This is a genomic window from Actinoplanes palleronii (genome assembly GCF_016862315.1).
Classification (GTDB): domain Bacteria; phylum Actinomycetota; class Actinomycetes; order Mycobacteriales; family Micromonosporaceae; genus Actinoplanes; species Actinoplanes palleronii.
Genome location: NZ_BOMS01000041.1, coordinates 1 through 87,316, shown reverse-complemented (window position 1 = coordinate 87,316; position 87,316 = coordinate 1). Strand labels below are relative to the sequence as shown.

Sequence of the window (87,316 nt, the reverse complement as noted above, 5' to 3'; positions counted from 1 at the left end):
CCGCGCGGGTCGACGGCGAAGGCGGAGACGGCCGCGATCCCGTGCGCGTGCTTGGCCAGCAGCCCCGCCCGCTCCAGGGTGATGCCGCCGATCGCCAGCACCGGCACGCCCGGGACGGCGGCGGCCACGACCGCTATCCGGTCCGGGCCGAGGGGCGGTGGCAGGCCGTCTTTTGTGGAGGTCTCAAAGGCCGGACCCACCCCGAGGTACGTCGCGCCACTCGCGACCGCGGCCCGTGCCGCCTCCGGGGTACGACAGGTCGCCCCGACCACCAGATCCGGCCCGAGCAACCGGCGCACCACGTCGACGGGCAGGTCGTCGGCGCCCACGTGCACGCCGTCCGCACCGGCCGCGAGCGCCACCCCGATCCGGTCGTTGACCAGGCACATCGCGCCCGCCGCCCGGCAGATCGGGATCGCTTCGAGGGCCAGCGCATAAGCCTGCGCGTCGGTGGTCTTGACCCGGATCTGCACGGCGACACCCGGCTGGGCCACCCCGCGCACAACGTCGATCGAGTCGGTGATGACATGCAACCTGGGGAATGCTTGCCTAGATCCCAACAAAGCGTCCACGACGCACTCCTCCCTGCGCCGGCATTACCCGGATCAGGTTCTACGGTCGGAGGCCGCTTCAGCCTCCCTCTCAGCCCGGTGCCCGGACTCCCGTGGGTTTCTTGTAACCGGACCATAACCGGTCCGTGATGGAGTTGGCTAGCGCACATCCCAGACGGGTTCCGGCACCTCGACCACCTCGTTGTCCGCTCTGAACAGCACGAAACGATCGAAGGACCTGGTGAACCAGCGGTCGTGGGTGACAGCTATCACGGTCCCGTCGAACGCCTTCAAACCCTCCTCCAGAGCCTCCGCCGACGCCAGGTCCAGGTTGTCGGTCGGCTCGTCGAGCAGCAACAACGTCGCACCGGACAGCTCCAGCAGCAGCACCAGGAACCGGGCCTGCTGTCCACCGGAGAGGGTGCCGAACCGCTGGTCGCCCTGCGCGCCCAGCTCGTACCGGCTGAGCGCCTTCATGGCGCCGGCCCGGTCCACACCGGAGCGGTGCTCGTCACCCCGCCAGAGGATCTCGATCAGCGTCTTCTCGACCAGCTCGGGCCGGTCGTGGGTCTGCGAGAAGTGACCGGGCCGGACCCGCGCACCGAGTCGCGCCACCCCGTTGTGCTTGACGTGGGCCAGCGGCGCGCCGTCGACCGGCTGGTGTTCCAGGTCGGGTTCGGTGCCGCCGGCCGCGAGCAGCCGCAGGAAGTGCGACTTGCCGGAACCGTTCGCGCCGAGCACCGCGACCCGGTCGCCGTACCAGATCTCCAGGTCGAACGGGAACGTCAGGTTCTCCAGCTCGACCTGCTGGCAGATCACCGAGCGCTTGCCGGTGCGGCCGCCGCGCAGGTTCATCCGTACCGACTGCTCCTTGGGCGGCAGCGGCGGCGGGCCGGCCTCCTCGAACTTGCGCAGCCGGGTCTGTGCCGCCTGATAGCGCGACGCCAGGCCGTCGTTGTACGCCGCCTTGTTCTTCAGCATGAAGACCAGCTCGCGGATCTTCTCGTGCTCCTCGTCCCAGCGGCGGCGCAGCTCTTCCATCCGCTCGTGCCGGTTCATCCGGGCCTCGTGCCAGGACGCGAAGTTGCCCGGATGGGTCCACGCCCCGCCGCCCTCGACCGCGACCACCCGGTCGGCGGTCTGCGCGAGCAACTCCCGGTCGTGCGAGACGAACAGGATCGCCTTGCTGGACTCCCGGATCCGTTGCTCCAGCCAGCGCTTGGCCGGCACGTCGAGGAAGTTGTCCGGCTCGTCGAGCAGCAGCACCTCGTCGTTGCCGCGCAGCAGCAGGTCCAGGGCGAACCGTTTCTGCTCACCGCCGGAGAGGGTGCGGACCACCCGGTCCTTGGTCTCTTCCCAGGACTTGCCGAGGATGGCGACCGCGACCGTGTCGAAGACCACCTCGGCGTCGTACCCGCCGACTTCGCCCCAGGTGGCCAGCGCGTTCGCGTACGCGATCTGGCTCTTCTCGGTCTCGTCCAGCGCGGCCGTGGCGCCGGCCAACGTCGAGCCCGCGTCGCGCAGCGGCGGGGCGACCAGCGACAGCGCCAGGTCCTCCAGCGTGCGGTCGTCGCCGATCATGCCGATGAACTGGCGCATCACGCCCAGCCCGCCGACCCGCGCGACGGTGCCGGACTGCATCGGGATGTCCCCGGCCACCATCCGCATCAGCGTGGTCTTACCCGCACCGTTCGGACCGACCAGCGCGACCTTGGCGCCCTCGCCGACTCGGAACGACACGTCGGCGAACAGCTCCCGGCCGTCCGGCAGCACAAAACCGGCACCGGCGACATCCACGTAACCCATGCCCGGCATCCTGCCCGGTCAGAGCCTCAGACGGCAGCGGGTTTTCTGGTAACCCTCAGCACGCGGAAGCCCTTCTGGCTGGCGATCCGCTCGACCTGCCAGTCCAACTCGGTCAGCCAGGTGTGCAGCGAGTCACCACCGAGGTTCCGGTTGATCACCAGCCAGGCCACGCCGTCCGGCGCCAGCCGGGGCAGCCAGCGGGCCATCAGCGCGCGCAGCTCGGTCTTGCCGACGTGGGTGGGCGGGTTGCTCCAGATCTGGTCGAACACCACGTCGGCCGGCACCTCGTCCGGCGCGTGCACCCGGATCCGGGCGGCCAGGCCGAGGGTGGCGGCGTTCTCCACGGTCAGCTCGCGGGCCCGGGAGTTGACGTCGATCGCGTGGACCGTGGTCAGCGGCGCCTCGGCGGCGAGCACGCAGGCGATCGGGCCGTATCCGCAGCCCAGGTCGAGCAGGGTGCCCTCGGTCTCCGGGCCGGGCAGGCCGGCCTTGCGGAGCAGCACCGCGGTGCCCGGGTCCAGTCGCCCGGCGGAGAACACCCCGTTGGCGACGGCGAGCCGGTAGTCCCGGCCGGCCACGCTGAACTCGATGTCTTTCCGGCGCAGCGGGGTGTCCGGATCGGTGCTGAAGTAATGCTCGGCGGTCACCCGACCAGTCTCCCGCGTCATAACGGACGAGCAACCGCCGGGTGCCGGACACGCTGTGCGTTCATAGATCGACGTCCGCATCTAGCTTGTCACCCATGCGGTACGCCACCCCGAACCGCTCCGCTCATCGCGCCACCTCGGCCCCCGACTTGACGCTCCTGGTCCACCCCCTGGTCCTGTTCCGCACGTGGCTCGTCCGCCAGGCTCCCCGGCCCCCCGCCGGTCAGCACCGGCAGCCCGCGCGGCCCCGGGTGCACACACGGCTTCTGGTCCGCCCGCGGCGGCACGCCTGGCGCGAGCCCCACGCGACAATGCACCTGCTGACCCGCGGCCTGGCCGCCCTGATCGTGCTGGGCATCTGCGTGATGCTCGGCTTCCTGATCGTCTCCGACGAAGGCCGTGATCCGGCCGCGGCCACCGACCGGACCATCGCGTCCCGGGCCGCCGATCCGAGTCCGCTCACCGTCGCCGAGACGTTTCCGGCCGGCGCCGCCGGCTACCAGGTGGAGAAGGCGGTGGCCGAGACCGATTGCACGGTCGCTGTCACCGGCGCCTTGCGGTCCGAGCTTTCCGGGTACGGATGTTCGCAGGCGGTCCGGGCCACCCTCGCCGTGCCGGACAGCGGGTACCTGGTCACCGCCGGGGTGCTGAACCTCGCCGACACGCAGAGCGCGAACGCGGTCGCCGACCGGGTCCGCGCCCTGGTCGAGACGGGTGACGGCAGCTTCACCGCGATGACCGGCGCGCAGATACCGTCCGGCACCCCGGTCGGCTGGCGGGCCCGCGGCCACTACCTGCTGTACTGCGTGATCACCGGGCCGGCCGGTGAGCCGGTGCCGAGCGGCGAGCCACTGCTCGGGCAGATCACCAGCAACCTGCTCGACGACTACCTGAGCGACCTGGTCCTGGCCCGCCGCGCGTCAGGCTCGTAGCCGCCGGGTGGCGTCGGCGCGGGACGCGTACTCGTCGGCGGCGGGGTAGCCGACCGCGACCAGGGTCAGGCCGTGCGCGCCGGCCACGGTCACCTGGTTGGAGCGTTCCCGCAGGGTGAGCAGCGTCGCCGGCCACTCCGGCCCGCGGCGGCCCTCACCGACCGCGATCATCGCGCCGACCAGGCTGCGCACCATGGCTTGGCAGAACGCGTCGGCCTGCACCGTGGCCACCAGGGTCCGGTCCGGGTCGCGCCGCCAGTCCAGCTGGTTGATCGCCCGGATCGTGGTGGCGTGCTCCTTGCGCTTGCAGTACGCGGCGAAGTCGTGCTCGCCGAGCAGCCCGATCGCGGCGGCGTTCAGCCGGTCCAGGTCGAGCGGGCGCGGCCAGCCCAGGGTGTCGTGACGGCGGAGCGGGTCCGGGCCCCAGGGGTCGTCACAGACCCGGTACTCGTACCGGCGGAACGTCGCGGAGAAGCGGGCGTCGAACGTGTCGGGGACCGGGATGATCGCCTTGACCCGGGCGTCGCCGGGCATCAGCCCACCCAGCCGGCGCAGCAGCGACCCGGCCAGCTCCGCGTACCGGGCGGCCGGCAGGTCGACGTGGCAGACCTGGCCGGTGGCGTGCACCCCGGCGTCGGTACGCCCGGCCACGGTCAGGCCCAGCGGCGTCTCAGCCCCCGGGTCGCCGAGGATCCGGTGCAGCGCCTCGGCCAGCACCCCGGCCACCGTCCGCTGGCCGGGCTGGACGGCCCACCCGGCGAACGCGGCGCCGTCGTACGAAATCTCGAGTCGTAGGCGGATGGTGTCGGTCATCCCGCAGCGCGCTCCTCTAACCGCAGCCAAAGGAAAAGCCCGGCACCCATCGGGTGCCGGGCCGTTCCAGAAAAATCACGCCTTGGCGTCGTCGTCCTTGGCGTCTTCCTTGGTCTCGCTCTTGTCACCGGAAGCGCTGACCGGAGCCTCGGCGTCCTGGTCGTCGGCGACCGCCTCGGGGGCGGTCTCCTCGGGAGCCAGGGCCTCGAGCTTGTCCTGCTGCGCGGTGGCCTTACGAGCGGCGGCCTTGGCGGCCGGCGCGGTGGTGGCCGCGACCTGAGCCTCCTCGACCAGCTCGATGACGGCCATCGGAGCGTTGTCGCCCTTGCGGGGACCGGTCTTGGTGATCCGGGTGTAGCCACCGGGACGACCCGCGTACCGCGGAGCGATCTGCTCGAACAGGGCGTACACGACGTCCTTGTCCTTCACGATGCCCAGAACCCGGCGACGGGCGTGCAGGTCACCGCGCTTGGCCTTCGTGATGAGCTGCTCGGCCAGCGGACGCAGCCGCTTGGCCTTCGTCTCGGTGGTCTTGATCTTCCCGTGCCGGAAGAGCTCGGTGGCCAGGTTCGCCAGGATGAGCTTCTCGTGGGCCGGGCTGCCGCCGAGGCGGGCACCCTTGGTGGGCGTGGGCATTTCAGATGCTCCTTGAAAAGATGGCGCAACCGAGCTTTACAGCTGCTCGGTCTCGCGGTAGTCGTCGGTGTCGTAGTCCACGTCGCCGAACGAGTCCACGACGTGCGCCGGGTCGAAGGAGGGCGCGCTGTCCTTCAGGCCCAGGCCCATTCCGGCGAGCTTCATCTTGACCTCGTCGATCGACTTCTGGCCGAAGTTCCGGATGTCCAGAAGGTCAGCCTCCGTACGCCCTATCAACTCGCCCACGCTATTGATGCCCTCGCGCTTGAGGCAGTTGTACGACCGGACGGTGAGGTCCAGCTCCTCGATCGGCAGCGCCAGGTCGGCAGCGAGCTGCGCGTCCTGCGGCGACGGGCCGATGTCGATGCCCTCGGCGGTCTCGTCCAGCTCACGGCACAGGCCGAAGAGCTCGACGAGGGTCGAGCCGGCCGAAGCCAGCGCGGTCCGCGGCGAGATGGACGCCTTCGACTCGACGTCGATGATCAGACGGTCGAAGTCGGTGCGCTGCTCGACACGGGTCGCCTCGACGCGGTACGTGACCTTGAGCACCGGCGAGTAGATCGAGTCGACCGGAATCCGGCCGATCTCGGCGCCCGCGCTCTTGTTCTGGGCCGCGGTGACGTAGCCACGGCCACGCTCCACGGTCAGCTCCATGTCGAGCCGGCCCTTGCTGTTCAGCGTCGCCAGCTTCAGATCCGGGTTGTGCACCGAGACACCGGCCGGCGGCTGGATGTCGCCGGCGGTCACGTCGCCCGGGCCCTGCTTGCGCAGGTACATGCTGACCGGCTCGTCGTGCTCTGAGCTGACGGTCAGTTCCTTGACGTTCATGACCAGCTCGACCACGTCCTCCTTGACACCGGGGATCGTGGTGAACTCGTGCAGCACGCCGTCGATCTTGATGCTGGTGACCGCCGCGCCCGGGATGGACGACAGCAGGGTCCGCCGCAGCGAGTTACCGAGGGTGTAGCCGAAGCCCGGCTCCAACGGTTCGATGGTGAACCGGGAACGGGTCTCGCTGATCGACTCCTCAGAGAGAGTCGGCCGCTGGCTGATGAGCACGCTGTACTTCTTTCTGTCAGGCCAACCGCTATTTGATGGCCGTCTGATGTGCCCGGCGCTTGAAAAAAGCGCCGGGCAGCTTTGTTACTTGGAGTAGAGCTCGACGATCAGCTGCTCTTGCACCTGCGTGTCGATGACAGCGCGGGCCGGGAGCGTGTGAACGAGGATCTTCATCTCCGCCGGGATGGGCTCGAGCCACGCCGGCACCGGCCGGGAACCGGCCTGGGCCTGCGCGACGACGAAGGGGGTCATTTCCTTCGACTTCTCGCGGAGCGTGACGATGTCGTGCTCCTTCACCCGGTACGACGGGATGTCGACCTTGACGCCGTTCACCAGGAAGTGGCCGTGCTTGACCACCTGGCGGGCAGCGTCCCGGGACGAGGCGTAGCCAGCCCGGTAGACGACGTTGTCGAGCCGCGACTCGAGGATCTGCAGCAGCACCTCACCGGTCTTGCCGGGCTTGGTGACAGCCTCCTCGTAGTAACCGCGGAACTGCTTCTCGAGAATGCCGTAGACGCGACGCGCCTTCTGCTTCTCACGGTGCTGGAGCAGGTACTCGGTCTCCTTGGTCCGTCCACGGCCGTGCTGGCCGGGCGGGAAGGGACGCGACTCGAACGGGCACTTCGGCCCGTCGCACTTGCTGCCCTTGAGGAACAGCTTCATTTTCTCGCGGCGGCAGCGCTTGCAGTCCGCCCCTGTATAACGAGCCATGCTTCGATCTCTCCCTTAGACCCGACGACGCTTGGGCGGACGGCAACCGTTGTGGGGCTGCGGCGTGACGTCGGAGATCTGACCGACCTCGAGGCCCGCGGCCTGCAGCGAACGGATGGCGGTCTCCCGGCCGGAACCGGGGCCCTTGACGAACACGTCGACCTTGCGCATGCCGTGCTCCATGGCCCGACGCGCAGCAGCCTCGGCGGCGAGCTGAGCGGCGAACGGAGTCGACTTGCGGGAGCCCTTGAAGCCCACCTGGCCGGACGAGGCCCAGGAGATGACCGCACCGGTCGGGTCGGTGATCGACACGATGGTGTTGTTGAAGGTGCTCTTGATGTGCGCCTGCCCGTGGGCGACGTTCTTGCGTTCCTTGCGCCGGACCTTTTTGACTGCGGCCCCTGCGCGTGCCTTCGGTGGCATAAGTCAGTGCGCTCCTATTACTTCCGACCGGGCTTCTTCTTACCGGCGACCGTCCGCTTCGGACCCTTACGGGTACGAGCGTTGGTCCGGGTCCGCTGTCCTCGCACGGGCAGGCCCTTGCGGTGGCGGATGCCGGCGTAGCAGCCGATCTCAACCTTGCGGCGGATGTCCGCGGCGACCTCGCGGCGCAGGTCGCCCTCAACCTTGAAGTTGGCCTCAATGTATTCGCGGAGCTTGAGAAGCTCCTCTTCCGTGAGGTCCTTGGCGCGCTTGTTCAGGTCGATCGCCGTAGCGGTCAATGCTTCGACGGATCGGGTACGCCCGATGCCGAAGACGTAGGTGAGCGCGATCTCCATTCGCTTTTCGCGGGGGAGATCGACGCCGACGAGACGTGCCATTTCTGGGCGTGCTCCTCAGATGTCTCTCGGAGGTCTGTGCCCATCCCATCCCGCCTGCCCCGGCGGGCCCCGGCCTCCGACCGGGGGTGTGGCCGCTCCGTCATCGGGATGACGTCACGACCGGGACGAGCTCGTTCTGTGGTGCGGATCCTGCGCAGAAAGGCTGGACTCAGCCCTGACGCTGCTTGTGGCGCGGGTCGGTGCTGCAAATCACCATGACCCGGCCGTGCCGCCGGATGATCCGGCAGTTGTTGCAGATCCGCTTGACGCTCGGCTTGACCTTCACGGTTTGCCTTAACTCTCAGTCAGACGGGATGTGGAATCCCCGTGACCCGCTTACTTGTAGCGGTAGACGATTCGCCCACGGGTCAGGTCATACGGCGAGAGTTCGACGACGACCCTGTCCTCGGGAAGGATGCGGATGTAGTGCTGGCGCATCTTCCCGGAGATGTGTGCCAGGACCTTGTGACCGTTAGCGAGCTCAACGCGGAACATAGCGTTCGGCAGAGGCTCGATCACTCGGCCTTCGATCTCGATGGCTCCGTCTTTCTTAGGCATGTCCTCCGCTACCTGTACATCGGGTTCTGGGGCAGGCTTGCAACGTCATACCCGAGCCTGAGAGGGCTCGGACCAGCCGCGGCTTCCCTCGGTCCTCGAAGCGCTGAGGACATGAAGGAGAGGACGCTGCGCGCCAGCAAGCCAGTCTACGCGCCCCCACCTGGGACACCAAACGCAGGCTCCGCTACCCGGGGTCGGGCGTGTCAGATCGGCCTCAGCGACTGCGCCGGCCCCGGTCGGTGAGTGCACCCACACCGGTGATAATCACCGGTATCAGCACCCAGGCCGGCCAGAAGTAGTAGGCGTGCCCGGAGCTGAACGACGAGATCGCCCAGATCACCGTGCAGATCAGAAACGCGGTCAGCGCGCTCGTGAAGGTGTGCCGGCCGCCGTGGTCCGTCTCACCCTTGGCCACCGCCGCAGCCGGCTGCGGCGCCGGGCTGTGCGGCTGGACCTGTGAGTGCTGGACTCCCACGGTGCCCGGGAGATCGTCGAGAAGTCCATCGAGATCCCCGTAGGTCCGTGCGGAGTAGGCACGCTGGACCCGTTCGTCGTACTCGTTGAGATCGAGCCGGCCCTCATCGAGCGCGGACTTCAACTGATCCGCAATACGCTGGCGATCAGCATCGCCGGCGCGCATCCCCTCGCGACCCATGGGTCACAGCATGCCAGGCGAGCGCTCGGGAGCCCAGACGGCAGTCGTCCGGGCTCCGCAGTGGATTCTGCGCGATCGGGTGCCGCGCGGGTGGACCAGGCCGATTCTCAGGGCTGGCGAGCGGTCACCAGATCGCCCAGGCGGGCCCGGCCGCCGTCCGGGGCGGTGGTGACCCACACCCCGTCGTCCAGGAGCGCCATGGTGTGCTCAACGTGCGCGGCGCGGGAACCGTCCCGGGTCACCACGGTCCAGCCGTCGGAGAGCTCCACGGTCCGCGGCGAACCCATCGTGATCATCGGTTCGATGGCCAGTGCCATGCCCGCGGTGATCCGCGGGCCGCGGCCCGGCTTGCCGTGGTTGAGCACGTGCGGTTCCTGGTGCATCTCGGTGCCGATGCCGTGGCCGCCGTACCCGTCGACGATCCCGTACCGGCCGCCCTTGCGGACCACCTTCTCGATGTTGAACGAGATGTCGGTGAGCCGGCCCCGGCCGTTCGCCACGCCCCGGGCCGCTGCCGCGATCCCGGCCCACATGGCGTCCTCGGCGACCTCGGCCATCTTCAGCAGCGCCGGGTCGGTGGCGCCGACCCCGACGGTGATCGCCGAGTCGCCGTGCCAGCCGTCCAGGACCGCGCCGCAGTCCAGCGAGACCAGGTCGCCCTCGACCAGCACCTGCTCGGCGCCCGGGATCCCGTGCACGACCTGCTCGTTGACCGAGGCACAGATCGAGGCCGGGAACCCGTGATAGCCCTTGAACGACGGGACGGCACCCGCGTCGCGGATCACCTTCTCCGCGACCGCGTCCAGATCGGCGGTCGAGACACCGGGCGCGACAGCGTCCCGCATCGCTTCCAGCGCGGCGAAGACCACCAGACCGGCGGCCCGCATCTTCACGATCTGTTCCGGCGTCTTCAGCTGAATGTCCAGCTCCTGACGTCGCATCTCTTAGCCCCCGTAGGACCGCAGGGCGTCTATTGCGCGCACCGTGACGTCTTCGACCGGCCCGGTCGCGTCGATGCCCACCAGCTTGCCCTGGGCGCCGTAGTAGTCGACCAGTGGCGCGGTCTTGTCCGCGTACTCCACCAGCCGGTTAGCGATGGTTTCGGCCTTGTCGTCGTCCCGTTGGAACAGCTCCGCGCCACAGCGGTCGCAGATGTTCTCTTTGCTCGTCGGGTCGAACTCGACATGCCAGATCTTGCCGCAGCCGCGGCAGGTCCGACGGCCGGAGAGCCGCCGGACCACCTCGTCGTCGTCGACGACGAGTTCCATCACGAGGTCCAGCGCGGTGCCGAGGTCCGCGAGCAGCTTGTCCAGCGCGTTCGCCTGCGGCACCGTGCGCGGGAACCCGTCCAGCAGGAACCCGTCGCCCGCGTCCGGCTCGGCGAGCCGGTCACGGACCATGTTGATGGTCACCTCGTCCGGCACCAGCTGCCCGGCGTCCATGTACCGCTTGGCCTCAACCCCGAGCGGGGTCCCCTGCGACACGTTCGCCCGGAAGATGTCGCCGGTGGAGATCTTCGGTACGGCGAGATGGGCGGCGATGAACTCAGCCTGGGTCCCCTTGCCGGCCCCCGGAGGGCCCACCAACACCAGCCGCACCTACATCGCCTCGCTTCGGTCGCAAGAAGCCACGCCTACCGTCGACGCCAGAGCCCCCCGGCCCCGCGTGCCCACTACCGGAGGAACCCTTCGTAGTTCCGCTGCATGAGCTGGCTCTCGATCTGCTTGACCGTCTCCAGACCCACACCCACCATGATCAGCACCGCGGTGCCGCCGAAGGGGAAGTTCTGGTACTGCTTCTGGTCCAGCCAGATGAAGAAGAAGTTCGGCAGAACCGAGATCAGGCCCAGGTACAACGCGCCCGGCAGGGTGATCCGGCTGAGGATGAAGTCCAGGTAGTCGGCGGTCGGCTTGCCCGGGCGAATACCCGGCACGAAACCACCGTACTTCTTCATGTTCTCCGCGACCTCAGTCGGGTTGAACGTGATCGACACGTAGAAGTACGTGAAGAAGATGATCATCAGGAAGTACACCGTGATGTACAGCCAGCTGGTCGGACTCGCGAGCCAGTTCTGGATCCAGATCTGGTAGTTCGTCAGATTGTTCGAGTCGAAGAACTGCAAGTACAGCTGCGGCAGGTAGAGCAGCGACGACGCGAAGATGACCGGGACGACACCCGCCTGGTTCACCTTCAGCGGGATGTAGGTCGAGGTACCGCCGTACATCCGCCGGCCGATCATGCGCTTCGCGTACTGCACTGGGATGCGACGCTGCGCCTGCTCGATGAAGACCACCAGGCCGATGATCACCAGGACCAGCGCGATCACCAGGAGGAACTTGCCGGTGCCGGCGGTCTGCTTGATCGTCCAGCCCTCGCCGGGGAGGCGAGCGGCGATCGAGGTGAAGATCAGGACGGACATGCCGTTGCCGACGCCGCGGTCGGTGACCAGCTCGCCGAGCCACATGACCACGCCGGTGCCGGCGGTCATCGTCATGACCAGAACGGTAAGAGTGAGCCAGATCGGGATGCCGGTGTTCTCCGGGATGATCTGGTAGGACGGGTTGTCCTGGTCGCACAGACCGCCGAACAGCTGGCCGGTCCGAGCCAGGGCGACGAACGCCGAGGACTGCAGGATCGCCAGGCCGAGGGTCAGGTAGCGGGTGTACTGGGTGATCTTCGCCTGACCGGACTGACCTTCCTTGCGGAGCTGCTCGAGCCGCGGGATGACCACGGTGAGCAGCTGCAGGATGATCGACGCGGTGATGTACGGCATGATGCCGAGCGCGAAAATCGAGAGCTGGAGCAGAGCACCACCGGAGAACAGGTTCAGCAGGTTCAGAACCTGGTTGCCCGACTGCTCGGTGATCTTGAGGCAAGCCTGCACATTGGTGTACGAGACGCCTGGGCTGGGCAAGGTAGCGCCGAGCCGGTAGAGCGCAATGATCGCCACCGTGAACAACAACTTCTTGCGCAGGTCAGGCGTCCGCAACGCACTCGAAAAGGCGGAGAGCAACTTCTTCCTCCTGCGCGAGGTCACCGCCGAATGGCGGATCGGGGGGAAGGCATCGGTCCGGATGACCGATATCCCTAGCTGGGAACGGACTCTAACAGTCTTGAGCCGCCGTGGTCAGCCACGGTAGCCGTCAGTGCGGCGGTGCGTTACGAGCAATCACAGAAGTGCAGGTCAGACGCCACAAGGGGATGCTCGCCGAACACGAAGTCCGGACGAGCACCCCCACAAGCCTCACAGCTGAGTGGCGGAACCACCAGCAGCAGCGATCTTCTCCTTGGCGGAGTCACTGAACGCGTGCGCCTTGATGGTCAGCGACACGCCGTTCAGCTCACCCGAGCCGAGGACCTTGACCGGGAGGTTCTTGCGAACCGCGCCGGACTCGACGAGCTCGGCCGGGCCGATCTCGCCGCCGTTCGGGAACAGCTCAGCAAGGCGGTCCAGGTTCACGACCTGGAAAACAACCTTGTTGCGCGGCTTGTTCCGGAGGCCCTTCATCTTCGGCAGACGCATGTGGATGGGCATCTGCCCACCCTCGAACGACGCCGGGGTGTTCTTGCGGGCTCCGGTGCCCTTGGTGCCGCGACCGGCGGTCTTGCCCTTGGAGCCTTCACCGCGACCCACACGGGTCTTCGCAGTCTTGGCACCGGGCGCCGGGCGCAGGTGGTGGACCTTGATCGCCATTACTCGACCTCCTCGACAGTGACGAGGTGGTTCACGGCGAAGATCATGCCCCGAATCTCGGGACGGTCCTCCTTGACCACCACATCGTTGATCCGCTTGAGGCCGAGCGACCGCAGGGAGTCCCGCTGGTTCTGCTTACGGCCGATCTCGGACCGGATCTGGGTGACCTTCAGGCGGGCCATCAGCGCACCGCCGCTTCCGCACGCGACGCCAGCATGGCCGCCGGCGCCACGTCCTCCACCGGCAGGCTACGACGAGCCGCGACCTGCTCCGGGGACTCGAGGCCCTTCAGAGCGGCCACCGTGGCGTGCACGATGTTGATCGGGTTCGAGGAGCCGAGGCTCTTCGACAGGATGTCGTGGATGCCCGCGCACTCCAGCACGGCACGCACCGGGCCACCGGCGATAACACCGGTACCAGCGGACGCCGGCTTGAGCAGGACGACACCTGCGGCAGCCTCACCCGTGATCGGGTGCGGAATGGTCGCACCGATCCGCGGGACCTTGAAGAAGTGCTTCTTGGCCTCTTCGACGCCCTTGGCGATCGCCGCGGGCACCTCCTTGGCCTTTCCGTAACCGACACCGACGGTGCCGTCACCGTCGCCGACGATCACCAGGGCGGTGAAGCTGAAGCGACGACCACCCTTGACGACCTTGGCGACACGGTTGATCGCGACGACCCGCTCGAGGTGAGGGGTCTTCTCGACGGGCGCGTTGCCGCGACCGCCCTCACGACGGTTGTCGCGGCGGCCGCCACCTTCGGTGCTACCGCCGGACCCGCCGCCACGGCGCTGCTGACCAGGCATTGGTCAATCCCTCCTAGAACTCGAGTCCGGCTTCGCGAGCGGCACCGGCAAGCGCGGCGATACGCCCCGCGTACTTGTTGCCACCGCGGTCGAAGACGACCTTGGAAATACCCGCGGCCTTGGCGCGCTCGCCGAGGAGCGTGCCAACCTTGCCGGCCAGCGCGCTCTTGTCGCCCTCGGTGCCCCGGATCGAGGTGTCGAGGGTCGAGGCCGAAGCGAGCGTGTGACCCTTGAGGTCGTCGATGATCTGCGCGGTGATGTGCCGCGAGGACCGGGTGACGACCAGGCGGGGACGCTCGGCCGTACCGGCCACGTTCTTGCGGACCCGGAAGTGACGACGCGCCTTGCCAACGGCGCGCCGTGAGGCGACACCGCCGCCATTGCGGCGCTTGAGCAGCGTGGCGGTCACTTCTTACCTGCCTTTCCAGCCTTGCGGCGGATGACCTCGCCCTGGTACTTGACGCCCTTGCCCTTGTAGGGCTCCGGCGGGCGGATCTTCCGGATGTTGGCGGCGACCTCGCCGACAAGCTGCTTGTCGATGCCCGCCACAGTGAACTGGGTGGGCCTCTCGACCGAGAACGTGATCCCCGTCGGCGGCACGATGTTCACCGGGTGCGAGAAGCCCAGAGCGAACTCCAGGTCCTTGCCCTTGGCGGTGACACGGTAACCGGTGCCGTTGATCTCGAGGGTCTTCTTGTAACCCTCGGTCACGCCCACGATCATGTTGGCGACCAGAGTGCGCGAAAGACCGTGCAGCTCCTTGGCCTTGCGCTCGTCGTTGGGGCGGTTGACGACCAGCTCGCCGCCGTCCTGAGAAACCGTGATCGGCTCCGCGACGGTGTGCGACAGTTCGCCCTTGGGGCCCTTGACCTTGACGGTCTGCCCCGTGATGGTGACGTCGACGCCGGCCGGGACCGGGATCGACTTACGTCCGATTCGCGACATGTCTAAGTCTCCAGTTACCAGACGAAGGCGAGGACTTCCCCGCCAACGCTCCGCTTGCGGGCCTGCTTGTCGGTCAGCAGTCCCTGGGACGTCGAAATGATCGCGACACCGAGACCACCGAGCACGCGGGGCAGCTCGTCGGACTTGGCGTATACACGCAGGCCCGGCTTCGAGACGCGCTTGATGCCGGCGAGGCTGCGCTCGCGGTTCTGGCCGTACTTGAGCTCAACGACCAGACGCTTGCCGACCGCGCCCTCCTCGGGCTCCTCAGACGTCCACGACGCGATGTAACCCTCGGCCTTGAGGACCTCGGCGATGTTCGCCTTGATCTTCGAGTAGGGCATCGTCACTTTGTCGTGGTACGCCTGGTTGGCGTTGCGCAGACGCGTCAGCATGTCTGCGATCGGGTCCGTCATCGTCATGGGTATTCGTCAACCTTTCTCGCCGGGGTTCCCGGGGGACCCGGGCCTACGGCGAAGCGGTATTACTAAGTCGGGTGTTACCAGGAGGCCTTGGACACGCCGGGCAGCTCACCACGGTGAGCCATGTCCCGCACGCAAACCCGGCACAGACCGAACTTGCGGTAGACCGAGTGCGGGCGACCGCACTTCTGGCAGCGGGTGTAGGCGCGCACGGCGAACTTGGGCTTCGCGGCCGCCTTGATGATCAGCGCCTTCTTAGCCATATCAGTTCTCCTTGAACGGGAAGCCCAGGAGCTTCAGCAGCGCCCGGCCCTCGTCGTCGGTCGTGGCGGTGGTGACCACCGTGATGTCCATGCCCCGCGTGCGATCGATCCGGTCCTGGTCGATCTCGTGGAACACCGACTGCTCGGTGAGGCCGAACGTGTAGTTGCCGTGGCCGTCCAGCTTGCGCCCGTCGAGACCGCGGAAGTCGCGGATACGCGGCAGCGCGATGGACAGCAGGCGGTCCAGGAACTCCCACATCCGGTCGCCACGCAGGGTGACCTTGGCGCCGATCGGCATGCCCTCACGGAGCTTGAACTGCGCGATCGACTTGGTCGCCCGGCGAACCAGCGGCTTCTGACCGGTGATGGTGGTCAGATCGCGAACCGCGCCGTCGATGAGCTTGGCGTCGCGGGCAGCCTCGCCGACACCCATGTTGACCACGACCTTGACCAGGCCCGGGGTCTGCATCGGGTTGCCGTACTTGAACTGCTCCCGGATCGCCGGCACCACCTCGGTGCGGTACTTGCTCTGCAGGCGGGGCAGCGTCTTGGTCTCAGTGGGGGCAGTCATCAGAGTTCCTTACCGGTCGTACGCGCGATCCGGACCTTGGTCCCGTTATCGTCGATCCGGTACCCGATGCGGGTCGGCTTACCCTGGTCGTCCAGCACCTGCACGTTGGAGATGTGCACGGGGGCTTCCTGAGTGACAATGCCGCCGGTCTTCGAACCACGCTGGTTGGTACGGATGCGTTCGTGCTTCTTGACTCGGTTGACGCCCTCGACCAGGACCTTGTCCTGCCTCGGGAAGGCCGCAATGACCTTACCCTTGGCACCCTTGTCCTTGCCGGCGATGACGACGACCGTGTCGCCCTTCTTGATCTTCACGGTCAGAGCACCTCCGGCGCCAGGCTAATGATCTTCATGAACCGCTTGTCGCGCAGCTCGCGCCCGACCGGGCCGAAGATGCGGGTACCGCGGGGGTCCCCGCCGTCCTTGATGATGACGGCGGCGTTCTCGTCGAAGCGGATGTACGAGCCGTCCGGACGACGACGCTCCTTGGCGGTGCGAACGACGACAGCCTTGACGACGTCGCCCTTCTTGACACCGGCACCCGGAATGGCGTCCTTGACCGTGGCCACGATGACGTCGCCGATGCTCGCGTAACGGCGACCGGAGCCACCGAGTACGCGGATGCACAGGATCTCCCGGGCACCCGTGTTATCGGCGACACGCAGTCGCGACTCCTGCTGGATCACGTCTGTCTCCTATGTCTGCCAGTTCTCCGGTGACGTACCGAAGCTTGGCGGAACGATGGTCCGCTGGGCCGGCCGCAGCCGGCCCAGCGTACTCACTTGGCCTTTTCGAGGATCTCCACGATCCGCCACCGCTTGGTGGCGGAGAGCGGACGCGTCTCCATGATCGAGACCCGGTCGCCGGTACCCGCCGAGTTGGACTCGTCGTGCACCTTCAGCTTCCGCGTACGGCGGATGACCTTGCCGTACAGGGCGTGCTTGACCCGGTCCTCGACCTCGACGACAACAGTCTTGTCCATCTTGTCGCTGACCACGAGACCCTCACGCACCTTGCGCTGAGCGCGCGGAGCGGCGGTGGTGTTCTCACTCATGCCGTCACCTCATCCGGCGCGACCGAGAGCCCAAGCTCACGTTCACGCATGATCGTGTAGATCTTCGCAATGTCCTTGCGGACGACCTGCAGTCGACGGTGATTGTCGAGCTGCCCGGTCGCACGCTGCACACGAAGATTGAACAGCTCCGCCTTGGCCTCCCGCAGCTTCGCGACCAGCTCCTCGTCGGAGCTCTCGCGCAGCTCGGCTGCCTTAACGCCCGCTGCCATTAGCTTTCACCCACTTCGCGCGTCACGATGCGGCACTTCATCGGGAGCTTGTGGATCGCGCGGCGCATCGCCTCGCGCGCGACCGTCTCGTTCGGGAAGGACATCTCGAAGAGAATGCGTCCCGGCTTGACGTTCGCGACCCACCACTCGGGAGAACCCTTACCGGAACCCATGCGGGTCTCGGCAGGCTTCTTCGTCAGGGCCTGGTCCGGGAAAATCGAGATCCAGACCTTGCCGCCACGCTTGATGTGGCGGGTCATCGCGATACGCGCCGACTCGATCTGCCGGTTCGTCACGTACGCCGGCTCAAGAGCCTGGATACCGAACTCACCGAAGACGACCCGGTTACCGCCCTTGGACGCGCCGTGGCGGTCCGGGTGGTGGGGCTTACGGAAGCCCTTCGGGGGCTTACGGGGCATCAGCACAGGTCAGCCCTCCTGCTGCGTTTCAGCCGCAGCCGGAGCCGCGGCGGTGTCATCGGCGGTCGCCGCGGCCTGAGCGGCCCGGCCGGCCTCGGTGCCGCCCGCAGTCGTGCCGGACGAACCGGAACGGCCACGGCGCGGACGCTCGGGGCGGTCGGCGCGGTCACGGCGCGGACGCGCGGGCGCCTCAGCGACGGCCTCGCGACCCGGTACGGCGTCGCCCTTGTAGATCCAGACCTTCACACCGATCCGGCCGAACGTGGTACGGGCCTCGAAGAAGCCGTACTCGATGTTCGCCCGCAGCGTGTGCAGCGGAACGCGACCCTCACGGTAGAACTCCGTGCGGCTCATCTCCGCGCCGCCGAGGCGACCGGAGACCTGCACGCGGATGCCCTTGCAGATCGGGTTCTTCATGGCCGACTGCATGGCCTTGCGCATCGCCCGACGGAAGCTGACCCGAGAGGACAGCTGCTCGGCGACGCCCTGCGCCACGAGCTGAGCGTCCGACTCGGGGTTCTTCACCTCGAGGATGTTCAGCTGGACCTGCTTGCCGGTGAGCTTCTCGAGCTCGCCACGGATCCGGTCGGCCTCCGCGCCCTTACGGCCGATGACAATGCCCGGCCGGGCGGTGTGGATGTCGACGCGAACCCGGTCACGGGTGCGCTCGATGTCCACCTTGGAGATGCCGGCGCGCTCGAGGCCCTTGGACATCATGCGGCGGATCTTGACATCCTCGCCGATGTAGTCCTTGTAGAGCTTGTCGGCGAACCAGCGGCTCTTCCAGTCGGTGGAAATGCCGAGGCGGAACCCGGTGGGGTGAACCTTCTGACCCATTACTCGGCACCCTCCGTGCTCTGGGACTCGGCGGCGGCCGGCTCTGCGGCCTTGTTGGCCTTCTTCGCCGAAGCCTTCTTCGCCGGGCGGGCCACCTGGACCGCCTCGACCGCGATAGTGATGTGACACGTGCGCTTGCGGATCCGGTAAGCCCGGCCCTGCGCCCGCGGACGGAACCGCTTGAGCGTCGGACCCTCGTTGACGTACGCCTCGCTCACGAGGAGTGCGTCCGGGTCGAGCCGCTCGTTGTTCTCCGCGTTCGCGATAGCGCTCGCGAGCACCTTGTAGACCTGCTCGCTCGCCGACTGCGGCGCGAACTGCAGGACCGTCAGAGCCTCCTTCGCGGGCAGACCGCGGACGAGGTTGACGACACGGCGTGCCTTGCTCGCAGACATGCGGACGTGCTTCGCAACTGCGCGAGAGCCCGGAAGCGCCGGAGCGTCATTCTTTACTGGCATCGCTGTAACCCCTTTCTTATCCGTGGACTGACTAGCGACGACGGCTCTTGCGGTCGTCCTTCTCGTGACCCTTGAACGTACGGGTCAGAGCGAACTCGCCGAGCTTGTGGCCGACCATGGCTTCGGAGATGAAGACCGGGACGTGCTTGCGGCCGTCGTGCACGGCGATCGTGTGCCCGAGCATGTCGGGAATGATCGTCGATCGACGCGACCAGGTCTTGATGACGTTCTTCGAGTTCTTCTCGTTCTGGACTTCCACCTTCTTGAGCAGGTGGTCGTCGACGAACGGGCCCTTCTTCAGGCTGCGAGGCATCTTTTAAACTCCCGTTACCCGCGCTTGCGGGTGGCGTAGCGGCGGCGAACGATCAGCTTGTCGCTCTCCTGGCCCTTGCGGCGGGTACGGCCCTCCGGCTTTCCAGCCGGGTTGACCGGGTGACGACCACCAGAGGTCTTACCCTCACCACCACCGTGCGGGTGGTCGACAGGGTTCATGGCGACACCACGGACGGTCGGGCGCTTGCCCTTCCAGCGCATGCGGCCGGCCTTACCCCAGTTGATGTTCGACTGCTCGGCGTTACCGATCTCGCCGACCGTCGCGCGACAACGAACGTCGACACGCCGGATTTCACCGGACGGCATACGCAGAGTGGCGTAAACACCCTCACGGCCGAGCAGCTGGATACCCACGCCGGCCGAACGGGCCAGCTTGGCGCCACCGCCGGGACGAAGCTCCACACCGTGGATCGTCGTACCGACCGGGATGTTGCGCAGAGGAAGGTTGTTCCCCGGCTTGATGTCCGCGCCCACACCGGACTCGATGCGGTCGCCCTGCTTCAGGTCCTTCGGCGCGAGGATGTAGCGCTTCTCGCCGTCGGCGTAGTGCAGCAGTGCGATGCGGGACGTGCGGTTCGGGTCGTACTCGATGTGAGCGACCTTGGCCGGCACGCCGTCCTTGTCGTTGCGCTTGAAGTCGATCAGCCGGTACTGCCGCTTGTGGCCACCGCCCTGGTGCCGCGTGGTGATGCGGCCGTGGACGTTGCGACCACCCTTTTTGGGCAGCGGAACCAGCAGAGACTTCTCCGGCGTCGACCGGGTGATCTCAGCGAAGTCGGCGACGCTCGAGCCGCGGCGGCCCGGCGTAGTCGGCTTGTACTTACGGATAGCCATGTCTACAACCCCTTAGCTGACCGGGCCGCCGAAGGCCTCGATGCGGTCACCGTCAGCCAGCTTCACCATGGCGCGCTTGGTCGCTTTACGCTGACCGAAGCCCGTCTTGGTGCGCTTGCGCTTGCCCTGGCGGTTGATGGTGTTAACCGTCAGCACGCGGACATCGAAGATCTGCTGGATCGCGATCTTGATCTCGGTCTTGTTCGCGTCCGGGCGGACGAGGAACGTGTACCAGTTCTGATCGAGAACGCTGTAGCTCTTCTCGGAGACCACCGGAGCGACAATGATGTCGCGCGGGTCGGCGATCGTGCTCACTTGTCGCCCTCCTCGGACTTCTCGGAGCCGCCCAGGAACTCGTCGAGCGCGACCTTGGTGAAGACGATCTCGTCGGCCACCAGCACGTCGTACGTGTTCAGCTGGCCGGCTTCGATCAGGTGCACGGAAGGCTCGTTGCGCAGCGACACCCAGTTCAGCTCGTCCTGGCTGTCCAGAACGACGAGAACCTTGTTGGTCTGCACGACCTTGCGCAGCGTCGCGATCGCGCCCTTGGTCGACGGCTTGTCGCCGTTGACGAACGCCTCGACGACGAACACGCGGCCGTCGCGGGCCCGGTCCGAGAGGGCGCCACGGAGAGCGGCGGCCTTCATCTTCTTCGGGGTCCGCTGGCTGTAGTCGCGCGGCACGGGGCCGTGCACGACGCCACCGCCGGTGAACTGCGGCGCGCGGATCGAGCCCTGACGGGCGCGACCGGTGCCCTTCTGCTTGTACGGCTTCTTGCCGCCACCGGCGACCTCACCGCGGGTCTTCGCCTTGGCGGTACCCTGCCGCGCCGCGGCGAGCTGCGCCACGACGACCTGGTGCATCAGGGGGATGTTCGCCTGAACGTCGAAGATGTTCCCGGGCAGCTCGACCGAACCGGTCTTGGTGCCCTCAATGTTGATCACGTCAACCGAGCTCACTTGGCACCGCCCTTCTTGGCTGCGGTACGGACCAGGATCAGCGCGCCCTTGGGACCGGGCACTGCGCCACGGACCAGGATCAGGTTGCGCTCGGCGTCGACCGCCTGAACCGTGAGGTTCTGCACGGTGAAGCGCTTGCCGCCCATGCGGCCGGCCATCTTGACGCCCTTGAAGACGCGACCGGGGGTCGCGCAGGCGCCGATCGAACCGGGCGAGCGGTGCTTGCGCTCGACACCGTGGCTGGCCCGCAGACCGTGGAAGCCGTGCCGCTTCATGACGCCGGCAAAGCCCTTGCCCTTGGTCTTACCGGTGACGTCGATCGAGGTACCGGCCCCGAACTCCGCGAGGGAGATCTCCTGGCCGAGCTCGTACTCGCCGGCGTCGCTGGTGCGGAGCTCCACGATGTGGCGCCGCGGCGACACACCCGCCTTCGCGTAGTGGCCGCTCTCCGGCTTGTTGACCTTACGAGGGTCAATCGCGCCGTACGCCAGCTGGACCGCGGAGTAGCCGTCCTTTTCAGAGGTGCGGACCTGGGTCACGACGCAAGGGCCGGCCTGCACCACGGTTACCGGGACAACCTTGTTGTTGTCCCAGACCTGGGTCATGCCGAGCTTGGCGCCCAGGATCCCCTTAACTTGCCTGTCCATTGTCCGGTCCCTACAGCTTGATCTCGATGTCGACCCCGGCCGGCAGGTCGAGGCGCATAAGCGAGTCGACCGTCTTCGGAGTCGGGTCGATGATGTCGATCAGACGCTTGTGCGTGCGCATCTCGAAGTGCTCGCGCGAGTCCTTGTACTTGTGCGGCGAACGGATCACGCAGAAACGGTTGATCTCCGTGGGCAGCGGCACCGGGCCTGCGACCTGCGCCCCCGTACGCGTCACCGTCTCGACGATCTTGCGCGCCGAGGAGTCGACGACCTCGTGGTCATAGGCCTTGAGCCGGATGCGGATCTTCTGTCCCGCCATGGTGGCTTCTGTTTCCTTCTCTCGATGCCGCTACGTGCAGAAGCGGTGGCTTCCGCATGCCCGCAGGACCGTTGATCCTGCGTTGTCCGACCCCCGCGGTCGGGCGTGTCGCGCCTCGTCGCAGAATGCTGTGCATTCAGCTTCCAGCCTCCACCCCCGATCTTGCTGGGGGCGGACGCGATCACGGGGATCTGGGGTACCAGGTGGCAACGAAAACACACCCGGACACCCGGCGAGGGTGGGTACCTGAACGAAGCCAGCTACCCACCCCGCGCGGACGCAACCTGACTAGTATGCCGGATTGAACCCAGCATTGCTAATCGGGGTCACCAATGAGGGGTTGTCCGCGACGTAGGTCACGGACAACCCGTCATCACTTAGTGATCTTCGTGACCGTGCCGGCGCCGACGGTGCGGCCACCCTCACGGATCGCGAACTTCAGACCCTGCTCCATGGCGATCGGCTGGATCAGCTTGACCTCCATGGAGGTGGAGTCGCCCGGCATGACCATCTCGGTGCCCTCGGGCAGCGTGACGACGCCGGTGACGTCCGTGGTGCGGAAGTAGAACTGCGGGCGGTAGTTCTGGAAGAACGGCGTGTGCCGGCCGCCCTCTTCCTTCGAGAGGATGTAGACCTGACCCTCGAAGTCGGTGTGCGGGGTGCTGCTGCCGGGCTTCACGACGACCATGCCGCGCTCGACGTCCTCGCGCTTGATGCCACGAAGCAGCAGGCCGACGTTCTCGCCCGCGCGGGCCTCGTCGAGCAGCTTGCGGAACATCTCGATGCCGGTGCAAACGGTCTTGGTCGACTTCTCGCGGATGCCCACGATCTCGACCTCCTCGTTCGGCTTGAGGATGCCACGCTCGGCCCGACCGGTCACCACGGTGCCACGACCGGTGATCGTGAAGACGTCCTCGATCGGCATGAGGAACGGCTTCTCGATGTCACGCTCGGGCTGCGGGATCGCGGTGTCGACCGCGTTCATCAGCTCGAGGAGCTTGGCGGTCCACTCCGGGTCGCCCTCGAGCGCCTTGAGCGCCGACACGCGAACGACCGGCAGGTCGTCGCCCGGGAACTCGTACGTGCTGAGCAGCTCGCGGACCTCGAGCTCGACGAGCTCCAGGAGCTCCTCGTCCTCGACCATGTCGCTCTTGTTCAGGGCGACGACGATGTACGGAACGCCGACCTGGCGGGCCAGGAGCACGTGCTCCTTGGTCTGCGGCATCGGGCCGTCGGTGGCGGCCACGACCAGGATCGCGCCGTCCATCTGCGCGGCACCGGTGATCATGTTCTTGATGTAGTCGGCGTGGCCGGGGCAGTCCACGTGCGCGTAGTGGCGCGACGCGGTCTGGTACTCGACGTGCGCGATCGAGATCGTGATACCACGGGCCTTCTCTTCAGGCGCCTTGTCGATCTCGTCGAACGGGGTGTACGGGTTCAGGTCGGGGAACTCGTCGTGCAGGACCTTCGTGATGGCCGCAGTCAGCGTCGTCTTACCGTGGTCGATGTGACCAATGGTGCCGATGTTGACGTGCGGCTTAGTCCGCTCGAACTTCGCCTTCGCCACTGGTGTCCTCCTGTGGACTGGTACTTACTGGTCGCCCGGCACGCCGATAAGGCGCTCAGGACTCTGTCGACTGCTTGTGCACGTGCGGCCCTCGACGGGCCGCACGTGCCTCAACGCGTCAGGCGCCGGTGGCCTTAGCGATGATCTCCTTCGCGACGTTCCCGGGAACCTCCGCGTAGGAGTCGAACTGCATGCTGTAGCTGGCCCGGCCGGCCGTCTTCGACCGCAGGTCGCCGACGTAGCCGAACATCTCCGACAGCGGGACCAGAGCCTTGACGACGCGGGCGCCGGAGCGCTCCTCCATCGACTGGATCAGGCCGCGGCGGGAGTTGAGGTCGCCGATGACGTCACCCATGTTGTCCTCAGGGGTGGTGACCTCAACCGACATCATCGGCTCCAGCAGCGCGGGGTCGGCCTTGCGGGCCGCTTCCTTCATCGCCATGGAGCCAGCGATCTTGAACGCCATCTCAGACGAGTCGACCTCGTGGTACTGACCGTCGATCAGCGTGAACTTCACACCGACCAGCGGGTAGCCGGCGAGGACGCCGTACTGCAGGGAGTCCTGGGCGCCCGCGTCCACCGAGGGGATGAACTCCTTGGGGATGCGACCGCCGGTGACCGCGTTGACGAACTCGTACGTGGGGCCGTCGGTGGCGAGCTCAAGCGGCTCGACCGTGACGACGACCTTCGCGTACTGGCCGGAACCACCGGTCTGCTTCTTGTGCACGTACGTGAGCTTCTCCACCTTGCCGCGGAGAGTCTCGCGGTACGCCACCTGCGGCTTACCGATGTTGGCCTCGACGTTGAACTCGCGGCGCATGCGGTCCACCAGGATGTCCAGGTGGAGCTCGCCCATGCCGGCGATGATCGTCTGACCGGTCTCCTCGTCGTTGAAGACGCGGAAGGTCGGGTCCTCTTCGGCCAGGCGCTGGATAGCGGTGCCCAGCTTCTCCTGGTCCGACTTGGTCTTCGGCTCGATGGCGACCTGGATAACCGGCTCCGGGAAGGTCATCGACTCCAGGATGACCGGGTTCGCCGGGTCGCTGAGCGTGTCACCGGTGGTGGTCTGCTTGAGACCCTGGACGGCGATGATGTCGCCGGCCTGCGCGGTGGCGCGCTCCTCACGCTTGTTCGCGTGCATCTGGTAGATCTTGCCGATCCGCTCCTTGCGGTCCTTGGTGGAGTTGACCACCTGGGAACCGGAGTCGAGCGTGCCGGAGTAGACCCGGACGTAGGTGAGCTTGCCGAGGTGCTTGTCCGTCTGAATCTTGAACGCCAGGCCGGAGAACGGCTCGGTGTTCGACGGCTTGCGCAGAACCGGGGTCTCACCGTCGGTCGCGGTGCCCTCGATCGCCGGGATGTCCAGCGGCGACGGGAGGAAGTCGACGACGGCGTCGAGCATGGGCTGAACGCCCTTGTTCTTGAACGCCGAGCCGCACAGGACCGGGTTGGCCTTGCTGGCGATCGTGGCCCGCCGGATGGCGGCCCGGATCTCGTCGATCGAGACCTCTTCGCCCTCGAGGTACTTCTCCATGACCGCGTCGTCGACGTCGGCCAGGGTCTCGATCAGCTTCTCGCGCCACTCGTTCGCGGAGTCGACCAGGTCGGCCGGGATCTCCTCGATCGCGTAGTCGTCACCCTTCTGGGTCTCCCCGCGCCAGGTGAGCGCCTTCATGTTGATCAGGTCGACGACACCGATGTGGTCGCCCTCGAGCCCGATCGGGATCTGCAGGACGAGCGGCGTGGCGTGAAGCCGGTCGATCATCATCTGCACGCAACGGAAGAAGTCCGCGCCGGTCCGGTCGAGCTTGTTGACGAAGCACATGCGAGGGACGTTGTACTTGTCGGCCTGGCGCCAGACGTTCTCCGTCTGCGGCTCCACGCCGGCCACACCGTCGTACACCGCGACTGCACCGTCGAGCACACGCAGCGACCGCTCGACCTCGACCGTGAAGTCGACGTGGCCGGGCGTGTCGATGATCTGAATCGTGTAGCCCTTCCACTCGCACTTCGTGGCGGCGGAGGTGATGGTGATGCCGCGTTCCTGCTCCTGCTCCATCCAGTCCATGACGGCCGCGCCCTCGTGGACTTCACCGATCTTGTACGTGATGCCGGTGTAGAACAGGATGCGCTCGGTCGTCGTGGTCTTACCAGCGTCGATGTGCGCCATGATGCCGATGTTGCGAACCTTGGCGAGCGCGTCTGCGGCAGCCACTTCCATCCCTACTTTTCTTCGTCGTCGTCTCGTGGACCGGTACGAATGCCGTGGCCCGGCGGTTGCCGGGCCCGCAGCAGGGTCTTACCAGCGGTAGTGCGCGAAGGCCTTGTTGGACTCCGCCATCTTGTGAGTGTCCTCGCGACGCTTCACAGCGGCACCGAGGCCGTTGCTGGCGTCAAGCAGCTCGTTCTGCAGCCGCTCGATCATGGTCTTCTCGCGGCGGACCTTGGAGTACTGAACCAGCCAGCGCAGGCCCAGGGTCGTCTGGCGCGGGGTGCGCACCTCGATCGGCACCTGGTAGGTCGCGCCACCAACGCGGCGGCTGCGGACCTCGAGGGTCGGCTTCACGTTGTCCATCGCTCGCTTGAGGATGACCACCGGGTCGGTGCCGCTCTTCTCACGGGCACCCTCGAGGGCGGCGTACACGATGCGCTCGGCCAGCGAACGCTTGCCGCCGACCAGGATCTTGTTCACCAGCTGGGTCACCAGCGGCGAGTTGTAAACCGGGTCAGCGACCAGAGGGTGGCGCGGAGCGGGGCCCTTACGCGGCATGTCAGCTCTTCTCCTTCTTCGCGCCGTAACGGCTGCGGGCCTGCTTGCGGTTGCGGACACCCTGGGTGTCCAGCGAACCGCGGACGATCTTGTAGCGGACGCCCGGGAGGTCCTTAACACGGCCGCCGCGCACGAGCACGATGGAGTGCTCCTGCAGGTTGTGGCCGACGCCCGGGATGTACGCCGTGACCTCGATCTGGCTGCTCAGCTTCACGCGAGCGACCTTGCGCAGCGCAGAGTTCGGCTTCTTGGGGGTGGTGGTGTACACGCGGGTACACACGCCGCGCCGCTGAGGGCTTCCCTTCAGTGCCGGCGTCTTCGTCTTGGTCGTCTTCGCCTGGCGGCCCTTTCGGACCAGCTGCTGGATCGTGGGCACCGGGTTTCTCCGCTCCCTTCGGCCGCTTCCTGTAATACGGCCGCACCGAGTGTTCTGCCTGTGTGCGGCGACTCTCCCTGGTGGGAGTGTCCCGCACCCGCGGTCGGGCGTGTCGTCCGGCTCACGGTCCCGCCACGCGTGATTGATTCACGCGTACCGGATGTTGTCTTGGTCGAGCATGGGTTCACACCGAACCCAGCCCGTCGTGCGGCAATACCCGTCGTACGTTCCGATTCGGGTGCACGCACGAGTTGCCCGGGCGAGCCCGGGCACGAGGGGAAAGAGTACCCACCCCGAGCACCCAGGTCAAAATGAGCCCCGAGCTCCCGCGATGGACATCTCCGTATACCAGTGTACCGGGTGCCCCGGCGTGGCCATGCCGCGGTGCCGGATCCGCGCCCGCGAGGCTCTCAGGAGCCCTCTACCACAAAGCCCAGCACCAACGCCAGCAGCGATATTCCCGCGCCGGCGCTCCCGCAGGCGATGCCGGCGGTGGCCAGCCCGGAACCGGTGAACCGTACCCGGCCCGGCGCTCCGGAGCGCCTGATCTGCCGCTTCGCGATCAGCGATGCGGTCACCGCTCCCCCACCGGCGAGCACACCGAGCAGCGTGAACGCGCCGGCGACCCAGGCGCCCGCGCCGCCGACACCGAAGCAGATGACCAGGACCGACACCAGGATGGCGCCGATGCCGGCGGTCAGACCGCCGATCGCCAGGCCGGAAGTGATCGGCACGACACGCAGCTGGACCATCCCGAACCCGGTCCCGCCCACGACGTCCATCCGCTCCACCTCCCAGCCACTGGCCGAGGGGTTCACCGACGCCCAGTACGGCGGCGGTCCGGACGGCGGGGGCGGCGGGTACGCGGCGGTCCCCGGGGGCTGCGTCATGTTCAGAAGCATGTCACCCGGACGAGCCGTCCCGCACCCCGGCGGGGACGCTCAGCGGGCGTGTAAGGCCGCGGGCGGGATCAGTCGGTGCCGGGTGCCAGGTTCGGCCCGGGCGCGGTCGCCAGGTGCAGCAGGCCGGCGATGGCGGCCACCACCAGCGCGGTCAGCGCCAGCACCAGCCCGATCCAGGCGAGCGTGCGGCCGCGGCGGATCCAACGGCCACCGGTCAGGTAGCCGCCGGCCGCGTACGCCTCCCTGGCGGTCTGCCGGGCCAGAAGTAACGCGATCGTGGCCGGAATCACGCCGCCGACCATCGGGCCGGTCAGCAGCCCGATCAGGCCGAGCACGAAGACCGCGCGGGCCTTCGTCGACGGCGCCGGCTCCGGGTCCAGCGGGTGGCGGGTTTGCACGGCGTGAACGGTCACCCGTACATCCTAGAAGCGCCGCTGGGGCGGCCGCGCTGTTGCGCGACCGCCCCAGGCGGAACAAACGATTACCGTACGACCGTCAGCGGTACGACCCGAAGTCGAAGTCGTCCAGCGGAACTGCCTGGCCGCTGGCCGGCCCGAAGCCGTAGTCGGTCTCCGGGTACCCGGTCATCGAGTACACCTTCGCCTTGGCCTCCTCGGTCGGCTCGACCCGGATGTTCCGGTACTTGGAGATACCGGTACCGGCCGGGATGAGCTTGCCGATGATGACGTTCTCCTTGAGGCCCACCAGCGAGTCGCTGCGCGAGTTGATCGCAGCGTCGGTGAGCACCCGGGTGGTCTCCTGGAAGGAGGCCGCCGAGAGCCAGGAGTCGGTCGCCAGCGAGGCCTTGGTGATACCCATCAGCACCGGACGACCGGCGGCGGGCTCGCCACCCTCGCCCACGAGCCGGCGGTTCTCCGACTCGAAGAGCGCCCGGTCCACCAGGATGCCCGGCAGGAACTCGGTCGCACCGGAGTCGATGACCGTCACGCGCTTGAGCATCTGGCGAATGATGATCTCGATGTGCTTGTCGTGGATCAGCACACCCTGCGAGCGGTAGACCTCCTGGACCTCACTGGTCAGGTGGACCTGGACCGCGCGCGGGCCCATGATGCGCAGCAGCTCGTGCGGGTCGATGGTGCCCTCGGTGAGCTTCTCGCCGACGCCGACGTGGCCGCCGTCCGGGATGCGCAGCTTGACGCGCTTGGAGATCTTGTCGTACACGATCTCCTCGCTGCCGTCGTCCGGCACCACGATGATCTTCCGCGAGCGCTCGCCGTCCTCGATGCGCACGCGTCCCGGGGTGTCGGCGATGGGCGCCTTACCCTTCGGCACGCGGGCCTCGAAGATTTCCTGAACACGCGGCAGACCCTGGGTGATGTCCTCACCCGCGACACCACCGGTGTGGAAGGTACGCATCGTCAGCTGGGTACCGGGCTCACCGATCGACTGGGCCGCGATGATGCCGACCGCCTCGCCGATGTCGACCGCCTTGCCGGTCGGCAGCGACCGGCCGTAGCAGGCCGCGCAGACGCCCAGCTTCGACTCACAGGTCAGGACGCTGCGCACCCGGACGATCTCGACGCCGGCCGCGACGAGCGCGTCCACCATGATCGAGTTGAGGTCGTCACCACGCGACACCACACGGTTGCCCGCCGGGTCGTCGATGTTGTCGGCCAGGGTCCGGGCGTGCACACCGGTCTCGGCGTGCACGTGCACGACCAGGGTGCCGTCCGGCTCCCGCTCGCCCACCTGCATCGGAATCGCGCGGTCGGTGCCGCAGTCCTCCTCGCGGATGATGACGTCCTGCGAGACGTCCACCAGACGACGGGTCAGGTAACCCGAGTCGGCGGTACGCAGGGCGGTGTCCGCCAGGCCCTTACGGGCACCGTGCGTGGAGATGAAGTACTCCAGAACGGTCAGACCCTCGCGGTACGACGAGGTGATCGGGCGCGGGATGATCTCGCCCTTGGGGTTGGCCACCAGACCACGGATCGCGGCGATCTGCCGGAGCTGGAGGAGGTTACCGCGAGCGCCGGAGTTGATCATGACCCAGAGCGGGTTCTCCTGCGGCAGCGCGGACTCCATCTCCTTGGAGATCTCGTTCGTCGCCTTGGTCCAGATCTCGATGAGCTCGCCGCGACGTTCCTCGGCGGTCATCAGACCACGCTGGTACTGCTTGTCGATCCGGTCGGCCTCGGCCTGGTACTTGGCGAGGATCTCCGGCTTGCGCGGCGGCGCGATGACGTCGCCCATACCGATCGTCACACCGGACCAGGTGGCCCAGTGGAAGCCGGCCTCCTTGAGCGCGTCCAGGGTCGCGGCCAGCGCGACCTTGGGGAAGCGCTCGGCGAGGTCGTTGACGATCGCCGACAGCTGGCCCTTGCGGATCTCGTAGTTCACGAAGCGGTAGCCCGGGGGCAGCGTCTCGTTGAAGATCACTCGGCCGAGCGTGGTCTCGACGAGCAGCTTCTCGCCCTCGACCCAGCCCTCCGGAGCCACGGCCGGCTCGGCCTTGGCGCCGTTGTCGACCCCGATCACGTCGTGGAGACGGATCTTGACCTTGGCCTGCAGGTGCAGCTCGCCGTTGTCGAACGCCATCCGCGCCTCGGCGTCGGAGCTGAAGACCCGGCCTTCGCCCTTCGCGCCCTTGGTGAGGTGCGTCAGGTAGTACAGGCCGATGACCATGTCCTGGGTGGGCATGGTGACCGGCTTGCCGTCGGCCGGCTTGAGGATGTTGTTCGAGGACAGCATCAGGATCCGGGCCTCGGCCTGCGCCTCGGACGACAGCGGCACGTGGACTGCCATCTGGTCGCCGTCGAAGTCCGCGTTGAACGCGGTACAGACGAGCGGGTGGATCTGGATGGCCTTGCCCTCGACCAGCTGCGGTTCGAACGCCTGGATGCCCAGGCGGTGCAGGGTCGGCGCACGGTTCAGCAGCACCGGGTGCTCGCTGATGACCTCTTCCAGCACGTCCCACACGACCGGGCGCTGACGCTCGACCATCCGCTTGGCGGACTTGATGTTCTGTGCGTGGTTCAGGTCGACCAGGCGCTTCATCACGAACGGCTTGAACAGCTCCAGGGCCATCTGCTTGGGCAGACCGCACTGGTGCAGCTTGAGCCGCGGGCCGACGACGATGACCGAACGGCCGGAGTAGTCGACGCGCTTGCCGAGCAGGTTCTGACGGAACCGGCCCTGCTTGCCCTTCAGCATGTCGGAGAGCGACTTCAGCGGGCGGTTACCCGGACCGGTGACCGGCCGGCCACGACGGCCGTTGTCGAACAGCGCGTCGACGGCCTCCTGCAGCATCCGCTTCTCGTTGTTGACGATGATCTCGGGAGCACCGAGGTCGATCAGTCGCTTGAGGCGGTTGTTGCGGTTGATGACCCGGCGGTACAGGTCGTTCAGGTCCGAGGTCGCGAAGCGGCCACCGTCGAGCTGCACCATCGGGCGCAGGTCCGGCGGGATGACCGGCACGCAGTCGAGCACCATGCCGAGCGGGGAGTTGCGGGTGTTCAGGAACGCCGCGACGACCTTCAGCCGCTTGAGCGCCCGGATCTTCCGCTGGCCCTTACCGGTGCGGATGATCTCCCGAAGGTTCTCCGCCTCGGCGTCCAGGTCCATGTTCTGCAGCAGCGCCTTGATCGCCTCGGCGCCCATGCCACCGGTGAAGTACTCACCGAAGCGGTCCCGCAGCTCGCGGTAGAGCAGCTCGTCGGTGACCAGCTGCTTCGAGTCGAGCTTGCGGAACGTGTCGAGCACCTCGTCGAGGCGGTCGATCTCGCGCTGCGCCTTGTCCCGGATCTGGCGCATCTCGCGCTCGCCGGCTTCCTTGACCTTGCGGCGCACGTCGGCCTTGGCACCCTCGGCCTCGAGCTCGGCGAGGTCCTGCTCCAGCTTGCCGGCGCGCTTCTCGATCTCGGAGTCGCGGCTGTTCTCGGACTGCCGCTTCTCCGCGAAGATCTCGTTCTCGATCGTGGACATGTCACGGTGACGCGACTCGGCGTCAACGCTCGTGATCACGTACGAGGCGAAGTAGATGATCTTCTCGAGGTCCTTGGGCGCCAGGTCGAGCAGGTAGCCCAGACGGCTCGGCACACCCTTGAAGTACCAGATGTGCGTGACCGAGGCGGCCAGCTCGATGTGGCCCATGCGCTCACGCCGGACCTTGGAGCGGGTCACCTCGACGCCGCAGCGCTCACAGATGATGCCCTTGAACCGGACACGCTTGTACTTACCGCAGTAGCACTCCCAGTCCCGCTGCGGACCGAAGATCTTCTCGCAGAAGAGTCCGTCCTTCTCGGGCTTGAGGGTGCGGTAGTTGATCGTCTCGGGCTTCTTGACCTCGCCGTGCGACCACTGCCGGATGTCGTCAGCGGTAGCCAGGCCGATGCGCAACTCGTCGAAGAAGTTGACGTCGAGCACTTGGACTATCCCTCGTGTTTCGTTGCTCGGGTGAATTCCAGGCCGGCGGGGGCGTCCCCGGTCGCTACCGACTCGCGTCGATGCCTACCGGGGACGCTCTCCGTCAGATCTCTTCGACGCTGCTGACGCCCTCGTTCGGGCGTCGTGACAGGTCGATGCCGAGTTCCTCCGCGGCCCGGAAGACCTCGTCGTCCGTCTCGCGCATCTCCAGAGCAACGCCGTCGCTGGAGAGCACCTCAACGTTCAGGCACAGCGACTGCAGCTCCTTGAGGAGCACCTTGAAGGACTCCGGGATTCCCGGCTCCGGGATGTTCTCGCCCTTGACGATGGCCTCGTAGACCTTCACGCGGCCAAGGACGTCGTCGGACTTGATGGTCAGCAGTTCCTGCAGCGCGTAAGCGGCGCCGTAGGCCTGCATCGCCCAGCACTCCATCTCGCCGAACCGCTGGCCACCGAACTGGGCCTTACCACCGAGCGGCTGCTGCGTGATCATCGAGTACGGACCGGTCGACCGCGCGTGGATCTTGTCGTCGACCAGGTGGTTCAGCTTCAGGATGTAGACGTAGCCGACCGAGATCGGGTCCGGCAGCGGCTCACCGGAGCGGCCGTCGAACAGCTGCGCCTTGCCGTCACCGTTGACCAGGCGCTTGCCGTCCCGGTTCAGCAGGGTCGACTCGAGCAGGCCCTTGATCTCCTCCTCCTGAGCACCGTCGAAGACCGGAGTCGCGACGTTGCTGTCGGCGGGGGACTCGTGCGCCTCGATCGAGCGGAGCTGACGCTTCCACTCCTCGTCCTCGCCCTCCACCGACCAACCGGTCTTGGCGATCCACCCGAGGTGGGTCTCCAGAACCTGGCCGATGTTCATACGCGAGGGGACACCGAGCGGGTTGAGCACGATGTCGACCGGGGTGCCGTCCTCGAGGAACGGCATGTCCTCGACCGGCAGGATCTTGGAGATGACGCCCTTGTTGCCGTGACGACCGGCGAGCTTGTCACCGTCCTGGATCTTGCGCTTCTGGGCGACGTACACCCGGACCAGCTCGTTCACGCCCGGGGGCAGCTCGTCGCCGTCCTCGCGGGAGAACGTGCGGACACCGATGACGGTGCCGGTCTCGCCGTGCGGAACCTTCAGCGAGGTGTCCCGGACTTCCCGGGCCTTCTCACCGAAGATCGCGCGCAGCAGGCGCTCCTCCGGGGTCAGCTCGGTCTCGCCCTTGGGCGTGACCTTGCCGACCAGGATGTCGCCGGGCACGACCTCGGCGCCGATCCGGATGATGCCGCGCTCGTCCAGGTCCGCCAGCATTTCCTCGCTGACGTTCGGGATGTCGCGGGTGATCTCTTCCGGGCCGAGCTTGGTGTCGCGGGCGTCGACCTCGTGCTCCTCGATGTGAATCGAGGTGAGCACGTCCTGCTGCACGAGGCGCTGCGACAGAATGATCGCGTCCTCGTAGTTGTGGCCTTCCCAGCACATGAACGCGACCAGGAGGTTACGGCCGAGGGCCATCTCCCCCTCGTCGGTGCACGGACCGTCGGCGATGACCTGGCCGGCCTCGACCCGGTCACCCTCGAAGACGACAGGCTTCTGGTTGACGCAGGAGCCGGCGTTCGAGCGACGGAACTTGTGCAGCAGGTAGGTCCGGCGGTGGCCGTCGTCCTGGTGCACCGTCACGTAGTCGGCGCACAGGTCCTCGACCACACCGGCGACCTCGGCGACGACCACGTCACCGGCGTCGACCGCGGCGCGGTACTCCATGCCGGTGCCGACCAGCGGCGACTCGGCCTTGACCAGCGGCACCGCCTGGCGCTGCATGTTCGCACCCATCAGGGCGCGGTTGGCGTCGTCGTGCTCGAGGAACGGGATCATCGCGGTGGCGACCGAGGTCATCTGCCGCGGCGACACGTCCATGTAGTCGACCTCGGTGCCGGGCACGTAGTCGACCTCACCGCCCTTACGGCGGACCAGGACGCGGTCCTGGGCGAACGTGTTGTCGCTGGACAGCACGGCGTTCGCCTGCGCCTTGATGTACCGGTCTTCCTCGTCCGCCGTGAGGTAGTGCACCTCGTCGGTGACCACACCGGCCTCGACCTTGCGGTACGGGGTCTCGATGAAGCCGAACGGGTTGACCCGCGCGAACGTGGAGAGCGCGCCGATCAGGCCGATGTTCGGGCCCTCGGGCGTCTCGATCGGGCACATCCGGCCGTAGTGCGACGGGTGCACGTCACGGACCTCGAAGCCGGCCCGCTCACGGGACAGACCACCCGGGCCGAGCGCCGACAGACGGCGACGGTGGGTCAGACCCGCGAGCGGGTTGGTCTGGTCCATGAACTGCGACAGCTGCGACGTACCGAAGAACTCCTTGATCGCAGCCACCACGGGGCGGATGTTGATCAGGGTCTGCGGCGTGATCGCCTCGACGTCCTGCGTCGTCATGCGCTCGCGGACGACACGCTCCATCCGGGACAGGCCCACGCGGACCTGGTTCTGGATGAGCTCGCCGACCGTGCGCAGGCGCCGGTTGCCGAAGTGGTCGATGTCGTCGGCCTCGTAGCCGTCCTCACCGGCGTGCAGCCGGCAGAGGTAGTCCACGGTCTTGACGATGTCTTCCTCGGAGAGCGTGCCCCGGACGATCGGGACGTCGATCTCGAGCTTCTTGTTGAACTTGTACCGGCCGACCTTGGCGACGTCGTACCTCTTCGGGTTGAAGAAGAGGTTGTCGAGCAGGGTCTGCGCGTTCTCCCGGGTGGGGGGCTCGCCGGGGCGCAGCTTCCGGTAGATGTCGAGTAGGGCCTCATCCTGTCCGGCGATGTGGTCCTTCTCCAGCGTCGTCATGAGCAGTTCGGACCAGCCGAAGCGCTCACGGATCTGGTCTGCGGACCAACCGATCGCCTTGAGCAGGACGGTGACGGCCTGACGACGCTTGCGGTCGATGCGGACACCCACGGTGTCGCGCTTGTCGATGTCGAACTCGAGCCAGGCACCCCGGCTCGGGATGACCTTGACGCTGGTGAGGTCGCGGTCGGAGGTCTTGTCCGGCTCCTTGGTGAAATACACGCCCGGCGAACGGACGAGCTGGCTCACCACGACCCGCTCGGTACCGTTGATGACGAACGTCCCCTTGGGGGTCATCATCGGGAAGTCACCCATGAACACGGTCTGGCTCTTGATCTCGCCAGTGGTGTTGTTGGTGAACTCCGCGGTCACGAACAGCGGGGCACAGTAGGTCAGGTCCTTCTCCTTGCACTCCTCGATCGAGGCCTTGACCTCGTCGAAGCGCGGAGCTGAGAAGGACAGCGACATGGTGCCGGAGAAGTCCTCAATGGGACTGATCTCTTCGAGGATCTCTGCGAGGCCCGAGTGGGCATGCGGGTCGTCCGTCGTCCGGGCCTGCCAAGCCTCGTTGCCGACCAGCCAGTCGAACGACTCCGTCTGGAGGGCGAGGAGGTTGGGGACCTCTAGCTGCTCGGTGATCCGGCCGAAAGAGACCCGGCGGGGTGCGTAAGCGCTCGACGTACGGCTGGTCTTCGCAGGGCGGGAAGCTGCCAAGATGCGTCCTTCCGAGGACCGGTGCTGCTATGCGGCTGAGTTGCTGATGCAACTGGTCTGCGTGCACTCCAAAAGACACCCATCGAAATCCACAGACGTGGATATCAGGACAGGCGTCAAGACAGAAGGCAGCGCAAACTAGCAGTGTAGCCGCTTGGCTAACCGCTGTCCAGCCCACACCCGAAGTGTCCTGCGGAACGTGTCCCCGACGCCGCTGACCTGGCACTTCATGGTCAACGCCGTGGCCGGGGTCGCTCTGGAAACGCGGCGACTCTTCCTCGGGTGCCGGTCAGTGGGTCACCGGTAGAAATCCGATTACCCACGGTCTGGCTGTCGCAAGCGCGGAAACTTGCTGCCATCAGCGTGCCTGTCAGCGGACACACAGTCAAGGGCTGTGCCGCGGGTCGGGCCGGACCGGTCGTCCGGCCGGCGCACCCAGAGGACCTTAACGCATGGATCGCCAGCTTTGGCAGCCTTTGTCGGAGCAGCCGTAACGCGCTCACCGGGGTCGCACTGACCAGTGCGGACACCGGCCGGAAACACCGATGGCGAAGACCCGAAACGGGCCTCCGCCATCGACGAACAACGCTCTGGAGCGTTAGATCACTTGAGGGTGACCTTGGCGCCCTCGGCCTCGAGCTTGGCCTTGGCGGCCTCGGCCTTGTCCTTGGCAACACCCTCGAGGATCGCCTTGGGGGCGGCCTCGACGGCGTCCTTGGCCTCCTTGAGGCCCAGGCCGGTCAGCTCACGCACGACCTTGATGACCTGGATCTTCTTGCCGCCGTCGCCCTCGAGGACAACGTCGAAGGAGTCCTGCTCCACAGCGGCCTCGGCAGCCGGGGCGGCCGGGCCGGCAGCGGCGACAGCCACGGCAGCCTTGACGTCGAAGACATCTTCGAACGTCTTCACGAACTCGGAGAGCTCGATGAGGGTCATTTCCTTGAACGCGTCGAGCAGCTCGTCGGTGCTGAGCTTCGCCATATCAGGCAACCTTTCCTAGCTTCTGATGTAAACGGTGTTCGGTTCGCGAGGCCATCAAGCGGCCTCGGCGGAACCGTCCTTCTCACGCTTGTCACGCAGGGCGTCCACCAGGCGCACGGCCTGGGAGAGCGGAGCCTGGAACGTGGCCGCGGCCTTGCTCAGGTTGCCCTTCATGGCGCCGGCCAGCTTGGCCAGCAGCACCTCACGGGACTCGAGGTCGGCAAGCTTGTTGACGTCCTCGGCCGAGATGGCCTTACCCTCGAAGACGCCGCCCTTGATGACCAGGACGGGGTTGGCCTTGGCGAAGGCGCGAAGCACCTTGGCCGCGTCAACCACGTCACCCTTCACGAAGGCGAGCGCGGTAGGACCGGTGAACAGCGTGTCGAGGCCCTCGATGCCCGCGTCGCCAGCCGCACGCTTCGCGAGCGTGTTCTTGGCAACGGAGTACTTGGCCTGCTGGCCGAGCGACCGCCGCAGCTCAGTGAGCTGCTTCACGGTGAGGCCCCGGTATTCGGTCAACACGGTGGCCGCGGAGTCACGGAAATTGTCCGTCAGCTCGGCGACGGCCGTGGCCTTGTCGGCCCGGACCGGCTTGTCCGCCATGTCCCTCCTCTCCTCAGTGCTATTGCCACTGGTCGAGAGGGTCCGAACAAGCAAAACGCCCCGGTGCAGGGGCACGGGGCGGAGTCCGGCACGCCGAGGCATGCCGCAGAATCACGAACCGTCCGCCCTGCACAGGTCGCCCGTTTGTTGCGGGACCTTCGGCCGCGATGTCCGTCTCACGACGGTCACTGCGGCGACCAGCGGTCTATGGGTGGAACTTCACGAGGAACAGTACGCGGCACACCGACAAAATTCCAAATCCCTTTCCGGTACGACCTGAGCACGATCAGGCGCGGGCCCGGCGCAGGCGCGCGTACGCGATCAGGGCGACCGAGCACCAGGCGAGACACCAGCCGGCCAGCACGCCCAGCTCCCCCGCCGACGGGGCGGTGTCGTTGAGCGCCCGTGCGGTGGCCATCACCGGCGGGACCAGCCACGGGGCGACCGACCCGGTCAGACCCAGCACGATCGCCAGCACCGAGCCGGTGGCCAGGACCGCGACGCCCGGCAGCACCCGGCGGGTGACCGCCCGGCCGGACAGCGCGCCCAGCGCCACCGCGGCGGCCAGCGACAGCAAGTGAGCGAGCACACCCAGCAGGACCCCGACCGGCAGGGACGGTTCGCCGGAGCCGGCCTCCGGTCCACGGACGGCGTGGAACGGCAGCGGGGCGAGCATGGCGACGGCGCAGACCGCGGCGCCGGCCGTCACGGCGGCCAGCAGACCGGCCACACCCTCGCGTACCGGGCCGACCGACAGCCGGGCCAGGCGGCGCTGGACGTCCGGCTCGGTGTCCAGGACCACCTTGGTCAGCCAGGCCAGCACCGGGAAGAGCGCCGCGGCGGAATAGCCGTAGGCGGACGCGGCCGGCGCCGGTCCCCCGCCGTGGATGACACCGAGCACGGCGAGCACGGTGATCAGCGGGGCCAGCACCCGGCCGCCGTGCCAGAACCCGGCGAGCCGCATCCGGACCAGCGCGATCATCGAGCTTCCTCCTGGTGAGCGGTCAGTCGCTCCGGGCGTACCCCATCGGGCTCCCGGACCCGCAGAATCCGGTGACCGGAAGCGATCAGCTGGACCACCGTCGCGTCGGCTTCCGTGCGCGGCACCGCGATCTCGACCACCACCTCGTCGGGCCCGGCCGGGCGGCGATCCGGCGGCGGAGCGGCCACCGGTGGCGGAGCGGACCCGAGGTGCAGCGCGCCGGCCGCAACCGTCCAGTGGGTGGTGTCCGGCAGCCCGGTGATCTCGCCGCGGTGGTCGCTGACCAGGACCGCACCGCCGGCCGCGGTGACCTCGGCGACGATCTCCGGAACCAGCGTGCGGGCCTGGGCGTCCAGACCCTCCCACGGCTCGTCGAGCACCAGCAGGCCAGGCCGGACCAGCAGGGCCTGGGCCAGGCCGACCTTCTGCGCGGTGCCCTTGGACAGCGCGTTCAGCGGGGTGTCGGCGTGCGGGGTCAGGCCGAGACGGTCCACCCAGTGCGCGGCAGCCGTCGCCGGGGCGTGGCGCAGCCCGGCCATCGCGCGCAGATAGCCGATCGCGGTGAACGGCTGATCGGCCGGGAAACGCTCCGGGACCCAGCCGACCACCGCCGGACGGTTCCGGACGGTGCCGCGAACCGGGCGCAGCACACCGGCCGCCAGCTGCAGCAGGGTGGACTTGCCGGCACCGTTCGCGCCGAGCACCACCACGGTCTGGCCGGGCTCGACCGTCGCGGCGGCTTCGCGCAGCGCCCACGGGGCACGGCGGGCGTACCGGAACCAGACACCGTCGAAAAGCATGGCCGCAAGCTTGGCACGAAAAAGCCCCCGGGGATGTCCCCGGGGGCTTCGACGTTCGAGTCAGGCGATCAGTTCTGGTTCTCGCCGCGCAGGTTCTTCACGACGAGCGGGTCGATCTGGATGCCCGGGCCCGTCGTGGTGGAGACGGTGACCTTCTTGAGGTACTTGCCCTTGGCGGCGGACGGCTTCGCCCGCAGGATCTCCTCGAGCACCGACGCGTAGTTGTCGACCAGCTGCTCGGCCGTGAACGACGCCTTGCCGATGATCAGGTGCAGGTTCGAGTGCTTGTCCACCCGGAAGGTGATCTTGCCGCCCTTGATCTCGTTGACGGCCTTGGTCACGTCCATGGTGACGGTGCCGGTCTTCGGGTTCGGCATCAGGCCACGCGGGCCGAGGATGCGGGCGATCCGGCCGATCTTGGCCATCTGGTCCGGCGTCGCGATCGCGGCGTCGAAGTCCAGCCAGCCACCCTGGATCCGGGCGACGAGCTCGTCGGTGCCGACCTCGTCAGCGCCGGCCGCGACGGCCTCTTCGGCCTTCGCGCCCTGGGCGAACACGATGACGCGGGCGGTCTTGCCGGTGCCGTGCGGCAGGTTGACCGTGCCGCGGACCATCTGGTCGGCCTTACGCGGGTCGACACCGAGGCGCATGGCGACCTCAACGGTGGCGTCGAACTTCGCGGAGCTGGTCTCCTTGGCGAGGGCGACCGCGTCCTTGGGCTCGTAGAGCTTGTCGATCTCGATCTTCTCGAGGGCGGCGCGGAACGCCTTGCTGCGGTGCGACATGTTTTTACTCCTGTGGTTGTTGGCGGGACCGCGCGACGACGGTCCCTCCCACTGAGATCACCGGTTTGCCGGTGATCAGATCTTGGTGACCTGGTTGAAGTTCAGCTCGACCGGGGTCTCCCGGCCGAAGATCGACACCAGGACCTTCAGCTTCTGCTGGTCAGCGTTGATCTCACTGATCGACGCCGGCAGCGAGGCGAACGCGCCGTCGGTGACCGTGACCGAGTCGCCGACCTCGAAGTCGAGCACCTTGATCTCGGGCTTCGACTTCTTCTCCTCGGTCTGAACGGCCGGGGCCAGCCACTTCAGCACCTCGTCGAGGGAGAGCGGCGCCGGACGGTCGACCCGGTCGGTGGCGCCGACGAAGCCGGTCACACCCGGTGTGTTGCGCACGCAGGAATACGACTCCGGCGTCAGGTCCATCCGGACCAGGATGTAACCGGGGAAGACCTTCGCCTGCACCTGGTTGCGCTTGCCGTTCTTGACCTCGACCTCTTCGCGGGTCGGCACCTCGACCTGGAAGATGAACTCCTCCATGTCAAGGCTCGTGATCCGGGTCTCGAGGTTGGTCTTGACCTTGTTCTCGTAACCGGCGTAGGAGTGCACCACGTACCAGTCGCCGGGCGCGTAGCGCAGCTTCTGCCGCAGCTCCTTGACCGGGTCGTAGTCCTCGTCGGCCTCGGGCGCCTGGGCCTCCACCGGCGTTTCGTCAGCCGACTCGACCTCGACCGACTCGTCGATGTCCGGCGACGACTGCTCGTCAGCGGACTGCGCGGTCTCGTCGTCGTACTCAGGCACGCTCGCTCACTTCCAGATAAGTCACTCGGTTCGGGGTCGCGACGGGCTAGGACTTGCCGCCGAGCGCCCAGAGGATGCCCTTACCGAACCCGTAGTCCAACACCGCCACGAGCGCCGTCATCACCGTCACGAACGCGATCACGACGCCGGTGTAGGTCAGCAGCTCCTTGCGCGTCGGCCAGATGACCTTGCGCAGCTCGCTGATGACCTCGCGGAAGAATCCGCCGATCCGGCCGAAGACACCGGTGCGCTTGCGCTCCCGCTTGGTCTTCGGGGTTTCGTCGTCCTTCGTACGCTCGGCGACCGCGGTTCCGCCGCCGCGGCTTACCGGCGTGTCGTCGGTCTCGGGGGCGTCGTCACCGGCGGCGGCATCGGGGAGCAGCTCGTCGTCGCCCGGGACGTCGTCACCGGAGCGGTCCTTGTCGGCCACTGCGCCCTACTTCCGTCGTCGGTGGTGTTGAAGTTCCTGTCAGCACTCGACCGGACGCGGGAAGTTGAGCGACCCGCGCACCGGGCGGGCACGTCGAGGAGAATTGCGCAGGGGTGACAGGACTTGAACCTGCAGCCTGCGGTTTTGGAGACCGCTGCTCTGCCAATTGAGCTACACCCCTTTGCGGGACCGTCGTCTTGCGACTCACAGCCCCACGGCGCACCAGTGTACGGGTACGCCCTTGGTTATCCCAACCCGGGCCTACCGCTTCCTGACAAGCGCCTGTGCCAGAGACAGTACCTTGTCTCCGTGGCACGTGGCAGTCAGGGCGAGCTTGGTGTCGCCGTCCTCGGTGACTTCCTTCACCGTGGCCGTGACCACGACCTCGGTGCCCTCGTCGGTGTCCGGCACCGGCACCGGCCGGGCGAACCGCACGCTGAACTCCTTGACCGCGTCCGGCGCGCCGGCCCAGGCGGTCACCGCGCGGCCGACCAGGGCCATCGTGAACATGCCGTGCGCGATCACCCCGGGCAGGCCGACACCTGTCGCGACCCGGTCACTCCAGTGGATCGGGTTGAAGTCGCCGGAGGCGCCGGCGTACCGGACCAGGTCGGCCCGGGTGACCCGGAAGGTCTGCGGTTCTGACACGTCAGCCATCAGGCGTTCTCCTCGCCGCGCTGGACCAGCTTCGACCACACCGTGACGACCGGCTCACCGGCCTCGGTGCGCACCTCGGTGCGGGTGGTGATGAACCAGTGGCCACCCCGCGTGGTGATCTCGTCGACCGAGTTCACGCAGACCAGCGCGTCGCCGGCCACCACCGGGCGGGTGTAGGCGAACCGCTGGTCGCCGTGCACCACCCGGCTGTAGTCCAGGCCGAGCGCCGGGTCACCGATCACCTGGCGGCTGGCCGACATGGTGATGGCGACCGGGAACGTCGGCGGGGCCACCACGTCCGGGTAGCCGAGCGCACGGGCGGCCTCGGGGTCGTGGTACTCGGCGTCGGTGGCGCCGATCGCGCGGGCGAACTCGCGGATCTTCTCCCGCCCGACGAGGTAGGTCTCGGTGGGCGGCCAGGTGCGGCCGACAAACGTCTGATCCAGGGGCATACCCCACAAACTACAATGCGCCGCCCGGAGTGACTCCGGGCGGCGCAAAGAGAGAACTATGTGGTGCGAGGGCTCAGCGAGTCTCGCGGTGCAGGGTGTGCTTGCCGTCGCGCGGGCAGAACTTCTTCAGCTCGACGCGGTCCGGGTCGTTACGCCGGTTCTTCTTGGTGATGTAGTTCCGGTCCTTGCACTCCGTGCACGCCAGGGTGATCTTCGGACGTACATCTGTCGCCTTGGCCACGGCGGGGTGCCTTCCTGCTAACGGAATCTCGCTTGACGACCAGTCAGCGTAGACGCTCGGTCGGTCAACCTGCAAATAGGGCCCCGGATGAGGCCCTATTGTAAATAAGTAGCGGTGGCCGGACTTGAACCGGCGACACAGCGATTATGAGCCGCTTGCTCTACCATCTGAGCTACACCGCCGAGTCAGGCTCACGTTCAGCGCCGGGCGGCGGGAACGAGCCCGGTAGAGCCCCCTTACGGAATCGAACCGTAGACCTTCTCCTTACCATGGAGACGCTCTGCCGACTGAGCTAAGGGGGCTTGCCGCTTGCGATCACTCGCTCGCTGCAGAAGTAAGACTACACGGCCCCGGACCCGGGGTGAAATCGGTACCCCCAACAAACCGAAGACGCAGGTCAGATGACCGCTCGGAGCCTGCGCACCTCGCCCGTCGGCGTGCTCTCCGGCTCGGTCTGAGCGCTCAGCCAGGCCTCCAGCCGCTCGAACGGCAGCGGCCGGCTGAAGAGGTAGCCCTGACCGATTTCGCAGCCCATCTCCTCCAACAGCCCGAGGGTCAGCTCGCTCTCCACGCCCTCGGCGACCACGGTCAGGCCGAACTCGCGGGCCAGCCCCACCACCGCCCGGACGATCGCCAGGTCACCGGTGTCGGTCGCCATCCCCTGCACGAAGGTGTCGTCGATCTTCACCTCGTGCACCGGCCACTGACGCAGGTAGCCGAGCGAGGAGGCGCCGGTGCCGAAGTCGTCGACGCTCAGCCGGACACCCAGGTCGCGCAGGCGATAGAGGCTGGGCAGCACCCGCTCGATGTCGCTCAGCATGCCCGGCTCGGAGATCTCGAAGGTGACCTGGCCGGGCTCCACCCGGTGCTCCTCCAGCAGTTCCTGGACCAGGTCCGGGAAGCGCGAGTCGAGCAGGGTGCGCGCCGACAGGTTGACCGCGATGGAGAGCGGGCGGTCGGCGTCCGCCCAGAGCTTGCAGTGCCGCAGGCCGGCGGTGAGCACCACCTCGGTGAGCCGGGCCAGCTGTCCGGTGTGCTCGGCCACCGCGACGAAGTCCTCCGGGGCGACCTCGCCGTGCGCCGGGTGCACCCAGCGGGCCAGGCACTCGACGCCGATCACGTGCCGGTCGGCGAGCGTCACCTTGGGCTGGAAGTAGACCTCCAGCTGGTCGTTGTCGATCGCCCGGCGCAGGTCCGCGGCGATACCCAGCCGGCGGACGGCCCGGGACTCCAGCGCGGGGTGGAACGGCTGCACGCCGTACGGAAGGGCCTTGGCCGCGTTGGCCGCCAGCTCGGCCCGCTGGAGCAGGGTCTCCGGGTCGCTGCCGTGGTCGGGGTAGACCGAGACGCCGACCGCGGTGTCCACATCGAGCGTGAGTGAGCCGACCGCCATCGGGCCGCGCAGCCGCTCGCGCATCTTGGTGGCCAGCTCCAGGGTCTCGTCGATCCCCTCGGTCCGCAGCGTCACCATGAACTCGTCGCCGCCGACCCGCCCGACCAGGGCGCCCGGACCGGCGATGCCGCGCAGGCGCTCGGCCACCTCGGCGAGCAGCTTGTCGCCGGCCGCGTGGCCCATCGACTCGTTGACGGTGCGCTGGCCGTCCACATCGAAGAGCAGCACCGCCACCACCTCCGCCTCGACCTGCACGGTCACCGACTCGGCCAGCGCGTCGATCATCCGGCGGCGGTTCGGGAGGGCGGTGAGCCGGTCGTGATAGGCGTCGTAGCGCAGGCGGTCGACCAGGCGGGAATTCTCCACCGCCACCGCGACATGGGCCGCGATCGTCTCCAGCACCTGCACGTCGGCCGGGCGGAAGGTGTTGTAGGGGCCGAGCCGGTTCATCACCTCGAGCGTGCCGATCGTGGTCTGCCCCGAACGCAGCGGAACCACGATCAGGTCGCGGGCATTCGCAGATCGCAGCTCAGCGCGCCGGTCGTCGGTATCCTCAAGCTGTGGTCCGACCGCGATCGCCCGGCCGTCCCGCACCACGCCGTCACGGACCGTCACGGGAGTCGGGGAGATGTCGAACAGCCCGGCCTCGTCGTCGACCCGGGAGGTGAGCAGCACCTCCGGGTGCCGGCCCTGCGGGGCCAGCCACAGCGTGGAGAACTCGGCACGCATGAGCGTGCGGACCCGGCCGAGCAACACGTCGGGCAGGGCCCCGTCGGCCGCCTGGTCCCGCACCGCGAGGGTGAGCTCGTAGACCTCGGCCAGGGTGCGGTGCTGCCGGAAGAAGTCGGTGAAGGAGCGGAAGACGAAGACCAGCGCGGCGGCCAGGACCGCGAGCAGCAGGATCGCCCACCAGGTGGTGTCGACCACGAGCAGGACGACCAGACCGACCGCGATGTTGATCGCGGCGGTGATCAGGGCCGAGAGGCCGGCGCGCAGGGCGACCTGGCCGGCGTAGCGGCCCTGGACCACGGCGATGACGCTGGCGACGGCGATGTGCGAGGCCATCGCGCCCGCCATGACCGCGGTGAAGAGGACCGCCCAGGTGGCCGGTCCGACGCCTTCGGCCTTCGGCAGCGCGGCGATGACGATGAGGGTGACCGTCGCCCGGGCCGCGGAATTCGCGACGTTGAAGAAGAGCTTGGTCGGTTCCATCCGGATACGCAGGAACGACGCCGCGGCACCGACCGTCACCGCGAGGATCACCATCGGCGGCGAGAGGTAGTGCAGAGCCAGGACGAGCGGGATCTCGGTGATCGTGACGGAATACGTCTGCCGCCGAATGAAGATGTTGGTCACGGCCAAGCCGGAGGCGAAGAGTCCGACAGCTGCGAGCAGGCCGCCGGCCCAGTGGTGATACCAATTGTCGTCGGCGATCGAGAACCCGATCAAGCCGAGCATCGCGAACAGCGCCAACGGGCCAGTGATCAGCCAGGCATAGTCAGAGGAACGTCTGCTCGATGGGCGACGCCCGCTCATGACTCTCCTTGGTCAGTCGATCTGCCCGCGAGGTCGCCAACCGTTGGGGTTCGTCAGCCCCAGACGCTCTCGAGCGTGTGGTAGAGGACCGCGGAAGTGCCGGCGACCTCGTCAGAAGCTCCCGCGAAGCCGAGACCACCGATCGCCACTGCGAGCGCCAAAACCAAGCCGACAAAGCGGCCCAGCTTCTTTGAAGACATGTCGGCTCCCATGTTTTGCACGTCGCTGTTTTACAAGCACCATGATGGTGCCACACCGCCTGTGCGACAGGGAGTGTTCAACAGCGGGTCGCGGTGGCGCTCCGGTAAAACCTGGCCGAACGGCTGAGTCGACCATGGCTGTCCTCGTTGAAGAATTGGCGGCTTTATGGGCGATTTATTGGTAGAAGTGAGAACAATTCACCAAGGCCCGTCAAGACTCCTTGACGTCAGGCTGACTTGACGGCCAGAGTGGCCTTATGGCGACTCCCGACGAGTTGGAACGACAGCACACGCTGATCACCGCTACTCGGCGTTATGACGACCTGCGGATGCGGGACGCCCTCGCGGCCATGAACCCGGATCACGACACCTCCGGCCTCTCCCCCACCGAGATCCTCGAGATGCTCGCGCTCAGCGAGGTGGTGATCCGCAAGGCCGGGTACGGCCGGCAGGCCATGGTCCGGTCCGCGCGAGCCGCCGGCACCTCGTGGACCCAGATCGGCGCCGCGCTCGGCAGCAGCAAGCAGGCCGCCTGGGAGGCGCACCAGCGCTGGATCGAGGAGCAGACCCGGCTGCACGAACAGGCCGGATACCAGGGCCTTGACCCGGACGCCGCGGACGCCGCCCGGGGGCTGGCCGGCCGCCCGGACTGAGCGGTCAGTCGCCGGTGGCGGCCGGGCGGTCGGTGGCGGCGTACTGCGACCACGATCCCGGGTAGAGCCGCCCCTGGCCCAGGCCGGCGTGCTCCAGGGCGATCAGGTTGTGGCAGGCGGTCACACCGGAACCGCAGTAGGAGATCACCTCGGCGGTGCCGTCCGCGCCCGCCGCGGCGAACCGGTCGCGCAGCTCGGCGACCGGGAGGAAGCGGCCGTCCGGTGTCACGTTGTCGCGGCAGGGCAGGTTGCGGGCGCCCGGGATGTGACCGGGACGCGCGTCGACCGGCTCGGTGTCGCCGCGGAACCGGGGTGCGTCCCGCGCGTCGAGCACCACGTGGCCGCCGTCGGCGGTGGTGTCGGTCAGCGAGGCCAGCCGCTCGGCCGGCCACTCCCGCGGGGTGAAGTCGGCCCGCGGCGGGGACGGGACGTCGGTGGTGAGCTCACCGTCGTACGACAGAAGGCCTCCGTCGAGGAGCGCGGCCTGGCGGCCGATCGACCGCAGCAACCAGATCAGACGAGCGGCGATGACGCCGCCCGCATCGTCGTAGGCAACCACCCGGTCCGCGTCGCCGATGCCGGCGGCGGACATCGCCGCGGCGAAGACCGCCGGATCCGGAAGCGGATGCCGGCCCTCCGCCGGCGAGGCCGGAGCGGCAAGCGCGGTGTCCAGGTCGATGAAGACCGCGCCGGGCAGATGACCTTTCCGGTACGCCTCGGCGCCGGAACGACCGTCGAGGTACCAGCGGACGTCGGCCAGGATCACGTCACCGGCGTTGGCGCGCAGCCAGGCCAGGTCCACCACGGGGTCGATCACGCTCGCCACCTGCCTAACGGTTTCTCATCAGCCGAATTCTGTCACCGACTGGAGTTCTGTCACCGGCTGGAGTTATTTCATCGGCTGGACAGGCCCAGGCGCAGGCCGAAACCGATCAGGACGGCGCCGGTTCCGGCATCGACGCTACGCCGGACCGCGCGCCGGGCCAGGAAGCCACGCGCCGCCTGCGCGCCGAAGATGATCAACGTGAACCAGGCCAGGCCCTCCACGTCGTGCACCAGGGCCAGCAGCAGGCCGACGCCGAGCGGCGACTCCCCCGGCGGCAGGAACTGCGGGATCACCGCGATGTAGAAGGCACCGATCTTGGGGTTCAGCAGGTTGGTGAAGAAACCTTTGCCGAACGTGCTCCACAGGGTCGGCGCCACCGGCGCGGCAGCCGCCACGTCATCGGCGGCGGCGGACCGGAACGCGGCGCGGACCATCCGGGCGCCGAGGTAGAGCATGTACGCCGCGCCGGCCACCCGGAGCGCCGTGTAGGCGACGGTGGACGCGGTGAGCAGCGCGGAGACCCCGACCGCGGCGGCCGCGCCCCACACCAGGGCGCCGGTGCCGATGCCGAAGGCCGTGGCGAAGGCGGGACCGCGGCCCATCGTGACGGCCGCGCGCAGCACCAGCGCGGTGTCCAGGCCGGGCGTGATGGTGAGCAGGGCACCGAGGACGGCGAAGGAGAGGACGGCGTGGGTCAGATCCATGTGCGCATTCCTGCTCCTTCTCCGAACCCGGCGATGATCAAGCCATTCGGGTGATCAGCGGTAGTTGTCGAACTGCAGGGCGACGCCGAAGTCCTCCTGCTTGAGCAGGGCGATCACCGCCTGCAGGTCATCGCGCTTCTTGCCGGTCACCCGGAGGCTGTCGCCCTGGATCTGGGCCTGCACGCCCTTCGGGCCCTCGTCCCGGATCTTCTTGCTGATCGCCTTGGCCTTGTCGGTCTCGATCCCCTCGACGATCTTGAGATCGATCTTGAAGGTCTTGCCGGACTGCCGGGGCTCCCCCGCGTCCAGGGACTTCAGCGAGATGTTCCGCTTCACCAGCTTTTCCTTGAACACGTCGAGCGCGGCCAGAGCACGATCCTCGGTCTCGGACGTGATGGTGAAGGCCTCTCCCGACTTGGCGAGCTCGGTGCCGGTGCCCCGGAAATCGAATCGGGTGCTCAGCTCCTTCTCCGCCTGGTGGAAAGCGTTGTCGACCTCCTGCCGGTCGACCTTGCTGACGACGTCGAACGACGGGTTGGCTGCCATGATCAGACTCCTGCGGCTGGGTGCTTGTCGATGTCGCTCACGGGCCGGTGAGGACCCCGCGACATGCCGACCGTACCCGGTTGCGGACCGGCCCCGCGGTACGGCTATTCTGATGTCCGCTGCTGCGGGAAACCACGGCAGTTGCCCAGGCGGATTGCCCGAGCGGCCAATGGGAGCGGACTGTAAATCCGTCGGGAAACCTTCGCAGGTTCGAATCCTGCATCCGCCACAGGCAGGAAGAACGGCCCCGGTGTCCACGGAAACGTGGCGCCGGGGCCGTTCTCGTTGCGGCGGATGACATGTCACTCTCCGGTGTGCCCAGCGAACTCACAGCGACCTCGGGGATGAACGTGCAGGAAGTTCGCGTTCTCTGGAGAGCGGGTCACGAACCCGCTCGCTGAAGGAGTCGAACGTGCACAGCCATCACAACGGACTCAAGACTGCCGCCCTGCTCGGCGCGCTCACCGGTCTCATCCTGGCCGTGGGGTACTGGCTCGGCGGCAGCACCGGACTGGTCATCGCGGTGGTCTTCTCGCTGGTCACCAATGCGGTCAGCTACTTCTTCTCGGACAAGATCGCGCTGCGGGCGATGGGCGCGCAGCCGGTCAGCGAGGCCGAGTTCCCGGCGTTGCACCACATGGTGCGTGAGCTGGCTCAGCAGGCGGGGCAGCCGATGCCGCGCCTCTACGTCTCACCGTCGATGCAGCCGAACGCGTTCGCGACCGGGCGGGACCCGGAGCACGCGGCGGTCGCCGTGACGGTCGGCATCACCCGGATCCTCGACCAGCGTGAGCTGCGCGGCGTGATCGGTCACGAGCTGTCGCACGTCTACAACCGGGACATCCTGATCTCCAGCGTGGCGGGTGCGCTGGCCGGGATCATCACGATGTTCGCGCAGCTGGCGATCTTCCTGCCGTTCGGCGGGTCGGACGACGAGGACTCACCGAACCCGGCGTCGCTGCTGCTGATGCTGATCCTCGGCCCGCTGGCCGCGTCGGTCATCCAGCTGGCGATCAGCCGCAACCGGGAGTTCCAGGCCGACGCGTCCGGCGCCACCCTGACCGGGGACCCGCTCGCGCTCGCCAGTGCCCTCGAAAAGATCCACTACGGTACGCAGCGGGTGCCGCTGCCCGCCGACAGCCGGCTCACCAGCACGGCGCACCTGATGATCGCCAACCCGTTCGCGGGTGGTGGCCTCTCCGCGCTGTTCTCCACCCACCCGCCGATGGCGGAGCGGATCAAGCGGCTGCACGAGCAGGCGTCACTCACCCGTGGGGCGGCTCGGCCTTACCTGCGCTGATCCGTACAAAAGACTGCGCTGATCCGTACAAAAGAAAGACCAGGAACCAAACGGCGGGCGGTGAGGAGCGCTACAGCGGCCTTTATTTCCGTGATGTTTCGGTGGCGCGGCGTTAGCGTCGGAGACCTTCCCGCCCGCCGCGCCCCTCGGAGGTCCCGCCCGTGACCGCATTGCGTCAGTACCTTGGCGTGTGGCAACTGCCGGGCGGGCGGACCCTGCTGGTCGTCGGCATCCTGGCCCGGCTCGGCACCGGCATGACACCGCTCGGACTGCTCCTGCTCGTCGAGCAGGCCACCGGGCGGTACGCCGCGGCCGGGCTCGCCGGCGGCATCTACGCGCTGGCCGGAGCGGCCCTCAGCCCGGTCGCCGGACGGCTCGCCGACCGGATCGGCCCCGCCCGGATCCTGCTCGCCACCGGGATCCTGCACCCGCTCGCGCTCGGTGGCGTGCTGCTGGCCACCAGCGGCGGCGAGGACGCGCTGCCCTGGATCTTCGTGGCGTCGGCGGCGGGCGGCGCGACCTATCCCACGCTGACCGCGGCGATCCGGCGCGCCTGGACCGACATGACCTCGGTCGGCACCGGGCAGCACGGGCTGCGGGCCGCCGCGATGGCCGCCGAGACGTCACTCTTCGAGCTGGTCTTCGTGGTCGGTCCGATGCTCGTCGCGGTGTTCATGGTGATCACCGGGCGACCGGCCACCGCGCTGATCTGCTCGGCCGTGACCACGCTCGTCGGTACGACGTGGATCTCCCGCCTGCCGGTCATGCAGCACCGCGGCGCGATCCACCCCGACCACGTGACGAAGGGGCTCGGCCCGCTGCGGGTCAGCGGCTTCCCGGCGCTGGTGCTCTGCGCCGGCGCGCTCGGTGTCGCGTTCGGGGCGGCCGGCGTGATCGTGCCGGCCTACGCGGCGCAGCACGGTGGCGGCGATTCGCTGGGCGGGGTGCTGCTCGGAGTCTGGGGTGTCGGCAGCGCGATCGGCGGCATCTGGTTCGGCACCCGGCACCCGGACATGGCGCTGTCCCGGCAGTTCGCCTGGCTGCTGGGCGCGGTCGCGGCGAGTTTCGTGGTGCTGGCGCTGATGCCCGGCCCGGTTTATCTGGGTGCGGCCCTGGTGCTCGGCGGCGTGGTCATCGCGCCCGCGCTGACCGTGGTGAACAGCCTGGTGAGCCGGGTCGCCCCGACCGGGATGCTGAACGAGGCGTACACCTGGATGGTGACCGTGTCGGTCTCCGGCAGCGCCGCGGGTGGTGCGCTGGCCGGGGTGATCGTCGACCAGCCGGGCGGGCTGCCGTGGGCGTTCCTCTTCGCGGCCGGGGTGCTGTTCCTGGCGGCCACGGTGGCCGCCGCGCCGGAGGGTCCGGTGGCGCGGGCCGACCGGCGCGCGACGATCCGGCTGGACGACGCGGTCGCCGCCGAGGCGATCTGAGCGGCACGCCGCCCCCACCGGTTGGTCTGGTTTGGATAGCCTGACGGCGAGAGACGGCGTGCGCGAAGGAGTCCGGCCATGGCCAAGGAAGTCACCGGTCCCGGCCGGCGTGCGGAGCGGCTCGACACCCTGCGCGCGGCCGACACCGACCGGCAGCAGGTCGCCGAGCAGCTGAAGGACGCGCTCGACGAGGGCCGGCTGTCGCTGCACGAGTACGACGAGCGGGTCGCCGGGGCCTACTCCGCTCAGACGTACGCGGAACTGGTTGTCCTGGTCCAGGATCTGCCCCGGCCCGGAGTCAGCGCGGCCGAGGTGCAAGCCCGGCAGAGCGCCGAGGCACGGCGCGCGGCACGACGGCTGCCGGTCGCGCTGATGGTGCTCTGGACCATCCTGGGCTCGCTGGCCGCGGTCAACGTGGTGGTGTATCTGCTGGTCTGGGCGACTGTCGACGGCTACGTCTACCCCTGGCCGGTCTGGCTGACGGTGCCCGGCGCCGCCCTCGGAGCCGTCACGGTCGGCGTCCAGGTGATCCGCCGCCACCAGCGCCGGTTCTAAGTTGCACTCAGTGCACGCCGCGCTAGTGTCGGGAGCGTGCGACAACGCAGCCCGGAGACCTGGCGCCTGATCCGTGACTCGGCCGTCGATCTGATGGCCGAGCGGGGCTTCGACGCGGTCTCGGTCGACGACATCGTGACCAGCGCCGGGATCTCCCGCCGGACGTATTTCAACTACTTCGCCGGCAAGGAGTCGGTGCTCTTCGACCCGGACCCGGACGACCCGCGGCTGTGGGCCGAGCTCACCGCCGCCCGGCCGCCGGGCGAGCCGCTCTGGACCGCGCTGCACCAGCTGATCCTCGGTTACACGGCGGCCACCGCCGACCGGATGATCCGGCAGCAGCGGGTGGTCGGCGCCTCCCCCGAGCTGAGCGCCTGCTCGCGGGACACCTGCGATCGGTTCTGGGACGCCGTCCGCGACTGGGCCGCGCACCGCGGCACCGCCGCGACCGACCTGCAGCTCGACCTTCAGATCAACACCGCGCGCACGGTGCTCAACACGGTGGCGCCGCGCTGGGACACGCACACCGGCATCGCCGGCCTGCACCGCTTGATCGACGAGGGCTTCACCCTCCTGCAATCTCCGGAATGGACGACCTCATGACCCGCGTACCGCTTTCCGTCCTGGACCTGGCCACCGTCCGCGAGGGGCACAGCAGTGCCGACGCGCTGCGCGGCACCGTCGACGTCGCCAAGACCGCCGACGAGCTGGGCTACTCCCGGTTCTGGGTGGCCGAGCACCACAACATGCCGGCCGTCGCGTCGACGACGCCGCCGGTCCTGATCGGTGCGGTCGCCGCGCAGACCCGGCGGATCAAGGTGGGCTCCGGCGGGGTGATGCTGCCGAACCACATGCCGTTCGTGGTGGCCGAGCAGTTCGCGCTGCTCGAGGCGCTCTACCCGGACCGGATCGACCTGGGCATCGGGCGGGCGCCGGGCACCGACCAGGCCACCGCGGCGGCGCTGCGCGGGGTCTCGCCCTACCTGACCGTCGAGCAGTTCCCGGAGCACCTGCAGACCGTGCTGGGGCTGCTCGGGGACGAGCGGGCGGCCGGCAAGACCGGGCGGCTGATGGCCACCCCGGCGCCGGAGACGTTCCCCGAGGTCTGGATCCTCGGGTCGTCGACCTACGGCGCGCAGATCTCGGCGGCGCTGGGCCTGCCGTTCTGTTACGCGTACCACTTCGCCATCGCGTCCGACGTGGACAGCGCGCTGCAGCTCTACCGGTCCGGCTTCCAGCCGTCCGAGCGGTTCCCGGAGCCGCACGTGATGGTCAGCGCCTCGGTGATCGCGGCCGAGACGACCGAGGAGGCGCAGTATCTGGCCGGCCCCAGCCGGATCATGGCGCTGAGCCTGCGCACCGGACGGCTCGGCCCGATCATCTCGCCCGCCGCGGCCGCCGAGCGTGAACTGTCCGATCTGGATCGGCAGATGCTGAACTCGCTGCCCGGCACCCAGTATGCGGGCACCGCCGACGAGGTGGTCGCCGACCTGGACGCCCTCGTCGAGCGCACCGGCGCGAACGAGCTGATCCTGGCCGGAACCACCTACGACCCGGCGACCCGGCAGGACACCCTGGCCCGAATTGCGAAGGCGTGGGGCCTCTAGGCCGCCTTAGGATGGCGGCATGGCTTGGCAGCTGACGTCCGATGTGGAGGAATTCGCCGCGGTCACGGGCGAATTCCTCAGGTCCGCGCCGGTCCGGCACACTGTTTTTCTCACGCTTGTCGACACCTTGCGATCGCGAGGACCGCATGCGTACGGACCGGAAGACCCGTTCTTCGGCTGGTGGACGACGCCCGGTGCCGCGATCGGGGGTGTGCTCCTGCAGACGCCACCACACCCGGTGCTGTTCAGCGAGCTGCCGGCCGACGCTGTCCCGGCGGCGGTCACCGCGCTCGCCGACCGGCCGATCGCCGGGGTGAACATGCTCGCCGGCGACATCCCGCGATTCGCCGGTGATCGGCCGTACGTCGCCGGCATGCGGACCCGGCTGCACCGGCTCGGCGCCCTGACCCCGCCCGAGCCGGCCCCGCCCGGTGTCGCGCGACCGGCCACCGCCGCCGACCGGGAGCTGCTGGTCGACTGGTTCACCGGCTTCGACGCGTCCATCGGCGAGCGCGGGCCCGGTGTCGACGCCATCGTCTACTCCCGCGTCACGCTCTGGACCGACGACGGCGTGCCGGTTGCGATGGCGGTCCGCTCCCGGCCACAAGCCGGGATGGTACGCATCCTGACCGTCTGGACACCTCCCGAGCTGCGGCGGCGCGGCTATGCCGGCGGGGCGACGGCCGCCGCCACCCGGGCCGCGCTCGACGAGGGCGCGAGCGAGGTGGTGCTCTACACCGACCTGGCGAACCCGACCAGCAATGCGCTTTACCACCGGCTCGGCTATCGGCCGGTGGAGGATCGAGCGATGGTGGAGTTCAGATGACGACCGGAACAGCGCTGTCGGTGAACGTCGGCCCGCCCGCGCCGAGCCTGGGCAAGGACGTGCCGACCACCGGGATCCACAAGCAGCCGGTGACCGAGCCGGTGACGGTGCGCGCGCCCGGGCCGAAACGCAGCGGCCTGCACAGCGGCGTGGTCGGCGACCACATCGGCGACACCTTGCACCACGGCGGAGACGATCAGGCCATTTATGCGTACGCCAGCGAGGACTACGCGTGGTGGTCCGCCGAGCTGGGTCGCCCGCTCCCGCCGGGGCTGTTCGGGGAGAACCTGACGACGTCCGGGCTGGACCTGGTCGGCGCGGTGATCGGCGAGCGCTGGGAGTTCGGGTCCGGGCTGGTGCTGCAGGTGACGTTCGGGCGGATCCCGTGCGTGACGTTCCAGAACCGGATGGCGGAGCCGCGCTGGGTGAAGCGGTTCGCCCGGGAGAACCGGACCGGGGCGTACCTGCGGGTGGTCGTTCCCGGCCCGCTCGGCCCGGGTGACCGGATCGCGGTGGTGGACCGGCCGGCGCACGGGCTGACGGTTGCCGAGGCGTTCGAGATCTACATGCACGACCAGTCCCGGCTGGCGAGGCTGCTTGACGCCCCGGAGCTGCCGCCGGACCTGCTGGTGGAGGTCACGGAGCGACTTTCCTGACCTGCCCCGCCGAGTGTCTTCCCAGCGCGGTGCTCTCCCCGCCGGCATGGCCTTCCCAGCGTCGCGGACTTCCCGCCGGCGCGCGCTTCCCAGCGCGGTGATCTTCCCCGCGGCGCGCGCTTCCCAGCGCGGTGATCTTCTCGCCGGTGTGGGCTTCCCGGCGGGGTGATCTTCCCGGCGGCGCGGACTTTCCGGCGGGGTGATTGGATGGCCGGTATGGAGATCGTGGTGACCGATGTGCCGGACAAGGGACGCTTCGAGGCCCGGGACGAGGCCGGGGCGCTCGCCGGGGTGCTGACCTACCAGATCACCGGCCCGATCATCGTGTTCACGCACACCAAGGTCGACCCGGAGTTCGAGGGGCACGGGGTGGGTTCGGCGCTGGCCAAGGCGGCCCTGGACGACGCCCGTGCCAAGACGCGAACGGTCGTCCCGATGTGCCCGTTCGTCTCGGAGTGGGTCGACAAGCACCCGGAGTACGAGCCCTTGATCGCCCGCTCCACCCGCCGCGTCAAGTAGCCCCACCCCCACCCGCTCCTCCCCGCTCACCCAGCCCCGCCCAGCCCCGCTCAGCCCCGCCCCGCCAGCCCCGCCCAGCCCCGCCCGGCCCAGCCCAACCCGACCCAGTTCGGCCCGGTTCGGCCCGGTTCGGCCAAGTTCGGTTCGGCCCCGCCCGACCCGACGAGCACCCACGGTTCCTGCAAAGTGGCCCATTCCCACCCGAAAGCGCTCGCCAGCCCGGCCCAGCGAGCGCCCATAGTGGGAATGACGGCTCCGAAACGACGATGGGCGCTCGCCGACAGCGTGGCTGGCGCTCACGGCGGTCAAACCGGACACGACACAGCCCTGACCACCAGCCACAGGCACCCAGCTGGTCCTGGGCGCCGCTATGACAGGCCGATAACGGCCCTCACAACCAGCCGGAAACGCCCAGCTAGCTGCCAGCGCCGTTACGACCGACCCATAACGGCCCCCACAACCAGCCGGAAACGCCCAGCTAGCTGCCAGCGCCGTTATGAACTGGCAAAACGGACTTGAGGGCCAGCCGCTGCCTGGTGGACGCCGTCGCCTTCTGCGGGCTGCGGCTGGCGCAGCGCAGCGTTACCCGCCGCCCGCCCCGTCTGGCCCCACCAACGAGCGAATCCGCTGCCGGACATGGCGGATTTAGCCCTTCTTATCCGGCTCTGCCGCGGAAGCGTCGGTGCTGGGGGCAAAGGTAGCGGGGGCGTCGCCGGACCAGTCGACGCTCATGGCTCGGTTCACGTCGCCGCGGCGGTTGGCCTGGCGGGTGCGCAGCCACTCCGCGCAGATGTGCCGGACCGCATACCAGCGGACGCCGACCAGTCGCTGATCACTGACATCGATTACCGGGATCATGATGACGCCGTCGCGGCCCGGTGCCGGGATGTAGCGCAGTTCCTCCGGCAGGTCCGCGTCCACCGACACCAGGTCGTTGTCGAACGGCCAGGACTTGCCGGCCTGGGTCATCCGGATGACGACGGGACGGCCGCAGTGGCGGCACGGTTGGGCCCGGCTGCTCATGAAGGTTCCATCCCGTCAGATCTTGGGTGGGCCACGCTACCGGAGACAGGGCCGGGCCGAGGCTGGGCAGGCCGAATACGGATCAGGCCCGAGAGCCGGCCAGGAAGAAACGCAAAGCCTCCCAGAGAAGAAACGCGAAACCAGCCGGTCAAGAGACAATGCCGCTCAGCCTATTTTGATCTCGGTGGGGCTCTGCGGTCTTGGGGTGGTTCCCGATGTGTTCGGGTGCAGGTGGGTAGGGGTCTTGTTGCGGGCCGGGATGTCCAGTCGCTCGGTGCTGTTGTAACGGTCAGCGTGGGTGATCGATGCCGGTGGGGCGGTGGGGGTCCGCGTTCGGCGCTGAATGGGCGGTGGGGGTCCGCGCTCGGCGTCGGCGGGGCGGCCGGGGTTCGCGTTCGGCGCTGAAGGGGCGGCGGGGGTCCGCGCTCGGCGTCGGCGGGGCGGCCGGGGTTCGCGTTCGGCGCTGAAGGGGCGGTGGCGGTCCGCGCTCGGCGTCGGTGGGGCGGCAGCCGTCCGCGGTCGGTCGGGTTCGGGGCGATGGCGGTCCGCGCTCGGGTTGTGCGTGCGGCTATCGCCCCCAGGTGGGCGGCGAACGCACGCGATCTGGCATTGCGGACTCTCACCGCCCTGCCCAGCAGTGACAGACACATCCGAGCGAGCATGTGCACCATCGCCGGCCACAGGGCGACCAGCCGGTGATCATCGTGCTCGACGCTCCCCGGGCAGACACCGTGTTCACCCCCGGCCGGGATCGGTTGCACCCCGGCCGCGAGCGCACGGCCGGGTACTCGCCGGCAGCCGGTCACCCGCGCCACCGCCCGGACCGGGATGCCCTCGCGGGCCAGAAGGTTCCGGCCGCCAGCGCCCATCAAGATCCACTTAAGCTGAGTGGTATTGGGTCAAGAGACGCATGACGGGTCAGGGCGCGAAACGCGGAGCGAGAAAAGGAAGAAACTCGGCATGGGACAAGGCCGGAGCGCGGGCGCGAGGCAGGGCGAGACCCGGGACAAGGCGCGGCGCGGGACACGGCACGACCCGGTCAGGTCAGAGCGTTGAAGAGGAGTTGGGGGGCGAAGCCCACCAGCACCGCGACCACCGCTGAGATCGCCAGCGCCGCCGCCACCGGGCGGGTGACCGGCAGGCGGGGGTGCAGGGCCGCGTCCATCAGGACCGGGTCGGCGACGGTCAGGCCGATGCGGGCGGGCAGGGTGTAGAGCGAGGTGGCCACCCGTACGTAGTACGCCAGGGCGATGACCGCGTTCAGGACCACCACGCCGGCCAGCCACGCCCAGCCGTGCTGTACCAGCGTGTTGACCACGGACAGCTTGGCGAACAGGCCGGCCAGGCCGGGTGGCAGGCCCGCCAGACCGGCCAGGGACAGCACCAGCGCGGCGCCCAGCCACGGGCTGCGGCGACCGGCGCCGCGGAAATCCAGGAGGGTGCCGCCGTCGGCTTCCGGCGGGCGGAGCGCGACGACCACGCCGAACGCGATGAATTCCAAAACCACAAAGAAGATCGCGTACGCCAGGGCGGCCGGGATGCCGGCCGCACCGATCGCGAGCGCGGCCAAAATGTAGCCGGCCTGTGCGATCGACGACCACGCGAGCAGCCGGACCATCCGGGTCTGGCGCAGGGCGACCAGGTTCCCGATGGTCATGGTGAGGACCGCGAGGACGGCGAGTACGGCCCGGGCGTCCAGGTGGGCGACCACCGCGGCCAGCGCCAGGACGCCACCGAGCTTGGACGCCGTGGAGAGGTAGGCGGCGATCGGTACGGGGGCGCCGTCGTAGGTGGCCGGAGCCCAGGCGTGCAGCGGGACCGCGGCGACCTTGAAGGCCAGGCCGATCACCAGCAGGGCGACGCCGACACCGGCCAGGGGGCGGAACGGGCCGGTCGCGGGAGTGAGCAGGGCCAGGTGCAGGGCGCCGGTGGCGACGTAGTTCAGGGCCGCGCCGAGCAGGGTCACCGCCGTGGAGATCACGCTGATCAGGAAGAACGTCAGCGAGGCGGAGGCGCCGGTGGTGGTGGGGCGCTGGTCGTGGGCGAAGCGGCGCAGGCCGACCAGCACGTAGAGCGGCAGCGTGAGGGTCTCCAGGCCGACGATCAGGGTGATCAGGTCGCCGGCGTAGGCGACGACCACGCCGCCGGTCATCGAGCAGGCCAGCAGGAAGCAGAACTCGCCGGCCGGTGCGGCACCGAGGCGCAGGGCCGGCGCGGAGAAGGCGAGGACACCCACGGTCAGAGCCGCGAAGAGCACCGTGGTGACCGCGGCCGGCCAGGTCGCGACCCAGGAGCAGGCTCCGGTGGTGCAGAACGTTCCCGCCGAAGGGCCGACGACCAGGGCGAGCACCGCGGTGGCCAGGCCGCCGAGCGCGGTGACGGCGAGAACCGCGGCGCGCTTGGCGACGAACAGGTCGGTCAGGAAGGCGAGGATCGCGGTGCCGGCCGCCGCATAGAGCGGCAACAACGCAAAATGATCAACCGACTGGCTCACCGCAAAACCCCCAGACGACCGAAAACGAACAGCGGAATCCGCACCAGGCCGCCGACAAACGGCAAGATCAGCGCCAGGCCGATGCCGAACAACAGGACCCGCAGACGACCGGAAGCGGTCACGGCTGGACCCCCAACAAGGTGGCCAGCGGCAACGCCGTGTCCACCAGCACCAGCGCCGGGAGCACCCCGACCAGCAGCGTCAACAGGACCAGCGGCGTCCAGGCGAACCACTCCACCCCGGCGATCGTCGTGCGCAGCGAGTGCACCGACGGCGTGGTCGGCCCCTGCGTCAGCCGGCGCAGCAGTCGCAGGAAGTAGGCCGCGGTCAGCGCCCCGCCCAGCGCAGCGACCGCCGCGAGCGTCAGCCACAGCGGGCCGCCCCGCTGCACCGCGCCCACCACGGCGAACGCCTCGCCCCAGAAGCCGGCCAGCCCGGGCAGGCCCAGCGAGGCGATCGCGGCGAACCCGAACAGCCCGGCCAGCCGTGGCGCGGTCTCCCGCAGGCCGCTGAGCTGGTCGAGCGAGCCGGTACCGGCGCGGTCCTTGATCGTGCCGGCCAGGAAGAACAGCAGGCCGGTGATCAGCCCGTGTGCGACGTTGCCGAGCAGCGCGGCCTGCAGGCCGGTGACGGTCAGCGTCGCGATGCCGAGCAGCACGAAGCCCATGTGGCCGACGCTGGAGTAGGCGATCAGGCGTTTCAGCTCGCGTTGGCGCAGACAGATCAGCGAGCCGGCCAGGATGGCGATCACGGCGAGGACGCCGAGGGCGGGTGCGGCCCACGCGGCGCCCTCCGGCGCGACACCGACGCCGACCCGGATCAGGCCGTAGGTGCCCATCTTCAGCAGGACGCCGGCCAGGATCACCGAGCCGACCGTCGGCGCCTCGGTGTGCGCGTCGGGCAGCCAGGTGTGCAGCGGCCAGAGCGGGGCCTTGATCGCGAACGCGACGGCGAGCAGGGCGAACACCACGCACTGGGTGGTCCGGGTGAGCCCGGAGGCGCCGGTCAGCACGATCAGGTTGCCGGTGCCCGCCTTGGTCACCACCAGGACCACGCCGAGCAGCAGCAGGACCGAGCCGGCCAGCGTGTAGAGCACGAACTTGCGGGCCGCCGCGCGCCGCTCCGGGCCGCCCCAACCGGCGATCACCGCATACATCGGCAGCAGGACCACTTCGAAGAACACGAAGAAGAGCAGCAGGTCCAGCGAGAGGAAGGTGCCGAGAACACCGACTTCCAAGATCAAGAGCAAGACCGCGAGGGTACGACCGGAGCCGCCGTGCGGCACCTTGCGCACCGTATAGGCGCAACACAGCAGCGTCAGCAGCCCGGTCAGGACGACCAGCGGATAGGACACCCCGTCCACCCCGAGGTGGAAGCGCAGCCCGAGCGCCGGGACCCAGGGCAGGTCGAGGTTCACCCAGGGCAGCAGCGGCGGAACCGGCGGTCCGTCGCCGTACGCGAACCAGCCGAAGTCGGTGGTGCTCGGTCGCACCAGCGGCACCAGGAGCGTGAGCCCGAATGTGATCGCCGCGAAGACGGTCGCGACGATCCGGCCCTGGCGATCCCGGCCGGCCGGGAGCAGCGCCACCACGGCGGCGCCCAGCGCGGGCACCAGCAGCATGGCCAGCAGCACCATCGACCCGGCGGACCAGGTCGAGTCGACAACGTAATCGCGGTACATCAGGTGCCCACTCCCAACCACGCGACTACGCCGAGCACGAGCGCGCCCAGGAACACCAGCACCGCGGCGCCGGACAACGCCACCCGGTGCGCCTCGGCGAACATGCCGCCGAGTTCCCGGGTCGCCGTGCCGGTGCTCTCGACCGCGGCGTCCACCACCTGCTCGTCGGCGACGGTGACCAGCCGGGCCAGTGCCTTCGCCGGCCGTACGATCACCATGCCTTGAACGGTGTCCAGGTGGAACCCGGAAGCGAACAGTGGCCTGGCCCGGCCCAGCGCCTCGACCGGGTCCACGCCGGGCGCGGCCCACCAGAGCCACCACGCGGTGCCGGCCCCGGTCGCCAGCAGCAGCATCGGCAGCAGGATCGCGACGCCCAGGTGCGGGTCGTCCATCTCCAGGGCGTGCCGGAAGCCGGGCGCGAACGCGGCGAGCCCGAGCAGCGCGGCCGGGACCGTGAGGATCAGGATCGGCCAGCGCATCAGGCCGGGCGGGTCGTGCGGTACGGCCGTGGTGCGGTACCGGGCGTCGTCGAAGCCGATCTCCCAGCGCGGCCCGTCCGGACCGTGCTCGCGGGACGGCCCGAAGAACGCGCGGAGCAGCAGCCGGGTCGCGTACCAGGCGGTGACACCGACCGCGAGCAGCGCGGACAGCCAGACCAGCCAGGCGGCCCAGACCGGCACCGGCTCGCCGCCGTCGGTGGCGTGCGCCGCCGCGGTCAGCACGTTCTCCTTCGACCAGAACCCGGCCAGCGGTGGCAGCCCGGCCAGCGCGCCCAGCCCGATCACGAACGACCAGAACGTGACAGGCATGTGCTCCCGCAGCCCGCCCATCCGGGACAGGTAGTTGGTGCCCACCGCGTGGATCACGGCGCCCGCCGCGAGGAACAGCAGCGCCTTGAACGCGGCGTGGGTGAGCAGGTGAAACAGCGCGGCGGCGGGCGAGCCGACGGCCAGCGCGCCGGTCATGTAGCCGATCTGGGAGACCGTGGACCAGGCCAGCACGCGCTTCAGGTCGTCCTGGGCCGTCGCGGACAGCGCGCCGAGCAGGATGGTGATCGAGGCCATCACCGCCAGAGTCGCCAGCGCGGCGGGCGACTGCTGGAACAGCGGGTAGGTGCGGACCACCACGTACACGCCGGCCGCGACCATCGTGGCGGCGTGGATCAGCGCGGAGACCGGCGTGGGGCCGGCCATCGCGTCGGGCAGCCAGGTGTGCAGCGGGAACTGCGCGCTCTTGCCGGCCACCCCGGCCAGGAGCAGCAGCAACGCGGCGGTCAGGGTGCCGCTGGAGTAGTCGTGGGCCAGCACGTCGGCGAGCCGGGACGTGCCGGCGTCCGCGATCAGCAGCGCGATGCCGAGCAGGAAGCCGACGTCACCCACCCGGGTGACCAGGAACGCCTTCATCGCGGCGGCCGGCGCCTCGGGCAGCCGGCGGTCGTGCCCGATCAGCAGGTAGGAGCAGGCGCCCATCACCTCCCAGCCGATCAGCAGCCCGATCAGGTCACCGGACGTCACCACCAGCAGCATCGCGCCGGTGAACAGGCTGACCTGCGCGGCGTACGGCGCGTAACGCGGATCGTCGTGCAGGTAGGTGACCGAGTAGACCTGCACGCACAGCGCCACCACACAGACGGCGAGCGCGACGTAGAGCGCGGCCGCACCGGCCGAGAAACCGACGGTCACCTCGATGCCGCCGAGCGACAACCAGTGGGCGTTCGCGGTCAGCGGCGCACCCCGGCTGGTCGAGACGGCGAGCAGCACGATCGTGTCGAGCAGCGCGAGAGCCGCGCCGGCGATGCCGAACAGGGCCGCGGTCCGTCGCGGTCCGCCGTCACCCGGCGGGAGGACGAGACCGACAAGACCCACCATCAGGGGTACGCCCGGAAGCAGCGCCCCGAGCCAACCCGCGATCACTCGGTCACCTGTTCCTCGGCGAGCGGCACCTCGTCGATCGCGACGGCCTTCCGCATCCGGTAGTACTGCAGCACGATCGCCAGCCCGACACCGACCTCGGCGGCGGCCAGCACGATCACGAAGAGCGCGAACACACCGCCCGAGCCGGCCTGCGAGTTCGGCGCGGCCCACGCCTCGCCGGGCACCCCGCGCAGCGCGGACTGCAACGAGACGTCCGCGGTGACCAGGATCAGGTTGACCGCGTTGAGCATCAGCTCGACGGCCATCAGCACCAGGATCGCGTTGCGGCGGCGCAGCACACCGTAGACACCCAGCCCGAACAGGGCGGCGGCGACGACGTACGGAATCGTCACATGCATCAGGCCGGGACCTCCGCGTCCTTCTCCTCGTCCTGGGGGGCCTCCGGCTCCTCGGGCCCCTCGGGGTCCTCCGGCTCGTCCGGCTCCGGCTCCTCGACCGGCGGGGCCGGGCGGGCGCCGATGTCTGGGCGGGACAGCACGATCGCGCCGACCAGCGCGGAGAGCAGCAGGATCGAGAGCACCTCGAAGGGCAGCACCCAGGTCCCGAAGATCTGCTCGCCGAGGCGTTCGGCGGTGCCCGGGTCCCGCTGCGGGTACTCGATCCAGTGGAACGCGTCGACGAAGAGCGCGGCCAGGCCCAGGCCGATCCCGGCGCCGATCAGCGCGGACGGGCCGATCGGGCGGTCCAGGTCGGTGGACGGGCCGACCGGTGCGCGGGTCAGCATCACCGCGAACAGCAGCAGCACGACCACGGCGCCGACATAGACCAGCACCTGCACCCAGGCGACCAGCTCGGCGCCGAGGACCAGGTAGAGCCCGGCGATGGCGCCCAGGCTGACCACCAGGTAGAGACCGGAACGGACCAGGTGGGTGCTGGTCACCACGAGAGCGCCGGACCCGACGGCGAGGGCACCCAGGGCGATCATCAGGATGTCGGCGACGGTCACGGTTCCGGCTCCGGACGGGGCTCAGGTCGTACCGTGGAAGGTCTTGCGGTCTTGGCGGCAGTGGCCGCGCCCGGACCAGCGGCCTTGCGTGCCGCGGTCGCCTCTTCCTTGGACGGCTCGCCGAGCACGTCGTGGGCCGGCGGCGGCGGAACGGTCCGCATCCAGTCGCCCAGCCGGTCCTTGTCGTGCAGCAGGTTGAGGACGTCGGTCTCGGCGTATTCGAACTCCGGCGTCCAGTGCAGCGCGTCGAACGGGCAGACCTCGATGCAGATCCCGCAGTACATGCAGAGGGAGAAGTCGATGTCGAACTTGTCCAGCACGTTGCGCTGGCGGGCGCGCGCGGCGCCGGGAACGACGACCTCCTCCTTGTGCGAGTCGATGTAGATGCACCAGTCCGGGCACTCCCGGGCGCAGAGCATGCAGACCGTGCAGTTCTCCTCGGACAGCGCGATCACACCGCGGCTGCGTGGCGGGAGGTCCGGTTCGACGTCCGGGTACTGCTGCGTGGTGGTCTTCCTGGTCATCGTCTTGAGCGTGACGGCAAGGCCATTGATCAGACCCTTGCCAGGAACCGGGCGGTCGCCGTCATCAGTCACAAGGGCATATCCTGCCCGCTTCGGACGGGTGACGCGACCTCGACCCCGTCCGATCTTCCGGTAGGCTTGGTGGACGGGTGGAGCGTGCCCGCTGTGGAGGCCTGAATGTTCGCCCACATGAGCGACACCCAGCCGGAGAACGGCTGGACGGTCGACGACCTCGACGCTCTTCCCGACGACGGCACGCGGCGCGAGCTGATCGATGGAGTGCTTCACGTGACCCCCTCACCCGCGCCGACCCACCAGGTCCTCGCCGCCCGATTGATGGTGGCACTGGAGGAAAGCTGCCCGGCGCATCTGCACGTCACTCAGTCCAACGACGTCATCCTCTCGATGCAGCGACTCTTCGTTCCGGACGTGCTCGTCACGACTGATGAGGCAGCCGAGCGAGACGGGAAGTTCATCGCGAAGGAAGTCGTGCTCGCCGTGGAGATCGTGTCGCCCGGCTCGCAGAGCATGGACCGGGTGTTGAAGCCCGCGCTGTATGCGAAGGCCGGGATCCCGTTCTATTGGCTGATCGAACGAAGCGGCGGTCTGACGGTGCACGCTCACCAGTTGGCACCCGGCGAAGACGTCTACCAGCCCGTGGGGATCTTCACGGAGACCATCAAGCTGAACGCGCCTTGGGACATCGAGATCCCGATCGCTCGCCTGCGGCCTCGGCACCTCTGATCCCACCTTCTCAGAGCAGCGACTTCACCGCGACCGTGAGGACCAGCTGGGCCAGGGCCAGCGGGACCAGGATCAGCCAGCAGAGGCGTTGCAGCTGGTCCTCGCGCATCCGGGGGAACGTCACCCGGAACCAGATGATCACGAAGGACAGCGCGCCGACCTTCAGCAGCGTCCACAGCCAGCCCAGGTGCTCGGCGTCCGGGCCGTGCCAGCCGCCCAGGAACAGCACCGTGGTCAGACCGGCGATCACGATGATCCCGACGTACTCGGCGAGCAGGAAGAACGCGAACCGCAGGCCGGTGTACTCGGTCATGTAGCCGAAGACCAGCTCGGAGTCGGCGATCGGCATGTCGAACGGCGGCCGGCGGATCTCGGCCAGCCCGGCGATGAAGAAGACCAGACCGGCCGGGGCCTGCCAGATCAGCCACCACGGGCGCCACGCCTCGACGATCCCGGGCAGGCTCAGCGTGCCGGCCGCCATCGCGACGCTCGCCGCGGCCAGCACCAGCGGCAGTTCGTACCCGAGCAGCTGGGCGGCGCCGCGCAGGCCACCGAGCAGGCTGTACTTGTTGGCCGAGGCCCAGGCGGACATCAGCACCGCCACCACGCCGATCCCGAGCACCGCCAGCACCAGGAACAGGCCGATGTCCAGGTTCTGCGCCACCAGGCCGTTCGGGCCGAGCGGAATCGTCAGGATGACGACCAGGTAGGGGAACAGGGCGACGATCGGGGCCAACCGGAAGACGGTCCGGTCCGAGCCGTCCGGATGGATGTCCTCCTTCTGTACGAACTTGACGCCATCCGCGATGAGCTGGGCCCAGCCGTGGAAGCCACCGGCGTACATCGGCCCGACCCGGCCCTGCATGTGCGCCATGACCTTGTGCTCGGCCTGGCCGACCACCAACGGGAGGACCAGGAAGCCGACCATCACGGCGGCCACCCGGATCAGCAGATCCAGCCAGAGCGGCATCAGGGGGTGCCCCCGTCCGTCTTCCGGGCCGGTCGCGCCGGGCGGGCCGGTGCCTCCGGCGGGGGGACCTTGCCCTTCATCGGACCCCACTCGTTCGGGTCGGGTACGCCGGGCGGGCGCATCGGGGCGCGTTTGGCCGTACCGGCCTCGGACTCCCCCGGCTCCTTGGCGCCCGGCCACGGTTTCGCCACCCGGGCGGCCAGGATGAACTCCTTGCGCAGCGGGTGCCCCTCGAACTCCGGCGGCAGCAGCAGCGGGCGCAGATCGGGGTGCCGGGCGAAGACGATGCCGAACATCTCGTACGTCTCCCGCTCGTGCCAGGCCGCGCCGGGATAGATGTCCACCAGCGACTCCACCTCGGCGTCGACCCGTGGCACCCGGGCACGCAGCAGCACACCGTGCCGGCGCCGGGTCGACCACAGGTGGGCGATCACGTCGAACCCGTCGTCGCCCTCGTCGACGGCCGACAACCAGTCGAAGAAGTCGCAGCCCAGCGCGCCCGGATCGTGCGCGATCGTGGCGGCGTGCCACCAGCGGGCGACCGGCACGTCGACCACCGCCCGGGCGTGACCGGGGCCACCACCGGACACACCCGCGGCGACCGCTCCCTGCGCCGGATCGTCCGTCTCCAGCAGGTGGATCAGCCGCTCTCCGACCTCTTCGGGCGTCATGCCCGTCATCCTATGATCCGGCGAACGTCTGCAACCTCCCGGCGGGCACGCGCGTGTAGTCGTCGTGACAGCCAGCGTCGAACACCGATCGGAGACGTCGAGCGCCGTGCACCGTGACCCGCCGACGTTCGACGAGGTCTATGCCGCCCACTTCGCCGACCTCACCGTGCAGTTGTTCGCGTACTTCGGCGATCGGCAGGAGGCCCAGGACGTCGTACAGGAGGCGTTCTGCCGGGCTCTCGCCCGCTGGCGCAAGGTCTCCCGGTACGACGATCCGGTGGGTTGGATCCGCCGGGTCGCCTGGAACCTGGCGGTCAGCCGCTGGCGCCGGGCTCGGACCGCCATCGGTTTCCTGCGCCGGCAACCGACCGTCGAGCCGTGGGCCGACGGCCCCGAGCCGGACCGGGTGGCGCTGATCGCCGCGCTGGCCGGATTGCCGGGCAACCAGCGCCGCGCCCTGGTCCTGCACTACCTGGCCGACATGCCGGTCACCGAGGTCGCCCACCGGTGCGGTGTCGCCGAGGGGACCGTGAAGTCCTGGCTGCACCGCGGCCGGGCGGCGATGGCCACCCAGCTCAACCTGACCGAACCCCTCGGAGGCGAGCGATGACCGACCAACTCGAGCGACTCTTCGCCGACCTGCGCTCCGAGACGATGCCGCGGATCGTCCCGCCGGGCGTGGAAGCGGCCCGCGGCACGGTACGGCGCCGGCGCCACCGGCGGACCGCAGTGGTGACCGCCGGGCTGGCCGTTCTGGTGGCGGCCGGCCTCGGGTTCGGTGTCCCGGCACACCTGACCACGAGCGCGCCCACGCCCGCGACGCTGACCAACGACGAGCGGGACGCGCTGGCCGCCCAGGCAGCCGAACGGGTCGGCCTGACCCCGGACGAGACGCTGCTCGGCCACTCCTTCGGCCAGGCCTTCCACGTGACACACCAGCTCGTCACCGGCGACTACCTGGTCAAGATGGTCTGCGTCGGCGCGCAGGGCCACGCGGACGTGCGGGTGGCCGGGAGCGTCGCCACCCTGACCTGTTCCGCGACGCCGGCCGTCGTCTCCGTTCCGCTGAGCGTCGCCGAGCCGGATCTCGTGGGCCGCACGGACGTCCTCGTGGACGTCCGCCCGGACGCGGTGGCGGAGGGGCGCACCGCGGTGGCCTACCTGATCGAGATGGGCCCCGGCTCACAGGATCGGTTGCGGACCGCCGCCACCGACGCGATCGGAACTGCGGGCACTGCCGGCGAGGTGTCCACCCTGTCGGACTTCATCGCCAGCAGCGGGGGCTCCGGTCTCACCGACGCGACGATGGGTCCCGGGAATTACCGGCTCATCGCGGCCTGCGTCGGAGCCGGATACCTCACGATCGCTGTCGGCCGGGAGGAGCCCGGCAACCCCGGCTTCATCACCGAGCCGGTCCAGACGCTCGGCATGAGCTGCTCCGACGGCCCCCTCGGCACCGCCACCCCCGAGACCGTCGACTTCACCATGCCGAAGGGCACCAAGGCGACGATCGTCGACACGAACACCAACCTGGAGGCTCGGGGGCAGGCCGGGGTGGCGGTACGCGTCGTCCGCCGCTGACCCGCCCTACAGGCCGGGGATGCGGCCGTTGCGGAACACGTCGACGAAGTCCTGGTGGTCCTCGCGGGCCTGGTCGCCGTACTTGTGCGCGAACTCGACCAGATGCCGTACGAAACCGGCCTCGTCCTTGTCGACCACCGCGACGATCGCCTCCTCGGTCGAGAAGTCGACCAGGTCGTGGCTCGACTCGTCGTCGGCGACCGAGTGCATCCGGGCCACCGCCCGGCCCAGGTCGGCGACCACCCCGACCAGTTCGTCCGGCTCGTTGACGTCCGACCAGTCCAGATCCGCGGCGTACGGCGACACCTCGGCGACCAGCTGCCCGACCCCGTTGAGCTCGGTGAACCCGAGCCACGGGTCGGCGTGCGCCTGCAGTGCCCGCTGCGACTCGGCGGTCCGGTGACCCTGGTGCTGGAAGTACGACCGGACCCGCTCGTCGTCGACCCACCGCGCCACGGCCGGCACCTGAGCCTGCTTCATGTAGATGACGACGTCGTTCTCCAGCGCCTCGGTGTGCCCCTCGAGCAGCAGGTTGTACGACGGCAGCCCGGCCGACCCGATCCCGACACCCTTGCGCAGCTTGATGTCCTTGATGTGCGTGGCGATCGGCCGACCGGCTTCCGGCAGCGTGCCCAGGTACCGCTGGAACGCGTCGGTGACCTGCGCGGCCACGTCCTCGTCGACCTCGTAGACCCCGTCGCCGAGCGAGAACCGGCGCTCGTAGTCGTCGACCGTGGTCTGCGCGTCGAGCAGGTCGACCCGGGTGTTGAGCCGGGCCTCCTGCAGCACCCGGCGCAGCGTCCCGGTCGCGTTCTCCAGGGTGATCGAGCCGATCGCGTCGTCGCCGCCGTGCGCGATCGCCCGCAGCTCGGTCAGATATGCCGCCGCGAACGCGGTGACCAGGGCGGTGATGTCCTCGTCGGAGAGCGCCTTGGAATACCCGATCAGGGCGACGCTCGCGGAGAACCGCTTCAGATCCCAGGAGAACGGCCCGACATACGCCTCGTCGAAGTCGTTGACGTTGAAGACCAGCCGGCCGGACGAGTTCATGTAGGTGCCGAAGTTCTCGGCGTGCAGGTCACCGTGGATCCACACCCGGCTGGTCCGCTCGTCGAGATAACTGTCGTCGCGGTAGTCGCCGACCTGATCGGCGTAGAACAGCGACGCGCTGCCCCGGTAGAACGCGAACGGCGACGCCGCCATCTTCCGGAACTTGCGGCGGAACGCCGCCGGGTCGATCGCCATCAGCTCGCCGAACTCACGGGCCAGCACGTCAACGATGAAGTCAGCACGAGACGCTTCGCTCATGCCGATCACGCTAGCCCGGCCGAGCCACCCCGAACCCCATCTCGTGCCCACCCAGCGTGGGGAGTTTGGGTGCGGACCGCACCACAACTTCACACGCAAGGGGGTGACAGACCCAGCGTGGGGAGTTTGGGTGCGGACCGCACCACAACTTCACACGCAAGGGGGTGACGCACCCAGCGTGGGGAGTTTGGGTGCGGAGCGCACCACAACTTCACACGCAAGGGGCTCAGGCTGTGGGGCGGGGGATCAGGGGGGCGGTCAGGGTGGCGGCGTCCTTGGCCAGGGGGTCCGGGCGGGAGACGCCGCCCAGGCCGGACTGCTCGGCGGCGATCTTCTCCTGCAGGCGGAGGATGCCGTGCAGCAGGGCTTCCGGGCGGGGCGGGCAGCCCGGGACGTAGACGTCGACCGGGATGATCTGGTCGACGCCCTTGGTGACCGAGTACGAATCCCAGTACGGGCCGCCGCAGTTGGAGCAGGAGCCGAACGAGATGACGTATTTCGGCTCGGGCATCTGGTCGTAGAGGCGCTTGATGGCCGGCGCCATCTTGTCGGTGACCGTGCCCGAGACGACCATCAGGTCGGCCTGGCGCGGGCCGTGCGCGAACGGGATGACGCCCAGCCGCATGAAGTCGTGCCGGCTCATGCTGGACGCGATGAACTCGATCGCGCAGCAGGCCAGGCCGAAGTTGAAGACCCAGAGCGAATAGCGGCGACCCCAGTTCAGCACGAACCGGATGGGTTCACCGAGCACTCCAGGTAGGGCCATCGGGTCAACCTAACGCATCCGGGTGGGGCTCGGTCAGCGCGGCCGGGCGCTGCAGGAGGCTGAGGAAGCCGGTCAGCAACGCCTCGCGCAGGGCCGGCGGTGCCGCGTTCAGCAGGGCGTTCACCGGCGCCATCCGGCTGAAGTCGCCGCCGTCCAGGCCCAGGCCGGCCGCCAGCTCGGCGACCAGGGCCGGGGTGATCATCTCCGGGGTGAGCGGCGGCAGGTCCGGCAGCGCGATCGGGCCGCGGGCGCGGGTGGCCGCGACGGCGTCGGCCAGGTCCGGGGCGAACGACTCGGCGGTGGCCCGGACCGCGGCGGTCACCGTCAGGTGGATGGTGGGTTCGAGTTCCCGGTACGCCATCTGGGGCTGGGTGTGCCAGCCGCGCGCGGCCAGCTCGTCGGCGAGCACGAACAGGTCGACGCCGTCCGAGCCGAGGCAGACCACGCTGGTCTCGGCCGGCGCGTACAGGAAAATGCCGTCGACGGCCGTGACCGCGTCGCTGAGAATGCGGACCGCTTCCCGGGTCGAGGCCGCCAGGCCGAGATATCCCTCGTCGCCGATCGAGCGCAGCGTGGCGAGGGCCGCGGCGATCGGCCCGCCGGAGCGGGTGGACGAGATCACCGGGTTGATCATCGTGTAGCCGGGCCAGTCCGCGTAGGCGAAGTACTGCGGGCGGCGCAGCTCCTCGGTCGCGTGCAGCAGGATCGACACGCCCTTCGGCGCGTAGGCGTACTTGTGCAGGTCGACCGAGATGCTGGTGACGCCGGGCAGGCTCAGGTCGAAGTCGGGCAGGTCGGCGCCGAGCCGCCGCAGGTAGGGCAGGATCCAGCCGCCGAAGCAGGCGTCGACGTGGAACCGCACGCCGCGTTCTTCCGCGATCGCGGCGATCTCCGGGATCGGGTCGACCACACCGTGCGCGTAGGACGGGGCGGAGGCCGCGATCAGCACGGTTTCCGGTCCGATCACGGCGGCCATCGCCGCCGGGTCCGCCCGAAGATCTTTTACCGGTACGACGTCAAGCGCGACCCGCAGGTAGTGCGCGGCCTTGGCGAACGCGGCGTGCGCGGTGGACGGCACCACCAGCCTCGGGTTCGCCACCTCGGGGTGCGCGTCCCGGGCCGCCTTCACCGCGAGGATCAGTGACTCGGTGCCACCGCTGGTCACGCTGCCGACCGTGCCGGCGTTGCCGCCGAGCAGCTTGGCGGCCGCCCCGACCAGCGCGTTCTCCATCGCGAGCAGGGACGGGAACGCGGTCGGGTCGAGCCCGTTGACCGAGGCGGAGACGGCGTGCGCGGCACGGGCCAGCTCGTCCAGGCCGTCCAGGGCCGGGTCGTAGACGTAGGCGAAGAGCCGGCCGCCGTGGGTGGGCAGGTCGCCGCCGCGCAGCCCCCGCAACTCGGCCAGGATCTGGTCGGCGGGCACACCCTTCCCGGGAAGCGCGTCGATCATTTCGCGATCCTCTCCTGGTACCCGCGCAGCAGCAGCACCGCGACGCCGACCAGCACCGCCGGGATGATGGTGAAGCCGAGCAGCACACCGAGCCGGGCCGTCGAGTCCTGCGCCGCGGCCTCGCCGGTCGCCGACGAAACGTAACCGAAAACCTGCAGGACCAGGGCGTAGATGCCGGGGCCGAGGGCCAGGCCGAGGGTCTCCCCGGCGGTCCACAGCCCGGTGAAGACACCGGCCTGGCGGCGGCCGGTGCGCGCGGTGTCGTAGGCGATGCAGTCCGGCAGCATCGACATCGCGAACACCTGCTGGCCGGCGTACCCGGCGCCGATCAGCGCGACGACCAGGTAGACGACGAGCGCGGGCAGTGCCGGGGAGGCGAGCAGGACCAACGCGCCGGTCGCGAAGAGCAGCGAGGCCGCGATCAGCGAGCGCAGCTTGCCGTGGCGCTTGCCGATCGCCGTCCAGAGCGGCATGACCAGCAGCGCGGGGCCGACGAACGCGGCGAAGAGGAACGTCCCACCGGCGTCCTGGCGCAACACGTGGTCGGCGAAGAACTGGACCCCGGCGAGCATCGTGCCGATCCCGGCGGCCTGCACGATCCAGCACAGCAGCAGCGCGCGGAACGGCGCGTTCGCGGAGGCGACCCGGAGCTGGGCGACGAGGCTCGGTTCGGCGTCCCGAGCGGTGCGGGACTCGGCTCCACGCGTACCGAAAAAGGTCGCAAGAGTGCCCACGACGATCAGCAGGCCGACGAACAACCCGGACCACCGGTGTCCGGCCCGGCCGCCGCCGGTCGCCTCCACGACGAGCGGCGCCAGCGCGCCGGAGATCAGGATGGCCAGGGCCAGAACCGCGACCCGCCAGGTCATCAGGCGGGTCCGCTCCGCGTAGCCGTCGGTGAGTTCGGCGGGCATCGCGACGTACGGGACCTGGAAGAACGCGTAAGCGGTAGCCGCCGTGAGGAAGGCGATCGCGACGTACGCGCCGGACGCCGCGCCACCGGAGAACGGCGCCGCGAAGATGGCCGCAAACAGTACGCCCAGCAATAGTCCCGCGACAAGGAGGAAAGGACGGCGGGTACCACTGCGGTCGGAGAGCCGCCCGGCGAGCGGGTTGACCACTACGTCCCACGCCTTCGGCAGCAGCACGAGCAGGCCGGATACGCCCGCCGCGACACCCAGCGTGTCGGTCAGATACGGCAGAAGCAACAATCCGGGCACCGTACCGAAGGCGCCCGTGACCAGGGACCCGAGGGCATACCCAGCCAAAACACGTCTGGGCAGGCCACTCGCCTGGGTTACCACGGGAGAGGGACCGGCGGGCGTCATCGACGCGCATCGTAACCATGATCGGGTCTTCCCGCCTACGCTCGCTCGCATGGAAAGCGTTGCGGCCGGCGTCGCCGCGAGCCATCCGGCAACCGCTCGCACCGGGGTGCGGATCCTCGAAGCGGGCGGCTCTGCCGCCGACGCGGCGGTCGCCGCGGTCCTGGCCTGCTGCGTCGCCGAGACGATCTACACCGGGATCGGTGGCGGCGGGTTCGCCACGTTCTTCGATGCGCGCACCGGTGAAGTCACCTGCCTGGACTTCTTCGTCGCGGTGCCAGGCCTGGACAACGACCGGAAGCCGGAACCGATGGTCGCGGTCGACGTGTTCTTCGGCGGGCTGCCACAGATCTACTCGATCGGCGGGGCCAGCGTGGCGGTGCCGGGCGTGCCGGCCGGGCTCGGCGAGGTGCACCGGCGCTGGGGCCGGCTGCCCTGGCCCGAGGTGGTCGCCCCGGCGGCCGGCCTGGCCCGGACCGGCGTGCTGCTGCCGGCCGCGCACGCGCAGACCCTGAGATCGTGCGCGCCGGCCCTGGCGTACGGCGCCGGCGCGACGCCGTACCAGCCCGGCGGCCGGCTGCTGGAGAGCGACGAACTGCTCTTCCACCAGGGCCTGTCCACCGCCATGGACGCTCTCGCGACGGACGGCCCGGAGGTGTTCTACACCGGGGAGTACGCGGATCTGATGGTGACCACGGTGCGCGCGGCCGGTGGCACGCTCGGACCGGCCGACCTGTCCAGCTACCGGGTCGCCGAGGCGCCGGTGGACCACGCCGAGCTGGCCGGATACCGCGTGTGCGCCAGGCATGACCTGAATCGGACGGTGGACACCATCGGCACGCTGCCGGTCGACCTGACCCGGCCGGGCCGGGCCGTCGGGGTGGCCTCGGCGCTGCGGAACATCGGGGGGCAGCGACTCGGCGACACCACAAACGTCTCGGTGGTCGACCCGGAGGGCAACGCCTGCGTGATCACCACGACGCTCGGGCTGGGCGCCGGGGTGTGGCTGCCCGGGCTGGGGATAAACCTCAACTCGATGCTCGGCGAGGGAGAGCTGCTCACCGACGATCTGGTGCCGGGGCGGCGGATGTCGTCGTACATGTGCCCGCTCGTGGTGGTCGGGCCGGATGACGGGCTGGCGGTGGCGGCCGGGTCGGCGGGAGCGTCCCGGATCCGTACGGCGCTGGTGGACACGCTGCTCGGGGTGCTGGTGGACGGGCTGGACGTGGCGGACGCGATCGCCCGGCCCCGGTTCCACGCGGTGGAGGACACCATCCACGCGGAGTACGGCTGCGATCCGGCCGAGCTGGCCGCGCTGCGGGCCGCCGGGTGGCAGGTGGTCGAGTGGCCGGACCTGAACCACTACTTCGGCGGCGTCACCGCCGTGGGCCAGGCCGGTGCGGCCGGTGACCCACGGCGCGGTGGCGTCGGTCTGCTGCTCTGATCGGTCGTCACATCTCGCGGGCTTTTCCTGCGCTCACATCTTGCGGGCCGCTGTCGCCTCGGCGTCGGCAGCCGTCTCGCGCAGGGCCACGTCCAGGTCGGTCGGGGTGAGGCCGAACGTGCGCTCGGTGCGCGAGCTGTCCATCTCGAACGGCGCGTAGAACTGGTAGTCCATCTCGGCCAGCTCGCGGGCCATCGGCACGGCGACACCGGCCGTGCGCATCACGAACCGGGGCAGGCTGTGCACCTTGACCTGGGGCACACCGGCCAGCTCGCAGTACCGCGCGGCCAGCTGCCGGAACGAGACCGGCGCGGGCGAGGGCACGTGCCAGGCCTGGCCGTGCGCCCGCTCGTCGCGCGCCAGCGTGACCAGGGTCCGGGCCATGTCACCGGTGTAGCTGAACGTGTGCGGCAGGTCGACGTTCGCCGGCGCCCAGGCCGCGCGACCGGAATTGATCGCGGGCAGCAGCACGGCCGAGATCGTGCTGACCGCGCCGCCGCCGATGTAGTCCGAGGCGCGGGCTTCGATGGTGCGGACCCCGCTGGCCAGGGCGTCCTGCCACATCTTGATCCGGATCCGGCCCTTGCGGCCGGTGGCGGCGAGCGGGCTGTCCTCGGTCATCCGGCCGCCGGGCTGGGGTCCGTAGCCGTACAGGTTGCCGGTGATCGCGTAGACCGCGCCGGACGCCTTGGCCGCGGCGATCATCGCGTTGTTCATCGGGAACCACTTGTCGGCCCACTCGGTGTATTTCGGGTTCGCGCAGTTGTAGATCACCTCGGCGTCCTGGGACAGCTCGGAGAGCCGGCGTGCGTCGGACGCGTCAGCGGTGGCCCGCTCGATCAGCGGGTGCTCCGGGCCGCTGCCGCTGCGCGTGATGATCCGGACCTGCTCACCCTGCCCGGCCAGGATCCGGGCCACCCCGGAGCCGATCGGACCGGAACCGATGATCACGTGCGTCATGATGTTCTCCTTTGCGAGCAGTGCTCTCTGTTGAGGACAACGATTACACGTTTCTCGCCGCCATGCAAGAGCAGTGCTCTCGTCGTGGCACACTGGTTCCCATGACTGCCGCCAACCTGCGCGCCCGGGTCCGGGCCGAGATGACCGAAGAGATCAAGCAGGTGGCCCAGCGCCACCTGGCAACCGACGGGGCGAACCTTTCGTTACGGGCCGTCGCCCGCGATCTCGGGATGGCCTCGTCCGCGGTGTACCGCTACTTCGCCAGCCGTGACGAGCTGCTCACGGCGATGATCATTGATGCGTACGAGGCGGTCGGCGCGGCGGCGGCGCGGGCCGACGCAGCCGCGACGGTGGCCTCGTCGCCGGCGGTGGCCCCGGTCGAGCGCTGGGTGGCGATCTCGCACGCGGTCCGCGACTGGGCGGTGGCCAACCCGCACCAGTGGGCGCTGATCTACGGCAGCCCGGTCCCCGGGTACGAGGCGCCGCAGGACACCATCGAGTCGGCGATCCGGGTGATCATGCTGCTGGCCGGGGTGCTGCGGGACGCGCTCGCCGCGGGGGAGCTCCCTGCGGTGCCGGGGCAGCCGGCCGGGCGGTTCGGCGAGGAGTTGGCGGCCGTCGCGGCGCAGTTCGGCCTGGACACCCCGGCTCACCTGGTCGGCGCGACGATGTACGGCTTCGTGCACCTCTGCGGCGCGATCAGCACGGAGCTGTACGGCCAGCTGAACAACTCGATCGACGAGGACCGGCGCGGGTTCTTCGAGTGGCAGATGCGGGCGACGGCGGCGTTCGCGGGCCTGAGGTGATCCCGACCCGCGGCGCGGCCTGGATCAGCGCGGAGGCCGCGCTCGCGCGGGTGACCCGGACCCGCGCCGCGGCCCGGAGCGGCCGGGACGCCGCGCGGGACGCGCGGGGGCGTGGGCCGAGAGGCCTGACGCGGGGGCTCCTCGCTCGTACCGGAAAAGGGTTTTATCGGCGGGCGTGCAGGACGTGACCGCCGGCGGTTTCCGGAGGGACGTCCGGGCGGTCGAAATAGCGGGCGGCCAGGCCGGACGGGCCCAGGTCCTCGATCTCGCCGAAGCCGTGACCGGCGAGGTCGGCGGCGATCTCCTCGGGCTCGAAGAAGGTGAGCCACGGTTCGCCGATCTTGGCGACCCGGGCGGCCCGCTCCTCCAGGGCGGCCCGGCGCGCGGCCGGCATCCGCTCCGGCGACTGGGCATAGTCGAAGACCACCTCGTTGCCGGGCCGGTCGGCGACCCGTTTGAGGGTCGCGGCGAAGCCCTCGGCCGAGAGGTACGGCACCACCCCGAGCCACAGGAAGAACGCGGGCTCGGCCAGGTCGAGCCGGTCGGCCAGGCTCTCCCGCTCGAAGTCGACGCCGAGGTAGCGCAAGCTCGCCGGACGGCTCACCCCGGCCTCGGCCAGCCGCTGCTGCTTCCACACCTGCGTGTCCGGGTGGTCGATTTCGATCACCTGAAGCGCCGGGTGCGGGTTGCGGTACGCGAACGTGTCCAGCCCGGCGCCCAGCACCACCGCGGTCCGCACCCCACGGCCCACCGCGGCCGCCAGGTGATCCTCAGCGAACCGGTGCCGGGCCGCGATGAACAGCCGCATCCCGCGCCGGGGCGCGTCCGCCAGCAGCTCCTCCGCGTCACCGCCGAGAATGCGCAGGGCGAGCGGGTCTCGGAAGATCGAGCCCTGCTCCAGCACCTGGTGCGCAGCGCGATACCGCGCCGCGCTGTACGCGGTTTTACTCGCCTGTCCGGTCTTCATCAGGTGTCCACCCGGCCTTGTCGATCACTACCCGGTCGCCGCGCAACGGTACGCCCTCGGCCAGCAGTCGCGCCCGCGCTTCCTGCTCGTGGCCAGGTGGCATCCGGCCGGCGCTGTTCACCACCCGGTGCCACGGCACCCCGCCGCCGTGCCGGGACATGATGCCGCCGATCAGCCGGGGCGAGTTGCGCCCGGACCGCTCGGCCAGCGCGTCGGCGACCGCCCCGTAGGACATCACCTTGCCCTCCGGGATGCTCTCGACGAGGGCCAGGACCGCTTCGGTGTACTCCTCCGGTGTCATCACCGGCCACGATATGGGATCGGACACGGATCTTCGCGAGGCGGCCGAGCACAATGGGCCGGGTGCGGGAATTGGTGACCGGCGCGCGCCGGATCGTGGTCAAGGTGGGGTCGTCCTCGCTGACCACCGCGTCGGGCGGCATCGACGATCAGCGGCTGGACACCCTCGTCGACGTCCTGGGCGGGCTGGCCGGCGCGGGTCGTGAGGTCGTCCTGGTCTCCAGCGGCGCGATCGCCGCCGGGCTCGCCCCGCTGCAGCTGCGCCGCCGCCCGCGCGACCTGGCCACCCAGCAGGCCGCCGCCGCGGTCGGCCAGGGCCTGCTGATCGGGCGATACACCGCCGGTTTCGCCCGGCACGGCCTGACCGTGGCCCAGGTGCTGCTCACCGTCGACGACGTGACCCGGCGGGCGCACTACCGCAACGCCTATCGGACGCTGCGGAAACTGCTCGACCTGGGCGCGCTGCCGATCGTCAACGAGAACGACACGGTGGCCACCGAGGAGATCCGGTTCGGCGACAACGACCGGCTGGCCGCGCTGGTCGCCGCGCTTGTCGACGCCGACCTGCTGGTGCTGCTCTCCGATGTGGACGCGCTCTACACCGGCAGCCCGTCCGACCCGGCCTCGGTGCGGATCCCGCTGGTCCGCAGCGACGCCGACCTGGCCGGGGTGACGATCGGCGCGGCCGGCAAGGCCGGCGTCGGCACCGGCGGCATGGTCACCAAGGTCGAGGCGGCCCGGATCGCCACCGGCTTCGGCATCCCGGTGGTGCTGACCGCCGCGCCGCTGGCCTCGGCCGCGCTGGCCGGCGACGAGGTGGGCACGCTCTTCGAGGCCGCCGCGACCCGGCCCGCCGCCCGGCTGTACTGGCTGGCGCACGCCACCGCGCCGCGCGGCCGCCTGCACCTGGACGAGGGCGCGGTGGCCGCGGTGGTGGCCCGGCGCAAGTCGCTGCTGGCCGCCGGGATCACCGCGGTGGACGGGTCGTTCGCGGCCGGCGACCCGGTCGACCTGGTGGACGCGGGTTCCGGCACGCCGGTGGCCCGCGGGCTGGTCAACTACGACGCCGTGGAGATCCCCGCGCTGCTCGGACGCTCCACTCCGGAGTTGGCCGCGGCGCTCGGGCCGGGCTATGAACGAGAGGTCGTCCACCGCGACGACCTCGTCCTCCTCTGAGACTCTCTGAAAGGTTTGTCATGAGCGTGCTGGAGCAGGCGGCCGCAGCCCGGATCGCCGCCATCGACCTGGCCGGAGCCACCCGCGCGGAGAAGGACGCGGCGCTGCTGCTGATGGCCGACCGCCTGGTCGAGCGGGCGGGTGACATCGTCGCGGCGAACGCCGTCGACATCAGCACCGCCCGGGAGAACGGCACCTCCGAGGCGATCATCGACCGGCTCGCGCTGAGCCCGGAGCGGGTCGCCGCGATGGCCGACGGCCTGCGCCAGCTCGCCGCCCTGCCCGACCCGATCGGTGACGTGGTGCGCGGCTCCACCCTGGCCAACGGCTTGGAGCTGCGGCAGGTCCGGGTGCCGTTCGGCGTGGTCGGCATGATCTACGAGGGCCGGCCGAACGTGACCGCGGACGCCGCCGGCATCTGCCTGAAGTCCGGCAACGCGGCCCTGCTGCGCGGCTCCCGCTCGGCCTTCTCGTCGAACGCCGCGATCGTGTCGGTGCTGCGCAAGGCGGTCGCCGACGCCGGTCTGCCGGCCGACACCATCCAGCTGCTGGACGCCACCACCCGCGACTCGGTCAAGGAGCTGATGCGGGCCCGCGGCCTGGTCGACGTGCTGATCCCGCGCGGCGGCGCCGACCTGATCCGGACGGTCGTCGAGCAGTCCACCGTGCCGGTGATCGAGACCGGGGTGGGCAACTGCCACGTCTACGTGGACGCCGCCGCCGACCTGGAGAAGGCCCTGGCGATCACGATGAACTCGAAGACCCAGCGCAACTCGGTCTGCAACGCGGCCGAGTCGCTGCTGGTGCACACGGAGATCGCCGACGCGTTCCTGCCGCTGGTGCTGGAGTCGTTGCTCGACGCGGGCGTCACGGTGCACGGCGACGCCCGGGTCGCCGGGTTCAACGACGCGGTGGTCGCCGCCACCGAGGCCGACTGGGGCACCGAATATCTCTCGGCGGACATCTCGGTCGCGGTCGTGGACTCGCTGGACGACGCGATGGACCACATCCGGTTGTACGGCACCGGCCACACCGAGGCGATCGTGAGCGAGTCGCTCGGCGCGACCCGCCGGTTCGTGGCCGGCGTGGACGCGGCCGCGGTGGTGGTGAACGCGTCGACCCGGTTCACCGACGGCGGCGAGTTCGGCTTCGGCGCCGAGATCGGGATCAGCACGCAGAAGCTGCACGCCCGCGGGCCGATGGGCCTGCCCGAGCTGACCTCCACAAAGTACGTAGTGACCGGTAACGGTCACACGCGAGGCTGAAAACTTTTCAAACTTCCCTGCAACCTCCCTCGCACCATGCGCGTGTGATCCCCGAACCGGCCGAGAACGACGGTCGTCGAGGGGAACGAGGAACGAGTGGTTACGGTGCGCAGCGGGGGCCCAGCCGACGGGGTGACTGACGTCGGACCGCCTTCGGACGGTGATTTCGAAGAGTTCTACCAGGCGTTCTTCCAGCCCCTCACGATCCAGTTGTTCGCGTACACCGGCAACATGGCCGCCGCGCAGGACGTCGTGCAGGAGGCGTTCTGCCGGGCGCTCGCCCGCTGGAAGAAGGTCTCCCGGTACGACGACCCGGGCGCCTGGGTGCGCCGCGTCGCCTGGAACCTCGCGACCAGCCAGTGGCGCCGGGCCCGTACCGCCGCGCTGTTCATGCGCCGGCAGCGTGAGGAATATGCCTCCGCTCCCAGCCCGGACCGGGTCGCCCTGGCCAAGGCGCTCGCCACCCTCCCCGCCCAGCAGCGGCGCGCGGTCATCCTGCACTACCTCGCCGACCTGCCGGTCAGTGAGATCGCCGCCCAAGAAGGGGTGGCGGAGGGAACCGTCAAATCCTGGCTGCACCGCGGACGTACCGCCCTGGCAGCTCAGCTCACCGAGAAGGAGAAGACCCGTGCCTGACTTCGACGACCAGATCCTCACCAGCGCGTTTGCCGAGTTCCGCGACGAGGCCGCCCCCTACGTGCGCCCCGACGGTGTCGCGGCGACAAGCGCGACAGTGCGTACGCGTAAGCGCAACCGTGCGGTCGCCCTGAGCGTGCTCGCCCTCCTGGTGATCGCCGTCCCGGTGGCGGCCGGCGCGACCGCCGACGGCGACTCGCACGGACCTCCCTCGCAGGTGGCCGCGTCGACGGAGTTCACCACGGCTCCGACCACGTCGCCCACTTCGCCCGCCCCGGCGCAGACCAGCCCGTCGGCGATCCCCCCGGCCGCGCACGGCTCGTCGGCGGCGAGCAGCCCGGCCAACGCCGGCCTCACCACCCGCGAGGCCCCGGACGAGTTCGGCTTCTACACCCCGTCGCGCCGCATCGTCTGCCTCATGACGGCGGAGGCCAACGCGGTCCGCTGCGACGTGAACCACGACTGGGAGCTGCCGGCCGCGCCGGAGAGCTGCCACGTGGACTGGGGCAACGGCGTGTCGATGGGCAACGGCAAGAAGGCTCAGCTGACCTGCGCCGGCGACAGCCTGCAGAACGAGAGCTTCGAGGTGGTCCCGTACCAGACGGTGATCAAGTCTAACGACCTCAAGTGCACCGTCACGGACGCCGGGGTGACCTGCCTCGACCTGTCGAGCGGGCACGGATTCACCGTCTCCCGCGCGAAGTACAAGCTGTTCTAGCCAGGAGCGACCTCGGCCGGGAGCGATTCCCGGCCGGGGTCAGCGGCAGGCTCGCAGCGCCGTCAGCGTGACGTTGACGTCGAAGACCGGGCCCTCGTTGCTGTCCCACCCGCCGTCGGTCCGCTGCGTCTCGCCCAGCCGCTTGCGGGCGTTCCGCAGCAGCCAGTCGTCGCCGAGGTTGACCCGGCGCAGCGCGGACGCCATCGCGGCGACGTCGGCCGGCGACATGTTCGGCAGGCGCTCGCCGAGGACCAGCTGCACCCGGGACGACTCGTAGAAATACTGCTGCTGGTGCAGCAGGCCGGCGGTGTGCCAGCCGGCCGCCAGGAACGACGGCCAGGAGCCGTCCGGCCGCAGCTGGGAGACCACGAACCCGGCCGCGCGGGCCAGGACGTCGGTGTAGCGGCCGCGGGTCTGGTAGGCGTCGCTCTCGACCGCGGCGGCGGTCAGCCAGAAGCCGGCCACCGAGGTCAGATAGAGCGTGGCCTCCGGGTCGCCGGGCAGCGCCCAGGCCGGGGCCTCGCCGGCCAGCGACTCGTGCTCCTGCCAGGTGCCGTCGGCGCGCTGGGAGCCGGCCAGCCACTGCAGAGCCCGCTCCGCGACCGGACCGGCCTGCAGGCCGCCGAGGTCGTCGAGCTCGCCGAGGCGGAAGCAGGTGGCGTCGACGGAGGGAACCTGGCCGTCGGCGGAGGCGGGCCAGCCGCCTTCGGCCATCTGCCCACCGGAGATCCGATCGATGATCTCTGGAGACGCCGGTTGGCCCGTCCTCAGGTAGGACAGGCGGGCACGTTCGACCGGGTCACCATGGGCGACTACGTACCCGATCGCGGCATCGATATCGACCACGGTGGAGACGTTACCCGGCAAAGCTGTGATTCGCGGGACGTATCGACCATCTGTCGCATTGGTCCGATTCGGTGATCGAACTGTCACACTGGGGAGTCAAGATCAATACTCCCCAGTGTGAACAATGCCGATCAGCAGTGTCCGATCAGTAGGTCGGCTGCGACGGGTCGACGGTGCTGACCCAGGACACGATGCCGCCCTGAACGTGCACGGCGTCCTTGAAGCCGGCCGCCTTCAGAGCCGCGAGGGCCTCCGCCGAGCGCACACCCGACTTGCAGTGCAGCACGATCTGCCGGTCCTGCGGGAACTGCGCCAGCGCCGCCCCGGACAGGATGTCGCCCTTCGGGATCAGGATCGCGCCCGGGATCCGGTTGATCTCCCACTCGGCCGGCTCGCGGACGTCGACGAGGAACACGTCCTTGCCGGAGTCCTGCCACTCCTTCAGCTCACGGGCGGTGATGGTCGAGCCGGTCACCGCTTCCTGAGCCTCGTCGGAGACCGCGCCGCAGAAGTCCTCGTAGTCCTCGAGCAGGTCGGTGACGGTCGGGTTGTCGCCGCAGAGCGCGCAGTTCGGGTCCTTGCGGACCTTGATCTTGCGGTACTCCATCTCCAGGGCGTCGTAGACCATCAGCCGGCCGACGAGCGGCTCACCGATGCCGGTGATCAGCTTGATCGCCTCGTTGACCTGGATCGAGCCGATCGACGCGCAGAGCACGCCGAGGACGCCGCCCTCGGCGCAGCTCGGCACCATGCCGGGCGGCGGGGGCTCCGGGTAGAGGCAGCGGTAGCAGGGACCGTGCTCCTCCCAGAAGACCGACGCCTGACCGTCGAACCGATAGATCGAACCCCAGACGTACGGCTTGCCGAGCAGGACCGCAGCGTCGTTGACCATGTACCGGGTCGCGAAGTTGTCGGTGCCGTCGACGATCAGGTCGTACTGGCTGAAGATCTCTTTGACGTTGTCGCGGTCCAGCGCGGTGTTGTGGATGACCACGTTCACCAGCGGGTTGACCTCGGCGATGCTCCGGGCCGCGGACTCCGCCTTGGGCGTGCCGATGTCGGAGACGCCATGGATGATCTGGCGCTGAAGGTTCGACTCGTCGACGGTGTCGAAGTCGATGATGCCGAGCGTGCCGACGCCGGCCGCGGCGAGGTACAGCAGCGTGGGCGAGCCGAGACCGCCCGCGCCGACGGCGAGGACCTTGGCGTTCTTCAGCCGCTTCTGCCCGTCCATCCCGACGTCCGGGATGATCAGGTGGCGCGAATAGCGACGGATCTCTTCGACGCTCAGCTCGGCAGCCGGCTCGACGAGCGGGGGCAGAGCCACAGTTCACTCCCCGGGGTTCGGTGGTAAGGATCGCCGCCCATTGTCGCTCGTTCGGCGCTGATCTGCCCATGACGTCGGACACCGGCCCGACATGCGGGATCGCGGAATATTTACGGCCGCGGCTCGCCCTGGTACCGCTTGCCGTTGCGGAACGGCCAGGCGTTGCGGTCGCAACCCTCCAGACCGTACGTCTGCGGCAGCATCACCGGCGCCGGTTTGCCCTTGCCGGGGCAGGCCTCGTGACCGTGCCCGAGCTGGTGGCCGACCTCGTGGTTGAGGGCGTACTGGCGGTACTGGTCGAGCTCGCCCTCGTACTCCGGGATCGCGGTCGCCCAGCGCTCGGCGTTGATCACTACCTTGCCCGGCACCCGGCACGAGGTGAAACCCTCGGTGTGCAGGCCACCGGTGGCGCACATCCGCTCCGACGTGACCGGCGTGGCCAGGTAGATGGTGAACTCGGCGTCCCCATCGGACTTCGGCACCCGGCGCAGGCGCAGCTTGCCGCTGCCGATCCAGCTCCGGTCGTCACCGAGGGTGCTGTCCACCGACTCGGCAAAATCGGTCAGCTCGACATCGGTCACGGTCTCCTCGACGGCCACCCGGAACTTGTGCAGTTTGCCGGACTCGCCGAGCATCGGACCGCGCGTCTTGACGTACCGGAAATCCCCGGCCTTGCCGGCCGACTCCCCGGCGGCCGGGGCCGCACCTTGCACCGAGCCTCGCTGGTCCGTCTCCGCCGCCACATCCGGCTCCTGCTGCGCCTGACCGACCTGATCCTGCTGCGGGGCGGCAGGTTCCGCCGACCGCTGCGCGGCTTGGCGATCAGAAGCGGTCGGTCGCTGCCGATCCCGCAACTCATGACCGACGACCAAGACCATGGCGACAACCAGGATGTACGCCATGAAAGTCACCGTACGGCGGCGCCGGAGCAGCTTGCGCCCGGACGGGGACAGCCTCGCGCGGATCTCGGCGTGCCCGTCGGTGTCCTCCGGGGCCGGGCCGGGCCGATCGATCTCGAGGATCGAGTCCGGAGCAGCATCTCGCGCGTCCAGGAACGCGACCGGCATCTGGCCGGGTGACTCGGCCGTGCCGGGCTCGGGCTGGTGCGGGATCGCCTGCTCGATGGTCGGCTGTTCGGCGGCCGGAGGTTCCGTGTAGACCGGCTGCTCGCGGGTGGGCTGCTCGTCGGCGGGGTGCTCGTTGGCAGGGTGCTCGTCGGCGGGGTGCTCGTCGGCGGGGTGCCACAGGCCCTCGGGGGTGCTCGCCGGGAGGCGGACGCTCTCCGGGAGGCCGATCGGCTGGTGGTCGGTGGTCGGCCAGAACCAGTCGGTTTCCTGGGCCTCAAGGTGGGCTTGACCTGCTTGCTGGGCGAGTTGGGCTCGCTCGGCGGGGTGAGCTTGCTGAGCGAGTTGGGCTCGCTCGGCCAGGTAGGCCTGCTCGGCCAGCTGGGCCTGCTCGGCGAAGCGGGCCTGCTCGGCGAGGCGGGCTTGCTCGGCGGTCAGGTGCGGCGGCTCGGCGGTGTCGTGCGCGAGCGCCAGAGGGGTGCCGTCTGCGGTGCTCGTGGGCTCCGGACCTGCGGCCTCCGGATCTGGGAGCGCGGAGCCGGGGAGCGTGGCGTCAGGGATCGTGGTGCCGGGGATCGCGGTGTCGGGGATCGCGGCTGGCGTCGGATATGTCGGCTCCGGGGCGGCTGCGGGCAGGATCTGGGGCGCCGCGGGCCGGGCCGCGGACGGCTGCTGGGTGAGCGGGGCCTGGGATGCGGGCTGGGTCGGGCGGTTGATCGGGCGTCGGCGGGTGGGGCGTTCCGGCAGCAGTTCCGGCTCGGGCAGCACCTGCTCGTGGCCCTCATGGCCCTCATGGCCCTCGTGGCCCTCGTGGCCTTCTTCGCCTCGCAGGTCCGATTCGGCGTCGAACGGCTCGGCGACCGGCGGACGGGTGCCCCGAAGCCGGCGGGCGGTGGGCGCTGCCTCCGCGCCCGTCGCCTCCGTACCCGTTGCCTCCGCGCCGAGCGACTTCGCGCCTGACGGCTTCGCAGCTGACGGCCTCGCGCCCGACGGCCTCGCGCCCGACGGCCTCGCAGCCGACGGTTTCGCGGCCGACGGGAAGTAGGGGTCGGCGGCGAGTGGGGTGGTCGGCGGGCGGACCGCCTCGGGCGGGCCCGCGGGCGGCCGGGACGACAGCGGCGGCCGGGAACCCGAACCAGGCCGGGTCCCGGCAGCGGGGGCGCTCGGAGCACGCAGTCCGGCCGACCGGCCACCTCGCCGGGACGACGACCGCTGCCCCTCGTCACCCGGCTGCCCGGGCTCCGCTCCCTCGGCCCCGTCGTCGTCCGGCGGGACCGGCCGGGAGGCGGCCAGGCGCTCGGCGGCCAGTTCCAGGATGCCGCGGGTCATGCCGGGCGGCAGACCCGTCGCCGGATCGACCACCGGCCGAGCAGACAGGGGCTGGGCCGCGTGCTTGGCCCCGGTGTGCCGGACCGGCGTCACGGCCGGCGTTTCCGCCGGAGTCTCGACTGAGGTCGCGGCCTGGTCTCCGGCACGGCTGTCGGCGTGGCGTCCAGCCTGATCTTCGGCCGGGCTCTCGGCCTGGCTCTGGGGATGCAGCGGCGGCTGGGGCTCGGCGGGCTGCGGTGTGGCGGAGCGGCGCGGGCGCATGGTGGGCGGCTGCTCCAGTTCGTCGGCAGTGTGGGTGGGGTGCTGGTCGGCTCGGTGCCGGGCCGGGGGGTCGTCCGCTGCTCGCGGCTCCCCCGGAGGTATGTGAGACGTCAACCGGTCCGGGAGTCCTCCTCCCGCCGCAACGGGTTCTCCCGGTGCCACCAAGGCCCGGTCCTCCCCCGGCACCGGCCTGGATGTCGGATCTGCCGCGACCAGCCGGATGGACGGGTCCGGCATGGGCGCCGGATCCCCAGCCGGTTGGAGCGGCGGCTCGCCCTCGGTTGCCGGGTTCTCCGCGGGCAGTCGGTGGCGGCCCGCTGAGGGTTCGCGTGGCTCAGCGTTCAGCCGATGGCGTCCGCCGCCGGGCGTGGTCGATTCCGCCGGGTCCGTGGCGGCGTGCGAGGCCGGTCGGATCGAGTCGGTGGCCCGGATGATGATCTTGTGCGGGGTCGCGGCATAGGCGGTCCCCTGCGTGTCGCTGGACAGGATCTTGCGGGGCTTCGCGGCGGTGCTCGTCTCGGCCGGCACCGCCCGGCTCCGCGCCGGTTTGCCCACCGCAGCAGCCTGCCGCGCCGCCCGCGCCTCGGCCGCACTGTCACCGGCCTGGGCGGCCTTGGCGGCCCGGGCCATCGTGGCCTTCCCGGAAGTTCCGGCAGCGCTCGCCTTCCCCGCGCTCCCCCGCCCGGCCGACCTGGCAGCCGCACCGGACGCAGACCCGCTGGTCACCCGCCCGGCAGCCGCACCGGACGCCGACTTCCCAGCCGCGCTCCCGCCAGTCACCCGGCCGGCAACCGACCGCCCGGCCGAAGCTCCGCCAGCCACTCGAGTGCCGACGGCCCTTCCCGCCGCCGAGCCGGCCGCCCGGCTACCAGCCGCCCTCCCGGTCGCCGCCGAGCCGGCCGCTCGACTACCAGTTGTCCTGGTCGCCGCACTGCTCGCCACTCGCCCGGCGGCGGCTCCGGAAGCAGACTTGCCCGCCGGTGTTCCCTTGGCGGGCTTTCCGGCGGAGCCGGTTGCCGGCTTTCCGGCGGAGCCGGTTGCCGGCTTTCCGGTGGCAGCCGCCGTGATCGTCTTTCGAGCAGGTGTGCCGGGCGTCACCGACTTTCCGGCACCCGCACCGCCCGCCGTCGACTTGGTGGCCGAGGGCTTGATCGGCTCGAGGGCCGCGCCCTTGCGGGTGGACTTCTTCGCCGAGTCGGCGCGCGCCGTGACAACACTCTTTGCCGACGTCGCGGTGGCCGCGGACGTCGACTTCGCCCGGGTCGGCTCGACACGGCCCCGGGTCGTCTCCTTGCGCCCCCGGGTCGGCTCGGCACGTCCCAGCGCCGGCTGAGTGCGGCCGCGGACTGGCTCGGTGCGGGCACGCCGACCGCTGGCCGCCGGGTTCGCACCGGCCGCCGGATCAGGGGAGGCATTTGTCGCATTTGCCATAACAAAGGCTAGCCTGCCACGACTCGCCGGGCGTCACAGGAGAATCGCATTCCCCACCGGAAGAACCGCACCCCAGGTCAGGCCCCCTTCCCAACCAGCCCCAGCCGCCCGAACCAGTCCCACAGCCAGCCCTCAAAGACCGCCCCCGGACCGGCCGCACTCCCCGGCCCCACCCGCAGCGAGCACCCACGGCCCCTTCGCCGCCCGAATAACCACCACCCGAGCTCGCCAGCCACCCTCAGCGAGCACCGACAGTGGTCAAACCCGCCGAAAAACCACGACAAGTGCTCGCCAGCGCAGGCCGGCTGGCGCTCACGGTCCCCAAAACAGACTCGACACCACCCTCAGCACCAGCCGAGCCCGCCG

Annotated in this window: 99 protein-coding genes, 4 tRNA genes and 1 riboswitch; of the genes, 21 read left to right on the top strand and 82 right to left on the bottom strand. The window is 69.3% G+C overall.

Translation table 11 applies throughout. The features are described from left to right. From Apa02nite_RS14770 to Apa02nite_RS14760, 3 genes are all read right to left on the bottom strand, one after another. Window positions 1-533, bottom strand: a 533-nt coding sequence (locus Apa02nite_RS14770) for a thiamine phosphate synthase (protein ID WP_239164319.1), incomplete at its 3' end; no start/stop codon positions are given. A 32-nt stretch (window positions 534-565) separates the two neighbouring features. Then, window positions 566-676, bottom strand: a riboswitch (TPP riboswitch). Between the two features lie 34 nt (window positions 677-710). Then, window positions 711-2,357, bottom strand: coding sequence for an ABC-F family ATP-binding cassette domain-containing protein (locus tag Apa02nite_RS14765; protein ID WP_203825453.1), 1,647 nt, complete (start codon window positions 2,355-2,357; stop codon window positions 711-713). 26 nt (window positions 2,358-2,383) lie between these two features. Then, window positions 2,384-3,004 carry a class I SAM-dependent methyltransferase gene (locus Apa02nite_RS14760; protein ID WP_203825452.1) on the bottom strand — a complete coding sequence of 207 codons (621 nt, stop codon included), beginning with the start codon at window positions 3,002-3,004 and terminating at the stop codon, window positions 2,384-2,386. Window positions 3,005-3,099: 95 nt separating this feature from the next. On the opposite strand from Apa02nite_RS14760, the gene Apa02nite_RS14755 reads away from it, so the two are divergent. Beyond that, window positions 3,100-3,936, top strand: a complete 837-nt coding sequence (locus Apa02nite_RS14755) for a hypothetical protein (RefSeq protein ID WP_203825451.1) — start codon at window positions 3,100-3,102, stop codon at window positions 3,934-3,936. Here Apa02nite_RS14755 and truA read toward each other — a convergent pair. The 56 genes from truA to Apa02nite_RS14475 all read right to left on the bottom strand — a co-directional run bounded on the left by truA (window position 3,925) and on the right by Apa02nite_RS14475 (window position 45,393). Beyond that, on the bottom strand, window positions 3,925-4,749 hold the full coding sequence (truA, locus tag Apa02nite_RS14750; protein WP_203825450.1) for a tRNA pseudouridine(38-40) synthase TruA: 825 nt from the start codon (window positions 4,747-4,749) through the stop codon (window positions 3,925-3,927). The genes Apa02nite_RS14755 and truA overlap by 12 nt on opposite strands. Window positions 4,750-4,824: 75 nt before the next feature. Further along, window positions 4,825-5,385 carry a 50S ribosomal protein L17 gene (gene rplQ, locus Apa02nite_RS14745; protein ID WP_067696173.1) on the bottom strand — a complete coding sequence of 187 codons (561 nt, stop codon included), beginning with the start codon at window positions 5,383-5,385 and terminating at the stop codon, window positions 4,825-4,827. A gap of 36 nt (window positions 5,386-5,421) precedes the next feature. Beyond that, window positions 5,422-6,444 carry a DNA-directed RNA polymerase subunit alpha gene (locus Apa02nite_RS14740; protein ID WP_067696170.1) on the bottom strand — a complete coding sequence of 341 codons (1,023 nt, stop codon included), beginning with the start codon at window positions 6,442-6,444 and terminating at the stop codon, window positions 5,422-5,424. 84 nt (window positions 6,445-6,528) lie between these two features. After that, entirely contained in the window at window positions 6,529-7,155 is a 627-nt protein-coding gene (gene rpsD / locus Apa02nite_RS14735) for a 30S ribosomal protein S4 (RefSeq protein ID WP_067696167.1), read from the bottom strand. A gap of 15 nt (window positions 7,156-7,170) precedes the next feature. Continuing rightward, on the bottom strand, window positions 7,171-7,578 hold the full coding sequence (gene rpsK / locus Apa02nite_RS14730) for a 30S ribosomal protein S11 (RefSeq protein WP_014440747.1): 408 nt from the start codon (window positions 7,576-7,578) through the stop codon (window positions 7,171-7,173). A 17-nt stretch (window positions 7,579-7,595) separates the two neighbouring features. Next, window positions 7,596-7,976 (bottom strand): 30S ribosomal protein S13, encoded by a 381-nt coding sequence (gene rpsM / locus Apa02nite_RS14725; protein ID WP_067696164.1) that lies wholly within the window; start codon window positions 7,974-7,976, stop codon window positions 7,596-7,598. Window positions 7,977-8,145: 169 nt separating this feature from the next. Further along, complete coding sequence (rpmJ, locus tag Apa02nite_RS14720) at window positions 8,146-8,262, bottom strand: 50S ribosomal protein L36 (RefSeq protein WP_014687778.1); 117 nt, start codon at window positions 8,260-8,262, stop codon at window positions 8,146-8,148. A 50-nt stretch (window positions 8,263-8,312) separates the two neighbouring features. Further along, on the bottom strand, window positions 8,313-8,534 hold the full coding sequence (infA, locus tag Apa02nite_RS14715) for a translation initiation factor IF-1 (RefSeq protein ID WP_007073013.1): 222 nt from the start codon (window positions 8,532-8,534) through the stop codon (window positions 8,313-8,315). Window positions 8,535-8,748: 214 nt separating this feature from the next. Next, window positions 8,749-9,189 (bottom strand): DUF1707 SHOCT-like domain-containing protein, encoded by a 441-nt coding sequence (locus Apa02nite_RS14710; protein WP_232344324.1) that lies wholly within the window; start codon window positions 9,187-9,189, stop codon window positions 8,749-8,751. Between the two features lie 107 nt (window positions 9,190-9,296). Next, window positions 9,297-10,130: a type I methionyl aminopeptidase gene (gene map, locus Apa02nite_RS14705; protein ID WP_067696160.1), complete on the bottom strand. Its 834-nt coding sequence runs from the start codon at window positions 10,128-10,130 to the stop codon at window positions 9,297-9,299. Between the two features lie 3 nt (window positions 10,131-10,133). Then, on the bottom strand, window positions 10,134-10,787 hold the full coding sequence (locus Apa02nite_RS14700; RefSeq protein WP_067696155.1) for an adenylate kinase: 654 nt from the start codon (window positions 10,785-10,787) through the stop codon (window positions 10,134-10,136). A gap of 74 nt (window positions 10,788-10,861) precedes the next feature. Then, window positions 10,862-12,202, bottom strand: a complete 1,341-nt coding sequence (gene secY, locus Apa02nite_RS14695) for a preprotein translocase subunit SecY (RefSeq protein WP_067696152.1) — start codon at window positions 12,200-12,202, stop codon at window positions 10,862-10,864. A gap of 231 nt (window positions 12,203-12,433) precedes the next feature. Next, window positions 12,434-12,883, bottom strand: a complete 450-nt coding sequence (gene rplO / locus Apa02nite_RS14690; RefSeq protein ID WP_203825449.1) for a 50S ribosomal protein L15 — start codon at window positions 12,881-12,883, stop codon at window positions 12,434-12,436. Continuing rightward, window positions 12,883-13,065 carry a 50S ribosomal protein L30 gene (gene rpmD / locus Apa02nite_RS14685; protein ID WP_014687772.1) on the bottom strand — a complete coding sequence of 61 codons (183 nt, stop codon included), beginning with the start codon at window positions 13,063-13,065 and terminating at the stop codon, window positions 12,883-12,885. Before rpmD ends, rplO begins: the two co-directional genes overlap by 1 nt. Further along, complete coding sequence (rpsE, locus tag Apa02nite_RS14680; RefSeq protein WP_067696146.1) at window positions 13,065-13,688, bottom strand: 30S ribosomal protein S5; 624 nt, start codon at window positions 13,686-13,688, stop codon at window positions 13,065-13,067. The genes rpmD and rpsE overlap by 1 nt, the downstream gene beginning before the upstream one ends. Window positions 13,689-13,701: 13 nt before the next feature. After that, a complete protein-coding gene (rplR, locus tag Apa02nite_RS14675; RefSeq protein ID WP_067696143.1) occupies window positions 13,702-14,097 on the bottom strand; it encodes a 50S ribosomal protein L18 in 396 nt (131 codons plus the stop codon). After that, the gene (gene rplF, locus Apa02nite_RS14670; RefSeq protein WP_067696140.1) at window positions 14,094-14,633 is read right to left on the bottom strand and encodes a 50S ribosomal protein L6; all 540 of its coding nucleotides are present in this window, start codon (window positions 14,631-14,633) and stop codon (window positions 14,094-14,096) included. Before rplF ends, rplR begins: the two co-directional genes overlap by 4 nt. A 14-nt stretch (window positions 14,634-14,647) precedes the next feature. Next, window positions 14,648-15,055, bottom strand: coding sequence for a 30S ribosomal protein S8 (rpsH, locus tag Apa02nite_RS14665; protein WP_014440735.1), 408 nt, complete (start codon window positions 15,053-15,055; stop codon window positions 14,648-14,650). 77 nt (window positions 15,056-15,132) lie between these two features. Further along, complete coding sequence (locus Apa02nite_RS14660; protein ID WP_014440734.1) at window positions 15,133-15,318, bottom strand: type Z 30S ribosomal protein S14; 186 nt, start codon at window positions 15,316-15,318, stop codon at window positions 15,133-15,135. Window position 15,319: 1 nt separating this feature from the next. Beyond that, on the bottom strand, window positions 15,320-15,889 hold the full coding sequence (rplE, locus tag Apa02nite_RS14655; RefSeq protein WP_067696137.1) for a 50S ribosomal protein L5: 570 nt from the start codon (window positions 15,887-15,889) through the stop codon (window positions 15,320-15,322). Beyond that, on the bottom strand, window positions 15,889-16,209 hold the full coding sequence (gene rplX / locus Apa02nite_RS14650; protein ID WP_157441595.1) for a 50S ribosomal protein L24: 321 nt from the start codon (window positions 16,207-16,209) through the stop codon (window positions 15,889-15,891). Before rplX ends, rplE begins: the two co-directional genes overlap by 1 nt. Beyond that, window positions 16,206-16,574, bottom strand: a complete 369-nt coding sequence (gene rplN / locus Apa02nite_RS14645; RefSeq protein WP_007465279.1) for a 50S ribosomal protein L14 — start codon at window positions 16,572-16,574, stop codon at window positions 16,206-16,208. The genes rplX and rplN overlap by 4 nt, the downstream gene beginning before the upstream one ends. Window positions 16,575-16,666: 92 nt before the next feature. Beyond that, a complete protein-coding gene (rpsQ, locus tag Apa02nite_RS14640) occupies window positions 16,667-16,942 on the bottom strand; it encodes a 30S ribosomal protein S17 (protein ID WP_067696132.1) in 276 nt (91 codons plus the stop codon). Further along, a complete protein-coding gene (gene rpmC, locus Apa02nite_RS14635; RefSeq protein WP_067696129.1) occupies window positions 16,939-17,172 on the bottom strand; it encodes a 50S ribosomal protein L29 in 234 nt (77 codons plus the stop codon). The genes rpsQ and rpmC overlap by 4 nt, the downstream gene beginning before the upstream one ends. After that, window positions 17,172-17,597 carry a 50S ribosomal protein L16 gene (rplP, locus tag Apa02nite_RS14630; RefSeq protein WP_014687763.1) on the bottom strand — a complete coding sequence of 142 codons (426 nt, stop codon included), beginning with the start codon at window positions 17,595-17,597 and terminating at the stop codon, window positions 17,172-17,174. Before rplP ends, rpmC begins: the two co-directional genes overlap by 1 nt. Window positions 17,598-17,600: 3 nt before the next feature. After that, on the bottom strand, window positions 17,601-18,428 hold the full coding sequence (gene rpsC / locus Apa02nite_RS14625) for a 30S ribosomal protein S3 (protein WP_067696127.1): 828 nt from the start codon (window positions 18,426-18,428) through the stop codon (window positions 17,601-17,603). After that, a complete protein-coding gene (gene rplV, locus Apa02nite_RS14620; protein ID WP_067696124.1) occupies window positions 18,428-18,886 on the bottom strand; it encodes a 50S ribosomal protein L22 in 459 nt (152 codons plus the stop codon). Before rplV ends, rpsC begins: the two co-directional genes overlap by 1 nt. A gap of 31 nt (window positions 18,887-18,917) precedes the next feature. Beyond that, complete coding sequence (gene rpsS, locus Apa02nite_RS14615; protein WP_067696121.1) at window positions 18,918-19,199, bottom strand: 30S ribosomal protein S19; 282 nt, start codon at window positions 19,197-19,199, stop codon at window positions 18,918-18,920. Between the two features lie 14 nt (window positions 19,200-19,213). Further along, entirely contained in the window at window positions 19,214-20,053 is an 840-nt protein-coding gene (gene rplB, locus Apa02nite_RS14610) for a 50S ribosomal protein L2 (protein WP_067696117.1), read from the bottom strand. Between the two features lie 12 nt (window positions 20,054-20,065). Next, window positions 20,066-20,368, bottom strand: coding sequence for a 50S ribosomal protein L23 (gene rplW / locus Apa02nite_RS14605; protein WP_067696114.1), 303 nt, complete (start codon window positions 20,366-20,368; stop codon window positions 20,066-20,068). Next, entirely contained in the window at window positions 20,365-21,012 is a 648-nt protein-coding gene (gene rplD / locus Apa02nite_RS14600; protein WP_203825448.1) for a 50S ribosomal protein L4, read from the bottom strand. The genes rplW and rplD overlap by 4 nt, the downstream gene beginning before the upstream one ends. Beyond that, on the bottom strand, window positions 21,009-21,659 hold the full coding sequence (rplC, locus tag Apa02nite_RS14595; protein WP_203825447.1) for a 50S ribosomal protein L3: 651 nt from the start codon (window positions 21,657-21,659) through the stop codon (window positions 21,009-21,011). The genes rplD and rplC overlap by 4 nt, the downstream gene beginning before the upstream one ends. A 10-nt stretch (window positions 21,660-21,669) precedes the next feature. Continuing rightward, window positions 21,670-21,978: a 30S ribosomal protein S10 gene (rpsJ, locus tag Apa02nite_RS14590; RefSeq protein ID WP_007073037.1), complete on the bottom strand. Its 309-nt coding sequence runs from the start codon at window positions 21,976-21,978 to the stop codon at window positions 21,670-21,672. Window positions 21,979-22,351: 373 nt separating this feature from the next. Beyond that, on the bottom strand, window positions 22,352-23,545 hold the full coding sequence (gene tuf, locus Apa02nite_RS14585) for an elongation factor Tu (RefSeq protein WP_067696106.1): 1,194 nt from the start codon (window positions 23,543-23,545) through the stop codon (window positions 22,352-22,354). Between the two features lie 118 nt (window positions 23,546-23,663). Further along, window positions 23,664-25,760, bottom strand: coding sequence for an elongation factor G (fusA, locus tag Apa02nite_RS14580; RefSeq protein ID WP_344573655.1), 2,097 nt, complete (start codon window positions 25,758-25,760; stop codon window positions 23,664-23,666). An 84-nt stretch (window positions 25,761-25,844) separates the two neighbouring features. After that, the gene (rpsG, locus tag Apa02nite_RS14575; protein WP_067696103.1) at window positions 25,845-26,315 is read right to left on the bottom strand and encodes a 30S ribosomal protein S7; all 471 of its coding nucleotides are present in this window, start codon (window positions 26,313-26,315) and stop codon (window positions 25,845-25,847) included. Window position 26,316: 1 nt separating this feature from the next. Further along, on the bottom strand, window positions 26,317-26,691 hold the full coding sequence (rpsL, locus tag Apa02nite_RS14570; protein WP_007465318.1) for a 30S ribosomal protein S12: 375 nt from the start codon (window positions 26,689-26,691) through the stop codon (window positions 26,317-26,319). 410 nt (window positions 26,692-27,101) lie between these two features. Next, a complete protein-coding gene (locus Apa02nite_RS14565) occupies window positions 27,102-27,581 on the bottom strand; it encodes a hypothetical protein (protein WP_239164318.1) in 480 nt (159 codons plus the stop codon). A gap of 80 nt (window positions 27,582-27,661) precedes the next feature. After that, a complete protein-coding gene (locus Apa02nite_RS14560; protein WP_203825445.1) occupies window positions 27,662-28,006 on the bottom strand; it encodes a hypothetical protein in 345 nt (114 codons plus the stop codon). An 82-nt stretch (window positions 28,007-28,088) separates the two neighbouring features. Then, complete coding sequence (locus Apa02nite_RS14555; RefSeq protein ID WP_067696097.1) at window positions 28,089-31,979, bottom strand: DNA-directed RNA polymerase subunit beta'; 3,891 nt, start codon at window positions 31,977-31,979, stop codon at window positions 28,089-28,091. Window positions 31,980-32,082: 103 nt separating this feature from the next. Continuing rightward, window positions 32,083-35,523, bottom strand: a complete 3,441-nt coding sequence (gene rpoB / locus Apa02nite_RS14550; protein WP_203825444.1) for a DNA-directed RNA polymerase subunit beta — start codon at window positions 35,521-35,523, stop codon at window positions 32,083-32,085. A gap of 603 nt (window positions 35,524-36,126) precedes the next feature. Then, window positions 36,127-36,504 carry a 50S ribosomal protein L7/L12 gene (gene rplL / locus Apa02nite_RS14545; RefSeq protein ID WP_203825443.1) on the bottom strand — a complete coding sequence of 126 codons (378 nt, stop codon included), beginning with the start codon at window positions 36,502-36,504 and terminating at the stop codon, window positions 36,127-36,129. A 54-nt stretch (window positions 36,505-36,558) separates the two neighbouring features. Further along, the gene (gene rplJ / locus Apa02nite_RS14540) at window positions 36,559-37,107 is read right to left on the bottom strand and encodes a 50S ribosomal protein L10 (RefSeq protein WP_067696089.1); all 549 of its coding nucleotides are present in this window, start codon (window positions 37,105-37,107) and stop codon (window positions 36,559-36,561) included. Window positions 37,108-37,393: 286 nt separating this feature from the next. Beyond that, the gene (locus Apa02nite_RS14535) at window positions 37,394-38,089 is read right to left on the bottom strand and encodes a hypothetical protein (RefSeq protein WP_203825442.1); all 696 of its coding nucleotides are present in this window, start codon (window positions 38,087-38,089) and stop codon (window positions 37,394-37,396) included. Continuing rightward, window positions 38,086-38,889 (bottom strand): ATP-binding cassette domain-containing protein, encoded by an 804-nt coding sequence (locus Apa02nite_RS14530; RefSeq protein ID WP_203825441.1) that lies wholly within the window; start codon window positions 38,887-38,889, stop codon window positions 38,086-38,088. Before Apa02nite_RS14530 ends, Apa02nite_RS14535 begins: the two co-directional genes overlap by 4 nt. Window positions 38,890-38,957: 68 nt before the next feature. Continuing rightward, window positions 38,958-39,674, bottom strand: a complete 717-nt coding sequence (rplA, locus tag Apa02nite_RS14525) for a 50S ribosomal protein L1 (RefSeq protein WP_067696080.1) — start codon at window positions 39,672-39,674, stop codon at window positions 38,958-38,960. 75 nt (window positions 39,675-39,749) lie between these two features. Continuing rightward, window positions 39,750-40,472, bottom strand: coding sequence for a transcription termination/antitermination protein NusG (gene nusG, locus Apa02nite_RS14520; RefSeq protein WP_067696077.1), 723 nt, complete (start codon window positions 40,470-40,472; stop codon window positions 39,750-39,752). A gap of 46 nt (window positions 40,473-40,518) precedes the next feature. Then, window positions 40,519-40,902: a preprotein translocase subunit SecE gene (gene secE / locus Apa02nite_RS14515; protein WP_203825440.1), complete on the bottom strand. Its 384-nt coding sequence runs from the start codon at window positions 40,900-40,902 to the stop codon at window positions 40,519-40,521. Window positions 40,903-41,010: 108 nt separating this feature from the next. Further along, window positions 41,011-41,083, bottom strand: a tRNA-Trp gene (locus Apa02nite_RS14510). A gap of 80 nt (window positions 41,084-41,163) precedes the next feature. Next, the gene (locus tag Apa02nite_RS14505) at window positions 41,164-41,559 is read right to left on the bottom strand and encodes a MaoC/PaaZ C-terminal domain-containing protein (protein WP_067696071.1); all 396 of its coding nucleotides are present in this window, start codon (window positions 41,557-41,559) and stop codon (window positions 41,164-41,166) included. Then, window positions 41,559-42,011, bottom strand: coding sequence for a MaoC family dehydratase N-terminal domain-containing protein (locus Apa02nite_RS14500; RefSeq protein WP_067696068.1), 453 nt, complete (start codon window positions 42,009-42,011; stop codon window positions 41,559-41,561). Before Apa02nite_RS14500 ends, Apa02nite_RS14505 begins: the two co-directional genes overlap by 1 nt. Before the next feature lie 73 nt (window positions 42,012-42,084). After that, a complete protein-coding gene (gene rpmG / locus Apa02nite_RS14495; RefSeq protein WP_014687739.1) occupies window positions 42,085-42,252 on the bottom strand; it encodes a 50S ribosomal protein L33 in 168 nt (55 codons plus the stop codon). A 109-nt stretch (window positions 42,253-42,361) separates the two neighbouring features. After that, a tRNA-Met gene (locus Apa02nite_RS14490) sits at window positions 42,362-42,434 on the bottom strand. A gap of 47 nt (window positions 42,435-42,481) precedes the next feature. After that, window positions 42,482-42,554, bottom strand: a tRNA-Thr gene (locus Apa02nite_RS14485). 95 nt (window positions 42,555-42,649) lie between these two features. Next, complete coding sequence (locus Apa02nite_RS14480) at window positions 42,650-45,181, bottom strand: putative bifunctional diguanylate cyclase/phosphodiesterase (protein WP_203825439.1); 2,532 nt, start codon at window positions 45,179-45,181, stop codon at window positions 42,650-42,652. A 53-nt stretch (window positions 45,182-45,234) separates the two neighbouring features. Continuing rightward, window positions 45,235-45,393 carry a hypothetical protein gene (locus Apa02nite_RS14475; RefSeq protein ID WP_203825438.1) on the bottom strand — a complete coding sequence of 53 codons (159 nt, stop codon included), beginning with the start codon at window positions 45,391-45,393 and terminating at the stop codon, window positions 45,235-45,237. A gap of 245 nt (window positions 45,394-45,638) precedes the next feature. On the opposite strand from Apa02nite_RS14475, the gene Apa02nite_RS14470 reads away from it, so the two are divergent. Further along, window positions 45,639-46,034: a hypothetical protein gene (locus tag Apa02nite_RS14470; protein WP_203825437.1), complete on the top strand. Its 396-nt coding sequence runs from the start codon at window positions 45,639-45,641 to the stop codon at window positions 46,032-46,034. Between the two features lie 4 nt (window positions 46,035-46,038). Here the strand turns inward: Apa02nite_RS14470 and Apa02nite_RS14465 are convergent, their stop codons facing one another. From Apa02nite_RS14465 to Apa02nite_RS14455, 3 genes are all read right to left on the bottom strand, one after another. After that, the gene (locus tag Apa02nite_RS14465) at window positions 46,039-46,851 is read right to left on the bottom strand and encodes a sulfurtransferase (RefSeq protein ID WP_203825436.1); all 813 of its coding nucleotides are present in this window, start codon (window positions 46,849-46,851) and stop codon (window positions 46,039-46,041) included. A 77-nt stretch (window positions 46,852-46,928) separates the two neighbouring features. Continuing rightward, entirely contained in the window at window positions 46,929-47,564 is a 636-nt protein-coding gene (locus Apa02nite_RS14460; protein ID WP_239164317.1) for a LysE family translocator, read from the bottom strand. A 54-nt stretch (window positions 47,565-47,618) separates the two neighbouring features. Then, window positions 47,619-48,110 (bottom strand): YajQ family cyclic di-GMP-binding protein, encoded by a 492-nt coding sequence (locus tag Apa02nite_RS14455; RefSeq protein WP_067696056.1) that lies wholly within the window; start codon window positions 48,108-48,110, stop codon window positions 47,619-47,621. Between the two features lie 148 nt (window positions 48,111-48,258). Here Apa02nite_RS14455 and Apa02nite_RS14450 point away from each other — a divergent pair. The 9 genes from Apa02nite_RS14450 (at window position 48,259) to Apa02nite_RS14410 (ending at window position 55,003) form a co-directional block, all read left to right on the top strand. After that, window positions 48,259-48,339: transfer RNA gene (locus Apa02nite_RS14450), tRNA-Tyr, on the top strand. 183 nt (window positions 48,340-48,522) lie between these two features. Beyond that, on the top strand, window positions 48,523-49,410 hold the full coding sequence (gene htpX, locus Apa02nite_RS14445; RefSeq protein WP_203825435.1) for a zinc metalloprotease HtpX: 888 nt from the start codon (window positions 48,523-48,525) through the stop codon (window positions 49,408-49,410). A gap of 161 nt (window positions 49,411-49,571) precedes the next feature. Continuing rightward, window positions 49,572-50,840: an MFS transporter gene (locus Apa02nite_RS14440; RefSeq protein WP_203825434.1), complete on the top strand. Its 1,269-nt coding sequence runs from the start codon at window positions 49,572-49,574 to the stop codon at window positions 50,838-50,840. Window positions 50,841-50,918: 78 nt separating this feature from the next. Next, a complete protein-coding gene (locus Apa02nite_RS14435; RefSeq protein ID WP_203825433.1) occupies window positions 50,919-51,395 on the top strand; it encodes a DUF1707 SHOCT-like domain-containing protein in 477 nt (158 codons plus the stop codon). Between the two features lie 36 nt (window positions 51,396-51,431). After that, window positions 51,432-51,998 (top strand): TetR family transcriptional regulator, encoded by a 567-nt coding sequence (locus Apa02nite_RS14430; RefSeq protein ID WP_203825432.1) that lies wholly within the window; start codon window positions 51,432-51,434, stop codon window positions 51,996-51,998. Next, window positions 51,995-53,002 carry an LLM class flavin-dependent oxidoreductase gene (locus Apa02nite_RS14425; RefSeq protein WP_083971715.1) on the top strand — a complete coding sequence of 336 codons (1,008 nt, stop codon included), beginning with the start codon at window positions 51,995-51,997 and terminating at the stop codon, window positions 53,000-53,002. The genes Apa02nite_RS14430 and Apa02nite_RS14425 overlap by 4 nt, the downstream gene beginning before the upstream one ends. 19 nt (window positions 53,003-53,021) lie before the next feature. After that, window positions 53,022-53,828 (top strand): GNAT family N-acetyltransferase, encoded by an 807-nt coding sequence (locus Apa02nite_RS14420; protein ID WP_203825431.1) that lies wholly within the window; start codon window positions 53,022-53,024, stop codon window positions 53,826-53,828. Further along, on the top strand, window positions 53,825-54,484 hold the full coding sequence (locus tag Apa02nite_RS14415) for an MOSC domain-containing protein (RefSeq protein WP_203825430.1): 660 nt from the start codon (window positions 53,825-53,827) through the stop codon (window positions 54,482-54,484). Before Apa02nite_RS14420 ends, Apa02nite_RS14415 begins: the two co-directional genes overlap by 4 nt. 207 nt (window positions 54,485-54,691) lie before the next feature. Beyond that, window positions 54,692-55,003, top strand: coding sequence for a GNAT family N-acetyltransferase (locus Apa02nite_RS14410; RefSeq protein ID WP_239164316.1), 312 nt, complete (start codon window positions 54,692-54,694; stop codon window positions 55,001-55,003). Between the two features lie 645 nt (window positions 55,004-55,648). On the opposite strand, the gene Apa02nite_RS14405 is transcribed toward Apa02nite_RS14410, so the two are convergent. The 8 genes from Apa02nite_RS14405 to Apa02nite_RS14375 form a co-directional block, all read right to left on the bottom strand. After that, window positions 55,649-55,972, bottom strand: a complete 324-nt coding sequence (locus Apa02nite_RS14405; protein ID WP_203825429.1) for a hypothetical protein — start codon at window positions 55,970-55,972, stop codon at window positions 55,649-55,651. 1,093 nt (window positions 55,973-57,065) lie between these two features. Next, a complete protein-coding gene (locus tag Apa02nite_RS14400; protein WP_203825428.1) occupies window positions 57,066-58,520 on the bottom strand; it encodes an NADH-quinone oxidoreductase subunit N in 1,455 nt (484 codons plus the stop codon). Further along, complete coding sequence (locus Apa02nite_RS51900) at window positions 58,517-58,642, bottom strand: hypothetical protein (protein ID WP_275412463.1); 126 nt, start codon at window positions 58,640-58,642, stop codon at window positions 58,517-58,519. Before Apa02nite_RS51900 ends, Apa02nite_RS14400 begins: the two co-directional genes overlap by 4 nt. Then, window positions 58,639-60,201, bottom strand: a complete 1,563-nt coding sequence (locus Apa02nite_RS14395) for a complex I subunit 4 family protein (RefSeq protein ID WP_203825427.1) — start codon at window positions 60,199-60,201, stop codon at window positions 58,639-58,641. Before Apa02nite_RS14395 ends, Apa02nite_RS51900 begins: the two co-directional genes overlap by 4 nt. Beyond that, entirely contained in the window at window positions 60,201-62,069 is a 1,869-nt protein-coding gene (locus tag Apa02nite_RS14390; protein WP_203825458.1) for an NADH-quinone oxidoreductase subunit 5 family protein, read from the bottom strand. The genes Apa02nite_RS14395 and Apa02nite_RS14390 overlap by 1 nt, the downstream gene beginning before the upstream one ends. A 41-nt stretch (window positions 62,070-62,110) precedes the next feature. Further along, on the bottom strand, window positions 62,111-62,473 hold the full coding sequence (nuoK, locus tag Apa02nite_RS14385) for an NADH-quinone oxidoreductase subunit NuoK (RefSeq protein ID WP_067696015.1): 363 nt from the start codon (window positions 62,471-62,473) through the stop codon (window positions 62,111-62,113). Further along, window positions 62,473-63,081: an NADH-quinone oxidoreductase subunit J family protein gene (locus Apa02nite_RS14380; RefSeq protein WP_203825426.1), complete on the bottom strand. Its 609-nt coding sequence runs from the start codon at window positions 63,079-63,081 to the stop codon at window positions 62,473-62,475. The genes nuoK and Apa02nite_RS14380 overlap by 1 nt, the downstream gene beginning before the upstream one ends. Beyond that, the gene (locus tag Apa02nite_RS14375; RefSeq protein WP_373872938.1) at window positions 63,078-63,605 is read right to left on the bottom strand and encodes a 4Fe-4S binding protein; all 528 of its coding nucleotides are present in this window, start codon (window positions 63,603-63,605) and stop codon (window positions 63,078-63,080) included. The genes Apa02nite_RS14380 and Apa02nite_RS14375 overlap by 4 nt, the downstream gene beginning before the upstream one ends. Window positions 63,606-63,794: 189 nt before the next feature. Here Apa02nite_RS14375 and Apa02nite_RS14370 point away from each other — a divergent pair, with 189 nt between their 5' ends. Further along, complete coding sequence (locus tag Apa02nite_RS14370) at window positions 63,795-64,349, top strand: Uma2 family endonuclease (RefSeq protein WP_239164315.1); 555 nt, start codon at window positions 63,795-63,797, stop codon at window positions 64,347-64,349. 10 nt (window positions 64,350-64,359) lie between these two features. Here Apa02nite_RS14370 and Apa02nite_RS14365 read toward each other — a convergent pair whose 3' ends face one another. Then, a complete protein-coding gene (locus Apa02nite_RS14365) occupies window positions 64,360-65,319 on the bottom strand; it encodes a complex I subunit 1/NuoH family protein (RefSeq protein ID WP_067696003.1) in 960 nt (319 codons plus the stop codon). Next, window positions 65,319-65,990 (bottom strand): NADH-quinone oxidoreductase subunit C, encoded by a 672-nt coding sequence (locus Apa02nite_RS14360; RefSeq protein ID WP_203825424.1) that lies wholly within the window; start codon window positions 65,988-65,990, stop codon window positions 65,319-65,321. Before Apa02nite_RS14360 ends, Apa02nite_RS14365 begins: the two co-directional genes overlap by 1 nt. 64 nt (window positions 65,991-66,054) lie before the next feature. Here Apa02nite_RS14360 and Apa02nite_RS14355 point away from each other — a divergent pair, with 64 nt between their 5' ends. Continuing rightward, entirely contained in the window at window positions 66,055-66,600 is a 546-nt protein-coding gene (locus tag Apa02nite_RS14355; RefSeq protein ID WP_373872937.1) for a SigE family RNA polymerase sigma factor, read from the top strand. Further along, window positions 66,597-67,571, top strand: coding sequence for a hypothetical protein (locus Apa02nite_RS14350; protein WP_203825423.1), 975 nt, complete (start codon window positions 66,597-66,599; stop codon window positions 67,569-67,571). The genes Apa02nite_RS14355 and Apa02nite_RS14350 overlap by 4 nt, the downstream gene beginning before the upstream one ends. Window positions 67,572-67,577: 6 nt before the next feature. Here Apa02nite_RS14350 and Apa02nite_RS14345 read toward each other — a convergent pair whose 3' ends face one another. From Apa02nite_RS14345 to Apa02nite_RS14330, 4 genes are all read right to left on the bottom strand, one after another. Next, window positions 67,578-68,879, bottom strand: a complete 1,302-nt coding sequence (locus Apa02nite_RS14345) for a DUF2252 domain-containing protein (RefSeq protein ID WP_203825422.1) — start codon at window positions 68,877-68,879, stop codon at window positions 67,578-67,580. Window positions 68,880-69,105: 226 nt separating this feature from the next. Further along, window positions 69,106-69,645: an NADH-quinone oxidoreductase subunit B gene (locus tag Apa02nite_RS14340; RefSeq protein ID WP_203825421.1), complete on the bottom strand. Its 540-nt coding sequence runs from the start codon at window positions 69,643-69,645 to the stop codon at window positions 69,106-69,108. 4 nt (window positions 69,646-69,649) lie between these two features. Beyond that, window positions 69,650-71,095 (bottom strand): pyridoxal phosphate-dependent decarboxylase family protein, encoded by a 1,446-nt coding sequence (locus tag Apa02nite_RS14335; protein ID WP_203825420.1) that lies wholly within the window; start codon window positions 71,093-71,095, stop codon window positions 69,650-69,652. Next, window positions 71,092-72,474 carry an MFS transporter gene (locus Apa02nite_RS14330; RefSeq protein ID WP_203825419.1) on the bottom strand — a complete coding sequence of 461 codons (1,383 nt, stop codon included), beginning with the start codon at window positions 72,472-72,474 and terminating at the stop codon, window positions 71,092-71,094. Before Apa02nite_RS14330 ends, Apa02nite_RS14335 begins: the two co-directional genes overlap by 4 nt. Here Apa02nite_RS14330 and Apa02nite_RS14325 point away from each other — a divergent pair. Further along, a complete protein-coding gene (locus tag Apa02nite_RS14325; RefSeq protein ID WP_203825418.1) occupies window positions 72,473-73,864 on the top strand; it encodes a gamma-glutamyltransferase in 1,392 nt (463 codons plus the stop codon). The genes Apa02nite_RS14330 and Apa02nite_RS14325 overlap by 2 nt on opposite strands. A 33-nt stretch (window positions 73,865-73,897) precedes the next feature. Here Apa02nite_RS14325 and Apa02nite_RS14320 read toward each other — a convergent pair whose 3' ends face one another. Then, complete coding sequence (locus Apa02nite_RS14320; protein WP_307871963.1) at window positions 73,898-74,824, bottom strand: NAD-dependent epimerase/dehydratase family protein; 927 nt, start codon at window positions 74,822-74,824, stop codon at window positions 73,898-73,900. A gap of 101 nt (window positions 74,825-74,925) precedes the next feature. Here Apa02nite_RS14320 and Apa02nite_RS14315 point away from each other — a divergent pair, with 101 nt between their 5' ends. After that, on the top strand, window positions 74,926-75,630 hold the full coding sequence (locus Apa02nite_RS14315) for a TetR/AcrR family transcriptional regulator (protein WP_203825417.1): 705 nt from the start codon (window positions 74,926-74,928) through the stop codon (window positions 75,628-75,630). 163 nt (window positions 75,631-75,793) lie between these two features. Here the strand turns inward: Apa02nite_RS14315 and Apa02nite_RS14310 are convergent, their stop codons facing one another. Continuing rightward, window positions 75,794-76,597: a class I SAM-dependent methyltransferase gene (locus tag Apa02nite_RS14310; RefSeq protein WP_203825416.1), complete on the bottom strand. Its 804-nt coding sequence runs from the start codon at window positions 76,595-76,597 to the stop codon at window positions 75,794-75,796. After that, window positions 76,575-76,898, bottom strand: a complete 324-nt coding sequence (locus Apa02nite_RS14305; protein WP_203825415.1) for an MGMT family protein — start codon at window positions 76,896-76,898, stop codon at window positions 76,575-76,577. The genes Apa02nite_RS14310 and Apa02nite_RS14305 overlap by 23 nt, the downstream gene beginning before the upstream one ends. Window positions 76,899-76,960: 62 nt before the next feature. Between Apa02nite_RS14305 and proB the strand changes: the two genes are divergently transcribed. From proB to Apa02nite_RS14285, 4 genes are all read left to right on the top strand, one after another. Then, on the top strand, window positions 76,961-78,073 hold the full coding sequence (gene proB, locus Apa02nite_RS14300) for a glutamate 5-kinase (RefSeq protein WP_198171005.1): 1,113 nt from the start codon (window positions 76,961-76,963) through the stop codon (window positions 78,071-78,073). Window positions 78,074-78,093: 20 nt separating this feature from the next. Beyond that, window positions 78,094-79,338 carry a glutamate-5-semialdehyde dehydrogenase gene (locus Apa02nite_RS14295; protein WP_203825414.1) on the top strand — a complete coding sequence of 415 codons (1,245 nt, stop codon included), beginning with the start codon at window positions 78,094-78,096 and terminating at the stop codon, window positions 79,336-79,338. Window positions 79,339-79,470: 132 nt separating this feature from the next. Next, a complete protein-coding gene (locus Apa02nite_RS14290; RefSeq protein WP_203825413.1) occupies window positions 79,471-79,974 on the top strand; it encodes a SigE family RNA polymerase sigma factor in 504 nt (167 codons plus the stop codon). Beyond that, window positions 79,967-80,692 carry a DUF6636 domain-containing protein gene (locus Apa02nite_RS14285; protein ID WP_203825412.1) on the top strand — a complete coding sequence of 242 codons (726 nt, stop codon included), beginning with the start codon at window positions 79,967-79,969 and terminating at the stop codon, window positions 80,690-80,692. The genes Apa02nite_RS14290 and Apa02nite_RS14285 overlap by 8 nt, the downstream gene beginning before the upstream one ends. A gap of 39 nt (window positions 80,693-80,731) precedes the next feature. On the opposite strand, the gene Apa02nite_RS14280 is transcribed toward Apa02nite_RS14285, so the two are convergent. From Apa02nite_RS14280 to Apa02nite_RS51030, 3 genes are all read right to left on the bottom strand, one after another. Beyond that, on the bottom strand, window positions 80,732-81,538 hold the full coding sequence (locus Apa02nite_RS14280; protein ID WP_067696216.1) for a prenyltransferase/squalene oxidase repeat-containing protein: 807 nt from the start codon (window positions 81,536-81,538) through the stop codon (window positions 80,732-80,734). A 145-nt stretch (window positions 81,539-81,683) separates the two neighbouring features. Further along, a complete protein-coding gene (gene moeZ / locus Apa02nite_RS14275) occupies window positions 81,684-82,865 on the bottom strand; it encodes an adenylyltransferase/sulfurtransferase MoeZ (protein WP_067695958.1) in 1,182 nt (393 codons plus the stop codon). A gap of 110 nt (window positions 82,866-82,975) precedes the next feature. After that, window positions 82,976-85,291, bottom strand: coding sequence for a DUF3152 domain-containing protein (locus Apa02nite_RS51030; RefSeq protein ID WP_239164313.1), 2,316 nt, complete (start codon window positions 85,289-85,291; stop codon window positions 82,976-82,978). Between the two features lie 1,216 nt (window positions 85,292-86,507). Between Apa02nite_RS51030 and Apa02nite_RS14265 the strand changes: the two genes are divergently transcribed. After that, entirely contained in the window at window positions 86,508-86,852 is a 345-nt protein-coding gene (locus Apa02nite_RS14265; protein ID WP_203825411.1) for a hypothetical protein, read from the top strand. Window positions 86,853-87,316 lie beyond the last annotated feature (464 nt).

What these genes read in the sequence shown, in the direction of transcription:
- Apa02nite_RS14765 (WP_203825453.1), bottom strand. Translation starts at nt 2,357, where the DNA reads ATGGGTTACGTGGATGTCGCCGGTGCCGGTTTTGTGCTGCCGGACGGC.
- Apa02nite_RS14755 (WP_203825451.1), top strand. Translation starts at nt 3,100, where the DNA reads ATGCGGTACGCCACCCCGAACCGCTCCGCTCATCGCGCCACCTCGGCC.
- truA (WP_203825450.1), bottom strand. Translation starts at nt 4,749, where the DNA reads ATGACCGACACCATCCGCCTACGACTCGAGATTTCGTACGACGGCGCC.
- rplQ (WP_067696173.1), bottom strand. Translation starts at nt 5,385, where the DNA reads ATGCCCACGCCCACCAAGGGTGCCCGCCTCGGCGGCAGCCCGGCCCAC.
- rpsD (WP_067696167.1), bottom strand. Translation starts at nt 7,155, where the DNA reads ATGGCTCGTTATACAGGGGCGGACTGCAAGCGCTGCCGCCGCGAGAAA.
- rpsK (WP_014440747.1), bottom strand. Translation starts at nt 7,578, where the DNA reads ATGCCACCGAAGGCACGCGCAGGGGCCGCAGTCAAAAAGGTCCGGCGC.
- rpsM (WP_067696164.1), bottom strand. Translation starts at nt 7,976, where the DNA reads ATGGCACGTCTCGTCGGCGTCGATCTCCCCCGCGAAAAGCGAATGGAG.
- infA (WP_007073013.1), bottom strand. Translation starts at nt 8,534, where the DNA reads ATGCCTAAGAAAGACGGAGCCATCGAGATCGAAGGCCGAGTGATCGAG.
- Apa02nite_RS14710 (WP_232344324.1), bottom strand. Translation starts at nt 9,189, where the DNA reads ATGGGTCGCGAGGGGATGCGCGCCGGCGATGCTGATCGCCAGCGTATT.
- map (WP_067696160.1), bottom strand. Translation starts at nt 10,130, where the DNA reads ATGCGACGTCAGGAGCTGGACATTCAGCTGAAGACGCCGGAACAGATC.
- rplO (WP_203825449.1), bottom strand. Translation starts at nt 12,883, where the DNA reads ATGGCGATCAAGGTCCACCACCTGCGCCCGGCGCCCGGTGCCAAGACT.
- rpmD (WP_014687772.1), bottom strand. Translation starts at nt 13,065, where the DNA reads ATGGCCCGCCTGAAGGTCACCCAGATCCGGTCCGAGATCGGCCGTAAG.
- rpsE (WP_067696146.1), bottom strand. Translation starts at nt 13,688, where the DNA reads ATGCCTGGTCAGCAGCGCCGTGGCGGCGGGTCCGGCGGTAGCACCGAA.
- rplF (WP_067696140.1), bottom strand. Translation starts at nt 14,633, where the DNA reads ATGTCGCGAATCGGACGTAAGTCGATCCCGGTCCCGGCCGGCGTCGAC.
- rpsH (WP_014440735.1), bottom strand. Translation starts at nt 15,055, where the DNA reads ATGACGATGACGGACCCGATCGCAGACATGCTGACGCGTCTGCGCAAC.
- Apa02nite_RS14660 (WP_014440734.1), bottom strand. Translation starts at nt 15,318, where the DNA reads ATGGCTAAGAAGGCGCTGATCATCAAGGCGGCCGCGAAGCCCAAGTTC.
- rplE (WP_067696137.1), bottom strand. Translation starts at nt 15,889, where the DNA reads ATGACTGCCCCCACTGAGACCAAGACGCTGCCCCGCCTGCAGAGCAAG.
- rpsQ (WP_067696132.1), bottom strand. Translation starts at nt 16,942, where the DNA reads ATGAGTGAGAACACCACCGCCGCTCCGCGCGCTCAGCGCAAGGTGCGT.
- rpmC (WP_067696129.1), bottom strand. Translation starts at nt 17,172, where the DNA reads ATGGCAGCGGGCGTTAAGGCAGCCGAGCTGCGCGAGAGCTCCGACGAG.
- rpsC (WP_067696127.1), bottom strand. Translation starts at nt 18,428, where the DNA reads ATGGGTCAGAAGGTTCACCCCACCGGGTTCCGCCTCGGCATTTCCACC.
- rplV (WP_067696124.1), bottom strand. Translation starts at nt 18,886, where the DNA reads ATGCCAGTAAAGAATGACGCTCCGGCGCTTCCGGGCTCTCGCGCAGTT.
- rpsS (WP_067696121.1), bottom strand. Translation starts at nt 19,199, where the DNA reads ATGCCTCGCAGCCTGAAGAAGGGCCCGTTCGTCGACGACCACCTGCTC.
- rplB (WP_067696117.1), bottom strand. Translation starts at nt 20,053, where the DNA reads ATGGCTATCCGTAAGTACAAGCCGACTACGCCGGGCCGCCGCGGCTCG.
- rplC (WP_203825447.1), bottom strand. Translation starts at nt 21,659, where the DNA reads ATGGACAGGCAAGTTAAGGGGATCCTGGGCGCCAAGCTCGGCATGACC.
- rpsJ (WP_007073037.1), bottom strand. Translation starts at nt 21,978, where the DNA reads ATGGCGGGACAGAAGATCCGCATCCGGCTCAAGGCCTATGACCACGAG.
- rpsG (WP_067696103.1), bottom strand. Translation starts at nt 26,315, where the DNA reads ATGCCGCGTAAGGGCCCCGCTCCGCGCCACCCTCTGGTCGCTGACCCG.
- Apa02nite_RS14565 (WP_239164318.1), bottom strand. Translation starts at nt 27,581, where the DNA reads ATGACGCAGCCCCCGGGGACCGCCGCGTACCCGCCGCCCCCGCCGTCC.
- rplL (WP_203825443.1), bottom strand. Translation starts at nt 36,504, where the DNA reads ATGGCGAAGCTCAGCACCGACGAGCTGCTCGACGCGTTCAAGGAAATG.
- rplJ (WP_067696089.1), bottom strand. Translation starts at nt 37,107, where the DNA reads ATGGCGGACAAGCCGGTCCGGGCCGACAAGGCCACGGCCGTCGCCGAG.
- Apa02nite_RS14535 (WP_203825442.1), bottom strand. Translation starts at nt 38,089, where the DNA reads ATGATCGCGCTGGTCCGGATGCGGCTCGCCGGGTTCTGGCACGGCGGC.
- Apa02nite_RS14530 (WP_203825441.1), bottom strand. Translation starts at nt 38,889, where the DNA reads ATGCTTTTCGACGGTGTCTGGTTCCGGTACGCCCGCCGTGCCCCGTGG.
- rplA (WP_067696080.1), bottom strand. Translation starts at nt 39,674, where the DNA reads ATGTCGCACCGCAGCAAGGCGTTCCGCGCCGCCCTCGAGAAGATCGAG.
- Apa02nite_RS14505 (WP_067696071.1), bottom strand. Translation starts at nt 41,559, where the DNA reads ATGGCTGACGTGTCAGAACCGCAGACCTTCCGGGTCACCCGGGCCGAC.
- Apa02nite_RS14500 (WP_067696068.1), bottom strand. Translation starts at nt 42,011, where the DNA reads ATGCCCCTGGATCAGACGTTTGTCGGCCGCACCTGGCCGCCCACCGAG.
- Apa02nite_RS14480 (WP_203825439.1), bottom strand. Translation starts at nt 45,181, where the DNA reads ATGAGCGGGCGTCGCCCATCGAGCAGACGTTCCTCTGACTATGCCTGG.
- Apa02nite_RS14475 (WP_203825438.1), bottom strand. Translation starts at nt 45,393, where the DNA reads ATGGGAGCCGACATGTCTTCAAAGAAGCTGGGCCGCTTTGTCGGCTTG.
- Apa02nite_RS14470 (WP_203825437.1), top strand. Translation starts at nt 45,639, where the DNA reads ATGGCGACTCCCGACGAGTTGGAACGACAGCACACGCTGATCACCGCT.
- Apa02nite_RS14460 (WP_239164317.1), bottom strand. Translation starts at nt 47,564, where the DNA reads ATGGATCTGACCCACGCCGTCCTCTCCTTCGCCGTCCTCGGTGCCCTG.
- Apa02nite_RS14455 (WP_067696056.1), bottom strand. Translation starts at nt 48,110, where the DNA reads ATGGCAGCCAACCCGTCGTTCGACGTCGTCAGCAAGGTCGACCGGCAG.
- Apa02nite_RS14435 (WP_203825433.1), top strand. Translation starts at nt 50,919, where the DNA reads ATGGCCAAGGAAGTCACCGGTCCCGGCCGGCGTGCGGAGCGGCTCGAC.
- Apa02nite_RS14425 (WP_083971715.1), top strand. Translation starts at nt 51,995, where the DNA reads ATGACCCGCGTACCGCTTTCCGTCCTGGACCTGGCCACCGTCCGCGAG.
- Apa02nite_RS14420 (WP_203825431.1), top strand. Translation starts at nt 53,022, where the DNA reads ATGGCTTGGCAGCTGACGTCCGATGTGGAGGAATTCGCCGCGGTCACG.
- Apa02nite_RS14415 (WP_203825430.1), top strand. Translation starts at nt 53,825, where the DNA reads ATGACGACCGGAACAGCGCTGTCGGTGAACGTCGGCCCGCCCGCGCCG.
- Apa02nite_RS14410 (WP_239164316.1), top strand. Translation starts at nt 54,692, where the DNA reads ATGGCCGGTATGGAGATCGTGGTGACCGATGTGCCGGACAAGGGACGC.
- Apa02nite_RS14405 (WP_203825429.1), bottom strand. Translation starts at nt 55,972, where the DNA reads ATGACCCAGGCCGGCAAGTCCTGGCCGTTCGACAACGACCTGGTGTCG.
- Apa02nite_RS14395 (WP_203825427.1), bottom strand. Translation starts at nt 60,201, where the DNA reads ATGTACCGCGATTACGTTGTCGACTCGACCTGGTCCGCCGGGTCGATG.
- Apa02nite_RS14390 (WP_203825458.1), bottom strand. Translation starts at nt 62,069, where the DNA reads ATGGTGGGTCTTGTCGGTCTCGTCCTCCCGCCGGGTGACGGCGGACCG.
- nuoK (WP_067696015.1), bottom strand. Translation starts at nt 62,473, where the DNA reads ATGCATGTGACGATTCCGTACGTCGTCGCCGCCGCCCTGTTCGGGCTG.
- Apa02nite_RS14375 (WP_373872938.1), bottom strand. Translation starts at nt 63,605, where the DNA reads ATGACCAGGAAGACCACCACGCAGCAGTACCCGGACGTCGAACCGGAC.
- Apa02nite_RS14370 (WP_239164315.1), top strand. Translation starts at nt 63,795, where the DNA reads ATGAGCGACACCCAGCCGGAGAACGGCTGGACGGTCGACGACCTCGAC.
- Apa02nite_RS14365 (WP_067696003.1), bottom strand. Translation starts at nt 65,319, where the DNA reads ATGCCGCTCTGGCTGGATCTGCTGATCCGGGTGGCCGCCGTGATGGTC.
- Apa02nite_RS14360 (WP_203825424.1), bottom strand. Translation starts at nt 65,990, where the DNA reads ATGACGCCCGAAGAGGTCGGAGAGCGGCTGATCCACCTGCTGGAGACG.
- Apa02nite_RS14350 (WP_203825423.1), top strand. Translation starts at nt 66,597, where the DNA reads ATGACCGACCAACTCGAGCGACTCTTCGCCGACCTGCGCTCCGAGACG.
- Apa02nite_RS14345 (WP_203825422.1), bottom strand. Translation starts at nt 68,879, where the DNA reads ATGAGCGAAGCGTCTCGTGCTGACTTCATCGTTGACGTGCTGGCCCGT.
- Apa02nite_RS14340 (WP_203825421.1), bottom strand. Translation starts at nt 69,645, where the DNA reads ATGGCCCTACCTGGAGTGCTCGGTGAACCCATCCGGTTCGTGCTGAAC.
- Apa02nite_RS14335 (WP_203825420.1), bottom strand. Translation starts at nt 71,095, where the DNA reads ATGATCGACGCGCTTCCCGGGAAGGGTGTGCCCGCCGACCAGATCCTG.
- Apa02nite_RS14325 (WP_203825418.1), top strand. Translation starts at nt 72,473, where the DNA reads ATGGAAAGCGTTGCGGCCGGCGTCGCCGCGAGCCATCCGGCAACCGCT.
- Apa02nite_RS14330 (WP_203825419.1), bottom strand. Translation starts at nt 72,474, where the DNA reads ATGCGAGCGAGCGTAGGCGGGAAGACCCGATCATGGTTACGATGCGCG.
- Apa02nite_RS14320 (WP_307871963.1), bottom strand. Translation starts at nt 74,824, where the DNA reads ATGACGCACGTGATCATCGGTTCCGGTCCGATCGGCTCCGGGGTGGCC.
- Apa02nite_RS14315 (WP_203825417.1), top strand. Translation starts at nt 74,926, where the DNA reads ATGACTGCCGCCAACCTGCGCGCCCGGGTCCGGGCCGAGATGACCGAA.
- Apa02nite_RS14310 (WP_203825416.1), bottom strand. Translation starts at nt 76,597, where the DNA reads ATGAAGACCGGACAGGCGAGTAAAACCGCGTACAGCGCGGCGCGGTAT.
- Apa02nite_RS14305 (WP_203825415.1), bottom strand. Translation starts at nt 76,898, where the DNA reads ATGACACCGGAGGAGTACACCGAAGCGGTCCTGGCCCTCGTCGAGAGC.
- Apa02nite_RS14295 (WP_203825414.1), top strand. Translation starts at nt 78,094, where the DNA reads ATGAGCGTGCTGGAGCAGGCGGCCGCAGCCCGGATCGCCGCCATCGAC.